This window comes from Enterobacter genomosp. S (assembly GCF_001631805.1).
GTDB lineage: Bacteria > Pseudomonadota > Gammaproteobacteria > Enterobacterales > Enterobacteriaceae > Enterobacter > Enterobacter quasihormaechei.
In genome coordinates this window covers 575,032-666,136 of the sequence record NZ_LVVA01000012.1, presented here as the reverse complement: position 1 = coordinate 666,136, position 91,105 = coordinate 575,032, and the positions used below count along the sequence as shown (strand labels likewise).

The 91,105-nt window shown below is 56.5% G+C and carries 81 protein-coding genes and 1 rRNA gene; 59 read left to right on the top strand and 23 right to left on the bottom strand.

The window, feature by feature from the left end:
* From rrf to A3466_RS10705, 3 genes are all read left to right on the top strand, one after another.
* Nucleotides 1-79: ribosomal RNA gene (gene rrf / locus A3466_RS23880) — 5S ribosomal RNA — on the top strand; the annotation flags it as partial.
* 127 nt (nucleotides 80-206) lie between these two features.
* Nucleotides 207-659, top strand: coding sequence for a DUF4385 domain-containing protein (locus A3466_RS10710; protein ID WP_063450553.1), 453 nt, complete (start codon nucleotides 207-209; stop codon nucleotides 657-659).
* Nucleotides 660-810: 151 nt separating this feature from the next.
* Nucleotides 811-2,118: an MFS transporter gene (locus A3466_RS10705; protein ID WP_063450552.1), complete on the top strand. Its 1,308-nt coding sequence runs from the start codon at nucleotides 811-813 to the stop codon at nucleotides 2,116-2,118.
* Here A3466_RS10705 and A3466_RS10700 read toward each other — a convergent pair.
* The 5 genes from A3466_RS10700 to trxC form a co-directional block, all read right to left on the bottom strand.
* The gene (locus A3466_RS10700) at nucleotides 2,115-2,438 is read right to left on the bottom strand and encodes a YfiM family lipoprotein (protein ID WP_063450551.1); all 324 of its coding nucleotides are present in this window, start codon (nucleotides 2,436-2,438) and stop codon (nucleotides 2,115-2,117) included. The genes A3466_RS10705 and A3466_RS10700 overlap by 4 nt on opposite strands.
* A gap of 45 nt (nucleotides 2,439-2,483) precedes the next feature.
* Nucleotides 2,484-3,839, bottom strand: a complete 1,356-nt coding sequence (pssA, locus tag A3466_RS10695; RefSeq protein WP_063450550.1) for a CDP-diacylglycerol--serine O-phosphatidyltransferase — start codon at nucleotides 3,837-3,839, stop codon at nucleotides 2,484-2,486.
* Between the two features lie 109 nt (nucleotides 3,840-3,948).
* Nucleotides 3,949-6,630 carry a bifunctional acetate--CoA ligase family protein/GNAT family N-acetyltransferase gene (locus A3466_RS10690; RefSeq protein WP_063450549.1) on the bottom strand — a complete coding sequence of 894 codons (2,682 nt, stop codon included), beginning with the start codon at nucleotides 6,628-6,630 and terminating at the stop codon, nucleotides 3,949-3,951.
* Between the two features lie 35 nt (nucleotides 6,631-6,665).
* Nucleotides 6,666-7,364, bottom strand: a complete 699-nt coding sequence (tapT, locus tag A3466_RS10685; RefSeq protein WP_063450548.1) for a tRNA-uridine aminocarboxypropyltransferase — start codon at nucleotides 7,362-7,364, stop codon at nucleotides 6,666-6,668.
* Nucleotides 7,365-7,434: 70 nt separating this feature from the next.
* Entirely contained in the window at nucleotides 7,435-7,854 is a 420-nt protein-coding gene (gene trxC / locus A3466_RS10680; protein WP_003860733.1) for a thioredoxin TrxC, read from the bottom strand.
* Nucleotides 7,855-8,058: 204 nt separating this feature from the next.
* On the opposite strand from trxC, the gene A3466_RS10675 reads away from it, so the two are divergent.
* The gene (locus tag A3466_RS10675; protein ID WP_017383555.1) at nucleotides 8,059-9,144 is read left to right on the top strand and encodes a tRNA/rRNA methyltransferase; all 1,086 of its coding nucleotides are present in this window, start codon (nucleotides 8,059-8,061) and stop codon (nucleotides 9,142-9,144) included.
* Between the two features lie 48 nt (nucleotides 9,145-9,192).
* Here A3466_RS10675 and ung read toward each other — a convergent pair whose 3' ends face one another.
* Nucleotides 9,193-9,882, bottom strand: coding sequence for a uracil-DNA glycosylase (ung, locus tag A3466_RS10670; RefSeq protein WP_003860729.1), 690 nt, complete (start codon nucleotides 9,880-9,882; stop codon nucleotides 9,193-9,195).
* A 315-nt stretch (nucleotides 9,883-10,197) separates the two neighbouring features.
* On the opposite strand from ung, the gene grcA reads away from it, so the two are divergent.
* Nucleotides 10,198-10,581 (top strand): autonomous glycyl radical cofactor GrcA, encoded by a 384-nt coding sequence (gene grcA / locus A3466_RS10665; protein WP_008502190.1) that lies wholly within the window; start codon nucleotides 10,198-10,200, stop codon nucleotides 10,579-10,581.
* A gap of 51 nt (nucleotides 10,582-10,632) precedes the next feature.
* On the opposite strand, the gene srmB is transcribed toward grcA, so the two are convergent.
* Nucleotides 10,633-11,961 carry an ATP-dependent RNA helicase SrmB gene (gene srmB, locus A3466_RS10660; RefSeq protein ID WP_063450547.1) on the bottom strand — a complete coding sequence of 443 codons (1,329 nt, stop codon included), beginning with the start codon at nucleotides 11,959-11,961 and terminating at the stop codon, nucleotides 10,633-10,635.
* A gap of 132 nt (nucleotides 11,962-12,093) precedes the next feature.
* On the opposite strand from srmB, the gene trmN reads away from it, so the two are divergent.
* Entirely contained in the window at nucleotides 12,094-12,831 is a 738-nt protein-coding gene (gene trmN, locus A3466_RS10655; RefSeq protein WP_063450546.1) for a tRNA(1)(Val) (adenine(37)-N(6))-methyltransferase TrmN, read from the top strand.
* On the opposite strand, the gene nadB is transcribed toward trmN, so the two are convergent.
* On the bottom strand, nucleotides 12,816-14,435 hold the full coding sequence (gene nadB, locus A3466_RS10650) for an L-aspartate oxidase (RefSeq protein ID WP_063450545.1): 1,620 nt from the start codon (nucleotides 14,433-14,435) through the stop codon (nucleotides 12,816-12,818). The two genes, trmN and nadB, sit on opposite strands and share 16 nt — an antisense overlap.
* A gap of 425 nt (nucleotides 14,436-14,860) precedes the next feature.
* Here nadB and rpoE point away from each other — a divergent pair, with 425 nt between their 5' ends.
* From rpoE to acpS, 11 genes are all read left to right on the top strand, one after another.
* Nucleotides 14,861-15,436, top strand: a complete 576-nt coding sequence (rpoE, locus tag A3466_RS10645; protein ID WP_006176728.1) for an RNA polymerase sigma factor RpoE — start codon at nucleotides 14,861-14,863, stop codon at nucleotides 15,434-15,436.
* Nucleotides 15,437-15,467: 31 nt separating this feature from the next.
* The gene (rseA, locus tag A3466_RS10640) at nucleotides 15,468-16,118 is read left to right on the top strand and encodes an anti-sigma-E factor RseA (RefSeq protein ID WP_063450544.1); all 651 of its coding nucleotides are present in this window, start codon (nucleotides 15,468-15,470) and stop codon (nucleotides 16,116-16,118) included.
* A complete protein-coding gene (rseB, locus tag A3466_RS10635) occupies nucleotides 16,118-17,071 on the top strand; it encodes a sigma-E factor regulatory protein RseB (protein WP_003860717.1) in 954 nt (317 codons plus the stop codon). The genes rseA and rseB overlap by 1 nt, the downstream gene beginning before the upstream one ends.
* Entirely contained in the window at nucleotides 17,068-17,544 is a 477-nt protein-coding gene (gene rseC / locus A3466_RS10630) for a SoxR-reducing system protein RseC (protein WP_063450543.1), read from the top strand. The genes rseB and rseC overlap by 4 nt, the downstream gene beginning before the upstream one ends.
* A gap of 185 nt (nucleotides 17,545-17,729) precedes the next feature.
* A complete protein-coding gene (gene lepA / locus A3466_RS10625; protein ID WP_003860714.1) occupies nucleotides 17,730-19,535 on the top strand; it encodes a translation elongation factor 4 in 1,806 nt (601 codons plus the stop codon).
* Between the two features lie 15 nt (nucleotides 19,536-19,550).
* Nucleotides 19,551-20,525, top strand: coding sequence for a signal peptidase I (lepB, locus tag A3466_RS10620; RefSeq protein WP_063450542.1), 975 nt, complete (start codon nucleotides 19,551-19,553; stop codon nucleotides 20,523-20,525).
* A 223-nt stretch (nucleotides 20,526-20,748) separates the two neighbouring features.
* Nucleotides 20,749-21,429, top strand: coding sequence for a ribonuclease III (rnc, locus tag A3466_RS10615; RefSeq protein ID WP_003860711.1), 681 nt, complete (start codon nucleotides 20,749-20,751; stop codon nucleotides 21,427-21,429).
* A complete protein-coding gene (gene era, locus A3466_RS10610; protein ID WP_025757643.1) occupies nucleotides 21,426-22,331 on the top strand; it encodes a GTPase Era in 906 nt (301 codons plus the stop codon). The genes rnc and era overlap by 4 nt, the downstream gene beginning before the upstream one ends.
* 18 nt (nucleotides 22,332-22,349) lie before the next feature.
* Nucleotides 22,350-23,057 (top strand): DNA repair protein RecO, encoded by a 708-nt coding sequence (recO, locus tag A3466_RS10605; protein ID WP_028014096.1) that lies wholly within the window; start codon nucleotides 22,350-22,352, stop codon nucleotides 23,055-23,057.
* A 33-nt stretch (nucleotides 23,058-23,090) separates the two neighbouring features.
* A complete protein-coding gene (gene pdxJ, locus A3466_RS10600) occupies nucleotides 23,091-23,822 on the top strand; it encodes a pyridoxine 5'-phosphate synthase (protein WP_063450541.1) in 732 nt (243 codons plus the stop codon).
* Entirely contained in the window at nucleotides 23,822-24,202 is a 381-nt protein-coding gene (gene acpS / locus A3466_RS10595) for a holo-ACP synthase (protein WP_015572144.1), read from the top strand. Before pdxJ ends, acpS begins: the two co-directional genes overlap by 1 nt.
* Here the strand turns inward: acpS and A3466_RS10590 are convergent.
* Complete coding sequence (locus A3466_RS10590; RefSeq protein WP_023300734.1) at nucleotides 24,199-24,459, bottom strand: YfhL family 4Fe-4S dicluster ferredoxin; 261 nt, start codon at nucleotides 24,457-24,459, stop codon at nucleotides 24,199-24,201. The genes acpS and A3466_RS10590 overlap by 4 nt on opposite strands.
* A gap of 56 nt (nucleotides 24,460-24,515) precedes the next feature.
* Nucleotides 24,516-25,364 carry a MurR/RpiR family transcriptional regulator gene (locus A3466_RS10585; RefSeq protein ID WP_063450540.1) on the bottom strand — a complete coding sequence of 283 codons (849 nt, stop codon included), beginning with the start codon at nucleotides 25,362-25,364 and terminating at the stop codon, nucleotides 24,516-24,518.
* Between the two features lie 118 nt (nucleotides 25,365-25,482).
* Between A3466_RS10585 and murQ the strand changes: the two genes are divergently transcribed.
* Genes murQ through tadA form a run of 4 tightly spaced genes read left to right on the top strand, consistent with a single transcriptional unit; the run spans nucleotide 25,483 to nucleotide 28,956 of the window.
* Nucleotides 25,483-26,379: an N-acetylmuramic acid 6-phosphate etherase gene (murQ, locus tag A3466_RS10580; protein WP_063450539.1), complete on the top strand. Its 897-nt coding sequence runs from the start codon at nucleotides 25,483-25,485 to the stop codon at nucleotides 26,377-26,379.
* Nucleotides 26,380-26,388: 9 nt separating this feature from the next.
* Nucleotides 26,389-27,753, top strand: coding sequence for a PTS transporter subunit EIIC (locus tag A3466_RS10575; protein ID WP_063450538.1), 1,365 nt, complete (start codon nucleotides 26,389-26,391; stop codon nucleotides 27,751-27,753).
* 3 nt (nucleotides 27,754-27,756) lie between these two features.
* Nucleotides 27,757-28,392 carry a phosphatidylglycerophosphatase C gene (yfhb, locus tag A3466_RS10570; RefSeq protein ID WP_063450537.1) on the top strand — a complete coding sequence of 212 codons (636 nt, stop codon included), beginning with the start codon at nucleotides 27,757-27,759 and terminating at the stop codon, nucleotides 28,390-28,392.
* 24 nt (nucleotides 28,393-28,416) lie between these two features.
* Entirely contained in the window at nucleotides 28,417-28,956 is a 540-nt protein-coding gene (gene tadA / locus A3466_RS10565; RefSeq protein ID WP_063450536.1) for a tRNA adenosine(34) deaminase TadA, read from the top strand.
* Here the strand turns inward: tadA and mltF are convergent.
* Nucleotides 28,844-30,394 (bottom strand): membrane-bound lytic murein transglycosylase MltF, encoded by a 1,551-nt coding sequence (mltF, locus tag A3466_RS10560; protein WP_063450535.1) that lies wholly within the window; start codon nucleotides 30,392-30,394, stop codon nucleotides 28,844-28,846. The genes tadA and mltF overlap by 113 nt on opposite strands.
* 267 nt (nucleotides 30,395-30,661) lie before the next feature.
* Between mltF and purL the strand changes: the two genes are divergently transcribed.
* The 5 genes from purL to glnB all read left to right on the top strand — a co-directional run bounded on the left by purL (nucleotide 30,662) and on the right by glnB (nucleotide 39,017).
* Nucleotides 30,662-34,549, top strand: coding sequence for a phosphoribosylformylglycinamidine synthase (gene purL / locus A3466_RS10555; RefSeq protein ID WP_063450534.1), 3,888 nt, complete (start codon nucleotides 30,662-30,664; stop codon nucleotides 34,547-34,549).
* Nucleotides 34,550-35,081: 532 nt separating this feature from the next.
* Entirely contained in the window at nucleotides 35,082-36,515 is a 1,434-nt protein-coding gene (gene qseE, locus A3466_RS10550) for a two component system sensor histidine kinase QseE/GlrK (RefSeq protein ID WP_107535613.1), read from the top strand.
* Nucleotides 36,512-37,264 (top strand): two-component system QseEF-associated lipoprotein QseG, encoded by a 753-nt coding sequence (gene qseG, locus A3466_RS10545; RefSeq protein ID WP_063450532.1) that lies wholly within the window; start codon nucleotides 36,512-36,514, stop codon nucleotides 37,262-37,264. Before qseE ends, qseG begins: the two co-directional genes overlap by 4 nt.
* A complete protein-coding gene (glrR, locus tag A3466_RS10540) occupies nucleotides 37,261-38,598 on the top strand; it encodes a two-component system response regulator GlrR (protein WP_063450531.1) in 1,338 nt (445 codons plus the stop codon). Before qseG ends, glrR begins: the two co-directional genes overlap by 4 nt.
* Before the next feature lie 80 nt (nucleotides 38,599-38,678).
* Nucleotides 38,679-39,017: a nitrogen regulatory protein P-II gene (gene glnB, locus A3466_RS10535; protein ID WP_003860685.1), complete on the top strand. Its 339-nt coding sequence runs from the start codon at nucleotides 38,679-38,681 to the stop codon at nucleotides 39,015-39,017.
* A gap of 80 nt (nucleotides 39,018-39,097) precedes the next feature.
* Here the strand turns inward: glnB and hmpA are convergent, their stop codons facing one another.
* The gene (gene hmpA / locus A3466_RS10530) at nucleotides 39,098-40,288 is read right to left on the bottom strand and encodes an NO-inducible flavohemoprotein (RefSeq protein WP_063450530.1); all 1,191 of its coding nucleotides are present in this window, start codon (nucleotides 40,286-40,288) and stop codon (nucleotides 39,098-39,100) included.
* 303 nt (nucleotides 40,289-40,591) lie between these two features.
* Here hmpA and glyA point away from each other — a divergent pair, with 303 nt between their 5' ends.
* Complete coding sequence (gene glyA / locus A3466_RS10525) at nucleotides 40,592-41,845, top strand: serine hydroxymethyltransferase (protein ID WP_063450529.1); 1,254 nt, start codon at nucleotides 40,592-40,594, stop codon at nucleotides 41,843-41,845.
* A 52-nt stretch (nucleotides 41,846-41,897) separates the two neighbouring features.
* Here glyA and A3466_RS10520 read toward each other — a convergent pair whose 3' ends face one another.
* Complete coding sequence (locus A3466_RS10520; RefSeq protein WP_038416512.1) at nucleotides 41,898-42,320, bottom strand: DoxX family protein; 423 nt, start codon at nucleotides 42,318-42,320, stop codon at nucleotides 41,898-41,900.
* 172 nt (nucleotides 42,321-42,492) lie between these two features.
* Between A3466_RS10520 and A3466_RS10515 the strand changes: the two genes are divergently transcribed.
* Nucleotides 42,493-43,632 (top strand): 3-phenylpropionate MFS transporter, encoded by a 1,140-nt coding sequence (locus A3466_RS10515; RefSeq protein ID WP_063450528.1) that lies wholly within the window; start codon nucleotides 42,493-42,495, stop codon nucleotides 43,630-43,632.
* Here the strand turns inward: A3466_RS10515 and csiE are convergent, their stop codons facing one another.
* Nucleotides 43,633-44,910: a stationary phase inducible protein CsiE gene (gene csiE, locus A3466_RS10510; RefSeq protein WP_063450563.1), complete on the bottom strand. Its 1,278-nt coding sequence runs from the start codon at nucleotides 44,908-44,910 to the stop codon at nucleotides 43,633-43,635. It abuts the gene before it with no gap.
* Between the two features lie 128 nt (nucleotides 44,911-45,038).
* Here csiE and A3466_RS10505 point away from each other — a divergent pair, with 128 nt between their 5' ends.
* Nucleotides 45,039-45,677, top strand: coding sequence for a DUF1007 family protein (locus tag A3466_RS10505; protein WP_063450527.1), 639 nt, complete (start codon nucleotides 45,039-45,041; stop codon nucleotides 45,675-45,677).
* Nucleotides 45,668-46,648: a nickel/cobalt transporter gene (locus A3466_RS10500; RefSeq protein WP_063450526.1), complete on the top strand. Its 981-nt coding sequence runs from the start codon at nucleotides 45,668-45,670 to the stop codon at nucleotides 46,646-46,648. Before A3466_RS10505 ends, A3466_RS10500 begins: the two co-directional genes overlap by 10 nt.
* Before the next feature lie 60 nt (nucleotides 46,649-46,708).
* Here A3466_RS10500 and suhB read toward each other — a convergent pair whose 3' ends face one another.
* Nucleotides 46,709-47,512: an inositol-1-monophosphatase gene (gene suhB / locus A3466_RS10495; RefSeq protein WP_003860668.1), complete on the bottom strand. Its 804-nt coding sequence runs from the start codon at nucleotides 47,510-47,512 to the stop codon at nucleotides 46,709-46,711.
* A 132-nt stretch (nucleotides 47,513-47,644) separates the two neighbouring features.
* On the opposite strand from suhB, the gene trmJ reads away from it, so the two are divergent.
* The 11 genes from trmJ to sseB all read left to right on the top strand — a co-directional run bounded on the left by trmJ (nucleotide 47,645) and on the right by sseB (nucleotide 56,380).
* Entirely contained in the window at nucleotides 47,645-48,370 is a 726-nt protein-coding gene (gene trmJ / locus A3466_RS10490) for a tRNA (cytosine(32)/uridine(32)-2'-O)-methyltransferase TrmJ (protein WP_063450562.1), read from the top strand.
* A gap of 221 nt (nucleotides 48,371-48,591) precedes the next feature.
* Entirely contained in the window at nucleotides 48,592-49,083 is a 492-nt protein-coding gene (iscR, locus tag A3466_RS10485; RefSeq protein WP_022649018.1) for a Fe-S cluster assembly transcriptional regulator IscR, read from the top strand.
* Nucleotides 49,084-49,200: 117 nt separating this feature from the next.
* Entirely contained in the window at nucleotides 49,201-50,415 is a 1,215-nt protein-coding gene (gene iscS / locus A3466_RS10480) for a cysteine desulfurase (protein WP_003860663.1), read from the top strand.
* 24 nt (nucleotides 50,416-50,439) lie between these two features.
* Nucleotides 50,440-50,826: a Fe-S cluster assembly scaffold IscU gene (gene iscU / locus A3466_RS10475; protein WP_015703172.1), complete on the top strand. Its 387-nt coding sequence runs from the start codon at nucleotides 50,440-50,442 to the stop codon at nucleotides 50,824-50,826.
* A gap of 13 nt (nucleotides 50,827-50,839) precedes the next feature.
* The gene (gene iscA / locus A3466_RS10470; RefSeq protein WP_003860659.1) at nucleotides 50,840-51,163 is read left to right on the top strand and encodes an iron-sulfur cluster assembly protein IscA; all 324 of its coding nucleotides are present in this window, start codon (nucleotides 50,840-50,842) and stop codon (nucleotides 51,161-51,163) included.
* A 76-nt stretch (nucleotides 51,164-51,239) separates the two neighbouring features.
* On the top strand, nucleotides 51,240-51,755 hold the full coding sequence (gene hscB / locus A3466_RS10465) for a co-chaperone HscB (protein ID WP_063450525.1): 516 nt from the start codon (nucleotides 51,240-51,242) through the stop codon (nucleotides 51,753-51,755).
* Nucleotides 51,756-51,769: 14 nt separating this feature from the next.
* Entirely contained in the window at nucleotides 51,770-53,620 is a 1,851-nt protein-coding gene (hscA, locus tag A3466_RS10460) for a Fe-S protein assembly chaperone HscA (protein WP_063450524.1), read from the top strand.
* 1 nt (nucleotide 53,621) lies between these two features.
* Nucleotides 53,622-53,957 carry an ISC system 2Fe-2S type ferredoxin gene (gene fdx / locus A3466_RS10455; RefSeq protein WP_003860652.1) on the top strand — a complete coding sequence of 112 codons (336 nt, stop codon included), beginning with the start codon at nucleotides 53,622-53,624 and terminating at the stop codon, nucleotides 53,955-53,957.
* 1 nt (nucleotide 53,958) lies between these two features.
* Entirely contained in the window at nucleotides 53,959-54,159 is a 201-nt protein-coding gene (gene iscX / locus A3466_RS10450) for a Fe-S cluster assembly protein IscX (protein WP_003860650.1), read from the top strand.
* A gap of 60 nt (nucleotides 54,160-54,219) precedes the next feature.
* Nucleotides 54,220-55,506, top strand: a complete 1,287-nt coding sequence (gene pepB / locus A3466_RS10445; protein ID WP_063450523.1) for an aminopeptidase PepB — start codon at nucleotides 54,220-54,222, stop codon at nucleotides 55,504-55,506.
* Between the two features lie 97 nt (nucleotides 55,507-55,603).
* Complete coding sequence (sseB, locus tag A3466_RS10440; protein WP_063450522.1) at nucleotides 55,604-56,380, top strand: enhanced serine sensitivity protein SseB; 777 nt, start codon at nucleotides 55,604-55,606, stop codon at nucleotides 56,378-56,380.
* Nucleotides 56,381-56,397: 17 nt separating this feature from the next.
* Here the strand turns inward: sseB and A3466_RS10435 are convergent, their stop codons facing one another.
* The 4 genes from A3466_RS10435 to A3466_RS10420 all read right to left on the bottom strand — a co-directional run bounded on the left by A3466_RS10435 (nucleotide 56,398) and on the right by A3466_RS10420 (nucleotide 61,027).
* A complete protein-coding gene (locus tag A3466_RS10435; protein WP_063450521.1) occupies nucleotides 56,398-57,168 on the bottom strand; it encodes a MurR/RpiR family transcriptional regulator in 771 nt (256 codons plus the stop codon).
* Nucleotides 57,168-58,013, bottom strand: coding sequence for a 3-mercaptopyruvate sulfurtransferase (gene sseA, locus A3466_RS10430; RefSeq protein WP_063450520.1), 846 nt, complete (start codon nucleotides 58,011-58,013; stop codon nucleotides 57,168-57,170). The genes A3466_RS10435 and sseA overlap by 1 nt, the downstream gene beginning before the upstream one ends.
* 89 nt (nucleotides 58,014-58,102) lie before the next feature.
* Nucleotides 58,103-59,470 carry a 6-phospho-alpha-glucosidase gene (locus tag A3466_RS10425; RefSeq protein WP_063450519.1) on the bottom strand — a complete coding sequence of 456 codons (1,368 nt, stop codon included), beginning with the start codon at nucleotides 59,468-59,470 and terminating at the stop codon, nucleotides 58,103-58,105.
* Between the two features lie 12 nt (nucleotides 59,471-59,482).
* Entirely contained in the window at nucleotides 59,483-61,027 is a 1,545-nt protein-coding gene (locus tag A3466_RS10420) for a PTS transporter subunit EIIC (protein WP_063450518.1), read from the bottom strand.
* Between the two features lie 287 nt (nucleotides 61,028-61,314).
* Between A3466_RS10420 and A3466_RS10415 the strand changes: the two genes are divergently transcribed.
* The 16 genes from A3466_RS10415 to A3466_RS10340 all read left to right on the top strand — a co-directional run bounded on the left by A3466_RS10415 (nucleotide 61,315) and on the right by A3466_RS10340 (nucleotide 84,537).
* Nucleotides 61,315-66,267 (top strand): alpha-2-macroglobulin family protein, encoded by a 4,953-nt coding sequence (locus A3466_RS10415; RefSeq protein WP_063450517.1) that lies wholly within the window; start codon nucleotides 61,315-61,317, stop codon nucleotides 66,265-66,267.
* Nucleotide 66,268: 1 nt separating this feature from the next.
* Complete coding sequence (pbpC, locus tag A3466_RS10410; protein ID WP_063450516.1) at nucleotides 66,269-68,596, top strand: peptidoglycan glycosyltransferase PbpC; 2,328 nt, start codon at nucleotides 66,269-66,271, stop codon at nucleotides 68,594-68,596.
* Between the two features lie 88 nt (nucleotides 68,597-68,684).
* Complete coding sequence (locus A3466_RS10405; protein ID WP_063450515.1) at nucleotides 68,685-71,063, top strand: DMSO/selenate family reductase complex A subunit; 2,379 nt, start codon at nucleotides 68,685-68,687, stop codon at nucleotides 71,061-71,063.
* Nucleotides 71,060-71,689 (top strand): DMSO/selenate family reductase complex B subunit, encoded by a 630-nt coding sequence (locus A3466_RS10400; protein WP_022649006.1) that lies wholly within the window; start codon nucleotides 71,060-71,062, stop codon nucleotides 71,687-71,689. The genes A3466_RS10405 and A3466_RS10400 overlap by 4 nt, the downstream gene beginning before the upstream one ends.
* On the top strand, nucleotides 71,682-72,470 hold the full coding sequence (locus tag A3466_RS10395; protein ID WP_063450514.1) for a dimethyl sulfoxide reductase anchor subunit family protein: 789 nt from the start codon (nucleotides 71,682-71,684) through the stop codon (nucleotides 72,468-72,470). Before A3466_RS10400 ends, A3466_RS10395 begins: the two co-directional genes overlap by 8 nt.
* Nucleotides 72,470-73,345 carry a 4Fe-4S binding protein gene (locus A3466_RS10390; protein ID WP_063450513.1) on the top strand — a complete coding sequence of 292 codons (876 nt, stop codon included), beginning with the start codon at nucleotides 72,470-72,472 and terminating at the stop codon, nucleotides 73,343-73,345. The genes A3466_RS10395 and A3466_RS10390 overlap by 1 nt, the downstream gene beginning before the upstream one ends.
* Nucleotides 73,346-73,469: 124 nt before the next feature.
* The gene (gene ndk, locus A3466_RS10385; protein ID WP_003860625.1) at nucleotides 73,470-73,901 is read left to right on the top strand and encodes a nucleoside-diphosphate kinase; all 432 of its coding nucleotides are present in this window, start codon (nucleotides 73,470-73,472) and stop codon (nucleotides 73,899-73,901) included.
* Nucleotides 73,902-74,048: 147 nt separating this feature from the next.
* A complete protein-coding gene (locus A3466_RS10380; RefSeq protein WP_003860623.1) occupies nucleotides 74,049-75,215 on the top strand; it encodes a bifunctional tRNA (adenosine(37)-C2)-methyltransferase TrmG/ribosomal RNA large subunit methyltransferase RlmN in 1,167 nt (388 codons plus the stop codon).
* A gap of 291 nt (nucleotides 75,216-75,506) precedes the next feature.
* A complete protein-coding gene (rodZ, locus tag A3466_RS10375) occupies nucleotides 75,507-76,505 on the top strand; it encodes a cytoskeleton protein RodZ (protein WP_063450512.1) in 999 nt (332 codons plus the stop codon).
* A 26-nt stretch (nucleotides 76,506-76,531) separates the two neighbouring features.
* The gene (ispG, locus tag A3466_RS10370) at nucleotides 76,532-77,650 is read left to right on the top strand and encodes a flavodoxin-dependent (E)-4-hydroxy-3-methylbut-2-enyl-diphosphate synthase (RefSeq protein ID WP_003860619.1); all 1,119 of its coding nucleotides are present in this window, start codon (nucleotides 76,532-76,534) and stop codon (nucleotides 77,648-77,650) included.
* Nucleotides 77,651-77,731: 81 nt separating this feature from the next.
* Nucleotides 77,732-79,006: a histidine--tRNA ligase gene (gene hisS / locus A3466_RS10365; RefSeq protein ID WP_063450511.1), complete on the top strand. Its 1,275-nt coding sequence runs from the start codon at nucleotides 77,732-77,734 to the stop codon at nucleotides 79,004-79,006.
* 13 nt (nucleotides 79,007-79,019) lie between these two features.
* Nucleotides 79,020-79,640: a YfgM family protein gene (locus tag A3466_RS10360; RefSeq protein ID WP_063450510.1), complete on the top strand. Its 621-nt coding sequence runs from the start codon at nucleotides 79,020-79,022 to the stop codon at nucleotides 79,638-79,640.
* Nucleotides 79,641-79,650: 10 nt separating this feature from the next.
* On the top strand, nucleotides 79,651-80,829 hold the full coding sequence (gene bamB, locus A3466_RS10355; protein ID WP_063450509.1) for an outer membrane protein assembly factor BamB: 1,179 nt from the start codon (nucleotides 79,651-79,653) through the stop codon (nucleotides 80,827-80,829).
* 112 nt (nucleotides 80,830-80,941) lie between these two features.
* Nucleotides 80,942-82,414 (top strand): ribosome biogenesis GTPase Der, encoded by a 1,473-nt coding sequence (der, locus tag A3466_RS10350; RefSeq protein ID WP_022648998.1) that lies wholly within the window; start codon nucleotides 80,942-80,944, stop codon nucleotides 82,412-82,414.
* A 301-nt stretch (nucleotides 82,415-82,715) separates the two neighbouring features.
* Entirely contained in the window at nucleotides 82,716-84,257 is a 1,542-nt protein-coding gene (locus tag A3466_RS10345; protein WP_063450508.1) for a peptide MFS transporter, read from the top strand.
* Nucleotides 84,258-84,315: 58 nt separating this feature from the next.
* Complete coding sequence (locus A3466_RS10340) at nucleotides 84,316-84,537, top strand: zinc ribbon domain-containing protein (RefSeq protein ID WP_063450507.1); 222 nt, start codon at nucleotides 84,316-84,318, stop codon at nucleotides 84,535-84,537.
* Here the strand turns inward: A3466_RS10340 and A3466_RS10335 are convergent.
* The 3 genes from A3466_RS10335 to xseA are packed head-to-tail and all read right to left on the bottom strand — an operon-like array spanning nucleotide 84,534 to nucleotide 87,335.
* Nucleotides 84,534-84,884, bottom strand: a complete 351-nt coding sequence (locus A3466_RS10335; protein WP_063450506.1) for a protealysin inhibitor emfourin — start codon at nucleotides 84,882-84,884, stop codon at nucleotides 84,534-84,536. The two genes, A3466_RS10340 and A3466_RS10335, sit on opposite strands and share 4 nt — an antisense overlap.
* The gene (locus A3466_RS10330) at nucleotides 84,884-85,903 is read right to left on the bottom strand and encodes a M4 family metallopeptidase (RefSeq protein WP_063450505.1); all 1,020 of its coding nucleotides are present in this window, start codon (nucleotides 85,901-85,903) and stop codon (nucleotides 84,884-84,886) included. Before A3466_RS10330 ends, A3466_RS10335 begins: the two co-directional genes overlap by 1 nt.
* 58 nt (nucleotides 85,904-85,961) lie before the next feature.
* Nucleotides 85,962-87,335, bottom strand: coding sequence for an exodeoxyribonuclease VII large subunit (gene xseA, locus A3466_RS10325; protein ID WP_063450504.1), 1,374 nt, complete (start codon nucleotides 87,333-87,335; stop codon nucleotides 85,962-85,964).
* 159 nt (nucleotides 87,336-87,494) lie between these two features.
* On the opposite strand from xseA, the gene guaB reads away from it, so the two are divergent.
* Both guaB and guaA read left to right on the top strand, forming a co-directional pair.
* Nucleotides 87,495-88,961: an IMP dehydrogenase gene (gene guaB / locus A3466_RS10320; RefSeq protein WP_003860601.1), complete on the top strand. Its 1,467-nt coding sequence runs from the start codon at nucleotides 87,495-87,497 to the stop codon at nucleotides 88,959-88,961.
* A 67-nt stretch (nucleotides 88,962-89,028) separates the two neighbouring features.
* Entirely contained in the window at nucleotides 89,029-90,606 is a 1,578-nt protein-coding gene (gene guaA / locus A3466_RS10315; protein ID WP_063450503.1) for a glutamine-hydrolyzing GMP synthase, read from the top strand.
* 92 nt (nucleotides 90,607-90,698) lie between these two features.
* Here the strand turns inward: guaA and A3466_RS10310 are convergent, their stop codons facing one another.
* On the bottom strand, nucleotides 90,699-91,052 hold the full coding sequence (locus A3466_RS10310) for a helix-turn-helix domain-containing protein (RefSeq protein WP_063450502.1): 354 nt from the start codon (nucleotides 91,050-91,052) through the stop codon (nucleotides 90,699-90,701).
* Between the last annotated feature and the right edge of the window lie 53 nt (nucleotides 91,053-91,105).

The window sequence follows — 91,105 nt, the reverse complement described above, 5'->3', positions numbered from 1 at the left end:
TGCCGAACTCAGAAGTGAAACGCCGTAGCGCCGATGGTAGTGTGGGGTCTCCCCATGTGAGAGTAGGGAACTGCCAGGCATCAAACAAGAAGAACCCCGTACCGAAAGGTGCGGGGTTTTTTGCTTTGTGCGCCGGAAAATGCCGGGTGGCGGCACCGCCTGACCGTGCCTACAATTGTTAAAACGCTTTTAACAATGGTGCTGCTTTGATACGTCCCTTTGATTACCAACAAGATTTTGCCAACATTAATTTCCGTGACCATCCAGAGCTGTACCAGGTGGGGCGGGGAGAGCAGGGTGTGCTCATGGTGGAACCTTACAAAAGCGAGATCCTTCCGCACTGGCGATACAAAAATGCTGAAGTTGCAGCACGATCGGCAAAAGAAATATACGCCCTGTTTGAAGAATATCGTCAGCAAAACGACTTTGTGGGTATGGATATGGCGCGTAAATTCATTCAGATGGGCTATACCCGCGCCAGGCGATACGCCAATCATAAAGGCGGTAAAAAGTACGATGAGAAGCGCCAGGTCAAACCGCTGGATTGCGATCCCGTAAAAGCAGAAGCCGCCGCGGTCTTCAAAAAGTGGTGGGATAAAATTCGTGCAGATGAAGATTATTTGCAGCGAAAAAAGGCGCATCAGCAGAAGTGGGGATAATTACTACGTCCGCTAATAATTCGATACCTGATCGAGTTCACAAAACGCAATGAAACATATTAGAAACATTTTATTTACCTAACGATTCGTTTTAAATCCGGTTTTACTGTTTGTGGGCAATGGCCCGCAATGTGAGACAGGGGATTTTAAAATGACAGAAACCGTAGCCAGTGCAGATACGGATAACACCAATTTGGCAGGTAAGGATACCCGTCGTCGGGTTTGGGCAATCGTTGGGGCCTCCTCGGGGAACCTCGTAGAGTGGTTTGACTTTTACGTCTATTCATTCTGTTCACTCTACTTTGCGCATATCTTTTTCCCGTCCGGGAATACCACCACTCAGCTTCTGCAAACCGCAGGCGTTTTTGCCGCCGGGTTCCTGATGCGCCCTATCGGTGGATGGCTATTCGGCAGGATCGCAGACAGAAAAGGGCGCAAGACCTCCATGCTCATCTCGGTATGCATGATGTGCGTCGGCTCTCTGGTGATTGCCTGCCTGCCCGGATATGACACTATCGGAACATGGGCACCCGCATTGCTGCTGCTGGCACGTCTGTTCCAGGGACTGTCAGTCGGTGGAGAATACGGCACCAGTGCGACATACATGAGCGAAGTGGCGGTTGAAGGCCGAAAAGGTTTCTATGCATCATTCCAGTATGTGACCCTCATTGGCGGACAGCTGCTGGCGTTACTGGTTGTGGTGATCCTGCAACAAATCCTTAGCGATGAAGATTTGCGCGCCTGGGGCTGGCGTATCCCGTTTGCTATGGGCGCTGCCCTGGCGGTTGTCGCCCTGTGGCTACGCCGTCAGCTTGATGAAACTTCTCAACAGGAGGTCAGGGCGCTGAAGGAGGCGGGCTCAATGAAGGGGCTCTGGCGAAACCGCAAAGCATTTTTGATGGTGTTAGGTTTTACCGCCGCGGGCTCGCTAAGTTTCTATACCTTCACCACCTACATGCAAAAATATCTGGTTAACACCACGGGCATGCATGCAAACGTTGCGAGTGTCGTCATGACGGTGGCGTTACTTGTCTTTATGCTTATCCAGCCGATTGTCGGCGCGCTGTCGGACAAAATAGGTCGCCGCACCTCCATGCTGATCTTTGGCGGCATGCTCACCCTGGGTACCGTTCCGCTTTTGACTGCGCTACAGCAGACAACGTCGCCGTATGCCGCTTTCGCGCTGATCATGGTGGCACTCATTATTATCAGTTTTTACACGGCAATCAGCGGCATTTTGAAAGCAGAAATGTTTCCCGCACAGGTGAGGGCGCTGGGTGTAGGCCTGTCTTATGCGGTCGCTAATGCCCTGTTCGGCGGTTCGGCAGAGTATGTCGCGCTATCGCTTAAGTCGTGGGGCAGTGAAACGACCTTCTTCTGGTATGTCACCGTAATGGGAGCGCTGGCGTTTATTGTCTCGCTGATGCTGCATCGCAAGGGAAAAGGTATCCGCCTTTAATAATGCGCCATCTGCCAGACGGCGTAGCCGGTTGTTGCGCCGGCTACGTCCCAGGCAAAATCTTTCCAGCTCCAGCCGCTTCCTGAGGGGCGGCTATCCCAAAGCTCTTTCGATGCCCCCAGGCTTATGGAGAACATCAGACCCATTGTGGCACTTCGATCCCGGCTATACCCCTGGTGCAGCGCATACTCATTGCCCGCAGCGGACAACATTGCAGACGCCAGAAAGTGTTGAGCTTTGTCCTGACCCGACCAGCTATCATTCGCCATATGGCTGCAACCGGTCAGGAAAAGAGGGATTATCAGGAAAGGCGTACGCATTAACAGGCTCCATAAAAAAGCCCCGTCAGTGACAGGGCCCGTGTATTACAGAATACGGCTAATGAGGCGATCGATACGGATCCGACGTAGACGGCGAATCAGCTTCCGAACTTTTACCGGATAATCCGCGATGCTTTGCAGATCGCGGTAATGACGAACCACTGTGGTATGCGTGCGTATAAGCTCCAGCTCACGATCGCGTTTTGCGGCTAATGCATGCTGAGGATCGTGAATCAGGATGGCATTCTCCAGATCCAGACGCCAGGCGCGCGGGTTCAGGTTATTACCGGTCAGCAGCATCCACTCATCATCGACCCACATCCCTTTTAGATGATAGCTGTTATCTTCATCTTTCCAGAGACGCACGACCAGCTGGTCCGTGTTCACGTAGTACTGTAAACGGCTCAGGAAGCGACGCAGGTTAATCTCATAAAGATAAGGCAGTGCGCCGATGATCTTGAAAGGTTGATCTTCCGGAATGAAAAAGTCGTTTGCCGTTTTATCCCCGACGATGATCTCCACCTTTTTACCCTCGCGCAGCAGCTGAATAATATTGCGCACCAGAACGGCGGGAAGGTTGAAGTATGGCGTGCAGATAGTGAGCTTATGCTCCGCGCACGGCATCAAATGGAAAATCGTCTTGTTCAGCAGGCTGGTTTTTCCCAGGCCTACCAGCGGCGTAACGGACAGCTCTTCATTACTGGCGTCACCCTGGAAGCGATAAACCGCATCGCGCAGCTCCTGGCGGAAGGAGCGAACGTCATTTTTAATTTCCGGGCTTTTCGGGCGATGAGGATCGTCAAGACGGTGGACACCCCGGCCATGAACCAGGTTTTTATCCACCCAGTTGAACATGATGTCGGCCATCTGCGGATTGCGGATCAGATGGTAGCGATCGTAACGGTATTTATCGAGCTGATGGAGATAAACATCATTGAGGCTGGCGCCGCTGTAAAGAACGCTGTCATCGATGATAAATCCTTTGAAATGAAGAACGCCAAGCGCTTCACGGGTATTCACGGGCACGCCGTACACCGGAATATCGATCCCCGGGTTCTCCTGGGCCGTGCGGCAATACCAGTCAGCGTTAGTGTTCGAGGCGGCTGCGCCAATACGGCCACGCTGTGCGCGGTGCCAGTCAACCAGCACACGAACGTCCAGTTCCGGACGTTGACGTTTCGCTTCATAGAGCGCGTTCAGGACAGCACGCCCACCTTCATCCTGTTCAAGATAGAGCGCCACAATGCAGATACGTCGCGTCGCGCTGGCAATCTTTTCCAGAAGCGTCTCCCGGAAACGAGCGGGAGCATAAAAGAACTCTACATCATCAACTGACTGAGAAATCTTCGGTAGTTGAGCAAGGTGTTGTTGATGTTTATTACGCTTAAATTTTGACAACATCACAGTGCGTTTCTTCTCTGTTCATTGAAGGGTTGTCTGTACCAGGCAAACAACATAAGCGGACAATGATACCCCAGTGATGAGAAAAGTGGGTAACATTTCCAGAAGCTTACTCGTCTTTATCCGTTGATGTCAGGCTGAGGGACAGGGAGACAATGCCTTCATCCAGCTGGATATCAACGTCAAAACCGAGCTTCCGCGCCAGGGTCACCATACCCCGATTATTTGGCATAGTAATGCCGTTCAGGCGTGACAATCCGTGATCGCGCGTATATCCAATGAGTTTTTCGAGCAGCCGTCTGCCCAACCCCAAACCTTTAAGATCGGAACGCACCAGCACGGCAAACTCCGCATCCACGTTATCCGGGTCGGAAATGGCGCGCGTCACGCCGAGGATCTCCTCTCCCTCTCCCTCTCCCTCTCCCTCTCCGGAACGGCGAACCGCCACAATCGCCATTTCTCGATCGTAGTCGATCTGGGTCATATTGGCTAAATCGTCGTGGGTAAATTCGTTGATTTCGCTGAAATAGCGATAATATAAGTCTTCCTTCGTCACCTGCGAAATGAATGCTCGCAGCAGCGGCTCGTCTTCCGGCAGGATAGGGCGAAACAGCGCCCGCTCTCCATTTTTCATCTCCACCCACTCTTCCAGATGGAGCGGATAAGGACGAATGGCGAGACGGCTTTCCCGGTCACCGACAAATGGCGCAATTTCCAGCGTCACGTCGAGGGCCGTAAATTCATTTCCGGAAGCGAGGAGCGGGTGGATATCCAGGCGCTGGATCTCCGCACAGTCAACAATGAGGTTGGAGACCTTTACCAGAAACTGGCTTAATCCGGCGATATCAAGCGGCCTCAAAGCACTTCTCCCGCGGATTTTTTTACTTTTAATGGCCTGAATTATCAAATAACGCGCCAGGTTCATATTTAATGGCGGAAGCGCGACAGCCGCCTGTTCTTCTGGCCGCCATTCAACGCCGCCTTCACCCAGCATAATGAGCGGACCAAAAACCGGATCGTGTTCGACCACCACACGCAGCTCCTGCGCGCCCGCACGGTTAGCCATGCTCTGCACCAGCAGGCCGTGGATCCTGGCCTGTGGCCACGTCATTTTTACGCGATCGATAATGGCATCCGCGGCCTGTTGCACTTCTGTCGCGGTGCGCAGATACAGCATGACGCCCTGCACATCTGATTTGTGCGGAATATCGGGTGAGCGCAACTTCAGCGCGACCGGATAGCCAATCTGCTCAGCGATATGTACCGCCTCGGCGCTGTCGCCGGCAATCCAGGTGGGCAGTGTTTGCATCCCATAGCTGCCAAGAATGGGTTGCACTTCATGGGTATCAAGCGACGTGACGCCCTCTTCGATGGCCTGCTGCAATAGCCTGTGCACGTCCACCGAATTTGCTGTGAGGTTGCCCGGCAGGGCAGGCGTTTCACGCAGCTGCTTCTGATTGCGGCGATATTCAACCATATGCATAAAGGCGGTAATGGTGCCCTCTGGGGTACGGTAGGTTGGCAGCCCGGCTTCACTGAACAGACGGCGCGCTTCCTGTGAAGAGAATTCGCCGCACCAGTTGGTCAGCAGGGTGACGTATTTGCCGCGCGGATGGTTTCGTACAGCCTCAATCAGCGCGCGTGCGCTTTCACTGCCGGGCGCAGCGGCGCTGGGTGAATGAATGATCATCAGCGCATCGAAATCCTGACTGTCGAGCAGGAGGGAGATCGCCCTGATGTAGCGATCGCTGGTGGCATCGTCACGTAAATCGAGGGGATTACCGGGAGTAACGCTGCCCGGCAGCACCTCTCGCAGGCGCTGAAGCGTCGCTTCGCCCAGCGTTGCCAGCTTGCCGTTGCGCAGCCACAGTTCGTCCAGCGCCAGTGCGGCGGGAGCGGCACCGTTGCTGATAATCATCAGCTTTTCACCGCGCAGGGGGCGCATGTGGCTTAACGTTTCGACGGCAGAAAAAAGCTCGTGCGTATCCTGAACCCGCAGCAGACCGGCGCGCTGGATCGCGGCATCCCAGGCGGGATCCATCCCGGAATGGGAATGCAGCAGGCGTTGCGCCGCCGGGCTGCGCCCGCTTTTGATGACCAGAATCGGTTTATTACGCGATGCGCTACGCGACGCCGACACAAAACGACGGGCGTCGCTCAGGTGTTCAAGATAGAGCAGGATCGCACTGGTTTTGCTGTCACGCGCCAGAAAATCCAGCAGTTCATCAACGTCAATGTCCAGGCTGTCGCCCAGGGCGATGAAGTAGGAGAAGCCCATCTCACGCTGTTGCGCCCAGTCGAGGATCGTATTGGATACCGCAGCCGACTGCGAAATAAAGGCCAGCTTTCCTTTACGGATCGGAACCGGGGAGAAGCTGGCATTCAGCCCTTGCCAGGGCGCAAGCAGACCCAGGCTGTTTGGACCAAGAATACGCATCTGGTAGCGGCTGGCGCAGGCCAGCAGCTCAGGCTGCTGCTCAGGAGGCGACGAGAGAATAATGCAGGTTTTACAGCCTTTCTGGCCGAGCGACTCAAGCAGTTCGAGGTTTCGTTTCGCATGCGTACAGAGCACGGCGAGGTCGGGAACGAACGGTAAACTTTGCACGTCCGGCCACGCCAGCACCCCCTGAACCGCCTTATAGGCGGGCGTAACGGGCATGACCGGGCCATTAAACCCGCCAGCCAGCAGATTGCGCATCATCAGATACCCTGCGCGGTCCGGTTTCATTGAGGCGCCAATAACGGCAATAGATTTCGGACGAAGTAGCGCTTCTAACCCTCTCTGGCTCATGCAGGCCTCCCGTGAATGCAAGCGACCTGATGATTTTAAACGCTTTCTGTCTCAGTTGCTGTGACGCTACCCTTATGAACGGTTTTTCCCGCAAGATAACGTTCACGGAAGCAGGAGAAGTGATCGCCCAGCGCGCCGGCTGCCTGGGTATCGCCTGCCAGATCCAGTAGCGCAATCGCGACCTCCGCAGTGCAGTACTGGCCGTCGGCGTGGGCTTCGCGCAGGCGATAGGCCGAAACGCGCGACAGATCGACGGAAATCACCGGCAGCGCATCAAGATACGGGCTTTTGCGAAACATCTTTCTCGCTTCCGTCCAGGTGCCATCGAGCATAATAAACAGCGGTGGTTTACCGGATGGCGGCGCCGAAAGCACCTGACGATGTTCGCCTGCATACGATGCAGGGAAAACGACCATTGGCTGATAGTCCGGGCTTGCCACCAGGTCGAGCAGTGCCTGAGGTGGCTCAGTGCGCGACCACTGAAACGCCGCTGTGTCTGGCAGAATATCGGCGATCAGGCGCCCCGTATTGCTGGGCTTCATGGGTTCGGTATCAAACATGACCAGACAAAAGCGGCTTTTCGCCTCGCTCGGCACAAGCGTTTCGCACAGGCACACCTTCAGCGGTAAAAGGCAGCGCTGGCAGCGGCGAATACGATTGCCTCGGGCCAGAAAAGGGCGGGTGGCGCGCGCAAGGCGCTCGGCGCGTAATTGAAGTACAGCGTTATCAGTCATGGGCGAAAAGGCAGGAAAAACCCCATTTTCGCAGAGGAGTGAACGGGGCACAAGATGTGCCCCGTGAATGTTACAGGGATTCGTTTAACCAGCTGTCGAAAGGCGCTTTTGGCACGGCACCGTTGAGCATGTCGATCACTTCACCATTTTTGAAAATCATAATGGTGGGAATGCTGCGAATGCGAAAACGGGCGCTGAGCTCACGTTCGGCTTCGGTATTCACTTTCACAAAACGCATTTTCCCGCTGCGCTCTTCCGCCACGTCTTCAAAAATTGGCGCAAAGTTACGGCAGGGGCCGCACCACGGAGCCCAGAAATCGACCACAACAGGCAGATCGTCCTTGAGGAGTTTGTCCAGCGTAGCACCCGTCGCGTTAATGACATCGCCATCAAATAATTCGTGGCCACAACGCCCGCATTTCGCACCGTCATCCATCCGATCGTCCGGAATGCGGTTTAAAGCCTGACAGTTGGCACATACGGTATTCATAACTAACCTCTGATAGAGCCGTGGAACAACGGCAGAACGCCGATAATGTTTCTGATATGTTACATATTATCAGTGAGCCTGTATGAAACGACAACGCGTTTTATTCAATGGGAACAATAGTCACAGGCTTTTGTACGAAATTATGGCTATGAGCTTGCACATCGGGTAATCTGCGCGCTTCGCGCAGCGCTGGTGGAGAAAAGCATGAACGACGAAATGAAAAACAAAAGCGGCAAGGTCAAAGTGATGTATGTCCGCAGTGATGATGACTCTGATAAACGCACCCAAAATCCGCGTACCGGAAAGGGTGGCGGGCGTCCAGCGTCTTCTCGTGCAGACGGTGGCCGTCGCCCCGCCCGCGATGACAGAAATAACCGCGGCGATGACCGCAAACGTGATGACCGTAAGCGTGACGATCGCAAACGCGACGATGTTGTCCGCGACGGTGGATCGCCATGGCGTACCGTTTCGCGCGCGCCGGGTGAAGAGGCGACTGAAAAGGCCGATCACGGCGGTATCAGCGGAAAAAGCTTTATCGATCCGGAAGTGCTGCGTCGTCAGCGTGCGGAAGAGACCCGTGTATACGGCGAGAACGCCTGTCAGGCCCTGTTCCAGAGCCGCCCGGAGTGTATCGTTCGCGCATGGTTTATCCAGAGCGTGACCCCGCGCTTTAAAGAAGCGCTGCGCTGGATGGCGGCGAACCGCAAAGCCTACCACGTGGTTGACGATGCCGAGCTGACTAAAGCGTCCGGTACTGAACACCACGGCGGCGTCTGCTTCCTGATCAAAAAACGTAACGGTACTACCGTGCAGCAGTGGGTCAGCCAGGCGGATGCCGATGACTGCGTGCTGGCGCTGGAAGATGTGGGTAACCCGCATAATCTGGGTGCGATGATGCGTAGCTGCGCGCACTTTGGTGTGAAAGGCGTGCTGTTACAGGATGCCGCGCTGCTGGAGTCTGGTGCGGCAATCCGTACCGCGGAAGGCGGTGCAGAGCACGTTCAGCCGATCACCGGCGACAGCGTGCTGGAAGCCCTTGAGCAGTTCCGTAAAGCGGGCTACACCATTGTCACCACCTCAAGCCGTGCCGCTACGCCGCTGTTCAAAGCGACGCTGCCACGCAAAATGGTGCTGGTGTTAGGTCAGGAGCGTGATGGTCTGTCTGATGCGGCACTCTCCAGCGCCGACCTGAGCGTCTCAATTGATGGTACAGGCAATGTTGAAAGCCTGAACGTCTCCGTTGCGACCGGCGTACTGCTGGCGGAATGGTGGCGTCAGAATAAAGCGTAAGCCTTTGTGCTTATTGAATGCCCGGTCCACCGGGCATTCAGGCTCATACTACTCACTCTCTGCCGGTAATACAGGCATCCAGTCAATTGGCTTTTCGCCACGCTTTTCCAGCCATTCATTCGTCAGAACAAAATGATTACTGCCAAAGAAACCGCGGTGTGCAGACAGCGGCGACGGGTGCGGTGCTTTCAGTACGTGATGACGCTGACGATCGATAATCGCCCCTTTCTTTTGTGCATGCGAACCCCAGAGTAAAAATACGACGCCTTCACGGTGCTCATTAATCAGGCTGATGACCTTATCGGTAAAGGTTTCCCAGCCGAGGCTGGCGTGGGAGTGCGCCTGGCCTGCACGAACCGTCAGCACGGTGTTCAGCAGCAGCACCCCCTGGCGCGCCCAGCTTTCCAGATAGCCGTGATTAGGGCGAGTAAAGCCGGGGATCGTTCCTTCAAGCTCTTTATACATATTCAGCAGAGAAGGGGGGATAGCCACGCCCGGACGCACGGAGAACGCCAGTCCGTGAGCCTGACCAGGGCCGTGGTAGGGATCCTGCCCCAGAATAACCACCTTCACGTCGCTCAGTTCGGTATAGCGAAAGGCGTTAAACACATCTTTCTGCGGCGGATAAATCGTCTGGCCAGCCTGCCGTTCAGCCGCAACGGTGCTGAGGGTATTGATAAAGTAGGGCTGCTGCTTCTCTTCTGCCAGCACGTCATGCCAGGTTAAAGGTGTCGTCATCTCGCTCTCCTGCGAATTTCATTCTCTGCCTAGCTTACCCGCTAATGCCCGGTGAGCAAAATAACACGCTGAAAAGTGGGCTAAGTCGCTAAATTTATTTTGGAAAAGATGCGGGATAAGTTGAATGAGTAAGGCGAGAAAATTGATCTGAAACAATAAATGCAGACCACACTCTTTGTGTGGTTAGTGGTTTTGTTGATTTAAATCAATAAATCGCCGGGGGCTGAATGTTATATATACACACAAGAAACAATGGTTTTACCAATTGGCCGCGAAAGGCCAGCATCAGTTAATGTAGCCTAAGGGAGGCAACACATGATTACAGGTATCCAGATTACTAAAGCAGCAAACGACGATCTGCTGAACTCTTTCTGGCTGCTGGACAGCGAGAAAAACGAAGCGCGCTGTGTCGTAGCGAAAGCAGGTTTTGCGGAAGACGAAATCGTTCCGGTGAGCAAGCTGGGCGAAATTGAATACCGTGAAATTCCAATGGAAGTGAAGCCAGAAGTCCGCGTGGAAGGCGGTCAGCACCTGAACGTTAACGTTCTGCGTCGCGAAACCCTGATGGACGCCGTTGAGCACCCGGAAAAATACCCGCAGCTGACCATCCGCGTGTCTGGCTATGCGGTACGCTTTAACTCACTGACCCCGGAACAGCAGCGAGACGTTATCGCACGTACCTTTACTGAAAGCCTGTAAGGTTTCAGCCACGGGGGGGGAATAAAAAAGCCGGGAATGTCCCGGCTTTTTTTACTCTTCAGTTTTTGTTTCTGGCGCAGCAGAGCTTGGCTTACGGCGCTTACCAATGTTTTTGGTATCGCGGTGGCGCTGCTTAACGCGCGGTTTCTCTTTTTCTTTCTCTTTTCTCTCGGCACGTTTCGCGAGCGCTTTCTTGGACGGTTTACCCGTCATTTTTTCACTCGGTGCACGTGTGGTCGGACGAAGTCCATCGATAACGCGAGCTTTAAGCGGCTCATCAACGTAGCGGCCAATTTTCTGAAGCAGCAGATGGTCGTGCGCTTCTACCAGAGAGATAGCAATACCTTTACGGCCCGCACGGCCGGTACGGCCAATGCGGTGGAGATAAGTATCACCGCTGCGTGGCATATCAAAGTTGATCACGTGGCTCACGTCAGGGATGTCGATCCCGCGCGCGGCAACGTCGGTGGCAACCAGCACATTCACGCGGCCATCGGTCAGACGCTTAATCCCTTCGGTACGCTTAACCTGCGCCATTTCACCTTCGAGATAGCAGTTGTTGATGCCGGCATTGCGCAGCATTTCTGCCAGCTCATGCACGCGCTCGCGTTTGCGAACGAAGACGATGGTACGGGTTGCATCTTCCTGCTTTAGCAGGTGTTTAAGCAACTCAACCTTATGCTCAAGGTTATCTGCGCGGTAGTACCATTGGTGGATCTTCTTACGCTCACGCGTGGATGGCGTGGCGGACACTTCCACCGGATCTTCCAGCAGACGTTCTGCGAAATCTTTGATGGCGTCCCCTTCAAGGGTTGCCGAGAACAGCATGGTCTGGTTACGCCAGCGCGTTTCACCCGCGATGTGTTCAATATCCTGGGCAAAGCCCATGTCCAGCATGCGGTCAGCTTCATCGAGAATGAGCGTTTCCACCGCGCGGCAGTCGAAGTTCTCTTCTTTAATGTATTGCAGCAGACGACCCGTCGTCGCAACAACGATATCCTGGTTTTCGCTGAACACTTCCGCGTGGTTCATATACGCTACGCCGCCGGTGATGGTAGCGATATCCAGATGGGTGTTTGCCGCCAGCTCACGCGCGTGTTCGGCAACCTGCATCGCCAGCTCACGGGTCGGGGTCAGGATCAAAATACGCGGCGGGCCTGATTTTTTACGCGGAAAATCTAGCAAATGCTGCAACACAGGCAGCAAGTAGGCTGCTGTCTTCCCCGTGCCGGTTGGCGCAGAACCGAGCACATCGCGGCCCTCAAGCGCAGGCGGAATGGCCGCGGCCTGAATGGCGGTCGGGCGTGTAAAGCCTTTGCTCTCAAGAGCATTGAGCAGGCTTTCATCGAGTTCAAGTTCGGAAAAAGTCGTTACAGTCATGTTCTACCTCTGTGTGGGGCGCTGATTATAGACGTTACGGCTGTAATCTTCATCTGTTTGTATGGATATCGCTTTTCGGCCACTTCGCTTTCCCCTATGCTACTCCAGTTTCATACAGAAGGTTGCCCTGACATGTCTCAACTCAAAGCGCAGCTGCGCCGCGATGGTTTTACGTTTAAACAGTTTTTTGTGGCGCACGATCGTTGTGCGATGAAAGTCGGTACAGACGGTATTTTACTGGGTGCATGGGCGCCTGTCGCAGGTGTAAAACGCATTCTGGATATCGGGACGGGCAGCGGGCTCCAGGCGCTGATGCTGGCGCAGCGAACGGAAGAACACGTCACGATCGATGCCGTTGAGCTTGATCCTCAGGCGGCGCAGCAGGCGCGTGAAAACGCTGCCGAATCCCCGTGGGCAGAACGCGTCAGGGTGGAATGCGCAGATATCCTGACCTGGGCACCAGAGCAGACCGCGCGTTACGATTTGATCGTCAGCAACCCGCCGTATTTCGTGCCCGGCGTGGAGTGTGGAACGCCGGAACGCGAGCAGGCGCGTTACACCCGTTCGCTCGATCACCTGTCGCTCCTGACCAGTGCGGCGGAACTCATCTCGGAAGAGGGATTTTTCTGCGTGGTTCTGCCTGTAAGCACAGGCAACACCTTCATTGAGATCGCTCGTGAGATCGGCTGGAAGTTGCGACTCCGTACCGATATCTCCGATACGGAAGGGCGCTTACCGCACCGCGTGCTGCTGGCGCTCTCGCCGAAAGAGGGGGAGTGCTTTATCGACAGGATGGTCATTCGCGGGCCAGACCAGCGTTATTCCGAAGATTACACTGCCCTGACCCAGGCCTTTTACCTGTTTATGTGAACCTGCGGCGTCAGCACCGACGGGCCGGATGATTCCAGCGTGTCGGGATAGTCCAGCGTATAATGCAGACCTCGACTCTCTTTGCGCATCATTGCGCAGCGCACAATCAGCTCGGCAACCTGCACCAGGTTGCGAAGCTCCAGCAGGTTATTGGAAACGCGGAAGTTGGCGTAATATTCATCAATTTCCTGCTGCAACATCATAATGCGGCGTAACGCGCGCTCCAGACGCTTCGTTGTGCGTACAATCCCGACATAATCCCACATGAGCAGCCGCAGCTCGTGCCAGTTATGCTGGATAACCACCCGTTCGTCAGGGTTATCCACCCGGCTTTCATCCCACGCCGGCAGGCGCGTTGTCGCACGCGCGTAGGGCATGCGTTTGGCAATATCTTCCGCAGCAGACCACCCGTATACCAGACACTCCAGCAGCGAGTTTGATGCCATGCGGTTGGCGCCATGCAGGCCGGTATAACTGACCTCGCCGATCGCATACAGGCCATCCACGTCGGTACGACCGTGATCGTCAACCATCACCCCGCCACAGGTATAGTGGGCGGCAGGCACAATCGGTACCGGATCGCGGGTCAAATCGATACCCAGACTCAGCAGCTTTTCGTAAATCATCGGGAAGTGCTGGCGAATAAATTCTGCCGGCTTATGGCTAATGTCCAGATACATGCAGTCCACGCCAAGCCGCTTCATTTCGTGGTCAATGGCGCGGGCCACGATATCCCGCGGCGCCAGTTCACCTCTGGGGTCGAAGTCCGGCATAAACCTGGAGCTGTCCGGGCGCTTAAGACAGGCGCCTTCACCGCGCAGCGCTTCCGTCAGCAGAAAGTTTCGCGCCTGCGGATGGAACAGGGCGGTGGGATGGAACTGATTAAACTCCAGATTCGCCACGCGGCAGCCGGCGCGCCAGGCCATGGCGATACCGTCTCCGGACGCGATATCCGGGTTCGTCGTGTACTGGTAAACCTTAGAGGCTCCGCCGGTCGCCAGCACAACGGCTTTTGCCTGGCAGGTTTCCACCTTCTCTTTATTCCGGTTCCACACCCATGCGCCGACAACGCGGCGCGTGCCGGGCAGGCCAATCTTGTCGGAAATAATCAGGTCGACGGCGTTGCTGCGCTCCAGCACCTGAATATTGGGATGGCTGAGGGCTTTGCTGACCAGCGTAGTTTCAACCGCCTTTCCGGTCGCATCAGCAGCGTGCAGAATACGGCGGTGGCTGTGCCCGCCCTCACGGGCCAGGTGATAACTCTCTTCACCATTGGGCTGAATGTGTGTATCAAACAGCACGCCCTGGTCGATAAGCCATTGCACACAGTGGCGGGCATTGCTGGCGACAAATTCTGCGGCATGCTCATCCACGATCCCTGCACCGGCAATCAGAGTATCTTCTACATGTGAGGCAATGCTGTCCGTTTCATCAAACACGGCGGCAATACCGCCTTGTGCATAGAAAGTGGAGCCTTCGCTCATCGGCCCTTTACTCAGCACGATGACGTTCTGATGTTCTGCCAGGCGCAGCGCGAGGGAAAGGCCGGCAGCACCGCTACCGATGATCAGTACATCACAATGAAGTTCAGGCGTCGTATTCATGATGCTTGTTTAATTTACTAAACATGGTGTCGTGAGAATAGCATTCTGATGCGAGTTATCGCACGTTTTTTTTGATGCTTGTTGCAATGACTAAACGAAAGACCAGAAGTTAAATCATCGCTAAATGACGGGAAATATTTTGCGAAGCAGATCGTTAGCTTCAGATTTTGTGGTGAAATAAAGCCTGTGTTGCGTTACTCTTCTGACGATAAAGTTGATGATTCTTGTCAGAAAGCGGGTGCGTATCGTGAACAGACTTATAATGAGAGAAAATGAACGGTCTGCGGCGCGATGAACAAAAACAAAGGCGTTACGGAACTTATTGAAGAACAGACGCTCTAACTCGGTGCTTGCTCAAAGTGCAATGTTGATAGAGTGGCGTTTCGATAACGCGTGGAATTTGGTTTGGGGAGACATTACCTCGGATGAGCGAGCAGTTAACGGACCAGGTCCTGGTTGAACGGGTCCAGAAGGGAGATCAGAAAGCTTTTAACCTACTGGTGGTGCGCTACCAGCATAAGGTAGCGAGTCTGGTTTCCCGCTATGTACCGTCAGGCGATGTGCCTGATGTCGTACAAGAGTCTTTTATTAAGGCCTATCGCGCGCTGGATTCATTCCGGGGGGATAGTGCTTTTTATACCTGGCTGTATCGCATTGCAGTCAATACGGCTAAAAATTATTTGGTTGCTCAGGGGCGTCGTCCGCCTTCAAGTGATGTCGATGCTATCGACGCGGAAAACTTCGAAAGTGGCGGCGCGCTGAAAGAAATTTCGAACCCTGAGAACTTAATGTTGTCAGAAGAACTGAGACAAATCGTTTTTCGCACGATCGAGTCGCTCCCGGAAGATTTACGCATGGCAATTACGTTACGGGAGCTGGATGGCCTAAGCTATGAAGAGATAGCCGCCATCATGGATTGTCCGGTCGGCACGGTTCGTTCACGAATTTTCCGTGCGCGAGAAGCCATTGATAATAAAGTTCAACCGCTTATCAGGCGTTGACGATAGCGGGATACTGGAAAAGGTATTAGGCATGCAGAAAGAAAAACTTTCCGCTTTAATGGATGGTGAAACGCTGGATAGTGAGCTGCTTGATGAGCTGTCTCATTCTCCCGAAATGCAACAGACCTGGGAGAACTATCACCTCATCCGCGACACGATGCGCGGTGATACCAGCGAGGTTCTCCATTTCGATATCTCAGCTCGCGTTATGGCGGCCATTGAGAACGAACCTGTTCATCAGACCACGCCGCTTATTCCTGAAGCGCAGCCTGCACCTCACCAGTGGCAGAAAATGCCGTTCTGGCACAAGGTGCGTCCGTGGGCGAGCCAGCTCACCCAGATGGGTGTCGCTGCGTGCGTATCGCTTGCAGTTATCGTTGGGGTCCAGCACTATAATACTCAGTCTGAAGCCAGCCAGCAGCCTGAAGCGCCAGTGTTCAATACGCTGCCGATGATGGGCAAAGCCAGCCCGGTGAGCCTGGGCGTACCGGCAGATGCCTCCGCAAGCGGCGGGCAGCAACAGCAGGTACAGGAGCAGCGTCGTCGCATTAATGCGATGTTGCAGGATTACGAGTTGCAGCGTCGTCTGCACTCCGAGCAGCTTCAGTTTGAGCAGGCCCAAACCCAGCAGGCTGCTGTGCAGGTGCCAGGAAACCAAACTTTAGGAACGCAATCGCAGTAATGAAGCAACTTTGGTTCGCCATGTCTTTGATGGCGGGTAGCCTGTTCTTCTCTGCTAACGCCTCGGCTGATGTTTCATCCGGGGCGTTGTTGCAGCAAATGAATCTGGCCAGCCAGTCACTCAATTATGAGTTGGCATTTATCAGCATCAATAAGCAGGGTGTCGAATCGTTACGCTATCGCCACGCCCGCCTTGATAATCAGCCGCTCGCCCAGCTTTTACAGATGGATGGCCCGCGTCGGGAAGTGGTCCAGCGTGGGAACGAAATCAGCTATTTCGAGCCTGGCCTTGAGCCGTTTACGCTCAATGGCGACTACATCGTTGATTCTCTGCCGTCGCTCATTTATACCGATTTTAAACGTCTCGCTCCCTACTATGATTTTATCTCGGTGGGGCGAACCCGTATTGCCGACAGACTGTGCGAAGTGATCCGCGTTGTCGCGCGGGATGGCACACGTTACAGCTATATCGTCTGGATTGACGCAGAGACGAAGCTGCCGATGCGCGTTGATCTGCTCGATCGCGACGGTGAAACGCTTGAACAGTTCCGCGTGATCTCCTTCGACGTGAACAGCCAGGTTGGTAACAGCATGCAAAATCTGGCCAAAGCCAGTCTGCCGCCTTTGCTTTCCGTTCCTGCCGGCGATTCTGTTAATTTCAACTGGGTACCTTCCTGGATCCCGCAAGGGTTCAGCGAAGTTTCCAGCAGCCGTCGCCAGCTGCCTACCATCGAAACGCCGGTTGAGTCACGACTCTACTCCGATGGTCTGTTTAGCTTTTCGGTGAACATCAATCGCGCTACGGCGAACAGTTCCGAACAGATGCTCCGTACCGGCCGCCGGACGGTTAGCACCACGGTGCGCGATAACGCGGAAATCACTATTGTCGGTGAATTACCGCCGCCAACGGCAAAACGCATTTCAGACAGCATCAAATTCAGGGCGGCACAATGATTAAAGAGTGGGCCACGGTCGTTTCCTGGCAGGATGGCGTAGCGCTCGTCAGCTGTGATGTTAAAGCATCATGCAGCAGCTGCGCCTCCCGAGCCGGCTGCGGCAGCCGCGTGTTGAATAAGCTGGGGCCGCAGACGTCGCATACTATTGCGGTGCCAAGTGACCAGCCGCTGGTGGCAGGGCAGAAAGTGGAACTGGGCATCGCTGAAGGTAGCCTGCTCACCTCGGCCATGCTGGTTTACCTTTCTCCGCTGGCAGGTTTGTTCGTGATGGGCGGGGTTTTCCAGATGCTCTTTGGCACAGATTTGGCTGCCATGTGCGGAGCCGCTTTAGGCGGCGTGGGCGGTTTCTGGCTTGCTAAAGGCCTCTCCCCCAGGCTTACGGCCCGGGAAGCCTGGCAGCCCGTCATCCTCAGCGTTGCGCTTGCACCCGACCAACTTCGTGTTGAGACGCTCTCTTCTGAGGCCCGGTGATCTGCCGGGCTTTATTATTATTTACACCGCAATAAAGAAAACGCCGACTCTTCGCGCTATACCTGGCTCTAAGTGCATTTCCAGCAGACGAGGATGTAGTGTAGAATGCTGCGTTTTCGCACTGAAAAACGTCAGGCTAAGAACAGCGGCCTCCAGGAATTCGTAAGGCATAATTATTTAACTATATGAAGAACATACGTAACTTTTCGATCATAGCTCACATTGACCACGGTAAGTCGACGCTGTCTGACCGTATTATCCAGATTTGCGGTGGCCTGTCTGATCGTGAAATGGCAGCCCAGGTTCTGGACTCCATGGACCTGGAACGCGAACGCGGTATTACCATCAAAGCGCAGAGCGTGACGCTCGACTATAAGGCTTCCGATGGTGAAACCTACCAGCTGAACTTTATCGACACCCCAGGGCACGTTGACTTCTCTTATGAAGTATCACGCTCGCTGGCGGCCTGCGAAGGCGCGCTGCTGGTGGTGGATGCCGGACAGGGCGTAGAGGCCCAGACGCTGGCAAACTGCTACACAGCCATGGAAATGGATCTCGAAGTGGTGCCGGTTCTGAATAAAATCGACCTGCCAGCCGCCGATCCTGAGCGCGTAGCGGAAGAGATTGAAGACATCGTCGGTATTGATGCGACCGATGCCGTACGCTGCTCGGCAAAAACCGGCGTCGGCGTTCCGGACGTACTGGAACGTCTGGTGCGTGACATTCCGCCGCCGGAAGGCGACCCGGATGCGCCGTTGCAGGCGCTGATCATCGACTCCTGGTTTGATAACTACCTCGGCGTGGTCTCACTGGTCCGTATTAAAAACGGCACTATGCGTAAAGGCGACAAAATCAAGGTCATGAGCACCGGACAGGTCTACAACGCTGACCGTCTGGGCATCTTCACGCCCAAACAGGTTGACCGTACCGAGCTGAAATGCGGCGAAGTGGGCTGGCTGGTCTGTGCCATTAAAGACATCCTCGGCGCGCCGGTGGGTGATACCCTGACCGGTGCACGTAACCCGGCAGATAAAGCGCTGCCCGGCTTCAAAAAGGTGAAACCGCAGGTTTATGCGGGTCTGTTCCCGGTCAGCTCCGATGATTACGAAAACTTCCGCGATGCGCTCGGTAAGCTGAGCCTCAACGATGCCTCCCTGTTCTACGAGCCAGAAAGCTCAACGGCGCTGGGCTTCGGCTTCCGCTGTGGCTTCCTCGGCCTGCTGCACATGGAGATCATTCAGGAACGTCTGGAGCGTGAATACGACCTGGATCTGATCACCACCGCACCAACGGTAGTCTACGAAGTAGAAACCACCTCGAAAGAAGTGATCTACGTCGACAGCCCGTCCAAGCTCCCGCCGCTGAATAACATTCAGGAACTGCGTGAGCCTATCGCAGAGTGTCACATGCTGCTGCCGCAGGAGTTCCTCGGCAACGTGATCACCCTGTGTATTGAGAAGCGTGGCGTGCAGACCAACATGGTTTACCACGGTAACCAGGTGGCGCTGACCTATGAAATTCCAATGGCGGAAGTGGTGCTCGACTTCTTCGACCGTCTGAAGTCCACCTCCCGCGGCTATGCGTCGCTGGACTACAACTTCAAACGCTTCCAGGCCTCAAACATGGTCCGCGTGGACGTGCTGATCAACGGCGAACGCGTTGATGCCCTGGCGCTCATCACCCACAACGATAACGCACCGTACCGCGGTCGCGAGCTGGTTGAGAAGATGAAAGATCTGATCCCGCGTCAGCAGTTTGACATTGCGATTCAGGCGGCCATCGGTAACCACATCATTGCCCGCTCAACCGTGAAGCAGCTGCGTAAAAACGTTCTGGCGAAATGCTATGGCGGTGACGTCAGCCGTAAGAAAAAGTTGTTGCAGAAGCAGAAAGAAGGTAAGAAGCGTATGAAGCAGGTCGGTAACGTTGAGCTGCCGCAGGAAGCATTCCTTGCCATCCTTCATGTTGGTAAAGACGGTAACGGTAAATAACCTTAAGGAGTTGGCATGGCGAACATGTTTGCCCTGATCCTGGTCATCGCTACCCTGGTGACAGGCCTGCTGTGGTGCCTGGATAAGTTTATCTTCGCCCCAAAACGCCGTGAACGTCAGGCTGCCGCGCAGGCAGCCACTGGCGATGCGCTGGATGCGAAGACCCTGAAGAAAGTCGGCCCTAAACCGGGCTGGCTGGAAACGGGGGCATCGGTATTCCCCGTGCTGGCGATTGTGCTGGTGGTGCGTTCATTTATCTATGAACCGTTCCAGATCCCGTCAGGATCGATGATGCCAACGCTGCTGATCGGTGATTTTATTCTGGTTGAGAAGTTTGCCTATGGCATTAAAGATCCGATCTACCAGAAAACGCTGATCGAAACGGGTCATCCGAAACGTGGCGATATCGTGGTGTTTAAATATCCCGACGATCCGCGCCTGGACTATATCAAGCGCGCGGTAGGTTTACCGGGCGATAAAGTGACCTACGATCCGGTGGCGAAAGAGGTGACCGTTCAGCCTGGCTGTAGCTCTGGTACTGCATGCGAAAATGCGCTGCCAATCACTTACTCCAACGTCGAGCCAAGTGATTTTGTGCAGACCTTCGCCCGTCGTAACGGTGGTGAAGCGACCAGCGGTTTCTTCCAGGTGCCAAAAGGTGAAACCAAAGAGAACGGCATTCGTCTGGTTGAGCGTAAAGAGACGCTGGGCGATGTCACTCACCGCATTCTGACCGTGCCAATCGCGCAGGACCAGCTGGCAATGTACTACCAGCAGCCGGGCCAGCAGTTGGCGACCTGGATTGTGCCGCCGGGACACTACTTCATGATGGGTGATAACCGCGATAACTCCGCGGACAGCCGTTACTGGGGCTTTGTGCCGGAAGCGAATCTGGTCGGTAAAGCAACCGCTATCTGGATGAGCTTCGAGAAGCAGGAAGGCGAGTGGCCGACCGGCGTTCGCCTGAATCGTATTGGCGGAATCCATTAATTTTCGTGAAAAATAACGCGTAGCGGCTTTTATTAGCCGCTACGTGAATTATTTCAGCGATAAATCTCTTTGAACTAACGACATCCCCTGTCGTTGTGTATAGAATATTCCCCCGAAGTTTAAGGTTGGCCCTGCAAGGGTGCCACGGCACACGAAACCGCGTTGGTTTTCTCAGGTCGGTTTCGTGTGCTGCATTTTTGACGCATTCATTTATTGGTATCGCATGAACCCCATCGTAATTAATCGGCTTCAACGTAAGCTGGGCTACACTTTTCATCATCAGGAGTTGTTGCAACAGGCATTAACCCATCGCAGTGCCAGCAGCAAACATAATGAGCGTCTCGAGTTTTTGGGCGACTCTATTTTAAGTTTCGTGATTGCGAATGCGCTTTATCATCGTTTTCCGCGTGTGGACGAAGGTGATATGAGCCGCATGCGCGCCACGCTGGTGCGCGGCAACACCCTCGCTGAAATCGCACGCGAGTTTGAGCTGGGTGAATGTCTGCGTCTGGGGCCAGGTGAGCTGAAAAGTGGTGGATTCCGTCGTGAATCCATTCTTGCCGATACGGTCGAGGCCTTAATCGGTGGCGTGTTCCTGGACAGCGATATCCAGACCGTAGAAAAGCTGATCCTGAACTGGTATCAGACCCGTCTGGACGAAATCAGCCCGGGCGATAAGCAAAAAGATCCGAAAACGCGTCTGCAAGAATATTTGCAGGGTCGTCACCTCCCGCTGCCATCCTATCTGGTGGTGCAGGTGCGTGGCGAAGCGCACGATCAGGAATTTACCATCCATTGCCAGGTCAGTGGCCTGAGTGAACCGGTGGTCGGCACGGGTTCAAGCCGTCGTAAGGCTGAACAGGCTGCCGCCGAACAGGCGTTAAAAATGCTGGAGCTGGAATGAGCATCGACAAAACCTATTGCGGATTTATTGCCATCGTCGGACGTCCCAACGTCGGCAAATCCACCCTGCTGAATAATCTGCTTGGGCAGAAGATTTCCATCACCTCGCGTAAGGCGCAGACCACGCGTCACCGCATCGTCGGCATCCATACTGAAGGCGCGTATCAGGCAATCTACGTCGATACCCCTGGCCTGCACATGGAAGAGAAGCGTGCCATTAACCGTCTGATGAACAAGGCGGCGAGCAGCTCCATCGGCGACGTAGAACTGGTGATTTTCGTAGTGGAAGGCACCCGCTGGACGCCGGACGACGAAATGGTACTGAACAAGCTGCGTGACGGCAAAACGCCGGTGATCCTCGCGGTCAACAAAGTTGACAACGTGCAGGAAAAAGCTGACCTGCTGCCGCACCTGCAGTGGCTGGGCAGCCAGATGAACTTCCTCGATATCGTTCCGCTGTCTGCGGAAACCGGCCTGAACGTCGATACCATCGCGGGCATCGTACGTAAGCACTTGCCGGAAGCGATTCACCACTTCCCGGAAGATTACATCACCGATCGCTCGCAGCGCTTTATGGCCTCTGAAATCATCCGCGAGAAGCTGATGCGTTTCCTGGGCGCAGAGCTGCCGTACTCGGTCACGGTTGAGATCGAGCGTTTCCAGTCGAACGAGCGCGGCGGTTACGATATCAACGGTCTGATCCTCGTTGAGCGTGAAGGTCAGAAGAAGATGGTGATCGGCAACAAAGGTGCCAAGATCAAAACCATCGGTATCGAAGCCCGTAAGGACATGCAGGAGATGTTCGAAGCGCCAGTTCATCTGGAACTGTGGGTGAAGGTGAAATCTGGCTGGGCCGATGATGAGCGTGCTCTGCGCAGCCTCGGTTACGGCGAAGATCAGTAACTCAAGACGACGAGTATAATGGAAGGTTGGCAGCGCGCCTTCGTTCTCCATAGTCGTCCCTGGAGCGAAACCAGCCTGATGCTGGACGTCTTCACGGAAGAGTCGGGCCGCGTGCGCCTTGTTGCGAAAGGCGCACGTTCCAAACGTTCTAATCTGAAGGGTGCCCTACAGCCTTTTACGCCGCTGCTGGTTCGCTTTGGCGGGCGAGGGGAAGTCAAAACCTTGCGCAGCGCTGAAGCCGTCTCTCTGGCGCTTCCCCTTTCTGGCATCACGCTCTACAGCGGTCTATATGTCAACGAGCTCATCTCCCGCGTCCTTGAACATGAGACTCGCTTCTCGGAACTTTTCTTCGATTATCTGCACTGTATCCAGGCACTGGCGGGTGCGACCGGCACGCCCGAACCCGCCCTGCGTCGTTTCGAACTGGCGCTGCTCGGTCACCTTGGATACGGCGTCGATTTTCTGCACTGTGCGGGAAGTGGGGACGAGGTAGAAGATACCATGACCTATCGCTATCGTGAGGAAAAGGGCTTTATTGCCAGCGTCGTCGTTGATAACAGCACCTTTACCGGACGCCAGCTCAGAGCACTGTATGAACGCGAGTTCCCGGACGCCGACACCCTGCGCGCCGCAAAACGCTTTACCCGAATTGCGCTCAAGCCGTATCTTGGTGGCAAGCCCTTAAAGAGCCGCGAATTATTCAGGCAATTTATGCCGAAACGTTAGACCACAGCATCAGAAAGAAAACCGAGGATTGTCATGGCTGAATTACTATTAGGCGTCAACATCGACCACATTGCCACCCTGCGCAACGCGCGCGGCACGGCGTATCCGGATCCGGTTCAGGCGGCGTTTATCGCCGAGCAGGCTGGGGCGGACGGCATTACCGTCCACCTGCGTGAAGACCGTCGCCACATCACCGATCGCGACGTGCGCATCCTGCGCCAGACGCTGGATACGCGCATGAACCTGGAGATGGCGGTAACGGAAGAGATGCTGACGATAGCCTGCGATACGAAGCCGCACTTCTGCTGTCTGGTGCCGGAAAAGCGTCAGGAAGTGACGACCGAAGGTGGTCTGGACGTGGCGGGGCAGCTCGACAAAATGCGCGACGCCTGCAAACGCCTGGCGGATGCCGGTATCCTGGTTTCCCTGTTTATTGACGCCGATTTCACCCAGATTAAAGCCGCAGCAGACGTGGGCGCGCCGTACATTGAAATTCATACCGGCTGCTATGCTGATGCTGAAAATGATGCTGAGCAGGCTAAAGAGCTGGAGCGTATTGCCAAAGCGGCAACCTACGCGGCCAGTCTGGGCCTGAAGGTTAACGCCGGACACGGCCTGACCTATCACAACGTGAAGGCCATCGCCGCCCTGCCGGAAATGCACGAGCTAAACATCGGTCACGCGATTATTGGCCGGGCGGTAATGAGTGGCCTGAAAGAGGCGGTTTCAGAGATGAAGCGCCTGATGCTGGAAGCGCGTCAGTAATGGCCATTCTGGGCTTAGGCACCGATATCGTTGAAATAGCCCGCATCGAAGCAGTGATCGCCCGTAGCGGCGATCGCCTGGCAAGACGCGTGCTGAGCGATAACGAATGGGCCATCTGGGAGGCGCATCAACAGCCGGTGCGCTTTCTGGCAAAGCGTTTTGCGGTAAAAGAGGCGGCGGCGAAAGCGTTCGGCACGGGCATTCGTAACGGCCTGGCGTTTAACCAGTTTGAAGTCTTCAACGATGAGCTGGGTAAACCACGTCTGCGCTTATGGGGCGAGGCGCTTAAGCTGGCGGAAAAGCTGGGCGTGGCGCACATGCACGTAACGCTGGCAGATGAACGCCACTATGCCTGTGCAACGGTAATTATCGAGAGTTAAATTTTGTCCGCATGGTGCATCAGGACAAACTTATCCCACAGCTGTTCTTCGTTCTCGACGTGTGCCGGATCTTTTAAGATTGTATTGGGGATTGGGCACACCTTCTGGCAGGTCGGCGTTTCATAGTGGCCGATGCACTCGGTGCAGCGGTCGCTGTTAATCTCATAAATGCTGTCGCCCATCGAAATCGCCTGGTTAGGGCATTCGGGTTCGCACATATCGCAGTTGATGCATTTTTTGGTGATTAACAGCGCCATCGGGAAATTCTCAGAAACATCACAAACAGGGCGGGCATTATACGCGCATTTTGTGCTCAGACCAGTTTTTTTACCAGCTCTTCGCTGTGGCGAATCCGCTCTGGCGCACGCTCCAGATCCTGCTGAACCAGCGCCATAAACAGCAGATCCGTCAGCATCATTTGCGCACTCGTTGAGGAAATAGCCGCGCTGCGAGTGGCCTGTTCCTCGGCAATGGTATACAGACAGCGCGTTGCCCGCTGCTGGAGCGCATTGGGGCTAAAGCCGGTAATGGCTAAAATTTTCCCCCCAACGCGCAGGGCCTCGTCGGTGGCCATATTTATCTCGCGGCGCTCGCCGGAATAGGAGATGGCTAGCAGCACATCGTCAGGATCCATCGCCTGAACGGTTGCCAGCAGCGCGTGCATATCCTGCTCAACAATGGCGTTATAGCCGATTTTGGTCAGCTTCCAGCCAAAGTTACGCGCCACCAGCCCGGACGCCCCAATCCCGGTCAACACAATGCGCCGCGCGTCGCGAAGCATGGCGACGCTTTCCAGCAGCTTCTCTTCGGTGTTCACGTCCAGCGTGGCGTGCATTGCCGCCACGTTCTCCTTAATCAGCTTTTCACCGACCAGACGCATCGGATCGTCGCCGCGGATCTGGTTATGCACCGGCATAGACTGCGGGTTAGGGTTGCTCACCAGCGCTTCGCTGATGGCCAGCTTCAGTGCCGGAAAGCCCTTAAAACCAATCTTCTGGGCAAACTTCACTACGCTTGACTGGCTCACCCCGGCTTCGCCTGCCAGCTGCTGCGAACTAAGGTGCCGCGCGCGATCGGGCTGAGAGAGTAAAAAATCCGCGAGCTTTTTATCACTCTGAGCAAAGCCTGCGTAGCGCTGACGAATGCGAATTAAACAGTTCATACGATCTCCTGGCGAAAATGTGATTGCCTGCGCAAATACGGATTTTGCTCGCCTGAATGAATTTTATATTCCATTATAGTGCGTTTATTATGAATTAAAAATTCCAGAGGTACATAACATGAATCTAGGCTCTCTTGTTTCTGAAACGCGTAACCCGCAAACCATGGATCTTGACGCGCTCTCCACGCTTGAGCTGGTAAACCGCTTTAATCAACAGGATACCCTCGTCGCGCTGGCAGTCAAAGAGACATTGCCTGAGGTAGCAAAAGCCGTGGACGCCGCTGCCGACGCGCTGAAAGCCGGAGGACGCATTATTTATATGGGGGCGGGAACCAGCGGACGCCTCGGCGTGCTCGATGCCTCGGAGTGTCCGCCGACCTTTGGCGTTCCGCACGGCCTGGTCGTGGGCCTGATTGCCGGCGGCCCTGGCGCGCTGCTGAAAGCGGTGGAAGGAGCAGAAGATAATAAACAGCTTGGGGAAGATGACCTCAGGACGCTGAACCTGACCGCGCAGGATCTGGTGGTCGGGCTGGCGGCTTCCGGGCGTACGCCGTACGTCATTGGCGGGCTGGAATATGCCCGGAAGATCGGGTGCACCACGGTCGCCATCTCCTGCAACCCCGGCTCGCCGATAGCGCAGGTAGCGGACATTGCCATCTCGCCTGTCGTTGGGCCCGAGGCGTTAACCGGCTCGACGCGTCTGAAGTCGGGTACCGCGCAGAAGCTGGTGCTCAATATGATCTCCACCGGCGCGATGGTGAAATTCGGCAAGGTCTACCAAAACCTGATGGTGGACATGCAGGCGACCAACGTCAAGCTAGTGGACAGAGCGTGCCGCATGGTGATGGAAGCGACGGGCGCCGCGCGTGAAGAGGCGGAAAAGGTGCTTCAGCAGACCGATCACGACGTCAAACCGGCCATTCTGATGATATTAACCGGGTTGGATGCAGCCGCGGCCAGAGCCAGACTCGATGCCCATCACGGGTTTTTACGGGCGGCATTAGAACACGAATAAGAGGCGTGTATGGACAAAACAGCAGCGCTCGCCAGCGACATCCTGCTCGGGATCGGTGGGGAAAACAATATTCAGCGTCTGGAAAACTGCATGACGCGCGTGCGCATCGAGGTGCATAACGACGACAAGCTCGATGTCACGCGCCTGAAGCAGCTTCCCGGCGTGAGCGGGTACGTTAAGCAGGGGCAACAGCATCAGCTGATTGTCGGCCCGGGCAAAGCGGCGCAGGTGGTTGACGCCATGCGCGCTCTGATGACGGGCGGGGAAATGGCTCACGCCGTTGACGACGCGGAGCGCACCAAAGCGCAGGCGAAAGCCAGGTATAAAGCCCCTATGAGCGACGCGCTGCGCCAGCTGGCCAACGTCTTTATTCCGCTGATCCCGGCGTTTATTGCGTCGGGGCTGATCACCGGGATTATCAATATCCTTAAGCGTCCGGATATTGTCGGGAATTTTGCCACGCAGTATCCGAACCTGCTGGGCATTCTCGCCATCTTCGGCAGCGCGGTGTTTGCCATCATGAACATTTTGGTGGGGGTGAATACCGCCAAAGTGTTCGGCGGCTCGCTGGCAATGGGTGGTGTAATGGCCGGGATCCTCTCCAGCCCGCAGCTGGCGCAAATTACGCTGTTTGGCGAGGCGCTTCAGCCTGGCCGAGGTGGGGTGATTGCCGTGCTGCTGGTGGTGATCCTGATGTGCTGGATCGAGAAAAAGCTGCGCGCGGTACTGCCCGGCTCGATTGAGCTGATCCTCAACCCATTGCTGACCACGCTGATTACCGGTAGCGTGGCGATTGTGGCTCTGCAACCGCTGGGCGGCTGGATCTCGGAAGCCATCGCCCACGGCGCGTCACTGGCTATCGATCGCGGCGGGTTGCTGGTAGGCGCCGTACTGTCCGGAACCTTCCTGCCGTTAGTCCTGACCGGTCTGCATCAGGGGATGGTGCCGATTCACGTCGAACTGGTGCAGGCGCACGGCTATAACGCGCTGCTGCCGATCCTGTCGATGGCGGGCGTTGGGCAGGTCGGTGCGGCCATCGCGATACTGATGAAAACCCGCAACGCACGTCTGAAAAAGGTCATTAAAGGGGCGATGCCGGTCGGGTTACTCGGTATCGGCGAGCCGCTGATTTTCGGCGTTACGCTGCCGCTGGGTAAACCGTTCCTGGCCGCCTGCCTCGGCGGTGCGGTGGGCGGGGCGCTGATCAGCTACTGGAAAGTGGCGACCGTTATCACCTTTGGGATCTCCGGTTTACCGCTGGCATTAACCATCGTGACCGGAAAAGTCATGCTCTATCTGTTAGGCTATCTGGTAGCGGTGATCGCCGGGTTCCTGTTTACCTGGCTGTTAGGATTCAACGACCCAGAGGAGTAAGGTTTGGCCAATCACGAGCGTCGCGTTGTTTTTTTCGATCTGGATGGAACGCTGCACCAGCAGGATATGTTCGGCACGTTTATGCGCTACCTGCTGCGGCGCCAGCCCCTTAACGCGCTGCTGGTATTGCCCCTGTTACCCGTTATTGGTATCGCGCTGCTGGTAAAAGGCCGTGCAGCGCGCTGGCCGATGAGCCTGTTGCTCTGGGGATGTACGTTTGGTCATAGCGAAGCGCGTCTTAAGCAGCTTGAGCAGGATTTTGCCCACTGGTTTCGCGGCCACGTGGCCGCGTTTCCCGTGGTACAGGCGCGCCTCACCAGCTACCTCGACGCCAACGACGCCGATATCTGGCTGATTACCGGCTCCCCGCAGACGCTGGTGGAGCAGGTCTACTTTGATACCCCCTGGCTGCCGCGCGTGAATCTTATCGCTACGCAAATCTCACGCGGCTACGGCGGCTGGGTCCTGACGATGCGCTGCCTGGGGCATGAAAAAGTGGTCCAGCTGGAAAAACGCATCGGCACGCCGCTGCGCCTGTACAGCGGCTACAGCGACAGCAAGCAGGACAACCCGCTGCTCTATTTTTGCCAGCACCGCTGGCGCGTCACGCCGCTGGGTGAACTTCAGCAACTCGAATAGTCTTATCTATAAGGGCTGTGTATAATGCCGCCCGCTTTTCGACTGGAGTATCAACCCTTGTCCAACCCTGAACACAATCATGAATACTGGATGCGCCACGCGCTGGCGCTGGCTCAGCGCGCCTGGGAAGAGGGCGAAGTGCCCGTGGGCGCGGTGCTGGTCCATAACAATCAGGTGATTGGAGAAGGGTGGAACCGTCCTATTGGCCGCCACGATCCCACCGCGCATGCTGAAATCATGGCGCTTCGTCAGGGCGGACTGGTGCTGCAAAACTATCGTCTGCTTGATACCACACTCTACGTCACCCTTGAACCGTGCGTGATGTGCTCCGGGGCAATGGTGCACAGCCGAATCGGCACGCTGGTATTTGGCGCGCGGGATGAAAAGACGGGCGCTGCCGGCTCGCTGATGGACGTGCTTGGGCATCCGGGGATGAACCACCAGGTGAACACTATCGGTGGGGTACTTGCACCAGAATGTTCGGGTCTGTTAAGTGACTTTTTTCGAATGCGTCGGCAGCAGAAAAAGCAACAAAAGGCAGAATTGAAGTCGCAGGGGGATTAAGCTCGTCCGGTGCGACCACCGGATAGCTTTCAGCCAGCTGTTGTGCCTCGGTTGCCTCTTTTTCTTTCTCCAGCAAATACCCCACCAGGCTTATCTGATACTTACGAATATTCTCCACGTAAGCATACGCTTCATGCCCGCGCGCATAGCCGTACGTCAGCTTTTTATACCACTGTTTCTGACTCAGCAGCGGCAGGCGCTGTTTTACATCAGACCAGCTGTCCGGATTACCTTTTGTTTTCGCCGTCAGCGCGCGCGCGTCGAGCATGTGCGCATAGCCCATGTTATAGGCGGCCAGCGCAAACCAGATCCGCTCCCCTTCCGGGACCGTCTCCGGCACTTTTGCCATCATATCCTGTAAATACTGCGCGCCGCCGCTGATGCTCTGCTCCGCATCGGTCCGGTCGCTGATGCCGAGGCTTTGGGCGGTATTTTTGGTCAGCATCATCAACCCGCGCACGCCCGTCGGGGAGGTGGCCTGAGCATCCCAGTGTGATTCCTGGTAGGAAATCGCCGCCAGCAGCTTCCAGTCAATTTCCTGTGCGTATTTCTCAAACAGCGGTTGCAGCTCCGGCAGCACGCTATCCACCGCGCGCAGGAAGGTGCGGGTGTCCACGTAATCAAAATCGTCACCGTGACCGAGATATTTCTCTTCCAGACGCGCCAGCGTGCCGTCTTCATTGATAGAATTAAAGAAATCGAGCATGGCCGCAGAAACGGTCTGATCGTCGTCTAGCGGGGTAAACCAGGTCACCGGCTGTTCGTCGGTCACATCCAGCGCCACGGCGATTTCAGGATGAACGCGCTGGAAAAGGCTGATCGCTACCGAATCAGCAATGGTATAGGCCAGTTTTTTATCCTTTACCTGCTCCAGCAATGCGTTGGTGCCCAGTTTCGTGTCAACCTTCCAGCTGAGGTTCGGGTATTTTTTCTCTTTTAATTCCCGCAGATCGTCAATCACCACGTGGCCGGGGGCGATGGTTAACTGTTGTTCGGTGATGTCGGCCAGCGAGCGCGGGCGCAGGCTACCCACACGGTAAACCACCTGCTGCGACACGGAGTAATAGGTTGGGCCCGGCTGATAGTTTTTGCTCCGCTCGCTGTTGTACACCAGTCCGGCGGCGAGGATATCAGCGCGGTTATGATCCAGGTCGTCAAACAGCTGGTTAATGTTTTGTCGCACGGTGACCTTCAGCTTAACGCCCATGTAGTCCGCAAACAGCTGTGCCAGTTCATAATCAAGCCCAATGGTTTTACCGTTGATATCGTCATAAATAAGCGGGGAAGAGAGGGTACTGACGCGCAGCTCCCCCCGCTCCTGAATGGCGGCGATACGGTTCTCGGCTTTGCCGAACCAGGGGATAGAAGGCCAGAGGGCCACTGCCAGCAGCAACGTAACAATGCCGATGAGCAGATAATTAATCTTTAATTTTTTCAATTAGTTAATTCTCTGCGACGCCGGATGCCTCAGTGTGCTGTAGTCATGTTATGAATAGGGTTTGCCATTGATTGAGCGGCATTTTGCGCAAAGTAGCGCCAGTTGGCAACCAATTAGAGAGACTGGTCACATCTATTGTTAAACATAATGGATGATTTTATTTCGACGCAAACGGTTTCGTCGGCGCTCAGGATTCTCTATAATGACGCCCGTTTTCCCCCCTTGCGCACACTGTAAGCGCCCCGGCGCTTCGAAGACGAGAGACTTATGATGGAAATTCTGCGTGGTTCGCCTGCACTGTCTGCCTTCCGTATTAACAAACTGCTGGCACGTTTTCAGGCGGCCGACCTTCCGGTAAGCAATATTTACGCTGAGTATGTCCATTTTGCTGACCTGAATGCCCCTCTGAATGCAGAGGAGCGCGTACAGCTGGAACGCCTGCTTAAATATGGCCCAAGCCTGAGCAGCCATACGCCGACCGGTAAACTGATCCTTGCCACGCCACGTCCGGGCACCATCTCCCCCTGGTCTTCCAAAGCAACGGATATCGCCCACAACTGCGGCCTGAACCAAATTAACCGTCTGGAGCGCGGCGTGGCGTACTATGTGGAAGCGTCCACCCTGAGCGACGCGCAGTGGCAGGCCGTTGCGGCAGAGCTGCACGACCGCATGATGGAAAGCGTGTTTGCCTCTCTGGATGAGGCGCAGAAGCTGTTCTCCCACCATCAGCCTGCGCCGGTACAGAGCGTAGACCTGCTGGGGCAGGGGCGTCAGGCGCTGATCGACGCAAACCTGCGTCTGGGGCTGGCACTCGCAGAAGATGAAATTGACTACCTTCAGGATGCATTCGTTAAGCTCAACCGCAACCCGAACGACATCGAACTGTATATGTTTGCGCAGGCCAACTCTGAGCACTGCCGCCACAAGATTTTCAACGCCGACTGGATTATCGACGGTGAACAGCAGCCGAAGTCGCTGTTCAAAATGATCAAAAACACCATGGAGCAAACCCCTGACCACGTGCTGTCTGCCTATAAGGACAACGCCGCGGTAATGGAAGGTTCCGAGGTGGGCCGCTTCTTCGCCGACCGCGAAGCGGGACGCTATGACTTCCATCAGGAGCCTGCGCATATCCTGATGAAAGTGGAAACCCACAACCACCCGACGGCAATCTCGCCGTGGCCGGGTGCGGCGACCGGTTCCGGCGGTGAAATCCGTGACGAAGGTGCGACGGGTCGCGGCGCTAAACCAAAAGCGGGTCTGGTCGGTTTCTCCGTTTCCAACCTGCGTATCCCGGGCTTTGAACAGCCGTGGGAAGAAGATTTCGGCAAGCCAGAGCGCATCGTGACCGCGCTGGATATCATGACCGAAGGCCCGCTGGGCGGCGCGGCGTTCAACAACGAATTTGGTCGTCCGGCGCTGAACGGCTACTTCCGTACCTATGAAGAGAAAGTGGACAGCCACAACGGCGAAGAGCTGCGCGGCTACCACAAACCGATCATGCTGGCGGGCGGGATCGGCAACATTCGCGCCGATCACGTGCAGAAAGGTGAGATCGTCGTCGGCGCGAAGCTGATCGTGCTCGGCGGTCCGGCCATGAACATCGGTCTGGGCGGTGGTGCAGCCTCGTCTATGGCTTCCGGCCAGTCTGATGCGGATCTCGATTTCGCCTCCGTGCAGCGCGACAACCCGGAGATGGAGCGTCGCTGTCAGGAAGTGATCGACCGCTGCTGGCAGCTGGGCGATGCTAACCCGATTCTGTTCATCCACGACGTGGGCGCGGGCGGTCTGTCCAACGCCATGCCGGAGCTGGTGAGCGACGGTGGTCGCGGCGGGCGTTTCAACCTGCGCGACATCCTGAGCGATGAGCCGGGCATGAGCCCGCTGGAAATCTGGTGTAACGAATCCCAGGAGCGCTACGTGCTGGCGGTGGCCGCCGATCAGCTGCCGCTGTTTGACGAGCTGTGCCGCCGCGAGCGCGCGCCGTATGCCGTCATCGGTGAAGCGACCGAAGAGCAGCACCTCTCCTTGAGCGATACCCACTTTGACAACCAGCCTATCGATCTGCCGCTGGACGTGCTGCTCGGCAAAACGCCGAAGATGACCCGCGACGTCACCACCCGCAAAGCGGCGGGCAAAGCGCTGGACCGCCAGGGCATTACCGTTGCGGACGCAGTGGATCGCGTACTGCACCTCCCGGCCGTGGCAGAGAAAACGTTCCTGGTCACCATCGGCGACCGTACCGTGACCGGTATGGTATCCCGCGATCAGATGGTCGGCCCGTGGCAGATCCCGGTCGCTAACTGCGCCGTGACCACTGCGAGCCTCGACAGCTATTACGGCGAAGCGATGGCGCTGGGCGAACGTACGCCGGTGGCGCTGCTGGACTTCGCCGCCTCTGCGCGACTGGCGGTCGGTGAAGCGCTGACCAACATTGCCGCGACGCAGATTGGTGATATTAAACGCATCAAGCTTTCCGCGAACTGGATGGCCGCTGCCGGTCACCCGGGGGAAGACGCCGGCCTGTATGAAGCCGTGAAAGCGGTGGGTGAGGAGCTGTGTCCAGCCCTAGGCCTGACCATTCCGGTGGGTAAAGACTCCATGTCGATGAAAACCCGCTGGCAGGAGGGTAACGAGCAGCGCGAGATGACCTCTCCGCTGTCGCTGGTGATCACCGCGTTTGCCCGCGTGGAAGACGTACGCCATACCGTTACGCCGCAGCTGGCGACCGAAGATAACGCCCTGCTGCTGATTGACCTCGGCAAAGGCCATAACGCACTGGGCGCAACCGCGCTGGCGCAGGTTTACCGTCAGCTCGGCGATAAGCCAGCCGACGTGCGTGACGTCGCCCAGCTAAAAGGCTTCTACGACGCGATCCAGGCGCTGGTGGCACAGCGCAAGCTGCTGGCCTACCACGACCGCTCCGATGGTGGCCTGCTGGTCACCCTGGCAGAGATGGCCTTCACCGGCCACTGCGGCGTGGAAGCGAACATTGGCGCTCTTGGCGAAGACCGCCTGGCAGCGCTGTTTAACGAAGAGCTGGGCGCGGTGATTCAGGTCCGCGCCGCAGACCGCGAGGCGGTGGAAACGATTCTGGCGAAGCACGGTCTGGCAGACTGCGTGCACTATCTGGGGAAAGCGGTGCAGGGTGACCGCTTCGTGATTGAAGCCGACGGCCACGCGGTGTTCAGCGAAAGCCGTACCACGCTGCGTATGTGGTGGGCGGAAACCACCTGGCAGATGCAGCGCCTGCGCGATAACCCGGAATGCGCCGATCAGGAGCATAACGCAAAGGCCAATGACCAGGATCCAGGCCTGAACGTGAAGCTCTCCTTCGACATCAACGAAGACATTGCCGCACCGTACATCGCGACCGGCGCGCGTCCGAAAGTGGCCGTGCTGCGCGAGCAGGGCGTTAACTCCCACGTTGAGATGGCGGCTGCCTTCCACCGGGCGGGCTTTGACGCCATTGATGTTCATATGAGCGACCTGCTGGCCGGGCGTACCGGGCTGGATGATTTCCAGGCGCTGGTGGCCTGCGGCGGTTTCTCCTACGGCGACGTGCTGGGCGCGGGCGAAGGCTGGGCGAAGTCCATCCTGTTCAACAGCCGCGTGCGTGACGAGTTCGAGACCTTCTTCCACCGTCCCCAGACGCTAGCGCTGGGCGTTTGTAACGGCTGTCAGATGATGTCTAACCTGCGCGAGCTGATCCCGGGCAGTGAAGCCTGGCCGCGCTTTGTGCGCAACCAGTCCGACCGCTTTGAAGCCCGCTTCAGCCTGGTAGAGGTGACTCAAAGCCCGTCTCTGCTGTTACAGGGGATGGTGGGTTCTCAGATGCCAATCGCGGTGTCGCACGGTGAAGGTCAGGTTGAAGTGCGCGATGCGGCGCATCTGGCTCAGCTTGAAAGCAAAGGGCTGGTGGCGCTGCGCTTCGTTGATAACTTCGGCAAGGTCACCGAAACCTATCCGGCTAACCCGAACGGTTCGGCAAATGGTATTACTGCGGTCACCAGCGAAAGCGGTCGCGTAACGATCATGATGCCGCACCCGGAGCGTGTCTTCCGTACCGTGAGCAACTCCTGGCACCCTGAAAACTGGGGCGAGGACAGCCCGTGGATGCGCATTTTCCGCAACGCGCGTAAACAGTTGGGTTAAGGTTTAGCGTACTACCTCTAGGCCCGGTAAGCGTAAGCGCTACCGGGCTTTTTTATACCTGTCGCAAAATCGCGACAATCCTGCGGTTTAAGTGTCTCCAAAAAGAGACATTTAACTTATTGATTTATATATGGCATGACAGGTTCCCGTTAAGGTGTTGCTTAATAGCGACACTTAGCCTGGAAATCATTCACGCCGCTTTCAATACACTTATGTAATAAAGCCTTTTGTAATCATAAAGATAATTGATTGTCTTGCATTCTGGCACGCGAGTTGCATTACAGTAGTCAGTGGCTCATTCACCTTCTTATGTCAGCCCCTTCGGGACGTGCTACATAAACTTCGAATGACGCACAAAAAGGTGCCTGCCGTCCAACTACTGATTATTGCAATGCTTTATCAGGCCAGGGCGAAACGTCGAGTTAGGCACCGCCTTATTCCATGACAAAGCCGGGTTTTTACCCGGCTTTGTTGTATCTGAAGGGCAGACTCAGTTACGCTCTCCTCAAACCCGGATGAAGAGAGTAATGTGTTGAAACGCTGGCCCGCTTTCCCTCGCTCCCTGCGACAGCTTGTTATGATGGCCTTCCTGCTGATCCTGCTACCTTTGCTGGTGCTGGCCTGGCAGGCCTGGCAAAGCCTGAACGCGTTAAGTGCCCAGGCGGCGCTGACTAACCGCACCACGCTTATTGATGCCCGCCGTAGCGAGGCGATGACCAACGCCGCGCTGGAGATGGAGCGTAGCTATCGCCAGTACTGCGTGCTGGACGACCGCACGCTGGAAAGGGTGTATCAGAATCAGCGTAAACGCTACAGCGAAATGCTGGACGCCCATGCCGGGGTGCTGCCGGATGACAAGCTCTATCAGGCGCTGCGTCAGGATCTGAACGATCTGGCGCAGCTCCAGTGCAAAAACAGCGGTCCTGATGCCGCCGCCGCCGCGCGGCTTGAGGCCTTTGCGAATGCCAACACGGAGATGGTTCAGTCCACCCGTACGGTAATCTTTTCCCGCGGGCAGCAGCTCCAGCAGGAGATTGCCGAGCGCGGCCAGTTCTTTGGCTGGCAGGCGCTGGTGCTGTTTCTGGTCAGCCTGGGGCTGGTGCTGCTCTTTACCCGCATGATCATCGGTCCCGTAAAGGGGATCCAGCGAATGATTAACCGCCTGGGAGAGGGCAAATCCCTCGGGGATACCGTCGTTTTTAAAGGCCCGCGCGAGCTGCGCTCGGTCGGCCAGCGCATTATCTGGCTTTCAGAGCGTCTGGCGTGGCTGGAATCCCAGCGTCACCAATTTCTGCGCCATATCTCACACGAACTCAAAACACCGCTGGCCAGCATGCGTGAAGGCACGGAGCTGCTGGCCGACGAAGTGGCGGGGCCGTTAACGCCTGAGCAAAAAGAGATTGTGGCGATTCTGGATGCCAGCAGCCGCAATTTACAGAAACTTATCGAACAATTGCTGGACTATAACCGCAAGCTGGCGGATGGTGCTGTGGTGCTCGAGAGCGTTGAAATTGAACCGCTGGTGGATATGGTCATCTCCGCCCATAGCCTGCCAGCAAGAGCTAAAATGATGCATACCCAGGTGGATCTCAACGCGCCAGCCTGTCTTGCAGAACCGATGCTGTTAATGAGCGTGCTGGATAATCTTTATTCCAATGCGGTGCACTATGGTACTGAATCCGGTACCATTTATATCAGAAGCAATAACAACGGTTCGCGGGTATTTATTGACGTAGCGAATACGGGAAGCCCGATTCCGGATGATGAAAAAACGATGATCTTTGAACCCTTCTTCCAGGGGAGTCATCAGCGAAAAGGTGCGGTAAAAGGAAGTGGTCTGGGGCTGAGTATTGCCCGCGACTGCATACGACGCATGCAGGGTGAGCTTAACATCGTGAGTGATGAACGCGCCGATGTCTGTTTTCGTATCGAACTGCCTCTTGAGCCGGAAAAATCAATGAAATGAATAACAACCTGGTGAGTATGTCACACGTCTTTTATCGCGCATTGCGCGCGGTGTTTTCCAGCAAAAATGTGCGCCTGAGCCTGCCCTGCCTGCTGCTGGCAGGCTGTGTCACCCATGCACCAAAAAGTGCAATTAGCCACAAACAGGAAGATAAATGGCCGCAAAAACAGCTGGCCGACTTCCTTTCAACACGTTGCGATGATATCTGGAGCCTGTCGGGGCACGATGTCGAATCCAACCCGCTGTTCTGGCTGCGGGGAATAGACTGCGCCCAGCGTCTGGCCCCCGCCGAGGCCCGTGCGCAGGCGGCGATGCTGGTGGACGACACCTGGCAGGACGCGTTTAAACGTGGGATCGTTATGGCCGATGCCAGAATCACCCCCGTCGAACGCCGCGCCAACGTGACGCGGCTGGATACTTACGTAATCAATATTCCCTCGCAGGTGCGCCCGGTCTATCAGCTCTGGCGGGACGGACAAACCCTGCAATTACAGCTGTCTGAAGAGCGTTTCCGCTACAGCAAATTGCAGCAGTCGAGCGACAGCGAGCTTGATGCGCTGCGCCAGCAGCAGGAGTCGCTGCGCGAGCAGCTTGATACCACCACGCGCAAGCTTGAGAATCTGACCGATATCGAGAGACAGCTCTCGACGCGTAAGCCGGCAGGCAGCTATCTGCCCGACGGGTCGAAAGGCAACTCTGCCACGACTCCAGACGGTGAGACGCCGAAACAAGAGGATGTGAAGCCATGACAAGCCGTAAACCTGCCCATCTGTTGCTGGTGGATGACGATCCCGGTTTATTAAAGCTGTTGGGGATGCGTCTGGTCAGCGAAGGCTACAGCGTGGTTACCGCTGAAAGCGGGCAGGAGGGGCTGAAAGTGCTCAGCCGTGAGAAAATCGATCTGGTGATCAGCGATTTACGCATGGATGAAATGGACGGCCTGCAACTGTTCGCGGAGATCCAGAAGCAGCAGCCCGGGATGCCGGTAATTATTCTCACCGCGCACGGATCCATTCCGGATGCGGTGGCCGCGACGCAGCAGGGCGTGTTCAGCTTCCTCACCAAACCGGTGGATAAAGATGCCCTCTACAAAGCGATCGACAGCGCCCTTGAGCACGCGGCGCCCTCCGGCGACGACGCCTGGCGTGAATCCATCGTAACGCGTAGCCCGGTTATGCTGCGCCTGCTGGAACAGGCGCGGATGGTGGCGCAATCAGACGTTAGCGTACTGATCAACGGCCAAAGCGGGACCGGGAAAGAGATCCTCGCCCAGGCGATCCACAACGCCAGCCCGCGCAGTAAAAATGCTTTTATCGCCATCAACTGTGGCGCGTTGCCGGAACAGCTGCTTGAGTCAGAGCTTTTCGGTCACGCCCGTGGCGCCTTTACCGGCGCGGTGAGCAGCCGTGAAGGGCTATTCCAGGCGGCTGAGGGCGGCACGCTGTTTCTCGATGAAATTGGCGATATGCCCGCGCCGTTGCAGGTCAAACTGCTGCGCGTGTTGCAGGAGCGAAAAGTGCGTCCGCTCGGCAGCAACCGCGATATCGACATCAACGTGCGTATTATTTCCGCCACCCACCGTGATTTACCCAAGGCGATGGCGCGCAACGAGTTCCGCGAAGATCTCTACTACCGACTGAATGTCGTCAACCTGAAAATTCCGGCGCTGGCCGAGCGCGCGGAAGATATTCCGCTGCTGGCAAACCATCTTTTGCGCCAGGCCGCAGACCGCCACAAACCGTTTGTGCGCGCGTTCTCCACCGATGCGATGAAGCGCCTGATGACGGCAAGCTGGCCGGGCAACGTGCGCCAGCTGGTGAACGTGATTGAGCAGTGCGTGGCGCTGACCTCATCGCCCGTGATCAGCGATGCGCTGGTGGAGCAGGCGCTGGAAGGGGAAAACACGGCTTTACCGACGTTTGCGGAAGCGCGAAATCAGTTCGAGCTGAACTATCTGCGCAAGCTGCTTCAAATCACCAAAGGCAACGTGACCCACGCGGCGCGCATGGCCGGGCGTAACCGTACCGAGTTCTATAAACTCCTCTCACGCCACGAGCTGGAAGCGAACGATTTTAAAGAGTAGTACCGCAAAATCCGCCTGAATATGATACTGTGAGCAACCGATTACGAGGCAGCTTACAGGCAAGAGTTTAAGGACCGACCATGAAAAAAATTGATGCGATTATTAAACCTTTCAAACTGGATGATGTACGTGAGGCGCTGGCTGAAGTGGGCATCACCGGGATGACCGTAACTGAAGTGAAAGGTTTTGGTCGTCAGAAGGGCCACACCGAGCTGTACCGTGGCGCAGAGTACATGGTGGACTTTCTGCCGAAGGTGAAAATCGAGATCGTGGTGAGCGATGACATCGTCGATACCTGTGTGGATACCATTATCCGCACGGCACAGACCGGCAAAATTGGCGACGGGAAAATCTTCGTCTTTGACGTGGCGCGCGTGATCCGTATCCGTACCGGCGAGGAAGACGACGCGGCGATTTAACACGCTTGCCGGGTGGCGCTGCGCTTACCCGGCCTACAAAACCCTTCGTAGGCCCGTACAAGCGAAGCGCCGCCGGGCGATTACAGCACCTTATGCGGGCCGAAGCATTCGTAATGAATGTTGTCCTTGTCAACACCCAGGTCTACCAGCTGCTTCGCGGCATACTGCATAAACGCCACCGGTCCGCAAACGTAGAACTGCATTCCCGGTGCGTTGAACGCCCCTTCATGCTGCCCTAAATTCATCAACCCTTCGCTGTCAAAACGTGCCGCTGCGCGGTCGGCTTCCGTTGGCAAACGGTACCAGGTATGCGCAGTAAAGTGCGGCAGACTGGCCGCCAGCGTTTTCACTTCATCCGCAAAGGCGTGGACATCACCGTTTTCGGCCGCGTGGAACCAGTTAACCTGCGCGCTGTGGCTGGATTTTGCCAGCGTATCCAGCATCGCCAGCATTGGCGTTTGACCCACGCCCGCGGAGATCAGCGTCACCGGCGTGCCGGGTTCCACCGCCATAAAGAAGTCACCCGCCGGCGCGGCCAGATGAACGATGTCGCCAACGTTAGCGACGTTATGCAGCCAGGTCGATACCTGACCGCCTTCCTCACGTTTAACCGCAATGCGATAGCCTTTGCCGTTTGGCTTGCGGGTCAGGGAGTACTGGCGGATCTCCTGATGCGGGAAGCCTTCCGGCTTCAGCCAGACGCCCAGATACTGCCCAGGCTGATAATCCGCCACCGGCTGGCCGTCAACCGGCTCAAATTCAAAACTGGTGATAAGCGCGCTACGCGGGGTTTTCTCAACGATACGGAAGGCGCGAGTGCCTTCCCAGCCGCCGTTCTTACTGGCGTTTTCGCTGTAGATCTGCGCTTCACGATTGATAAACACGTTTGCCAGCACGCCGTAGGCTTTACCCCACGCGTCCAGCACCTCCTGGCCCGGGCTGAACATTTCGTCCAGCGTGGCCAGCAGGTGGCTGCCGACGATATTGTACTGTTCAGGTTTGATCTGGAAGCTGGTGTGCTTCTGGGCAATTTTTTCCACCGCAGGCAGAAGAGCCGGCAGGTTTTCGATGTTGCTGGCATAGGCGGCGATAGCGTTAAAAAGCGCTTCACGCTGATCGCCGTTACGCTGGTTGCTCATGTTAAAAATTTCTTTGAGCTCAGGGTTATGCGCGAACATGCGATCGTAGAAATGGGCGGTCAGCTTAGGACCCGTTTCAACCAGCAGGGGGATCGTGGCCTTCACGGTAGCGATGGTTTGAGCGTCGAGCATAGCAGCTTCCTTCTGATGTTACTTTAATGATGTATTTTAGATGCATCTTATAAAAATACCCATGCAATGTAAATGGTTCTTTGCATCGTGAAAAATATGCATCACAAAGCTGAAAAGAAATCCGTTGAAAATGACGAGAGCTTTATCGCTCAAACCCTTGCGTGGCGTGAAGGTAAACGTTTGCGTAAAATCGTTTGTCAAGACCTGTTATCGCAGAACTATTCAGTTATACTGTTGCCCGTCGTCCAACAGGACTGCCTTTTCAGGCCAAAATTTACTTGTTAGCTGAGTCAGGAGATGCGGATGTTAAAGCGTGAAATGAACATTGCCGATTATGATGCCGAACTGTGGCAGGCTATGGAGCAGGAAAAAGTACGTCAGGAAGAGCACATCGAACTGATCGCCTCCGAAAACTACACCAGCCCGCGCGTTATGCAGGCGCAGGGCTCTCAGCTGACCAACAAATACGCTGAAGGTTACCCGGGCAAGCGCTACTACGGCGGCTGCGAGTACGTTGATATCGTTGAGCAGCTGGCAATTGACCGTGCGAAAGCACTCTTTGGCGCTGACTACGCAAACGTCCAGCCGCACTCTGGCTCTCAGGCTAACTTCGCTGTTTACACCGCGCTGTTGCAGCCGGGCGATACCGTTCTGGGTATGAACCTGGCACAGGGCGGCCACCTGACTCACGGCTCCCCGGTTAACTTCTCCGGTAAACTGTACAACATCATTCCTTACGGTATTGATGAGTCCGGTAAAATTGACTACGAAGACATGGCGAAGCAGGCTAAAGAGCACAAGCCGAAGATGATCATCGGTGGTTTCTCTGCTTACTCCGGCATCGTTGACTGGGCCAAAATGCGTGAAATCGCAGACAGCATCGGCGCGTACCTGTTTGTCGACATGGCGCACGTTGCTGGCCTGATTGCCGCAGGCGTTTATCCGAACCCGGTTCCACACGCTCACGTTGTGACCACCACCACCCACAAAACCCTGGCGGGTCCACGCGGTGGCCTGATCCTGGCGAAAGGCGGTGACGAAGAGCTGTACAAAAAGCTGAACTCTGCTGTGTTCCCAAGCGCGCAGGGCGGCCCGCTGATGCACGTTATCGCGGCTAAAGCGGTGGCGCTGAAAGAAGCGATGGAGCCAGAGTTTAAGGTTTACCAGCAGCAGGTTGCTAAGAACGCCAAAGCGATGGTGGAAGTGTTCCTGAACCGTGGCTACAAAGTGGTTTCTGGCGGTACGGAAAACCACCTGTTCCTGCTGGACCTGGTTGATAAGAACCTGACCGGTAAAGAAGCTGACGCTGCCCTGGGCCGCGCCAACATCACCGTGAACAAAAACAGCGTGCCAAACGATCCGAAGAGCCCGTTCGTGACGTCCGGTATCCGTATCGGTTCTCCGGCCGTGACGCGTCGCGGCTTTAAAGAAGCGGAAGTGAAAGAGCTGGCGGGCTGGATGTGTGACGTTCTGGACAACATCAATGACGACGCGGTTATCGAGCGCGTTAAGGGTAAAGTTCTGGAAATCTGCGCACGCTTCCCGGTGTACGCTTAATTGTCTGCGTTGCAGAACTGAAAAAGGCCGCTTATGCGGCCTTTTTTGTGGGCTAACGTCGGTCGAGGGAGATGGCCCCCGGCCCTGTAATCGCCAGCAAAATAAAGGCGCCCGCGATACTCACATTCTTGTAGAAGTTAATCATATTGGGCAGGACCGCATCCCCGGTCATATCCCAGTAGTGATGACCAATTACCGCGGTCCCCAGCGTATAGAAGACAAAGATGACCGCGAGAGGGCGGGTGAAAAAGCCAAGCACAATCAGTATCGCGGCGGGAATCTCCATCACGACGGCAATAATGGCCGCCAGCATGGGCATGGGCGCTCCGAGTGACGTCATATACTGAACGGTGCCGCTAAAACCCGTCAGCTTTGGATAACCGAAAATAATAAACAGAACCACGATGGCAATGCGGGCAATTAAAAGCAGGAGCGAACGGGAAGAGCCGAAATCGAAATAACGTAAGCTGTTCATGGCAAACGACCTCTTCAGGCGATGTCCTTTAAACGTAATACAGTTTTACCGCTCTCGCCATACGCCGGCCGGCTGTTCATGATGTTAATTTTTCGTAAATTTATAGCGCGCTAACGACTTGCTAAAGTACAGGATAAACGCCAGACTATCGCCTCCATTTCGGGAGGGATTCATGGTCTTGCATTCCACGCGCTGGCTGGCGCTCAGCTATTTCACCTATTTCTTTAGCTACGGTATTTTTTTGCCTTTCTGGAGCGTCTGGCTCAAGGGAATTGGTCTGACGCCTGAAACCATCGGTATCCTGCTGGGCGCAGGGCTGGTGGCGCGTTTCCTCGGCAGCCTGCTGATTGCCCCCCGCGTCAGCGATCCCTCCTTACTGATTAAAGCGGTGCGCATTCTGGCCCTGCTGACGCTGGTCTTCGCGGCCTGTTTCTGGGTCAGTCACCAGTTTGCCTGGCTGATGGTGGTGATGGTTGGCTTTAACCTGTTTTTCTCCCCGCTGGTGCCGCTGACGGATGCGCTGGCGAACACCTGGCAAAAGCAGATCACCATGGACTATGGCCGCGTGCGCCTGTGGGGATCGATTGCCTTCGTCATCGGCTCTGCGCTGGTGGGCAAACTGGTCAGCCTCTACGATTACCGCGCGATCCTGGCATTGCTGAGTATCGGGATCGCCTCCATGCTTCTGGGGATGCTGCTGCGCCCGTCGGTGATGCCGCAAGGGGAAAGCCGCCATCAGGAAAGCGCGGGCTGGCCCGCCTGGCGAAGCCTTGTGGTGCAAAGCTGGCGTTTTCTGGCCTGCGTGTGCCTGCTTCAGGGCGCGCATGCGGCCTATTACGGCTTCAGCGCCATTTACTGGCAGGGGGCGGGATATTCCGCCTCCGCCGTCGGCTATTTATGGTCGCTTGGCGTAGTGGCTGAAGTGATTATCTTTGCGCTCAGCAAAAAACTGTTCGGCCGTTTCGGTGCGCGGGATTTGCTGCTGCTTTCCGCCGTCTGCGGCGTGGCGCGCTGGGGCATCATGGGCTGGACGACGGAGCTGCCGTGGCTGATTGTGGCGCAAATTCTGCACTGCGGAACCTTTACCGTGTGTCATCTGGCGGCGATGCGCTACATCGCGGCGCGAGAGGGCGGGGACGTTATTCGTCTCCAGGCGGTCTATTCAGCGGTGGCGATGGGGGGCAGTATCGCCGTGATGACCGTCTTCGCCGGTTTCCTCTATCAGCATCTCGGGCACGGGGTGTTCTGGGTGATGGCGCTGGTGGCCTTACCGGCCATCGTCATCCGCCCGAAGGTGGCTGCTCGCGCGTGACTATGATTCGAGCATAACGCGAATATGTTCCTGCTGCTGCGAGTTCAGGGTCTCTACGGCATGAATAAGCGGCGGCGAGAACAGCGGCAGGGCGGTTGGATAGGGAGTAATGACCAGCGCTGCCTCGCGAGGCGCTCCCTCTTTCTTAAACGCTTCCAGGCTGAGATATCGAATATTGAGCGGCAGCAGCGTCAGTTCGCGAAGCTGCTGCTCAATCAGTTCCTCACAGGCTTTATCTTCCCCCGTTAACAGCACCACCTGTTTTTCATGCAGATCGGTTTCCTGCATCAGCCAGGCACCAAAAATCACCGCCACCAAAGCCCTCTCTTCACCGGAGAATCGTAGGCCAAATTCGGCTTCCAGCTCAGACAGCGCCTCTTTGGTGGTGCGCAGCAGCCGGGGGTAAAGGCGGTGGATCTCTTCCGGCAGGCTGTTGTCGATGCCAATGTCAAATAAGGAGCGGTCCAGCGCCTGAGCCAGATGAACATAAAGCTGATCGGTCAGCCCTTGCTCATCGCTGAAGTTCATGCCGGTTTGCGCCCGGAAGCGGGCAATCATACGCACGATAGCGCGACGCAGGCGCTGATCCTGCTGATGTTTATCCAGCACCGGATCGGGTGTGCGGAGCATCATAAACAGCAGCGCCAGAAACAGCTGTTCATCGCCGTGTGTGCCCTGTGGAACGCGCCGTTTCCAGTGGCGGACAATTTCCTGCGCCGTAAAGTACTCCCCTCTCGACTGCGTCCAGTTGCGCTGAACGGGAGAAAACTGTGGCGTATTGCCCAGATGATGCTGAATCAGACAGTATTGCAGATAGAGCTGTAAGAACTGCACGTCGCGGGCCTCAAACTGGCGCTGAAGCTTGCGCGAACAAAAGCTGATAAGCGCCCGAAGATTCGCATCGTCATAAAGAGGACGGGCGATACCGTGCTGTTTAAGTGCCGTTTTTAAGGCCGGGGTAAACTGTTGCGAGACAAAATGCGGACACAGCCGGAGCGCCCTGCGCAGCCAGTGCAGCAGGCACAAGCGCTGGTTCAGGGCGGAACCCTCAATTTGGTAGCAGCCATCATGCTGCGTGACGATATCAAGCCGATGATAGCGCTGGATTTCATCGCGCGTCTCGGCTATATCTTGCCGTGCCAGGGCGTCGTCCACGCCGTTGGCAGCGATTATGCTCTGTGCGGTGACGGCAGCATCGGGCAGGTATAGCATCAAAAGCACCTGGCAGCGGCGCTGCGAACTGGAAAGCACAGATGGAATTTCAAGCGTCGTCATCATCATCTGTCGGGTATCCAGTGTGAATGTTTGATAAGAATAGCTAAAGGATGGGCGCTGAAAAGCGCGCCGGCAGGCCTTTCACTCAGGATTGCTGGCGAACATCACAGAATTTTTGACGTGAGGAACAGATGCAAATAGTTAAACAAAGCGCGGTAGCGTTATTTTTGGCGGTTTTCACTTTCGCCGCCGGCGCCCATCCTCACAGTTTTATCAGCCTGAAAACCGAGCTGGTGACGGACGGCACGCAGCTCAGCGGCCTGAAAATGCGCTGGACGATGGATGAAATCACCTCCGCCGATCTGCTGTACGATGCCGGAAACGCAAAGCCCGGCGACGAGATCTGGAAAAAGCTGGCGGCAGAAGTGATGGCCAACGTGCTGGGTCAGCACTACTTCACCGAGTTCTGGCATAACGGACAAAAGGTGAAGTTTCTTAATCGTCCCACGGAGTACGGCATGTCCCGCGACGGACATCAGGCGGTGCTGACGTTTATCCTTCCGCTGGCGCACCCTCAGCCGCTGGCAGGGCAGAAGTACACGTTCTCCACGTTTGATCCAACCTACTATGTCGATATGCATTACGCCCTGGACAGCGACGTGCAGCTGCCGGAAAAGTTGCAAGAAATCTGCAAAATTGCCGTGCACACGCCGACGCCCAGCGAAGAGACGCTGAATTTTGCCGTTTCCCTTGATAAAGAAGATGCGCCCCCAGAAGACATGGAATTAGGGAAACAGTTTGCGCAGGAGGTGACGTTGCAATGTCAGTGATCTCCTCTCCTGTCAGCAAGCCGCGTCGCTGGCTACACCTCTGGCCTCTGGCGCTCTTTTTACTGTTAGCCGTCTGCGGCGCGCTTTGGCTGTGGCAGGCCTGGCCGCAGGTGATGATGAAAAGCATTATCTGGCAGCGTGAAGTCAATCAGCAGATGAGCGGGCTGCTGAAGGCGGTGGCGGAGAACCCGACCAAAGCGGGCGGTTCTCTTCTGGCGTTCAGCTTTATCTACGGCGTGCTGCACGCGCTGGGGCCGGGGCACGGCAAAATCGTCATCACCACCTGGCTTGCCACCCATCCGTCGAAGCTGAAATCGAGCATTGGCCTGACGCTGGCGTCCTCTTTACTTCAGGGCATTGTGGCGATTGCGCTCGTCGTGATAGTCCTTTCGCTGTTGCAGCTGCCGGCCCGTCAGCTGCATATGAGCAGCTTCTGGCTGGAGAAGGGGAGTTACGCGCTGGTGGGCGTGCTGGGGCTGATCCTCTGCTGGCGGGCGCTGAAAAAGTTGCGCGCGTTGCTGCAAAAACCGAAATTCAAAGCCTTTACGCCGCATCACGTTCACCATGAAAATTGCGGGTGTGGGCATCAGCATCTGCCGACGCAGGCGCAATTACGGAGCGGCGACGACTGGCGCGCGCGCCTGATGATTGTGCTCTCTATGGGGATGCGCCCGTGCTCGGGAGCGATCATGGTGCTGTTGTTCAGCAAAGTGATTGGGGTATTTGGCTGGGGTATGCTCTCGGCGCTGGCGATGGCGGCGGGAACGTCCCTGACTATCTCTTCGTTAGCGTTGCTGGTGCACAGCTTCCGTCAGCTCGCGGTAAAACTGAGCGGCAATAAAACGCCGGTGCTGTGGCGACAGGTTGGCTGGACGACGCTTGCGCTGGCTGGCGGAGTGATTCTGCTGGTGGCGGCGGTCACGATGTGGATGAGCGCAGTGCCGGTGGGAAGGGGGCTGCGGCCTTTTTAGCCGTACCTGAGGGATTTGTAGGCCCGGTAAGCGTAGCGCCACCGGGCTTAACATGCTGAATTAACGCTTCAGCGCATCACTCAGTTCATCACGCATGTTTGCCAGCATGGCTTTAACGACGCGCGGGTTACCTGCAACGATGTTGCCGGTAGACATATAGTTATGGCCGCCGGTGAAGTCACATACGATGGCGCCTGCTTCACGTGCGATCAGCTCGCCCGCTGCAAAGTCCCACGGCTTCAGGGACAGCTCGAAGTAACCGTCAACGCGACCGGTCGCCACGTAGGCCAGATCCAGTGCAGCAGAACCGGTGCGACGGAAGTCCGCGCATTCGGTGAACAGTTTGCCCAGGATATTCATATAGGTGGTTGCGTGCTGCTTCGCCTTGAACGGGAAGCCGGTCGCCAGAATGGTGCCGTCCAGATCGCGTGCATTGCTGCAACGCAGACGATAGCCGTTCAGCTGCGCGCCCTGACCGCGGGTAGCGGTGAACAGTTCGTTACGCATTGGATCGTAGACAACGGCGACTTCAGTACGGCCTTTGATGCGTACTGCGATAGAAACTGAGAAGTGTGGCAGGCGTTTAACGAAGTTGGTGGTGCCATCCAGTGGATCGATAACCCATTGAACATCCTGATCGGTACCTTCATGTTCACCGCTTTCTTCGGTGATGATGGTGTGCTGCGGGTAAGATTTGCGGATCGTTTCGATAATAATCGCTTCTGCGGCTTTATCGACGTTCGTCACGAAATCATTGCTGCCTTTCTGGCTGGTTTCTACGGAGTCTGGGGTTTCGTAGTGTTTGGCAATTACATTACCCGCCTTGCGCGCTGCGCGCACGGCGATGGTCAGCATCGGATGCATCGGTCTCTCTCACTGGATGTTAAAGAACAGGAAAATCGGCGCAGAGTATAGCAGCGGGATCGGATTATGTCTCTCGTTTATGATAATATGCCCGAATATTCTTCAGACACTGAACCCAGACATCTAAAAATTATGCTGCAAAACATTCGAATCGTGCTGGTCGAAACATCGCACACCGGCAACATGGGCTCTGTGGCCCGCGCTATGAAAACCATGGGCTTAACGAACCTGTGGCTGGTTAATCCGCTGGTGAAACCAGACTCTCAGGCTATTGCCCTGGCGGCCGGCGCCAGCGACGTAATCGGTAATGCGCAGATCGTGGACACGCTGGATGAAGCCCTGGCCGGTTGCAGCCTGGTGGTGGGCACCAGTGCGCGCTCCCGTACGCTGCCGTGGCCGATGCTGGACCCGCGCGAATGCGGTCTGAAAAGCGTCTCAGAAGCGGAGCAAGCGCCGGTTGCACTGGTATTTGGCCGTGAACGCGTTGGCCTGACCAACGAGGAACTACAGAAGTGCCACTACCATGTGGCGATTGCCGCCAACCCGGAATACAGCTCCCTGAACCTGGCGATGGCGGTGCAGGTCATCGCCTACGAAGTGCGCATGGCATGGCTGGCGACGCAGGAGAAACAGGTCGAACCTAAAGAAGAGACGGCCTACCCGCTGGTGGACGACCTGGAGCGTTTCTACGGTCACCTCGAGCAGACGCTGCTCTCTACCGGCTTTATCCGTGAAGGCCACCCGGGCCAGGTAATGAACAAGCTGCGCCGTATGTTCACCCGCGCCCGCCCGGAAAGCCAGGAGCTGAACATCCTGCGCGGGATCCTGGCGTCGATTGAGCAGAAGAATAAAGAGTAGTGCCGGTTTGTTTTCTCCCTCTCCCTGTGGGAGAGGGCCGGGGTGAGGGCATCAGGCCGCACCTATATTATGAAGGCACAGAAGGTTAAATACCTGACTAAAACAGTCAAGTAAATAGTTGACCAATTTAGTCAGGAATGTCAGACTTGGCCCTGCTATGCAATACCCCCATTTTACAATAAAAAACCCCAAGCAGGGGCGAGTTTGAGGTTAAGTAAGACATGAGACTGACATCTAAAGGGCGTTATGCCGTGACCGCGATGCTGGACGTTGCGCTCAACTCCGAAGCGGGCCCGGTTCCGTTGGCTGATATTTCTGAACGACAAGGGATCTCCCTCTCTTACCTGGAACAGCTGTTCTCCAGACTGCGTAAAAATGGACTGGTGTCCAGCGTTCGTGGCCCGGGCGGCGGTTATCTGCTGGGTAAAGACGCGGGCAGTATTGCGGTTGGCGAAGTGATTAGCGCGGTGGATGAATCCGTTGACGCAACCCGTTGCCAGGGTAAAGGCGGCTGTCAGGGCGGCGATAAATGCCTGACCCACGCGCTGTGGCGCGATCTGAGCGACCGTCTGACCGGCTTCCTGAACAACATCACCCTCGGTGAACTGGTGAATAACCAGGAAGTTCTGGACGTTTCTGGTCGTCAGCACAGTCAGGATTCACAACGCAGCACCCGTTCGCAGGACGCCATTGACGTTAAACTGCGCGCGTAATTAAAAAGATAAGTATTCAGAATCAGGCCGGGGTGGTCACACCCCGCGTACTCGGTCGTACATCCAGCCGGTTGCCTGATTCCTTGCATTGAAGCGATGTACGGAGTTTATAGAGCAATGAAATTACCGATTTATCTCGACTACTCCGCAACCACGCCGGTGGACCCGCGTGTTGCCGAGAAAATGATGCAGTGTCTGACCCTGGACGGAAACTTTGGTAACCCAGCTTCCCGTTCACACCGTTTTGGCTGGCATGCTGAAGAGGCGGTAGATATCGCCCGTAATCAAATTGCTGACCTGGTTGGCGCCGACCCGCGTGAAATTGTTTTCACCTCCGGTGCGACCGAATCCGACAACCTGGCGATCAAAGGCGCGGCCAACTTCTATCAGAAAAAAGGCAAGCACATCATCACCAGCAAAACCGAACACAAAGCCGTGCTGGACACCTGCCGTCAGCTGGAGCGTGAAGGGTTCGAGGTGACTTACCTGGCGCCGCAGAGCAACGGGATCATCGACCTCAAAGAGCTCGAAGCGGCGATGCGTGACGACACCATTCTGGTTTCCATCATGCACGTTAACAACGAAATCGGCGTTGTGCAGGACATCGCGACCATCGGCGAAATGTGCCGTGCGCGCGGCATCATCTACCATGTGGATGCGACCCAGAGCGTGGGCAAACTGCCTATTGATCTGAGCCAGCTGAAGGTGGACCTGATGTCCTTCTCCGGCCACAAAATCTATGGCCCGAAAGGTATCGGCGCGCTGTACGTTCGTCGTAAGCCACGCATCCGCATCGAAGCACAGATGCACGGCGGCGGTCACGAGCGCGGCATGCGTTCCGGCACGCTGCCTGTTCACCAGATCGTGGGCATGGGCGAAGCGTACCGTATCGCGAAAGAAGAGATGGAAACCGAGATGGCACGCCTGCGTACGCTGCGTAACCGTCTGTGGGACGGCGTGAAAGATATGGAAGAAGTGTATCTGAACGGCGATCTCGAGCAGGGCGCGCCAAACATCCTCAACGTCAGCTTCAACTATGTTGAAGGTGAATCGCTGATCATGGCGCTGAAAGACCTGGCCGTTTCTTCCGGTTCTGCCTGTACGTCTGCAAGCCTCGAGCCATCCTACGTGCTGCGCGCGCTGGGCATGACTGACGAGCTGGCACACAGCTCTATCCGTTTCTCTTTAGGTCGTTTCACTACCGAAGAAGAGATTGACTACACCATCAAGCTGGTTCGTAACTCCATTGGCCGTCTGCGTGACCTTTCTCCACTGTGGGAAATGTTCAAGCAGGGCGTGGACCTGAACAGCATTGAATGGTCACATCACTAATCGGTACATAAGGAGAATTCAATCATGGCATACAGCGAAAAAGTTATCGATCATTACGAGAACCCGCGCAACGTTGGCTCTTTTGACAACAGCGACGACTCTGTCGGCAGCGGCATGGTTGGTGCGCCAGCATGTGGCGACGTGATGAAGTTGCAGATTAAAGTCAACAATGAAGGTATCATTGAAGACGCGCGCTTCAAGACCTACGGCTGCGGTTCTGCTATCGCCTCCAGCTCCCTGGTCACCGAGTGGGTGAAGGGCAAGTCTCTGGACGAAGCACAGGCAATCAAGAATACGGATATTGCTGAAGAACTCGAGCTGCCACCGGTGAAAATTCACTGTTCTATTCTGGCAGAAGACGCGATCAAAGCCGCCATTGCGGATTACAAAAGCAAACGTGAAGCAAAATAATTGAGGTTTGAGTATGTCGATTACCCTTAGCGACAGCGCTGCCGCGCGAGTAAGCTCTTTTCTGGCGAACCGTGGTAAAGGCTTTGGCCTGCGACTGGGCGTACGTACCTCCGGCTGTTCTGGTATGGCTTACGTACTGGAGTTTGTTGACGAGCCGGCGTCTGATGACACCGTGTTTGAAGACAAGGGCGTGAAGGTGGTGGTCGATGGCAAAAGCCTGCAATTTCTCAACGGCACTCAGCTGGACTTCGTAAAAGAAGGACTGAACGAAGGGTTCAAATTCACGAACCCGAACGTCAAAGACGAGTGTGGTTGCGGCGAAAGCTTCCACGTTTAACCGCGCGTCATCCGAAACCCCACCGTGGCTTTGCTGCGCGTGGGGTTTGTTCTAACAGGCTACCCCTGAGATTGTTATGGATTACTTCACTCTCTTCGGACTACCCGCTCAATACCCGATCGATCTTCAGGTACTGACAATCCGTTTCCAGGATCTACAGCGTCAGTACCATCCGGATAAATTCGCCAGCGGGACGCAGGCAGAGCAGCTGGCTGCGGTATCGCACTCCGCGACCATCAATCAGGCCTGGCAAACGCTGCGACATCCGCTGACGCGTGCCGAATATCTGCTTTCGCTCCACGGCTTCGATCTGGCGAGCGAACAGCATACCGTGCGCGACACCGCCTTTCTGATGGAACAGCTGGAGCTGCGCGAAGAGCTGGATGAGATTGAACAGGCCAAAGATGAAGCGCGTCTGGAACGTTTTATCACGCGCGTGAAGGGCATGTTCGATACCCGCCATCAGCAGATGGTGGAGCAACTGAACAACGAGACCTGGGACGTCGCGGCAGACACTGTGCGCAAACTCCGTTTTCTCGATAAACTGCGAAGCAGTGCTGAACAACTCGAAGAAAAGCTGCTCGATTTTTAATTTCGGAAGCAATTATGGCCTTATTACAAATTAGTGAGCCTGGCTTAAGCGCCGCACCGCACCAGCGTCGTCTGGCGGTCGGTATTGACCTGGGCACCACCAATTCCCTCGTGGCGACCGTGCGCAGCGGCCAGGCGGAAACGCTGGCTGACGAGCAGGGCCGCCATCTGCTGCCTTCCGTGGTCCACTATCAGCCGCAGGGGCATGCGGTTGGCTACGACGCCCGCGCCAACGCCGCGCGCGATCCGGCTAACACCATCAGTTCCGTAAAGCGCATGATGGGCCGCTCGCTGGCTGATATCCAGACCCGCTACCCGCACCTGCCGTATCAGCTTCAGGCCAGTGAAAACGGCCTGCCGATGATTGCCACGGCGGCCGGCCTGCTAAACCCAATTCGTGTTTCCGCTGACATCCTCAAAGCGCTGGCGGCGCGCGCGACGGCAACGCTTGGCGGCGATCTGGACGGCGTAGTGATCACCGTTCCGGCCTATTTTGACGACGCACAGCGTCAGGGCACCAAAGACGCCGCGCGTCTGGCTGGCCTGCACGTGCTGCGCCTGCTGAACGAACCGACGGCGGCGGCGATTGCCTACGGTCTTGACTCCGGTCAGGAAGGGGTGATTGCGGTCTACGATCTGGGCGGCGGCACCTTTGATATTTCTATCCTGCGCCTGAGTCGCGGGGTGTTCGAAGTGCTGGCGACCGGCGGGGATTCCGCGCTCGGCGGCGATGATTTCGACCATCTGCTGGCGGACTACATCCGCGAGCAGGCGGGCATCAGCGATCGCAGCGATGCGCGCGTTCAGCGCGAACTGCTGGATGCGGCCATCGACGCCAAAATTGCGCTGAGCGATGGGCAGTCGGTCATCGTAAATGTCGCCGGCTGGCAGGGTGAAATCACCCGCGATCGGTTCAACGAGCTGATTGCGCCTCTGGTTAAACGCACCCTGCTGGCCTGCCGTCGCGCATTGAAGGATGCGGGCGTGGAGGCTGACGAGGTGCTGGAAGTGGTGATGGTAGGCGGTTCAACGCGCGTGCCGCTGGTGCGCGAGCGCGTGGGCGAATTCTTTGGCCGTACGCCGCTGACCTCCATCGACCCGGACAAAGTGGTTGCCGTAGGCGCTGCTATCCAGGCCGATATTCTGGTTGGCAACAAGCCGGACAGCGAAATGCTGCTGCTGGACGTCATCCCGCTGTCTCTCGGTTTAGAAACCATGGGCGGCCTGGTGGAGAAAGTGATCCCGCGTAACACCACCATTCCGGTGGCGCGCGCGCAGGAGTTCACCACCTTCAAAGACGGCCAGACCGCGATGTCCATCCACGTGATGCAGGGCGAGCGCGAACTGGTGCAGGACTGCCGCTCTCTGGCGCGCTTTGCGCTGCGCGGCATCCCGGCGCTGCCGGCGGGCGGGGCGCATATTCGCGTGACCTTCCAGGTAGATGCGGATGGCCTGCTGAGCGTGACGGCGATGGAAAAATCCACCGGCGTGGAATCATCCATCCAGGTGAAGCCGTCCTACGGCCTGACCGATGGCGAAATCGCCTCCATGATCCAGGATTCAATGAGCTACGCCGAGCAGGATGTGAAGGCGCGTATGCTGGCTGAACAGAAAGTTGAAGCCGCACGCGTGCTGGAAAGCCTGAACGGGGCGCTCGCTGCCGATGCCGCGCTGTTAAGCGCCGCCGAGCGCCAGGTGATTGACGAGGCTGCCGCGCGCTTACGCGCAGTCGCCGAAGGCAATGACGCTGACGCAATAGAAGAAGCCATTAAAAACGTTGATAAACAAACCCAGGACTTCGCCGCTCGCCGCATGGACAAATCTGTCCGCGTCGCGCTGAAAGGCCAGTCCGTGGACGAGGTTTAATATGCCAAAGATTGTTATTTTGCCTCATGCGGACCTCTGTCCGGATGGCGCTGTTCTGGAAGCGAAGACCGGTGAAACCATTCTCGATGTTGCCCTGCGTGCAGGTATCGAAGTGGAACACGCCTGTGAAAAATCCTGTGCCTGCACCACCTGCCACTGCATCGTGCGTGAAGGTTTCGACTCTCTCGCCGAGAGCACCGAAGACGAAGACGACATGCTGGATAAAGCATGGGGTCTGGAGCCAGACAGCCGCCTGAGCTGCCAGGCCGCGGTGACCGATGAAGATCTGGTCGTAGAGTTCCCGCGCTACACCATCAACCACGCACGCGAGCACTAATATGGGACTGAAGTGGACAGACAGCCGTGAAATCGGCGAAGCGCTTTACGACGCGAACCCGGATCTCGATCCGAAGACCGTACGATTCACCGACATGCACCAGTGGATCTGCGATTTAGAGGATTTCGACGACGATCCTAACGCATCCAATGAAAAAATTCTGGAGGCGATTCTGTTAGTCTGGTTAGATGAAGCAGAATAAATAACAAAACGGGCTGCCTTCAGGCGGCCCGTTTGCTAGTTGCTAATAAGGATAAATAAAATGACCGAAGCGATGAAGATTACGCTCGCCACACAGCCTGCTGACGCACGCTGGGGCGAAAAAGCCACCTACAGCATCAACAACGACGGTATTACCCTGCACCTGACGGGCAAAGATGATTTGGGTCTGATCCAGCGCGCCGCGCGTAAAATTGACGGCCTGGGCATTAAGCATGTGTCGCTGGAAGGTGAAGGCTGGGATACTGACCGCAGTTGGGCGTTCTGGGCGGGATACAAAGGCCCGAAAGGCACCCGTAAAATTGAATGGGCGAACCTCGATGAAGCCGGTCAGAAAGAACTGGAAAGCCGCCTGAAAATTATCGACTGGGTGCGCGATACCATTAACGCCCCGGCGGAAGAGCTTGGCCCTGAGCAGCTGGCGCAGCGCGCCGTTGACCTGCTGTCCGGCGTGGCGGGGGATAACATGTCCTACCGCATCACCAAGGGCGAAGATCTGCGCGAGCAGAACTACATGGGCATCCACACCGTGGGCCGTGGTTCTGAGCGTCCTCCGGTCCTGCTGGCGCTGGATTACAACCCAACCGGCAATAAAGAAGCGCCGGTCTTTGCCTGCCTGGTCGGGAAAGGCATTACCTTCGACACCGGCGGCTACAGCCTGAAGCAGAGCGCCTTCATGGACTCCATGAAGTCCGACATGGGCGGCGCGGCAACCATCACCGGCGCGCTGGCGTTCGCCATCACACGTGGTCTGAACAAGCGTGTCAAGCTGTACCTGTGCTGCGCGGATAACATGGTGAGCGGTAACGCCTTCAAGCTGGGCGACATCATTCGCTACCGCAACGGTAAAAATGTCGAAGTGATGAACACCGACGCCGAAGGCCGTCTGGTGCTGGCCGATGGCCTGATCGACGCCTCCGCCCAGAAGCCAGAGCTCATTATCGACATGGCGACCCTGACCGGCGCGGCGAAAACGGCCCTGGGTAACGACTACCATGCGCTGTTCAGCTTCGACGACAAGCTGGCCGCTCGCCTGCTGGCAAGCGCCGCGGCGGAAAACGAGCCGTTCTGGCGTCTGCCGCTGGCCGAGTTCCATCGCAGCCAGCTGCCGTCTAACTTTGCCGAGCTGAATAACACCGCGAGCGCGGCATACCCGGCGGGTGCAAGCACCGCAGCGGGCTTCCTGTCTCACTTCGTTGAGAACTATCATGAAGGCTGGCTGCACATCGACTGCTCTGCAACCTACCGTAAAGCGGCGGTTGAACAGTGGTCTGCGGGTGCGACCGGTCTGGGCGTGCGTACCGTGGCGAACCTGCTGACGGCTGAGTGATCTTTTTTGCCGGGTGGCGCTGCGCTTGCACGGGCCAACGGTTTTGTAGGCCGGGTAAGCAAAGCGCCACCCGGCGTATTTTTGAAGTAGCGAAACTATGTCAGATACTAAAAACGAATTAGAAACCCTGCTGGAGCAGGCGGCGACCGAGCCCGCCCACCGTCCGGCCTTTTTCCGCACGCTGCTGGAATCTACCGTCTGGGTGCCGGGAACGGCGGCAGAAGGGGAGCAGGTGGTGGAAGACAGCGCGCTGGATCTTCTGCACTGGGAGAAAGATGACGGCACCTCGGTGATCCCGTTCTTTACCTCGCTGGAAGCCTTGCAGAAAGCGGTAGAAGACGAACAGGCGTTCGTGGTGATGCCTGTTCGCACGCTGTTCGAAATGACGCTGGGGCAGACGCTTTTCCTCAACGCCAAACTGCCAACAGGGAAAGAGTTCACCCCGCGCGAAATCAGCCACCTGATTGGGGAGGAGGGCAACCCGCTCAGCACCCAGGAGGTGCTGGAAGGGGGAGAAACGCTGCTGCTCTCTGAAGTGGCCGAGCCGCCCGCGCAGATGATTGACTCCCTGACCACGCTGTTTAGTACCATCAAGCCGGTGAAACGCGCTTTCCTCTGCTCCATCAAAGAGGGAGCTGATGAACAGCCCGTGCTGCTGATTGGTATTGAAGCGGACGGCGATATTGAAGACATCATTCAGGCGGCGGGAAGCGTAGCGACCGACACGCTGCCGGGCGATGAACCGATCGATATCTGTCAGGTGAAGAAGGGCGAGAAGGGGATCAGCCACTTTATTACCGAGCACATCACCCCGTTCTACGAGCGTCGCTGGGGCGGCTTCCTGCGCGATCTTAAAACCAACCGCATTATTTAATTACGGCGGGGTGAGCCTCACCCCGTTGCCTCCAGCAACAGTAAATCCATCAGCAGCACCAGATTCGACTCAAACGACGTCACGCCCGCGGCTTCGGCAGCGAAGTGCACCGCCTCGTCATACAGCGCGAAATGCAGATCCGCCATGCCCGCCAGCGTATTGGCGGAGGCTCGGGTAAAGGCGACGACCGTCATGCCGACGTTTTTGGCTATCCGCGCTTTATCCAGAACCTGCTCCGTTTCGCCGCTGCGGGAGACGGCAATAAACACCTGATAACGCGCGGCGTTACTGAGAAAAATATTCCGGCTGTCCCCCGGCCCGGAGATGAACGCCGTTTTGCCCAGCACCTGCAACTTCTTGGTCAGGTACTCGGCAAAAAGATACGAAAACCCGGCGCCGTAGAGAAAGAAGCTCTCTTTCTGGCGCAGCAGGCTGGCAAACTGCTGGCGTTTGGCCTGGGTGACCCACTGAAAGGTGTGCTGATAGTTGGCAATAAACTGAGCGAACAGCGCCGGTAATTCCGCATGCTGCTCAGGCTGCACGGTGATGTGCGGCGTGTCTGAAAGCAGCTGCTTGCAGTGCCAGATAAATTCGCTAAAGCCGCTAAACCCCAGCTTCTGACACAGACGCATAATCGTCGCGGTGGAGACAAATGTCGCCAGCGCCAGCTCGCGCACGGTGATGTTGCCCACCAGCAGCGGATGCTCCGTGAGGTGGGCGAGGACGCGATACTCCGCGCGGGTCAGCGAGGACCCGCGCGTTAACAGCGTTGCCAGGCGGTTATCCATTATTTCGCCGGTTCAACCGGCAGATCGTCCCGCGCGCCCCATTCGCTCCAGGCACCGTCGTAGAGCGTAACGTCGTTGACGCCGAGAGTGGCGAGCGCCAGGATCACCACGCAGGCCGTCACGCCGGAGCCGCAGCTGGCAATAATCGGACGATGCAGATCCACGCCCTGACGTTCAAAAACGGCTCGCAATTCATCGGTGGTTTTCAGCTCGCCTTCAAACACCAGATCGCCCCACGGCACGTTCAGCGCACCCGGAATATGGCCTCGCCTCAGCGCCGGACGTGGTTCATCCGCTTCAGCGTTAAAGCGGGGTGCAGGACGCGCATCGACGATTTGCGCCGTCTTTTCGTGGCTGACGACCAGCACGTCGGTCAGACGCTTCACCACGTGTGCGTCAAACGACGCGTCGAAATCGCCTTCCGGCAGCGTGACGTCACCCTGCTGGAGCGGCAGATCATCGCGTTTCCAGCCCGCAAGCCCACCCGCCAGAATTGACACTTTTTCCACGCCGAAGTTTTTCAGCATCCACCACGCGCGCGGCGCGGAGAACAGATTGCCTTCATCGTAAACAACCAGATGTTTGTCTTTGCTGATGCCCAGCTCGCGCATTGCCACGGAAAACGCTTCCGGACGCGGCAGCATGTGCGGCAGGGGAGAGGTGTGATCGGAAAGTGCTTCGATATCAAAAAATACCGCGCCTGGCAGATGCCCTGCGCGGTACTCACCGGGAACGTCACGATGCTCTTGCCCCGGAGGGGCCATGCGCGCATCAATAATCTGAACTTCCGGGTCGTCACCGTGCTCAATCAGCCAGTCGGCAGCGACAAAATATGAGGTGGACATGGTTGCCTCCATTCTTTTCCGTAAAAAAGGATTGTCGGTGTTTTTTCTGACACCGACAAGCTAACCACGTTCAACTCGCGAGCAAGCCCCTATTTTTTCACCGCTTCGCCGTCCTGCCAGGCTTTTTGCAGTGCAGGCCAGTAGTCGCGGTTGGCTTCGATCATCTCATCCAGGATCGCTTTCGCGTGTTCCATGGTCGGCACGGTGCGGTTCAGGGTGAATGCCTGCAACGCTTTCTCATAGCTGCCTTCAATGGTTGCCTCAACCAGCAGTTGTTCAGAGGCCAGTTGCTGCTGTAAAAGCGTCTGGTGGAACAGCGGAACCTTACCCACGCGGACGGGCTCTGGTCCTTCGGAGGTAATATAGGCAGGTACTTCCACCACCGCATCATAAGGCAGGTTGGTAATCGCCCCGCGGTTTTCGACCATCACCAGATGACGCTGGCGCAGGTTGAACGCCAGCGAGCAGGCGACATCGACGATAAACTCACCGTGGACACCTACATGGAAAGCATCCGGTAAAATTCCGGTGCGCTGGTACTCTTCGGCGGCGGCGAACAGCTTTTTCTCACGCCCGTTCATCACTTCATTGGCCCGGGTATAGTCGGGGTTCTGATACTCCACAATCTGGTTCGGCATCAGGTAATACTGTAGATACGGGTTCGGCAGATACTCCGGGAAGTTATCCATTATCGGCTTGATGTTGCGCCAGGTTTTCACCCACGACGGATCCGAGTGCTGCGGGTCGGTTTTTGCGGCATCTTCCGTCAGCAGGCCAAACTTCGCGATATGTTTACGCAGCTCCGGTAATTTGTCCTCGCCGTCCACCAGCACGCGGGTAAACCAGCCGAAGTGGTTGAGACCAAAATAGTCCACCTCCAGCCTGCGACGATCCACGCCCAGAATGGCTCCCATATTACGCATCGCCGCGACCGGCATATCGCAGATATTCAGCACCCGTGCGTTGGGGCGCAGGCGACGCACGCCCTCCGCAACAATCGCCGCCGGGTTGGAGTAGTTCACGATCCACGCTTTCTCATGTGCGTAGCGTTCCACTCGATCGATCAGCTCGACCATCGGCAGGATAGTGCGCAGGCCATACGCCAGCCCTCCTGGGCCGCAGGTTTCCTGGCCGACCACGCCGTGGCGCAGCGGAATTTTTTCATCCTGCTCGCGCATTTTGTACTGTCCGACGCGCATCTGGGCAAAAACAAAGTGCGCGCCGCTGAAGGCCACTTCCGGGTCGCTGGTGACGGTGAATTTGATGCTCTGGCTGTGGTCGCGAATGACCTTCTCCACCACGGGCGCAATGGTCTTCTGACGCGCCTCGTCGATGTCGTACAGGCGGATCTCTGCCAGAGGGAAATCGTCCAGGCGTACCATCAGGCTTTTCACAATACCTGGCGTGTAGGTGCTGCCGCCGCCGGCAATCGACAGAATAAAGGGGGGTGTAAACATTTTTAGCTCCTTTCAGAGAAACGTCTCAACGGCTTCTCGCATTTTTTTGACATGCAGCCCGTAGACCACCTGAACGTTGTTACCTTGTTTGATAATCCCTTTCGCGCCGGTCGCTTTCAGGCGCGGTTCGTCGATGATATCGACGTCCTTCACCGTGACGCGTAACCGGGTGTAGCAGTTATCAACGACTTCAATATTTTCCCGGCCGCCCAGACCCACCACGATGGATTCGCCCAGCCCGTCGTTATTCCCTTTCGCCTGGTATTCCTGCTTGCTGTAGAGACGCGTCTCCCGATCCTCATCTTCACGGCCCGGCGTTTTCATGTTGAAACGCAGGATCAGGAAGCGGAACACCACGAAGTAGAGGGCAAACATGATCAGCCCCACCACGATGTACATTGGCCAGTTGGACTTCTCCGTACCGAGCGGCAGGTTGTAGAGGATGAAATCGATAATTCCGTTGGCGCCGATAGCGTGGACGCCAAACAGCGAGAACAGCATCATGCCGATGCCGGTCAGCACCGCATGCACCACGAACAGCAGCGGGGCGACAAACAGGAAGGAGAATTCAATCGGCTCGGTTACGCCGACCAGCAGCGAGGTCAGCGCCGCCGGGATCAGAATGGCCTTGGCAATCGCCTTACGCTCTGGCTTCGCGGTCATGTACATCGCCAGTGCGGCGGCGGGCAGGCCAAACATCTTGCTGATGCCGCGCGCATCCCACACCACGGTGCTGCTGAGCTGTTTGACGTCCGGGCAGGCCATCTCGGCGAAGTAGATATTGCGCGCGCCCTGGTAAGCCGTGCCGCACACCTCCTGCGTGCCGCCCAGTTCGGTATAAAGGAACGGCGTATAGACCAGATGATGCAGGCCTGTCGGTACAAGAATGCGCTCAAGGAAACCGTAGATCGCCACCCCGAACGGACCAGAGCCTTTAATAGCCAGCGCCAGGGCGCTAATCCCATGCTGCGCGTACGGCCAGAGTTCGCTCATGACCACGCCGAGCAGCATAGAGACGGGCAGCATGACAATCGCCACAAAGCAGTGGCCGGAGTAAATCGCCATCGCGCCGTTAAACTGTACGCCGGAATATTTGTTGTACAGATAACCGGAGAGCGCCCCGGTCAGGATCCCGGCGAAAACGCCCATCTCCAGCACCTGGACGCCCAGCACCATGCTTTGTCCGGCGGCTTTCATCTGCTCAGCCGGAGCCAGTTCATCCTGAAGCTGTAGCGTCACGTTCATCGCGTTAATGAATACGATAAAGGTCACCAGCCCAATCAGCGCCGCGTAGCCTTTGTCTCGCGTTGCCAGTCCTATAGGGATCCCGACAGCAAACACCAGCGCCAGGTTGACCAGCACCGATACGGCAGATTTGGCGATCAGCTGCCCGACATTCTGGATCAGCGGATGGCCGAGAAGCGGCAGGTACTCGGCCAGATTGCCGTTACCCAGTACATTGCCAAAGGCGATAAACAGGCCGACGATGGGTAAGATAAGTACAGGTCCATAAAGTGATTTTCCGAAATTTTGTAGGGCGTTCACGGCTCGTTTCATGGCTTTCTCTCTTATTGAACCGCGCACTCGGGGTGCGTCATGGGCATAAAACTAGCAGGCTCAGCGCGAGTTTATCCAGCTATCTTCTTGTTTTAAAAACAAATGACGTGAAAGGTAACATGTTACGTTACGCCGTGTGATCGCGCTTCCAACCCGTTAGATCAGCGAGATGCAATTCTGCGAGGCGCTTTCCAGATTATAAAATTGGACTTTTTGTATTAACGAAACTTGCGGATAATACTTATCCGGACGACGACCAACAGGCCCCCTCAGGCCAGGGACACAGGATGAAACCGTTTCGCTTAGCCGCGCTCTCTCTCGCGCTGCTCACCACCTTTACGCTTGTCGGCTGTGATAACAGCGACGATAAACCTCAGGCTGCTGCGCCCGCAGCGTCTACTGCTTCACAACAGAAAGCCCCGGAAAAAACTGATCCTGAAAAGCTGGCTAAGCTGGCCGCGCAGAGTCAGGGCAAGGCGTTGACGCTGCTGGATGTTTCTGAAGTGCAACTCGACGGCGCCGCGACGCTGGTTCTGACCTTCTCTGTACCGCTGGATCCCAGCCAGGATTTCGCCAAAACGGTGCATGTGGTGGATAAGAAAAGCGGGAAGGTGGACGGTGCCTGGGAGCTGGCGCCCAATCTTAAGGAGCTGCGCCTGCGCCACCTGGAGCCGAATCGTAATCTGGTCGTCACCGTTGAACGTGATTTGCTGGCGCTGAACAAAACGACGTTCGGCATTGATTATGAAAAGGCACTCACGACACGTGATATTGAGCCGACGGTCGGTTTTGCAAGCCGCGGTTCGCTGCTGCCGGGCAAAGTGGTGGAAGGGTTGCCGGTGATGGCGCTTAACGTCAGTAACGTGGACGTCAACTTTTACCGCGTGAAGCCGGAGTCGCTGGCCTCGTTTGTCAGCCAGTGGGAGTACCGTAACTCGCTAACCAACTGGGAATCCGACAACCTGCTGAAGATGGCGGAACTGGTCTACACCGGCCGTTTCGACCTCAACCCGGCGCGCAACACGCGTGAAAAACTGCTTTTGCCGCTCAAAGAGATTAAGCCGCTCCAGCAGTCTGGCGTCTATATCGCCGTGATGAATCAGGCCGGTCACTATAACTACAGTAACGCCGCGACGCTCTTTACCTTAAGTGATATTGGGCTGTCCGCTCACCGTTATCATAACCGCCTGGACATCTTCACCCAGAGTCTTGAAAACGGTGCGGCGCAGTCAGGCGTGACCATTACCCTTCTGAACGATAAAGGGCAGACCCTTGCCGAGGCGAACAGCGACGCCGACGGTCATGCGAAACTGGAAACCGATAAAGAAGCCGCGCTGATCCTGGCCAGCAAAGACGGCCAGACTACGCTTCTTGACCTCAAGCTTCCGGCGCTGGATCTGGCGGAATTTGATGTCGCCGGCAAGCCCGGGTACAGCAAGCAGTTCTTTATGTTTGGCCCGCGCGATCTCTATCGTCCGGGTGAAACGGTGATCCTTAACGGCCTGCTGCGCGACAGCGACGGAAAACCGCTTCCCGATCAGCCGGTAAAACTTGAAGTGCTGCGTCCGGACGGACAGGTAGCACGTACGGTCGTTGTGCAACCCGAGAACGGTCTCTATCGCTTCAACTATCCGCTTGATAGCGGCGCCCAGACCGGCATGTGGCATATTCGCGCGAATACGGGCGATAACCAGCAGCGCATGTGGGATTTCCACGTTGAAGATTTTATGCCTGAGCGCATGGCACTGAATCTGACCGGGCAAAAAACACCGGTTTCCCCGCAGGATAATGTGGACTTTAACGTGGTGGGCTATTACCTGTATGGCGCACCGGCTAACGGCAATGCTCTACAAGGCCAGCTTTTCCTGCGCCCGCTACGCGACGCCGTTCCTGCACTGCCTGGCTTCCAGTTTGGTGATATTGCCGAGGAAAACCTGAGCCGCAGCCTGGATGAAGTGCAGCTTACGCTGGACGAAAAGGGACGCGGGCAGGTAACCACCGAAAGCCAGTGGAAAGATACGCACTCGCCGCTGCAACTGATTTTGCAGGCCAGCCTGCTGGAATCAGGCGGGCGTCCGGTGACACGACGCGCTGAGCAGGCTATCTGGCCTGCGGCTGAACTCCCGGGGATCCGCCCACAGTTCGCCAGCAAGGCCGTTTATGACTACCGTACCGATACCACCGTCAACCAGCCGATCGTCGATGAGAACGGCAACGCCAGCTTTGACATTGTCTATACCGATGCCAGCGGGGCGAAAAAAGCGGTATCCGGCTTGCAGGTGCGTCTTATCCGTGAGCGCCGTGACTACTTCTGGAACTGGTCCGAGAGTGAGGGCTGGCAGTCTCAGTTCGATCAAAAAGATCTGGTTGAGGGCGAGCAAGAGCTTAACCTCAAGGCCGATGAAACCGGTAAAGTCACCTTCCCGGTGGAGTGGGGCTCATACCGTCTGGAAGTGAAAGCGCCTGATGACATGGTCAGCAGCGTGCGCTTCTGGGCCGGTTACAGCTGGCAGGATAACAGCGATGGCACGGGCGCTGCACGTCCGGACCGCGTAACGCTGAAGCTGGATAAACCCGCTTATCAGCCGGGCGATACCATTAACCTGCACATTGCGGCCCCGGCAGCAGGCAAGGGCTATGCGATGATCGAATCCAGCGAAGGACCGCTGTGGTGGAAAGAGATCGACGTGCCGGCGAACGGTCTGGATCTCTCTATTCCGGTGGATAAAGCCTGGAAGCGTCACGATCTCTATCTCAGCACGCTGGTGGTGCGTCCCGGCGATAAATCCAAATCCGCCACGCCGAAGCGCGCGGTTGGTCTGCTGCATCTGCCGATGGGCGACGAAAATCGCCGCCTGAACATAGCGCTGGATAACCCACAAAAAATGCGCCCGAACCAGACGCTCTCAGTGAAGGTGAAGGCCAGCGTGAAAGAGGGTGCTGTGCCGCAGAAAGTCAATGTGCTGGTCTCGGCTGTGGATAGCGGCGTGCTGAACATCACCGACTACGTTACGCCGGATCCGTGGGAAGCTTTCTTTGGCCAGAAGCGCTATGGCGCGGATATCTATGATGTTTACGGCCAGGTTATTGAGGGCCAGGGCCGCATGGCCGCACTGCGCTTTGGGGGGGACGGCGATGAACTGAAACGCGGCGGTAAGCCACCGGTGAACCATGTCACCATTATTGCCCAGCAGGCGCAGCCGGTAACGCTTGATGCCAATGGCGAAGGCACTATCACGCTGCCGATTGGTGATTTCAACGGCGAACTGCGTCTGATGGCGCAGGCCTGGACGGAAGACGATTTCGGCAGCAGCGAAAGCAAAGTCGTGGTGGCTGCGCCGGTTATTACCGAGCTTAACACGCCGCGGTTCCTGGCGAGCGGGGATACCTCAAGGCTGACGCTGGATCTGACGAACCTGACCGACAAGCCGCAAACGCTGAACATTACGTTAACCGCCAACGGCAAGCTGTCGCTGGAAGGCGCACAGCCAGAGCCGGTTCAGTTGCCACCTGGCGCGCGTAGCACTCTGTTTATTCCGGTGCGAGCGTTGGCAGGTTACGGTGACGGAGAGATTACCGCCCAGGTAACCGGCTTACAGCTTCCGGGCGAGACGTTTGCCCCGCAGCAGAAGAGCTGGAAAATTGGCGTGCGTCCCGCATTCCCGGCACAAACGGTGAATACGGGCACGATGCTGAACCCTGGTGAACCCTGGAGCGCGCCAGCACAGCATATTGAGGGTTTCTCGCCTGCCACGCTACAGGGACAGCTGTTGCTCAGCGGTAAGCCCCCCCTGAACCTGGCCCGCTACATTCGTGAACTTCAGGCCTATCCATACGGCTGTCTTGAGCAGACCACCAGTGGCCTGTTCCCGTCGCTTTACACCAACGCGGCACAGCTGAAGGCGCTGGGCATTAAAGGCGACACCGACGAAAAACGTCGTGCGGCCATTGATACAGGGATCTCCCGTCTGCTGCAAATGCAGCGTGACGACGGTGGTTTTGCCTTATGGGATAAAAACGGACCGGAAGAGTACTGGCTGACCGCGTACGTCACGGACTTCCTGGTGCGCGCTGGGGAGCAGGGTTACAGCGTTCCAGCCGAGGCAGTGAATAACGCCAACAGCCGACTGCTGCGCTACTTGCAGGATCCGGGCATGATGTCCATCCGCTACAGCGACGACACCCAGGCCAGCAAATTTGCTGTCCAGGCATACGCGTCGCTGGTGCTGGCACGTCAGCAAAAAGCGCCGCTCGGTGCGCTGCGTGAAATCTGGGATCGTCACGCTCAGGCCGCTTCCGGACTGCCATTGATGCAGCTGGGCATGGCGCTCAAACTGATGGGAGATGCTCCACGCAGCCAGCAGGCGCTGGATCTGGCTCTCAAAACTCCCCGTAACGACAGCCGAAACTGGATGGCGGATTACGGCAGCCAGCTGCGTGATAATGCGCTGATGCTCTCTCTTCTGGAAGAGTACAAGCTGCTGCCGGATGCGCAAAACAGGCTGCTGAACGCCTTATCTGAAGATGCGTTCAGCCAGCGCTGGCTGTCAACCCAGGAGAGTAATGCACTGTTCCTGGCAGGGCGTTCACTGCAAACGCTTTCCGGCGCATGGCAGGCAACGACTAACCTCGCTGAAAAGGCCCAGAGCAGTGATAAAGCGCAGGTAGAAAACCTGAATAGTGACCAGCTTGGCGCGTTGCAGGTGACGAATACCGGCACGACGCCGCTGTGGGTACGACTGGACACTACTGGCTATCCGGAGTATGCGCCCCAGCCATCTTCTCACGTCTTACAGATAGAACGTCATATTCTGGCAACAGACGGCAGCAGCAAGTCGCTCTCTTCGCTGAAGAGCGGGGAACTGGTTCTGGTGTGGCTGGAAGTGAAGGCCAGCCAGAACGTGCCGGATGCCCTGGTAGTGGATCTGCTCCCGGCAGGTCTGGAGCTGGAAAATCAGAATCTGGCGAGCAGCAGCGCCAGCCTGCCGGACAGCGGCAGTGAGGTGCAAAACCTGCTTAATCAGATGCAGCAGTCTGATATCCAGCACATGGAATTCCGCGACGATCGCTTTGTGGCCGCCGTGCCGGTCAACGAAGGTCAGCCGGTCACGCTGGTCTATCTGGCACGTGCCGTTACGCCGGGAACCTATCAGGTGCCTGTTCCGATGGTCGAATCCATGTACGTTCCGCAGTGGCGAGCAACGGGGGCGGCCAGTGGCCCGCTGATCGTTGTACCGTAAAATGCGGATAACGCGCCTGATTCGCTCCCACTGGCTGTGGCTGGCGGGAGCGCTTCTCGTTTTAGGGGGACTGATTGTCGTCGCTGACCGCGTGTGGCCGTTGCCCCTGAAAGAGGTCAACCCTGCGCGAGTGGTCGTGGATGAGCAGGGCGTCCCGCTGTGGCGTTTTGCCGACAGCGAAGGCATCTGGCGCTATCCGGTTACCATTGAAGACGTCTCCCCACGCTATCTGGAGGCGCTGATCCAGTATGAAGATCGCTGGTTCTGGAACCACCCTGGCGTCAATCCGCTTTCTGTAATGCGTGCCGCCTGGCAGGATCTCACTTCCGGGAGAGTCGTGTCAGGCGGGAGCACGCTGACCATGCAGGTGGCGCGCCTGCTGGATCCGCATCCGCGCACCTTTGGCGGCAAAATTCGCCAGCTGTGGCGGGCGATGCAGCTGGAGTGGCATCTCTCCAAGCGTGACATTCTTACGTTGTATCTTAACCGTGCCCCGTTTGGCGGCACGTTGCAGGGCGTGGGCGCTGCAAGCTGGACTTACCTTGGAAAGCCGCCCTCACGGCTGAGCTATTCCGACGCGGCGCTGCTGGCGGTGCTGCCGCAGGCGCCAAGCCGTCTGCGTCCGGACCGCTGGCCGGCGCGTGCGGAAGCGGCGCGTAACAAAGTGCTCGACCGCATGTTGACTCAGGGCGTCTGGTCAGAGAAGCAGGTGAAAGAGTCCCGTGAAGAACCGGTGTGGCTGGCCCCCCGGCAGATGCCGCAGCTGGCGCCGCTCTTTTCACGCATGATGCTCAGTAAAAGTCGTGACACAAAAATAGTCACCACGCTGGATGCAGCCCTGCAAAGGCAGCTTGAAGAGCTGGCAATGAACTGGAAATCGCGCCTGCCCGCCCGCAGTTCGCTGGCGATGATCGTCGTGGATCATACGTCCATGAAAGTGCGTGGCTGGGTAGGTTCGGTGGATATCAATGATGACAGCCGTTTTAGCCACGTGGATATGGTCAATGCGATCCGATCGCCGGGATCGGTTCTCAAGCCATTCATCTATGGCATGGCGCTGGACGAGGGGCTGATCCATCCCGCCTCGCTGCTTCAGGATGTCCCAAGAAAAACCGGAGATTATCGTCCCGGCAACTTTGACAGTGGCTTTCACGGGCCGGTCAGCATGAGCGAAGCCCTGGTGCGTTCCCTCAACCTGCCTGCGGTGCAGGTACTGGAAGCGTACGGTCCAAAACGCTTTGCAGGCATGCTGAGCAACGCGGGATTACCGCTCATTCTCCCTGCGGGGGCGCAGCCCAATCTCTCCCTGATTCTGGGCGGCGCTGGGGCGCGCCTGGCTGATATCGCTGCCGCCTACAGCGCTTTTGCGCGTCAGGGGAAGGCGGGCCGACTGCGTTTACAGCCTGGCGATCCGCTGATCGAACGTCCGCTGCTGTCGCAGGGCGCGGCGTGGATTATTCGTCGCATACTTGCCAACGAAGCGCAGCCCCTGCCGGACAGCGCGCTGCCCCAGGTTGCGCCGCTGGCCTGGAAAACGGGCACCAGCTACGGCTACCGTGATGCCTGGGCCATCGGGCTGAATGCCCGCTATGTCATCGGTATCTGGACTGGACGTCCGGACGGTACGCCCGTTGCGGGGCAGTTTGGTTTCGCCAGCGCGGTTCCGCTCCTTAATCAGGTGAATAACATGCTTCAGTCACGCTCAATGGTGGATGAAGCGCGTCTGCCGCGCGATCCGCGTCCTGCCAGCGTTGGGCGGGGCGTGATTTGCTGGCCAGGCGGCCAGTTCCTGCCTGAAGGGAGCGAGAACTGTCGGCGTCGGCTGTCAACCTGGCTGCTTGAAGGCAGTGAACCGCCTACGCTGCTGTTGCCGGAACAGGAAGGCATTCGCGGGATCCGTTTCCCGGTCTGGCTGGATAAAGAAGGAAAACGCGTCGCGGCGGATTGTCCGGATGCCACAGAGAAAGTGCTGGATGTGTGGCCATTGCCGCTGGAGCCCTGGCTGCCAGCTGCCGAAAAACGGGCTGCTCGTCTCCCCGCCCGTTCCGGGGTTTGCCCCCCGCTGGATAACCATAATGCAGCACCGCTGATGTTGTCCGGCGTCAGGGAAGGGGCGGTCATTAAACGTCTTCCGGGCGAGAAAAATATAACCCTTTTCGTTTCAACCAGCGGCGGGGAGGGGCAGCGATGGTGGTTTTTGAACGGCGAGCCGCTGGACGGCCATCAAAAGAATTATTCATTGCAATTATATTTACCGGGTAAATATCAATTAATTGTATTAGATGAAACAGGACAAACGGCGACAGTGAATTTTGAATTAGATCGCTAAGTGTTACTCCTGAAGAGTTACCTTGATAATTATCAATATTCGTTCCTGAAAAAAAACGAGAATGCATTTTTATTTTCAGGAACGAGCAATGAAAAAAAATAAACATCAGGGAGAGGGGATTATTCCCGCCATATCCCGGCGTCAGTTTATTCAGGCAGGATCGGCGCTCGCCGCCCTGCCGTTTGTCATCAAAACGGGCAAAGCACAGGCACAGGGCGCGGCGGTATCGGACGCTACGCCTGAAGAAAAAGTGGTGCAAACCTGTAGCACGTTTGACTGCGGCGGTAAGTGCGATATTCGTGCTCACGTCAGTGAAGGCGTCGTGACCCGAATTTCAACGCGTCCGGATAACGCACTGGATCCGCAAATGCCGGTGATGCGCGCCTGCGTTCGTGGTCGGGCTTATCGGAAATTTGTTTATCATCCCGATAGACTAAAATATCCAATGAAACGAGTGGGTAAACGCGGCGAAGGGAAATTCGAGCGTATTACCTGGGATGAAGCCACCACCCTAATTGCGAATCATTTAAAAACCATTACGCAAAAATACGGTGCGGCTTCACGCTATGTTCATGTGGGTACGGCGGTTTCCGGTGGAACCTTCTCCGGCGATAAGATGGTTCGTCGTCTGCTGAACTTAACCGGCGGCTATCTCGAAAGCTATCACTCGGTCAGTATGGGTAACACGGCGGCAGCTACGCCGTATACCTACGGCACCGCCGCCAGCGGCAGCTCTCTGGACACGCTGCTGGACACCAAACTGGTCATTCTCTGGGGGCATAACCCGACGGAAACGATCTTCGGGCACAGCAACTACTTCTATCAGAAGATGAAGCAAAACGGCACGCGCTTTATCGTTGTCGACCCACGCTATTCCGATACGGTTTCCTCCCTGGCCGACCAGTGGATCCCGCTGCTTCCCACAACAGACAACGCCCTGATGGACGCGATGATGTACGTGATCGTCACGGAGAATCTGCACGATCGCGACTTTATTCAGCGCTATACCCTGGGCTTTGACGAAGACGCCATGCCAGAAGGCGTTCCGGCTAATGAATCCCTGATGGCTTATCTGAGCGGTGCAAAAGATGGCGTGGCAAAAACGCCCGAGTGGGCAGAGAAAATCACCCACGTGCCTGCGCAGACCATTCGTCAGCTGGCGCGCGACTACGCAACCACCAAACCCGCCGCGCTGATCCAGGGCTGGGGGCCGCAGCGCCATAACTGCGGCGAGCGCACCGCGCGCGGCTCGACGTTGCTGGCTACGCTGACGGGTAACGTCGGGGTGAAAGGCGGCTGGGCAGCAGGCTATGGCGGCTGCGCAAACCGGAAATTTGCCGCAGGCCCCGAAATGCCGGAAAACCCGGTGAAGGCCAAGATATCGGTAATGAACTGGGTGCAGGCCGCCGATGATGCTTCTAAGGTCACCGCGGAAGACGGCCTGAAGGATGCCGCGAAGCTGGACAGCAATATCCGCATCCTGTTCTTGCTGGCGGGCAATTATCTGGCCAACCAGAACCCGGATCTGCATCAGGCAACCCGTGTTCTGGAAGACGAGTCGAAAATCGAGTTCATCGTGGCAAGCGATCTGTTTATGACGCCGAGTGCCCGATACGCCGACCTTCTTTTACCGGAAACCAGCTTCATGGAACGCTGGAATATCGGCGAAACCTGGGGCACCGCAAGCTATCTGATCCTGTCAGAGAAGCTGATTGAACCCGAATTCGAACGCCGTTCAGACTACGACTGGCTGCGGGAAGTTGCTGCTAAGCTTGGCGTCGAACCTGCATTCAGCGAAGGCCGTGACGAAAAAGCGTGGATTGAGCACATCTGGGAACAGACGCGGCTCTCCATGCCAGACGAAAATCTGCCGGACTTCGCGACGCTTCAGAAGACACGCCAGCACCTCTTCAAAAGCGCGCCGTTCGTCGCCTTTGAAGACAACATTCGCGATCCGCAAAACCATCCGTTCCCGACGCCCTCCGGGAAAATTGAGATCTTCTCGAAGCGTCTGTACGACATGCATCATCCGGAAATTCCGGCGCTGTCGCACTACGTGCCTGCCCATGAAGGGCCGGAAGACGAGCTGGCGAAACGCTTCCCGCTCCAGCTGATCACCTGGAAGGGTAAAAACCGCGCTAACTCCACCCAGTACGCCAACCCGTGGTTAATTGAGGCGCAGCAGCAAAAGCTGTGGATTAACCCACAGGACGCGCAGAAGCGCGGCATTGCGCAGGGGGATACCGTGCGTATTCATAACGCCCGCGGCATTTGCGAGATCCCGGCGGAGGTCACGCCGCGCATTATTCCAGGCGTTGTCGCCATGCAGGCTGGCGCCTGGTGGCAGCCGGACGCGCAGGGTATCGATAAAGGTGGCTGCGCGAACGTGCTCAGTTCTGCCCGTATTACCGCGCTTGCGAAAGGGAATTCCCATCAAACTATGCTGGTGGAGGTAGCTAAAGCATGAGTCAGTTTAAACACTACGCGCCGGTGAGCGACAAACAGCTGGGTTTTTATATCGACTCTTCTCGCTGCTCGGGCTGCAAGGCCTGCCAGGTGGCGTGCAAAGATAAAAACAACCTTGAGGTCGGACGTCGTTTCCGTCGTGTTTATGAAGTTAACGGCGGGAGCTTTATCCCGACCGGGCAGGGCGGCGTCAGCAATAACGTTTTTGCCTACACGCTCTCAATTTCCTGTAACCACTGTGCAGATCCCATCTGCACCAAAAACTGTCCGACCACCGCGATGCATAAGCGTCCTGGGGACGGTATTGTCCGCGTTGATACGGATAAGTGCGTTGGTTGCGGGTACTGCGCGTGGTCTTGCCCTTATGGCGCGCCACAGCTCAACGAGCAGACCGGGCAGATGTCCAAATGTGATTTCTGCGTGGATCTCCAGGCGAAGGGGGAACAGCCCGTCTGCGTGGCAACCTGTCCACTCGAAGCGATTAAATTCGGGCCGATTGATGAACTGCGGGCGAAGTATGGTGCGGTCTGTGATGTGAAAGGGTTACCTGATTCCTCCATCACCAAACCAAACCTGGTGATTAAGGCGCATCAGGGCGCAGAGAAAGAGGGGAAACGTCATGCATGAGTTACCGCTGCTGATATTTACGCTGTTCCTGCAAGGATCGGTTGGCGTTACGCTCTGGCTGGCGTTCGGGAGGGCGTACGCTTCGCAACGTAGCGTGCTGCTTCCTGCCCTCGGCGCGTTTATGCTGGCAAGCCTTGGGCTGCTCGCCTCAGCGCTGCACATGGGCTATCCGCTTAATGCGCTTAACGCGCTGCGCCACGTCTCCAGCTCCTGGCTGAGCCGTGAGATCATCTTTGCCAGCCTTTACCTTGCGGCGCTTGGCCTCGCCGTGCTGCTGATGTTTGTCAAAAAGCCGGGCTGGAAGCCGCTGCTGGTTGTGGCAGGTCTGGTGGGTCTGGTCGACGTGTTCTGCATGGCGCAGATTTACATGCATGCGTCCGTGGTGACGTGGCAGCACATTAACACGCTGGTGCTGTTTATCGGCTCGGTGGGGATCATCGGCTCAGCCTGCATGGCCTGTGCGCCGCATGCCCGCATCAACGTCCGTGCGGCGGTAATTATTATCACGCTGCTGGTGCTTGTGCGTCTGGTGATGCAGCCCGTCTGGCTGGCGGACATCACTGCCATGGACAACACCGTAGTGACGTTCCCTCACGCTCCGCTACGGATGCTCGAACAACTGCGCGCGGTACATCTGCTGAGCTGGTGCGTTTCTGTTGCGGGTCTGCTGTGCTTTGCTGCGGGCGGCTTAAGAGCGGCACGCGGCTCAATGCTGCTGGGCAGCGCCTTACTGATTGTGGGTGAGCTGATGCTGCGCTTCGTTTTCTTCAGTATTGGCTGATGGGCGGATTAACGCTTGCCCCGGCGATGGACGTGACGCATGCGTGCGTCCGTCGCCGTTTTCGCCACGCTTCCTGCTGCGCCTGTGCGGACGCCTGTCCTGTGCAGGCTTTTTCTTTTACGGACGCAGGCATCTCGGTTGATGAGAGCCGCTGTATTGAATGCGGTGACTGCCTGTTTGTCTGCCCCACGGAGGCGATCGCCGGCATCACGCCGCGAAAACGCTTTCTGTATGGCGATACGCTGGTTGGGCCTTTTACTGAACGCCCGCCCGGGGTGAATGAGCTGCTGCTGTGGCACGTGCAGCACCACGTTCGTTTTATTAGTATCGACGCGGAGCAGTACCCTGACTGGCTGCTGGCGATTGCCCGGCTCAATCTTGCGCTTCGTCGACGCGGTGAAGCGGCGTGGGCGTTTAAACTGATACCCGCCAGCGAGGTGAATATCGCCCGCCGCGCGCTGATGCACGTACCCCGTGAGAATGTCCGGGCCTGTAGCGTCGTGCCCGGTCAGCGTGAACTGCGCAGGGCGTTTTCTGCGTTTAGCGAGGCAGAGATCGCTCTCGACGCAGGAACGTGCGTACTGTGCGGCGCGTGCTGGCGGAGCTGTACGGAAAACGCGATTCGGTTTGAGAACGCTGAACTGGTCGTGGAAACCGGGCGCTGTACCGGCTGCGGCGGCTGCGAAGCGGTATGCCAGCATGGGGCGATAAAAGTGACGCAAACAGAGGGGACAGCGAAAAGCGTGGCCATACCGGCATATGAAGCTGTTTGCCGGGCGTGCCACCGTAATTTCTGGTCATTTACGCCTGATGAAAAGCAGTGTCCGCTCTGTTTTCACCATCAATACGGTATGCGAAATACGGGCTGTTGCTAATCTTCGTCTCATTTTAAAAAAATGTTATGCATAACCATAGGCAATGGCGCTATTGCTCTTTATAATCCGCGCCACACCATACTCAGGTATGCAAAAACAACAGAACATTTTACAGAGGTTATCAATGGCTATTGAACGTACTTTTTCCATCATCAAACCAAACGCGGTGGCAAAAAACGTTATTGGCAGCATCTTCGCTCGCTTTGAATCAGCAGGGTTTAAGATCGTTGGCACCAAAATGCTGCACCTGACCGTTGAGCAGGCTCGCGGTTTCTACGCTGAGCACGAAGGTCGCCCATTCTTTGACGGTCTGGTCGAGTTCATGACTTCTGGTCCAATCGTGGTATCCGTACTGGAAGGCGAAAACGCGGTACAGCGTCACCGTGACCTGCTGGGTGCAACCAACCCGGACAACGCGCTGGCCGGTACTCTGCGCGCCGACTATGCAGACAGCTTCACCGAGAACGGCACCCACGGTTCCGACTCCGTTGAATCTGCTGCGCGCGAAATCGCATTCTTCTTCGCTGAAGGCGAAGTGTGCCCGCGCACTCGCTAATAATTTCGTAAATGCCGCGTGCAAACGTGGCATCCCTGCGCCAGACTTTGTACAATGCAACGCCCCGGACGAGCAGACTGCTTACCGGGGCGTTTCTTTTCAACCCACCAAGGGCCACAACGTGTAACAACGAGGCCGGAAAATATTATGTCTGAATTAGTGAATACCTCCGAAGTCGCCATTCCTGCGGTTCCCAATAAAAATGGAAAAATTAACCTGCTGGACCTGAACCGTCAGCAGATGCGCGAGTTCTTTAAAGAGATGGGCGAGAAGCCGTTTCGTGCCGACCAGGTCATGAAATGGATGTACCACTATTGCAGCGACAACTTTGATGACATGACGGACATCAACAAAGTGCTGCGCAATAAGCTTAAAGAAGTGGCGGAAATCCGCGCGCCGGAAGTGGTGGAAGAGCAACGCTCCTCGGATGGCACCATCAAGTGGGCCATTGCCGTTGGCGATCAGCGCGTTGAAACCGTGTATATCCCGGAAGACGATCGCGCCACGCTGTGCGTCTCTTCTCAGGTGGGCTGTGCGCTGGAGTGCAAATTCTGCTCGACGGCGCAGCAGGGCTTTAACCGTAACCTGCGCGTGTCGGAAATCATCGGTCAGGTCTGGCGCGCCGCGAAAATCGTGGGCGCGGCGAAAGTCACCGGGACGCGTCCCATCACCAACGTGGTGATGATGGGGATGGGTGAACCGCTGCTGAACCTGACCAACGTCGTGCCGGCGATGGAAATCATGCTCGACGACTTCGGTTTTGGTCTGTCCAAGCGCCGCGTGACGCTCTCTACTTCCGGCGTTGTGCCTGCGCTGGACAAACTGGGCGACATGATTGACGTCGCGCTGGCAATCTCCCTTCACGCGCCTAACGACGCCATCCGTGACGAAATTGTGCCGATCAACAAAAAGTACAATATCGAAACCTTCCTGGCCGGCGTGCGCCGTTATCTGGAGAAATCCAACGCTAACCAGGGCCGCGTGACCATCGAATACGTGATGCTGGATCATGTCAACGACGGTACCGAGCATGCTCACGAGCTGGCAGAACTGCTGAAAGATACGCCATGCAAGATCAACCTGATCCCATGGAACCCGTTCCCGGGCGCGCCGTATGGCCGTAGCTCAAACAGCCGTATCGATCGCTTCTCCAAGGTGCTGATGGAGTATGGTTTCACCACCATCGTGCGTAAAACGCGTGGTGATGATATTGACGCAGCCTGTGGTCAGCTGGCGGGTGACGTTATTGACCGTACCAAACGTACGCTGCGCAAGCGCATGCAGGGTGAGTCAATCGCGGTTAAAACCGTCTGATTATTATGCAGACACGGCGCATTTTTTGCGCCGTGAAGCATTAATTTACTGAATAATCAGCCACAATCATTACAACTGATTAATAATTACGGTGCGTTTCATACGACTTTCGGGCAGTATGTAACGACGTAACAACAGTTTAGCGTGAAGGCCCGCCTGCGCTGTCATCTGCGGCCCGACAGTCTTATACTGTTTGTTCCAGGTTAACTGACCTGAAGTTTCGCGGTGCGGGTGGCATTGTGACTCACCGGCACCTGAACCCTTATTTTCACGTACCAGTAGTTGTAGCGAATGAATACTGAAGCCACTCACGATCAAAATGCAGCACTCTCCACTGGCGTTCGTCTTCGCAACGCCCGTGAACAACTCGGACTCAGCCAGCAAGCCGTTGCAGAACGCTTGTGCCTGAAGGTTTCCACCGTTCGCGACATTGAAGAAGATAAGGCTCCTGCCGATCTGGCTTCAACGTTTCTGCGCGGCTATATCCGTTCTTACGCCAAACTGGTTCATATCCCTGAAGACGAATTACTGCCGATGATGGAGAAGCAGGCGCCGGTGCGTGCAGCAAAAGTGGCGCCGATGCAAAGCTTCTCGCTGGGTAAGCGTCGTAAAAAACGCGATGGCTGGCTGATGAGCTTTACCTGGCTGGTTCTGTTCGTGGTTATCGGCTTGACGGGCGCATGGTGGTGGCAAAACCACAAAGCGCAGCAGGAAGAGATCACCACCATGGCCGATCAGTCCTCCGCTGAGCTTAATCAATCCAACGGTGCACAAAGCGTGCCGCTGAGCACGGAAGGGGCTGCGACCTCCAGCGAACCGCAGACGGCGGAAACGAACGCGCCTGTAACCGAAGCTGCTCCAGCGCCAGAGGCGACGGCGAATACCGCGCCAGCAACCCAGGATCAGAATGCGGTGGTATCGCCTTCACAGGCAAATGTTGATACCGCACCTGCGGCAACGGCACAGGCGGATAACACCGCGGCGTCGCTGCCAACTGACCCGGCTGGTACGGCGGCCCCTGCCGTTGACCCGAATGCGTTGGTGATGAATTTTACGGCGGATTGCTGGCTGGAAGTGACTGACGCAACAGGTAAAAAGCTGTTCAGCGGCCTGCAACGCAAAGATGGCACGTTAAATCTAACGGGCCAGGCACCTTACAAGCTTAAAATCGGCGCACCGGCAGCGGTACAGATCCAGTATCAAGGAAAACCTGTCGATCTGAGCCGCTTTATCAGAACTAACCAGGTTGCGCGTCTTACCGTTAATGCCGAACAATCAGCAGCACAGTAACAGACGGGCAATGCGGGAGATTTTACATGCATAACCAGGCTCCTATTCAACGTAGAAAATCGAAACGGATTTACGTTGGGAACGTGCCAATCGGCGATGGGGCGCCTATCGCCGTCCAGTCGATGACCAATACGCGCACCACGGACGTGGAAGCGACGGTCAATCAAATCAAAGCGTTAGAGCGCGTAGGTGCGGACATTGTTCGCGTCTCTGTGCCGACCATGGACGCCGCTGAGGCGTTCAAACTGATCAAGCAGCAGGTGAGCGTGCCGCTGGTTGCCGATATTCACTTCGATTACCGTATCGCGCTGAAAGTCGCTGAATACGGTGTCGATTGCCTGCGCATTAACCCAGGCAACATCGGCAATGAAGAACGCATTCGCATGGTGGTTGACTGCGCCCGCGACAAAAACATTCCAATTCGTATCGGCGTGAACGCCGGCTCTCTGGAAAAAGATCTCCAGGAAAAATATGGCGAGCCAACGCCGCAGGCGCTGCTCGAATCCGCCATGCGTCACGTCGATCATCTGGATCGCCTTAACTTCGATCAGTTCAAGGTGAGCGTAAAAGCCTCTGACGTTTTTCTGGCCGTTGAATCGTATCGCCTGCTGGCAAAACAGATCGACCAGCCGCTACACCTTGGGATCACCGAGGCGGGCGGCCTGCGCAGCGGTTCGGTAAAATCGGCGATTGGCCTTGGCCTGCTGCTCTCTGAAGGCATCGGCGACACGTTACGCGTCTCTCTGGCCGCCGATCCGGTGGAAGAGATCAAAGTCGGTTTTGATATCCTGAAATCACTGCGTATCCGCGCGCGTGGGATCAACTTCATTGCCTGCCCAACCTGTTCACGTCAGGAATTTGACGTGATCGGCACCGTGAACGCCCTGGAGCAGCGTCTGGAAGACATCATCACCCCGATGGACGTGTCCATCATCGGTTGCGTGGTGAACGGTCCGGGTGAAGCGCTGGTGTCCACGCTGGGCGTGACCGGCGGTAACAAGAAAAGTGGTCTCTATGAAGATGGCGTTCGTAAAGATCGTCTGGATAATAGTGACATGATCGACCAGCTCGAAGCCCGCATTCGCGCAAAAGCGACGATGATGGACGAAGCGCAGCGCATCAGCGTTCAGCAGGTTGAAAAATAACGTGATGGGAAGCAGGCTGCTTCCCATGTATGATTGAGCCCATTCTTTGGGTTCTTTTTTGTATATAGAAAGAGAATAAACGTGGCAAAAAACATTCAAGCCATCCGCGGCATGAACGATTATCTGCCTGGCGAAACCGCCATCTGGCAGCGCATTGAAGGCACACTGAAGCAGGTGCTCGGCAGCTACGGTTACAGCGAAATTCGTTTGCCGATTGTAGAGCAGACCCCGTTATTCAAACGCGCGATCGGTGAAGTGACCGACGTGGTTGAAAAAGAGATGTATACCTTTGAGGACCGCAACGGCGACAGCCTGACCCTGCGTCCTGAGGGGACGGCGGGTTGCGTACGCGCCGGCATCGAACATGGTCTCCTGTACAATCAGGAGCAGCGCCTGTGGTATATCGGCCCGATGTTCCGCCACGAACGTCCGCAGAAAGGCCGCTATCGTCAGTTCAACCAGCTTGGCGTGGAAGTGTTTGGTCTGCAAGGCCCAGATATCGATGCCGAACTGATTATGCTGACTGCCCGCTGGTGGCGTGCGCTCGGTATTTCTGAGCACGTTTCACTGGAGCTGAACTCAATCGGTTCTCTGGAAGCACGTGCGAACTATCGCGATGCGCTGGTGGCATTCCTGGAACAGCATAAAGAGAAGCTGGACGACGATTGTAAGCGTCGTATGTACAGCAACCCGCTGCGCGTACTCGATTCCAAAAATCCTGACGTACAGGCGCTGCTGAACGATGCGCCTGCACTGGGTGACTACCTGGACGAAGATTCCCGCGAACACTTTGCCGGCCTGTGCAAGCTGCTTGAAGCGGCGGGCATTGCCTATACCGTTAACCAGCGTCTGGTTCGCGGTCTGGATTACTACAACCGCACTGTATTTGAGTGGGTCACCACCAGCCTTGGTTCGCAGGGCACCGTATGTGCCGGCGGTCGTTATGACGGTCTGGTTGAGCAACTGGGTGGTCGTGCAGCACCGGCCGTTGGCTTCGCGATGGGCCTTGAGCGACTTGTTTTGCTGGTTCAGGCAGTTAATCCGGAATTTAAAGCCGATCCTGTTGTCGATATATACCTGGTGGCCTCAGGTGCGGATACGCAGTCTGCGGCAATGCAGCTTGCGGAACGCGTGCGCGATGCGCTGCCGGACGTTAAGCTGATGACCAACCACGGCGGCGGCAACTTTAAAAAACAGTTTGCTCGTGCCGATAAGTGGGGCGCAAGTATCGCACTGGTGCTGGGTGAGTCCGAAGTGGCCAACGGCGAAGTGGTAGTGAAAGACCTGCGCTCTGGTGAGCAAACTACGGTAACGCAGGACGGCGTTGCGGCACACTTGCGCACTCTATTAGGCTAAGGAGAAGGACTGCGTGGAAATTTACGAGAACGAACACGACCAGGTGGATGCGGTTAAACGCTTCTTTGCCGAAAACGGCAAGGCATTGGTTGTTGGGGTTATTTTAGGTGTAGGTGCGCTGGTAGGCTGGCGTTACTGGAACAATCATCAGGCTGACTCTGCTCGCGGTTCGTCCCTGAACTACGAAAATACCGTTAGCGCAATCAGTGCCGATCGGCCGCAAACCCTGGCGGCCGCGGAAAAATTTGCCGCTGACAACAAAAACACCTACGGCGCCCTGGCTGCGCTGGAAGTGGCTCAGCAGTATGTTGATAAAAACGAACTGGACAAAGCCGCTGCGCAGCTGTCCCAGGGGCTTGCTGCTGCCAGTGACGAAAATCTGAAAGCGGTAATTAATCTGCGCCTGGCACGTATTCAGGTTCAGCAGAAAAAAGCTGACGACGCGCTGAAAACGCTTGATACCATCAAAGGCGAAGGCTTTGCCGCCATCGTTGCCGATCTCCGCGGTGAAGCACTGCTGAGCAAAGGTGACAAAGCGGGCGCGCGCAAAGCGTGGCAAGCTGGCGTGGATAGCAAAGCTTCACCTGCGCTGAGCGAAATGATGCAGATGAAAATAAATAATTTGTCCGTCTGAGAGGGACCCAATGCAATTGCGTAAATTACTTCTGCCAGGACTGCTTTCTGTTACGTTATTGAGCGGTTGTTCACTGTTCAGTGGCGAAGAAGACGTTGTTAAAATGTCCCCGCTGCCGACGGTTGAAAACCAGTTCACCCCATCCACCGCCTGGGATACCTCTGTGGGTGATGGTATTGGCGATTTTTATTCCAACCTGCACCCGGCGTTTGCTGACGGCGTGGTCTATGCAGCCGATCGCAAAGGCACCGTCAAAGCGCTGAACGCGGATGACGGAAAAGAAGTGTGGTCCATTAACCTGGCGGAAAAAGACGGCTGGTTCTCCCGTAAGCCTGCACTGCTTTCTGGCGGCCTGACCGTTGCCGGTGGTCACGTGTACGTGGGCAGCGAAAAAGCGCAGGTTTACGCGCTGAATGCAAGCGACGGTTCTGTTGCATGGCAGACCGCCGTAGCCGGTGAATCCTTGTCTCGTCCGGTCGTGAGCGACGGACTGGTGCTGATCCATACCAGCAACGGCCAGCTTCAGGCGCTGAACGAAGCTGACGGTCTGGTAAAATGGACCGTTAACCTGGATATGCCAGCGCTGTCTCTGCGCGGTGAATCTGCTCCGGCGACCGCCTTTGGCGCCGCTATTGTGGGCGGTGACAACGGCCGCGTCAGTGCGGTGCTGATGCAGCAGGGTCAGATGATCTGGCAGCAGCGTATCTCTCAGGCGACTGGTTCAACTGAAATCGACCGTCTGAGCGACGTGGACACAACCCCAGTTATCGTTGACGGTGTGGTTTACGCACTGGCGTATAACGGCAACCTGACGGCGCTGGACCTGCGTAGCGGCCAGATCATGTGGAAACGTGAGCTGGGCTCCGTGAACGATTTCATCGTCGACGGTAACCGTATTTATATGGTGGATCAGAACGACCGTCTGCTGGCGCTGAGCACCGAAGGTGGCGTGACGCTGTGGACGCAGAGCGACCTGCTGCACCGTCTGCTGACCGCACCGGCACTGTATAACGGTAGCCTGGTGGTGGGCGACAGCGAAGGCTACATGCACTGGATCGATCCAGAGAATGGCCGCTTCGTGGCGCAGCAGAAAGTGGACGGTTCAGGCTTCCTGACCGATCCGGTTGTGGCTGACGGCAAACTGCTGATTCAGGCAAAAGACGGCACGCTGTACGCGATCACGCGTTAATTACACGGCGGTTGTAGTATACTAAACGGCTCCTGTTCACTCAGGAGCCGTTTTGACATTTTTAAAAACGCCGCGAAAGCGACGTTATTTTGAATTTTATGAGGCTTCAAACATGGTACCTGTGGTCGCGCTTGTCGGGCGCCCTAACGTTGGAAAATCCACTCTTTTTAACCGTTTAACACGCACCCGTGATGCGCTGGTTGCGGATTTCCCGGGGCTGACGCGTGACCGTAAGTACGGTCGTGCAGAGGTGGAAGGACGCGAGTTCATCTGTATCGATACCGGGGGTATTGACGGTACGGAAGACGGCGTAGAAACCCGCATGGCAGAGCAGTCTCTGCTGGCTATCGAAGAAGCGGACGTGGTTCTGTTTATGGTGGATGCGCGCGCTGGCCTGATGCCTGCGGACTCTGCTATTGCCAAACATCTGCGTTCACGCGAAAAGCCAACCTTCCTGGTGGCGAACAAAACAGACGGTATCGATGCCGATCAGGCCGTTGCGGATTTCTGGTCTTTAGGCCTGGGCGATATTTATCCTATCGCGGCCTCGCATGGCCGTGGCGTAACCAGCCTGCTGGAAACCGTTCTGCTGCCGTGGGTGGATGAAGTGAACCCGCCGGAAGAGGTGGACGAAGATGCCGAATACTGGGCGCAGTTTGAAGCCGGAGAAGAAGGCGAGGAAGAGCCGGAAGACGACTTCAACCCGCAGGATCTGCCTATTAAGCTGGCTATCGTTGGTCGCCCTAACGTAGGTAAGTCTACGCTTACTAACCGTATTCTGGGTGAAGAACGCGTGGTGGTTTACGACATGCCGGGCACAACGCGTGACAGCATTTATATTCCGATGCAGCGCGATGAACGTGAGTATGTCCTTATCGACACCGCAGGCGTGCGTAAGCGCGGGAAAATCACCGATGTGGTGGAAAAATTCTCGGTGATCAAAACCCTTCAGGCAATTGAAGACGCGAACGTAGTGCTGCTGGTGATTGACGCACGTGAAGGTATCTCCGATCAGGATCTCTCTCTGCTCGGCTTTATCCTCAATAGTGGGCGCTCACTGGTTATCGTCGTCAACAAGTGGGACGGCCTGAGCAACGAGGTGCGTGAGCAGGTGAAAGAGACGCTGGACTTCCGTCTGGGCTTTATCGACTTTGCCCGCGTACACTTTATCTCTGCGCTGCACGGCAGCGGCGTTGGTAACCTGTTCGAATCCGTGCGTGAAGCCTACGACAGCTCTACCCGCCGCCAGAGCACGGCGATGCTGACCCGTATCATGAATATGGCTGCTGAAGATCACCAGCCGCCGCTGGTGCGCGGTCGTCGCGTGAAGCTGAAATATGCTCACGCCGGTGGCTATAATCCGCCTATCGTGGTGATCCACGGCAACCAGGTGAAAGATCTGCCGGATTCCTACAAACGCTACCTGATGAACTACTTCCGCAAGTCGCTGGACGTAATGGGTACGCCTATCCGTATTCAGTTTAAGGAAGGGGAAAACCCGTTTGCGAATAAACGCAACACCCTGACGCCGAACCAGATGCGTAAGCGTAAGCGTTTGATTAAGCACATTAAGAAAAGCAAATAAGCCTTGCTCTTCCCACTGAAACCCGCGCCTGTCGCGGGTTTTTTTATGCCTGGCGGCAGGCCTTGATTAAGTCTCTGTGATGTCAATCACTATTCACTTTTAACCATGTTTATATCTAAGAAAGTAGACAATCGTCGAATTTTCGTCTTAAAGTCCAGGGTTCGGTACTAGACAAAACTAGCGCCTGGTTATCAAATGGTTAACCAACTTTTCGCCGCATGTAAAAAATCGATCGGATACGTAACCGTTCGGCGTACATGCTGGTGTTTACAAGCACGACACATACCTTTTCGGGAGAATTATGCAATCCTCTGTTAATCAAAAAGAGAGCCGAACCTTCTTCGGCCATCCTTATCCGCTCGGTTCGCTGTTCTTCACCGAGATGTGGGAGCGTTTCTCGTTTTACGGTATTCGCCCGCTGTTGATCCTGTTTATGGCCGCCACCGTCTATGAAGGCGGGATGGGCCTGGCGCGCGAAAACGCCTCGGCGATTGTCGGTATCTTTGCCGGTACCATGTACCTGGCCGCACTGCCGGGCGGCTGGCTGGCGGATAACTGGCTCGGCCAGCAGCGTGCCGTCTGGTACGGCTCGATTCTGATTGCGCTTGGTCACCTGTCGATCGCGCTGTCGGCCATTATGGGCGACAACCTGTTCTTCATCGGCCTGATGTTCATCGTGCTCGGCTCCGGCCTGTTTAAGACCTGTATCTCGGTCATGGTCGGTACCCTGTACAAAAAGGGCGATGCGCGTCGTGACGGCGGTTTCTCGCTGTTCTATATGGGCATCAACATGGGCTCGTTCATTGCCCCGCTGATTTCCGGCTGGCTGATCAAAACGCACGGCTGGCACTGGGGCTTTGGTATCGGCGGTATCGGGATGCTGGTGGCGCTGATCATCTTCCGCGTGTTTGCCGTTCCGGCCATGAAGCGCTATGACGCTGAAGTGGGGCTGGACTCCACCTGGAACAGCCCGGTGGTGAAACGTAACGGCGTAGGTGCCTGGCTGCTGGCGCTGGCGGTGGGTGTTGCAATCATCGTTACGTTGATTGCCCAGGGCGTGATTGTAATTAATCCGGTCGCGGTCGCCAGCGTGCTGGTGTATGTGATCGCCGCCTCCGTTGCGCTCTACTTTATCTACCTGTTCATCTTCGCCGGTCTGAACCGCAAAGAGCGCGCCAGGCTGCTGGTGTGCTTTATTCTGCTGGTCTCCGCCGCGTTCTTCTGGTCCGCGTTCGAGCAGAAGCCAACCTCCTTCAACCTGTTCGCCAACGACTACACTAACCGCATGATCGGTGATTTTGAAATCCCGGCGGTATGGTTCCAGTCGATTAATGCCCTGTTCATCATTCTGCTGGCACCGGTATTTAGCTGGGCATGGCCAAAGCTGGCGAGCAATAATATTCGCCCGAGCAGCATCACCAAGTTCGTTATCGGTATTTTGTGTGCGGCAGGGGGCTTTGGGCTGATGATGCTGGCGGCACAGAACGTGCTGAGCAACGGTGGGGCAGGCGTATCGCCGTTCTGGCTGGTGGGCAGTATCCTGATGCTGACGCTCGGGGAACTGTGCCTGAGTCCAATCGGCCTGGCAACCATGACCCTGCTGGCACCGGAAAGAATGCGCGGCCAGATGATGGGCCTGTGGTTCTGCGCCAGTGCGCTGGGTAACCTGGCGGCGGGCCTCATTGGTGGGCACGTGAAGGCCGACCAGCTGGACATGCTGCCTGACCTCTTTGCCCGCTGCTCCATCGCGCTGCTGATTTGCGCTGCGGTGCTGATCGTCCTCATTGTTCCGGTACGTCGCATGCTGGAAAATGCGCAGACTAAGCCGGCTACTGAAGCCTGATAATTCTCAGACTGCCGGGGCGGTTATCCTGCCCCGGCCCAACTTAACGGGAGAGAGCATGTCCATTACCTGTCCTGACTGCCACGCAGAGCTCGAGCCGCAAAACGGTGTCGCGCACTGCGACAGCTGCAATAAAGATATTCCCCTCGAAGCGCGCTGCCCTGACTGTCACCAGCCGCTTCAGGTACTCAAAGCCTGCGGCGCGGTGGATTACTTCTGTCAGAACGGCCACGGGCTGATCTCAAAAAAACGCGTCGAGTTCGTCAGGGCCGAGGCTTAATCGCACACGCAGCCTTCGCCTTTTTGCCACAGCTCAATCAGCGATTCCGGCGCTTCCTGCTCCGGAACCAGCACGATAATATCGGTATACTGCGCCTGATTGTGCCGGGTCCAGATGATCTGAATGCGAAAATAGCGCTGATCGCCGCTGCCCGGGGACGACACCTGTCCCGGCGGCTGCCCGCGCGGGATAGCCTGTTCCAGAATATTCACCACGCGCTGACGCTGCGCCTCGTTGAGCGTGGAGAGGGCGATAGTGCGCTGCCCGCTCAGCTTAGGAATAAAGGCGACGCCGCCTTCCCGGGCCAGCTCAACCACGGCGTCATCCGTCAGTTCCGGTACCTGCATTACAGTACTCCCACCTGTTCCCAGGCTTGTTTAATTGCCGCCCCAACGTCACTACCGGAGCGCTTCTCGCCGTGGGCGATCGTCAGTTTTGCGAAGGCGTCAAAATCGGCATCCTGCGCCAGATTGCGATCGCAAACCGTGTCGTACCAGGCATAACCGGCTTTTTCCCAGGCGTAACCGCCGATCGCCGTCGCGGCCAGGTAAAACGCCCGGTTGGGGATGCCGGAGTTGAGGTGTACGCCGCCGTTATCCTCGCGCGTCTTAATGAAATCTTTCATATGCCCGGGCTGCGGATCTTTGCCGAGCAGGGGATCGTTATAGGCGGTGCCGGGTTCAGACATAGAGCGCAGCCCTTTCCCGTTGATGCCTTCCGCCAGCAGTCCTTCGCCAATCAGCCAGTCTGCCCGATCGGCGGTCTGCTTAAGACGGTATTGCTTCACCAGCGAACCAAACACGTCGGATAACGACTCGTTCAGGGCGCCTGACTGTTCAAAGTAGATCAGTCCGGCCTCGGTCTCCGTCACGCCGTGGCTCAGCTCATGCGCCACCACGTCGATGGCAATGGTGAAGCGGTTGAAGATTTCCCCGTCGCCATCGCCAAAGACCATCTGCTGACCGTTCCAGAAGGCGTTTTGATACTCCCGGCCATAGTGCACGGTGCCGGTGAGGATCAGCCCTTTGTTATCAAGCGAATCGCGCTGATATTCCTTCCAGAAGAAATCATGGGTGATGCCCAGATAATCGTACGCTTCATCCACCGCCACATCGCCGTTAGACGGCTGGCCTTCATAGCGCACCTGGGTACCCGGCAGCTCCTGGGTCTGTTTTGCATCGTAGATGTCACGCTCAAGCTGACCGGCTTTATTGACGTGCGGCGCGGCGGGCTTACCCGGCATATGCGCCATCAGGGTTTGCACGTGGGTTAATGTCTGACGGGCGCAGCGCTGCTGGGGCTCTGACCCGCTTTCGATAATACGACGAAGAATATACGGAGGGATGACGCTATGTAGATGGGGCATGCTGCTCTCCTTATTAAAAAAGGCAATAGCAGCAGTATAGTTTGTAACCGGCGAAGATTTATCCGCTTTTACGCTGACGCGTTTTTTTCACCGGTTTGATCTCTTTGACTTCACTCTCGACCCAGCCGTCTGAAAGACGGGTGGTGAGCACATCCCCGGCTTTTACCTGTTTCGTTTGTTTCAGCACTTTGCCGTCCGTCGCGGTGGTCACGCTGTAGCCGCGCGCCAGCGTGGAGAGCGGGCTGACGGCTTCCAGATGGGTGACCGCATTGCCAAAACGCTCGCGGGTGGTGCTCAGGCGTGAACGGATATTCTCCGCAAGGCGATACTCGAGCTGCTGGATCCGCGTTTGCGCACGGTAGATGGTCGGCTGCGGGTTTTGCTGATTCAGACGCTGCGTAACGCGCTGCTGACGGGATACCGCGCGCTTAAGCTGGGTATCTATCGCGAAGTTCATGCGCTGACGCAGACGCTCAAGTACGGTTTGCTGGCGCGCCAGACGCAACTGCGGATGCTGCTGTTGCAGACGATGGTGAAGCTGGGTAAAGCGGCGGGTGCGGTTAGCGAGGAAATAGTCCATCGCCATCTCCAGGCGCTGCTGCCCGTTCTGGATCTGACGCAGCAGCTCCTGCTGGTTACGGCTGACCACCTCTGCCGCCGCAGACGGCGTGGGCGCGCGTAAATCCGCGACAAAATCCGCAATCGTCACGTCCGTTTCGTGACCGACGGCGCTCACGACAGGAATAAGGCTGGCAAAGATTGCCCGCGCCACGCGCTCGTCGTTAAAGCTCCACAGGTCTTCCAGCGAGCCGCCGCCGCGCCCGACGATCAGGACATCACACTCCTGACGCGCATTCGCCAGCTCAATGGCGCGTACGATCTGCCCCGGCGCATCGTCACCCTGAACGGTAGTCGGGTAGATAATGACGGGCAGGGAAGGGTCACGGCGCTTCAGCACGTGCAAAATATCGTGCAGAGCCGCACCGGTTTTGGAGGTGATAACCCCCACGCAGTGGGCAGGTGAGGGCAAGGGCTTTTTAAACTGCTGGTCAAACAACCCCTCAGCCGTAAGCATGGCTTTAAGCTGCTCGTACTTCTGTTGCAGCAAGCCTTCACCGGCCGGCTGCATGCTCTCGACGATAATCTGATAATCGCCGCGCGGCTCATACAGGGTAATATTGGCGCGCACCAGAACCTGCTGGCCGTGCTGGGGACGGAACGTCACGCGACGGTTGCTGTTGCGGAACATGGCACAGCGCACCTGGGCGGTGTCGTCTTTCAGCGTAAAGTACCAGTGGCCGGAAGCGGGCTGCGTGAAGTTAGAGATTTCACCGCTGATCCAGACCTGCCCCATTTCCTGCTCAAGCAGCAAACGCACCGTCTGATTAAGGCGGCTGACAGTATAAATTGAGGGGGATTGAGAGGATAACATGTGAGCGGGATCAAATTCTAAATCAGCAAGTTATTCAGTCGATAGTAACCTGCTGAGAGGGGAGCGCAAGCATTTTTTTCAAAAAAGTGTAGATGCAATCGGTTACGCTCTGTATAATGCCACGGCAATATTTAACCACCCAGGTCAGAGATATTGCCCATGCTACGTATCGCTAAAGAAGCACTGACGTTTGACGACGTCCTCCTCGTTCCCGCTCATTCCACCGTTCTGCCGAATACTGCCGACCTCAGCACGCAGTTGACGAAAACCATTCGTCTGAACATTCCTATGCTCTCCGCAGCAATGGACACCGTGACGGAAGCGCGTCTGGCTATCGCCCTGGCACAGGAAGGCGGCATTGGCTTTATCCACAAAAACATGTCTATCGAGCGCCAGGCGGAAGAAGTTCGCCGCGTGAAGAAACATGAATCCGGTATTGTGTCCGACCCTCAGACCGTTCTGCCAACCACCACCCTGCACGAAGTGAAAGCGCTGACCGAGCGTAACGGCTTCGCGGGCTACCCGGTTGTGACCGAAGATAACGAACTGGTGGGCATCATCACCGGTCGTGACGTGCGTTTTGTCACTGACCTGAACCAGCCTGTCAGCGTATACATGACGCCTAAAGAGCGTCTGGTGACCGTGCGTGAAGGCGAAACCCGCGACGTCGTGCTGGCGAAAATGCACGAAAAACGCGTTGAGAAAGCGCTGGTTGTGGATGCGAACTTCCACCTGCGCGGCATGATCACCGTTAAAGATTTCCAGAAAGCAGAACGTAAACCGAACGCCTGTAAAGACGAGCATGGCCGTCTGCGCGTCGGTGCTGCGGTTGGCGCGGGTGCAGGTAACGAAGAGCGCGTTGACGCGCTGGTTGCTGCGGGCGTTGACGTGCTGCTGATTGACTCCTCCCACGGCCACTCCGAAGGCGTTCTGCAACGTATCCGTGAAACCCGTGCTAAATACCCGGATCTCCAGATCATCGGCGGTAACGTGGCGACGGGCGCAGGCGCTCGCGCACTGGCGGAAGCGGGTTGCAGCGCGGTGAAAGTGGGTATCGGCCCTGGCTCCATCTGTACCACCCGTATCGTTACCGGCGTGGGCGTTCCGCAGATCACCGCGGTTTCTGACGCGGTTGAAGCGCTGGAAGGGACTGGTATCCCGGTTATCGCTGACGGCGGTATCCGCTTCTCTGGCGACATCGCCAAAGCGATCGCCGCAGGTGCAGCCGCCGTGATGGTGGGCTCTATGCTGGCCGGTACCGAAGAATCCCCGGGCGAAATCGAACTCTACCAGGGCCGTTCTTATAAATCCTATCGCGGTATGGGCTCCCTCGGTGCGATGTCCAAAGGTTCCTCCGACCGTTACTTCCAGACCGATAACGCCGCAGACAAACTGGTGCCGGAAGGTATCGAAGGTCGCGTGGCATACAAAGGTCGCCTGAAAGAGATCATTCACCAGCAGATGGGCGGCCTGCGCTCCTGTATGGGTCTGACCGGCTGTGGTACCATCGACCTGCTGCGTACCAAAGCGGAATTCGTACGCATCAGCGGTGCGGGTATCCAGGAGAGCCACGTTCACGACGTGACGATCACCAAAGAGTCCCCGAACTACCGTCTGGGCTCCTGATAAATTTCCGCGCCCGGCTCAATGCCGGGCGCTTTATTTTGTTTCACTTGCCTCGGAATTAGCGTCAATGACGGAAAACATTCATAAACATCGCATTCTCATCCTGGACTTCGGTTCTCAGTACACTCAGCTGGTGGCGCGCCGCGTGCGTGAGCTGGGCGTTTACTGTGAGCTGTGGGCGTGGGATGTCACGGAAGCACAGATTCGCGAGTTCAATCCAAGCGGCATCATCCTCTCCGGCGGTCCGGAAAGCACCACCGAAGAGAATAGCCCGCGCGCACCGCAGTACGTGTTCGAAGCGGGTGTCCCGGTGTTCGGCGTCTGCTACGGCATGCAGACCATGGCGATGCAGCTGGGCGGCCACGTAGAAGGCTCTAACGAGCGTGAGTTTGGCTACGCGCAGGTTGAAGTTGTCACCGACAGCGCGCTGGTGCGCGGCATCGAAGACTCCCTGACCGCAGACGGCAAGCCGCTGCTGGACGTGTGGATGAGCCACGGCGACAAAGTCACCGCCATCCCGTCCGACTTCGTGACCGTTGCCAGCACCGAAAGCTGCCCGTTCGCCATCATGGCGAACGAAGAAAAACGCTTCTACGGCGTGCAGTTCCACCCGGAAGTGACCCACACCCGTCAGGGTATGCGCATGCTGGAGCGCTTCGTGCGTGACATCTGCCAGTGTGAAGCCCTGTGGACCCCGGCAAAAATCATCGACGACGCCGTGGAGCGTATCCGCCAGCAGGTTGGCGATGACAAAGTGATCCTCGGTCTCTCCGGCGGCGTGGACTCCTCCGTCACCGCGATGCTGCTGCACCGTGCGATCGGTAAAAACCTGACCTGCGTCTTCGTGGACAACGGCCTGCTGCGCCTGAACGAAGCCCAGCAGGTAATGGACATGTTTGGCGACCACTTCGGTCTGAACATCGTTCACGTGGAAGGCGAACAGCGCTTCCTCGACGCGCTGGCCGGCGAGAACGATCCGGAAGCGAAACGTAAAATCATTGGCCGCGTGTTCGTGGAAGTGTTCGACGAAGAAGCGCTGAAGCTGGAAGACGTGAAGTGGCTGGCGCAGGGCACTATCTACCCGGACGTGATCGAGTCTGCGGCCTCCGCAACCGGTAAAGCGCACGTCATCAAATCTCACCACAACGTGGGCGGCCTGCCGAAAGAGATGAAGATGGGCCTGGTTGAGCCGCTGCGCGAGCTGTTCAAAGATGAAGTGCGTAAGATCGGCCTGGAGCTGGGTCTGCCGTACGACATGCTCTACCGTCACCCGTTCCCGGGCCCGGGCCTCGGCGTGCGCGTGCTGGGCGAAGTGAAGAAAGAGTACTGCGACCTGCTGCGTCGCGCGGACGCGATCTTCATCGAAGAGCTGCACAAGGCTGACCTGTACAACAAGGTCAGCCAGGCGTTCACCGTGTTCCTGCCGGTTCGCTCCGTCGGCGTGATGGGCGATGGCCGTAAGTACGACTGGGTTGTCTCCCTGCGTGCGGTGGAAACCATCGACTTCATGACCGCGCACTGGGCGCATCTGCCGTATGACTTCTTAGGCCGCGTGTCTAACCGCATCATCAACGAAGTTAACGGCATTTCTCGCGTGGTGTATGACATCAGCGGTAAGCCACCGGCGACGATTGAGTGGGAATAAGCCAGTAACCCAACCTGTTTTCTCATAAACAGGTAGAAGTATTAAAACCCTCTGTTAAACAGAGGGTTTTTTTTGCCTGACCGGAACGTGAACTACTGGCTCATCGGCCGCGATCCACGGTAGCCGATACTGCGCCGCCATGCGCCTGGTGCCTGACCGTACTGACGCTTAAAGCTGCGGTTGAAGGACTGCTGCGAGTCAAAGCCGAGCGCGATCGCCACGTTCAGAATCGGTTCATCGCTTTGAGCCAGGCGCTCAACCGATTTTTGCAGCTTTTGTGCGCGAATATATTCGGCGAGAGGGGAGCCGGTATGTTCTTTAAAGATCCGCTGGAGATGCCATTTCGAATACCCAGCTCGCCTGGAGACGGTTTCAATGTCCAGACGGCTATCAAGGTTGTTGTCGATCCAGTCGAGTAAATCGTGAATGAATGCACCCGTGTTCATCTTGCTTCCCCCTACGCCACGCATCAAAAAGCATCTTTGTTTGTTGCATTTAA

Bases quoted from the DNA above. Each gene is read 5' to 3' on its own strand.
- hscB (WP_063450525.1), top strand. From the start codon at position 51,240: ATGGATTACTTCACTCTCTTCGGACTACCCGCTCAATACCCGATCGAT.
- rseA (WP_063450544.1), top strand. From the start codon at position 15,468: ATGCAGAAAGAAAAACTTTCCGCTTTAATGGATGGTGAAACGCTGGAT.
- xseA (WP_063450504.1), bottom strand. From the start codon at position 87,335: ATGTTATCCTCTCAATCCCCCTCAATTTATACTGTCAGCCGCCTTAAT.
- qseG (WP_063450532.1), top strand. From the start codon at position 36,512: ATGAATAACAACCTGGTGAGTATGTCACACGTCTTTTATCGCGCATTG.
- A3466_RS10435 (WP_063450521.1), bottom strand. From the start codon at position 57,168: ATGGATAACCGCCTGGCAACGCTGTTAACGCGCGGGTCCTCGCTGACC.
- A3466_RS10585 (WP_063450540.1), bottom strand. From the start codon at position 25,364: ATGAACTGTTTAATTCGCATTCGTCAGCGCTACGCAGGCTTTGCTCAG.
- pepB (WP_063450523.1), top strand. From the start codon at position 54,220: ATGACCGAAGCGATGAAGATTACGCTCGCCACACAGCCTGCTGACGCA.
- tapT (WP_063450548.1), bottom strand. From the start codon at position 7,364: ATGACTGATAACGCTGTACTTCAATTACGCGCCGAGCGCCTTGCGCGC.
- lepA (WP_003860714.1), top strand. From the start codon at position 17,730: ATGAAGAACATACGTAACTTTTCGATCATAGCTCACATTGACCACGGT.
- csiE (WP_063450563.1), bottom strand. From the start codon at position 44,910: ATGATGACGACGCTTGAAATTCCATCTGTGCTTTCCAGTTCGCAGCGC.
- era (WP_025757643.1), top strand. From the start codon at position 21,426: ATGAGCATCGACAAAACCTATTGCGGATTTATTGCCATCGTCGGACGT.
- A3466_RS10700 (WP_063450551.1), bottom strand. From the start codon at position 2,438: ATGCGTACGCCTTTCCTGATAATCCCTCTTTTCCTGACCGGTTGCAGC.
- A3466_RS10675 (WP_017383555.1), top strand. From the start codon at position 8,059: ATGAACGACGAAATGAAAAACAAAAGCGGCAAGGTCAAAGTGATGTAT.
- A3466_RS10405 (WP_063450515.1), top strand. From the start codon at position 68,685: ATGAAAAAAAATAAACATCAGGGAGAGGGGATTATTCCCGCCATATCC.
- trmJ (WP_063450562.1), top strand. From the start codon at position 47,645: ATGCTGCAAAACATTCGAATCGTGCTGGTCGAAACATCGCACACCGGC.
- purL (WP_063450534.1), top strand. From the start codon at position 30,662: ATGATGGAAATTCTGCGTGGTTCGCCTGCACTGTCTGCCTTCCGTATT.
- glyA (WP_063450529.1), top strand. From the start codon at position 40,592: ATGTTAAAGCGTGAAATGAACATTGCCGATTATGATGCCGAACTGTGG.
- A3466_RS10395 (WP_063450514.1), top strand. From the start codon at position 71,682: ATGCATGAGTTACCGCTGCTGATATTTACGCTGTTCCTGCAAGGATCG.
- srmB (WP_063450547.1), bottom strand. From the start codon at position 11,961: ATGACTGTAACGACTTTTTCCGAACTTGAACTCGATGAAAGCCTGCTC.
- trxC (WP_003860733.1), bottom strand. From the start codon at position 7,854: ATGAATACCGTATGTGCCAACTGTCAGGCTTTAAACCGCATTCCGGAC.
- A3466_RS10335 (WP_063450506.1), bottom strand. From the start codon at position 84,884: ATGCAGGTACCGGAACTGACGGATGACGCCGTGGTTGAGCTGGCCCGG.
- guaB (WP_003860601.1), top strand. From the start codon at position 87,495: ATGCTACGTATCGCTAAAGAAGCACTGACGTTTGACGACGTCCTCCTC.
- trmN (WP_063450546.1), top strand. From the start codon at position 12,094: ATGTCTCAACTCAAAGCGCAGCTGCGCCGCGATGGTTTTACGTTTAAA.
- A3466_RS10500 (WP_063450526.1), top strand. From the start codon at position 45,668: ATGTCAGTGATCTCCTCTCCTGTCAGCAAGCCGCGTCGCTGGCTACAC.
- A3466_RS10425 (WP_063450519.1), bottom strand. From the start codon at position 59,470: ATGTTTACACCCCCCTTTATTCTGTCGATTGCCGGCGGCGGCAGCACC.
- iscA (WP_003860659.1), top strand. From the start codon at position 50,840: ATGTCGATTACCCTTAGCGACAGCGCTGCCGCGCGAGTAAGCTCTTTT.
- A3466_RS10505 (WP_063450527.1), top strand. From the start codon at position 45,039: ATGCAAATAGTTAAACAAAGCGCGGTAGCGTTATTTTTGGCGGTTTTC.
- iscS (WP_003860663.1), top strand. From the start codon at position 49,201: ATGAAATTACCGATTTATCTCGACTACTCCGCAACCACGCCGGTGGAC.
- A3466_RS10590 (WP_023300734.1), bottom strand. From the start codon at position 24,459: ATGGCGCTGTTAATCACCAAAAAATGCATCAACTGCGATATGTGCGAA.
- murQ (WP_063450539.1), top strand. From the start codon at position 25,483: ATGAATCTAGGCTCTCTTGTTTCTGAAACGCGTAACCCGCAAACCATG.
- ispG (WP_003860619.1), top strand. From the start codon at position 76,532: ATGCATAACCAGGCTCCTATTCAACGTAGAAAATCGAAACGGATTTAC.
- sseA (WP_063450520.1), bottom strand. From the start codon at position 58,013: ATGTCCACCTCATATTTTGTCGCTGCCGACTGGCTGATTGAGCACGGT.
- A3466_RS10400 (WP_022649006.1), top strand. From the start codon at position 71,060: ATGAGTCAGTTTAAACACTACGCGCCGGTGAGCGACAAACAGCTGGGT.
- suhB (WP_003860668.1), bottom strand. From the start codon at position 47,512: ATGCATCCGATGCTGACCATCGCCGTGCGCGCAGCGCGCAAGGCGGGT.
- iscU (WP_015703172.1), top strand. From the start codon at position 50,440: ATGGCATACAGCGAAAAAGTTATCGATCATTACGAGAACCCGCGCAAC.
- glrR (WP_063450531.1), top strand. From the start codon at position 37,261: ATGACAAGCCGTAAACCTGCCCATCTGTTGCTGGTGGATGACGATCCC.
- ung (WP_003860729.1), bottom strand. From the start codon at position 9,882: ATGACGACACCTTTAACCTGGCATGACGTGCTGGCAGAAGAGAAGCAG.
- rseB (WP_003860717.1), top strand. From the start codon at position 16,118: ATGAAGCAACTTTGGTTCGCCATGTCTTTGATGGCGGGTAGCCTGTTC.
- fdx (WP_003860652.1), top strand. From the start codon at position 53,622: ATGCCAAAGATTGTTATTTTGCCTCATGCGGACCTCTGTCCGGATGGC.
- iscX (WP_003860650.1), top strand. From the start codon at position 53,959: ATGGGACTGAAGTGGACAGACAGCCGTGAAATCGGCGAAGCGCTTTAC.
- A3466_RS10690 (WP_063450549.1), bottom strand. From the start codon at position 6,630: ATGAGCCAGAGAGGGTTAGAAGCGCTACTTCGTCCGAAATCTATTGCC.
- A3466_RS10345 (WP_063450508.1), top strand. From the start codon at position 82,716: ATGCAATCCTCTGTTAATCAAAAAGAGAGCCGAACCTTCTTCGGCCAT.
- A3466_RS10705 (WP_063450552.1), top strand. From the start codon at position 811: ATGACAGAAACCGTAGCCAGTGCAGATACGGATAACACCAATTTGGCA.
- grcA (WP_008502190.1), top strand. From the start codon at position 10,198: ATGATTACAGGTATCCAGATTACTAAAGCAGCAAACGACGATCTGCTG.
- lepB (WP_063450542.1), top strand. From the start codon at position 19,551: ATGGCGAACATGTTTGCCCTGATCCTGGTCATCGCTACCCTGGTGACA.
- rodZ (WP_063450512.1), top strand. From the start codon at position 75,507: ATGAATACTGAAGCCACTCACGATCAAAATGCAGCACTCTCCACTGGC.
- recO (WP_028014096.1), top strand. From the start codon at position 22,350: ATGGAAGGTTGGCAGCGCGCCTTCGTTCTCCATAGTCGTCCCTGGAGC.
- A3466_RS10330 (WP_063450505.1), bottom strand. From the start codon at position 85,903: ATGCCCCATCTACATAGCGTCATCCCTCCGTATATTCTTCGTCGTATT.
- pdxJ (WP_063450541.1), top strand. From the start codon at position 23,091: ATGGCTGAATTACTATTAGGCGTCAACATCGACCACATTGCCACCCTG.
- acpS (WP_015572144.1), top strand. From the start codon at position 23,822: ATGGCCATTCTGGGCTTAGGCACCGATATCGTTGAAATAGCCCGCATC.
- rnc (WP_003860711.1), top strand. From the start codon at position 20,749: ATGAACCCCATCGTAATTAATCGGCTTCAACGTAAGCTGGGCTACACT.
- rseC (WP_063450543.1), top strand. From the start codon at position 17,068: ATGATTAAAGAGTGGGCCACGGTCGTTTCCTGGCAGGATGGCGTAGCG.
- A3466_RS10380 (WP_003860623.1), top strand. From the start codon at position 74,049: ATGTCTGAATTAGTGAATACCTCCGAAGTCGCCATTCCTGCGGTTCCC.
- bamB (WP_063450509.1), top strand. From the start codon at position 79,651: ATGCAATTGCGTAAATTACTTCTGCCAGGACTGCTTTCTGTTACGTTA.
- A3466_RS10575 (WP_063450538.1), top strand. From the start codon at position 26,389: ATGGACAAAACAGCAGCGCTCGCCAGCGACATCCTGCTCGGGATCGGT.
- ndk (WP_003860625.1), top strand. From the start codon at position 73,470: ATGGCTATTGAACGTACTTTTTCCATCATCAAACCAAACGCGGTGGCA.
- hmpA (WP_063450530.1), bottom strand. From the start codon at position 40,288: ATGCTCGACGCTCAAACCATCGCTACCGTGAAGGCCACGATCCCCCTG.
- A3466_RS10515 (WP_063450528.1), top strand. From the start codon at position 42,493: ATGGTCTTGCATTCCACGCGCTGGCTGGCGCTCAGCTATTTCACCTAT.
- hscA (WP_063450524.1), top strand. From the start codon at position 51,770: ATGGCCTTATTACAAATTAGTGAGCCTGGCTTAAGCGCCGCACCGCAC.
- pbpC (WP_063450516.1), top strand. From the start codon at position 66,269: ATGCGGATAACGCGCCTGATTCGCTCCCACTGGCTGTGGCTGGCGGGA.
- A3466_RS10520 (WP_038416512.1), bottom strand. From the start codon at position 42,320: ATGAACAGCTTACGTTATTTCGATTTCGGCTCTTCCCGTTCGCTCCTG.
- der (WP_022648998.1), top strand. From the start codon at position 80,942: ATGGTACCTGTGGTCGCGCTTGTCGGGCGCCCTAACGTTGGAAAATCC.
- A3466_RS10390 (WP_063450513.1), top strand. From the start codon at position 72,470: ATGGGCGGATTAACGCTTGCCCCGGCGATGGACGTGACGCATGCGTGC.
- glnB (WP_003860685.1), top strand. From the start codon at position 38,679: ATGAAAAAAATTGATGCGATTATTAAACCTTTCAAACTGGATGATGTA.
- A3466_RS10415 (WP_063450517.1), top strand. From the start codon at position 61,315: ATGAAACCGTTTCGCTTAGCCGCGCTCTCTCTCGCGCTGCTCACCACC.
- guaA (WP_063450503.1), top strand. From the start codon at position 89,029: ATGACGGAAAACATTCATAAACATCGCATTCTCATCCTGGACTTCGGT.
- A3466_RS10310 (WP_063450502.1), bottom strand. From the start codon at position 91,052: ATGAACACGGGTGCATTCATTCACGATTTACTCGACTGGATCGACAAC.
- rpoE (WP_006176728.1), top strand. From the start codon at position 14,861: ATGAGCGAGCAGTTAACGGACCAGGTCCTGGTTGAACGGGTCCAGAAG.
- A3466_RS10340 (WP_063450507.1), top strand. From the start codon at position 84,316: ATGTCCATTACCTGTCCTGACTGCCACGCAGAGCTCGAGCCGCAAAAC.
- sseB (WP_063450522.1), top strand. From the start codon at position 55,604: ATGTCAGATACTAAAAACGAATTAGAAACCCTGCTGGAGCAGGCGGCG.
- pssA (WP_063450550.1), bottom strand. From the start codon at position 3,839: ATGTTGTCAAAATTTAAGCGTAATAAACATCAACAACACCTTGCTCAA.
- A3466_RS10420 (WP_063450518.1), bottom strand. From the start codon at position 61,027: ATGAAACGAGCCGTGAACGCCCTACAAAATTTCGGAAAATCACTTTAT.
- tadA (WP_063450536.1), top strand. From the start codon at position 28,417: ATGCCGCCCGCTTTTCGACTGGAGTATCAACCCTTGTCCAACCCTGAA.
- iscR (WP_022649018.1), top strand. From the start codon at position 48,592: ATGAGACTGACATCTAAAGGGCGTTATGCCGTGACCGCGATGCTGGAC.
- nadB (WP_063450545.1), bottom strand. From the start codon at position 14,435: ATGAATACGACGCCTGAACTTCATTGTGATGTACTGATCATCGGTAGC.